This window comes from Neptunitalea lumnitzerae (assembly GCF_027924185.1).
In the GTDB taxonomy this organism is placed as follows: Bacteria; Bacteroidota; Bacteroidia; order Flavobacteriales; family Flavobacteriaceae; genus Neptunitalea; species Neptunitalea lumnitzerae.
Genome location: NZ_BRVO01000004.1, coordinates 1 through 115,343, shown reverse-complemented (window position 1 = coordinate 115,343; position 115,343 = coordinate 1). Strand labels below are relative to the sequence as shown.

Genomic DNA, 115,343 nt, shown 5'->3' with positions numbered 1-115,343 from the left:
AGATTTGTTTAATTCCTTGGGGATGCCTACTTCTACCACAGTATCTATTGTATTTGAATTGTTAGGGTCGGCTGTGGCTATTGCTTCTATTAAAGTGTTTGAAAAAGGAGATGGTTTTCAAGAAGTACTGAACTACATCAACACCACAAAGGCATTCGAAATTATACGGGGTATTTTTGTCTCGGTAATTGTAGCATTTTCTGTGGGGGCTATTATACAGTATATATCCCGATTGATCTTTACTTTCGATTATGAGAAAAAATTAAAAACCGTAGGAGGTTTATTTGGAGGTATTGCTATTACGGCTATATCTTATTTCATATTGTTTAAGGGGTTAAAAGGTGTTTCATTTATCACTGAAGATACCTTGAACTGGGTGAACAATAATACAATGTTGTTGCTTCTAGTAAGTTTTGTGGTTTGGACATTAGTGTCATACTTGCTGCAAAACGTAATGAAGATTAATATTCTAGTGGTAATTATTGTAATTGGAACCTTTGGTTTGGCAATGGCGTTTGCAGGTAATGACCTTGTAAACTTTATTGGAGTTCCGTTGGCAGCATTTAACTCTTTCCAAATTTGGGTTAGAGAAGGGATGCCTTCAGATTTAACCATGGGAGCATTGGCACAAAAAGTGCCAGCAAATACCTATATGCTGTTTTTAGCAGGTGTTATTATGGTAATTACATTATGGTTTTCTAAAAAAGCAAGAGCTGTAGTAGAAACCGGGGTAAACCTTGCTAGACAAAATGATGGTGCGGAGCGTTTTGAGCCAAACTACCTTTCTAGAATGGTAGTAAGAGGAACCGTTAATTTATCTAAAGGTATTGGTTATGTAATACCAAATTCTATTAGTAAAAAAATAGATGCTCGTTTTGCAGAACCTAAGAAAAAGCCTGCTAAAGATGAGGAAGCTCCAGCGTTTGACTTGGTTAGGGCTGCTGTAAACTTAGTAGTAGCTAGTATTTTAATTTCTATTGGTACTTTATTAAAATTACCGCTTTCTACAACCTATGTAACTTTTATGGTGGCTATGGGGTCTTCTTTAGCAGATAGAGCTTGGGGTAGAGAAAGTGCTGTATATAGAGTAGCTGGTGTATTTAACGTTATTGGAGGGTGGTTTGTTACCGCTTTAGTAGCGTTTGTGGCGGCATCACTTTTTGCTACTATTATTTACTTTGGAGAAATGATAGCTATTGTTGCAATGTTAATTATTGCAGGGTTATTGTTGTTTAGAAGCTATGTGGCACATAAACGTTCTGAAAAAGAGAAAGAAGCAAATAGAAAATTTGATAGAGCCGATTTAATAACGATCAATGAGATTATTAATGAAAGTTCAGATAATATTTCAAGTGTTATATCTAAAGTAAATAGATTATATACTGGTGTAATAGATAATTTAGGGTTACAAGAGTTGGGTAACTTGAAAAAGAATAAGAAGGCTCTAAATAAATTAGAAGAGGAAGTAGACGGACTTAAGAGTGATGTATTCTACTTTATTAAGTCTTTAGATGATACTTCTGTTGAGGCAAGTAAGTTTTACATTCTTATACTAGATTACTTGCAAGATATGGTACAGTCTATAGGGTTTATAACTAAGAATAGTTATTCTCACGTAAATAACAACCATAAGAATCTTAAGTTTAATCAAATTAGAGACCTTAAGAGTATAGATAAAGAATTACAGGTGTTGTTTGATGAGATTTCTGTGAGCTTTGGTAAGGAAGAGTTTAATGATGTTTCTACCATTATTTTAAAGCATAAGCAGTTGCAAGATCACGTTGCGGTATTGATACAGAAACAAATTGACCGTATTAGAACTACAGAAACCAGTCCTAAAAACACGAAGTTATACTTTAGTTTATTGTTAGAAACTAAAGATTTAATTGGGGCAACAATTAATCTGTTAGAAATGTTTAAAGAGTTTCACGATGATTATAGAAAAATCGTGAGATAAAACATAATACATAAGAAAAGAAAAAAGAGAGGCTCTAACTTAACCGTTAAGAGCCTCTACTTTTATATTAGGATTGCTTAGCATTTCTCTAAGCATTGTTTCAATTCCATTTTTTAAAGTAAAAGTAGATGATGGGCAACCACTACATGCACCTTGTAGAATAACAGATACACGTTGTTCTTCTTCATTAAAGTCTTTAAACATAATGTTACCACCGTCACTAGCTACAGCTGGTTTTACATATTCTTCAAGAATATTAATAATCTGCTGAGAAGTAGTGTCTAGTTTTTCAAATTGCTCATCGGTAACTTGTTCTGTTTCCTTTTTCTGAGGAGCACTTTTAGAAACTATTTCTTTATCATCTGCAATGTAAGTTCTAATAAACTCTCTTAATTCCAAGGTAACCTCTCCCCATTCTGCCATATCGTATTTGGTAATAGATATGTAGTTTTCATCAATAAAAACTTCTTTCACAAACGGAAAGTGAAAAAGTGCCTTTGCTAAAGGGGCATCGGAAGCTTCGTCAATGTTTTTAAATTCCCAAATAGTAGTTACTAATTTCTTGTTTGCAACAAATTTCATAACTGTTGGGTTAGGGGTGCTCTCTGCGTAAACAGTAACAGGTACTTGTTTAGAAGCTTCGTCTTCTATAAGTACTGGTTTACCTTCGTTTAAGTAGTTTTCTATTTGTGTAGCTACTTCTTCAGATACATCGCTCCAGTTAACAATGTTGTAACGCTCTACTGCAATAAAGTTGCCTGAAATGTAAACCGTTTTTACAAATGGTAAATAAAACAACTGTTGTGCTAGTGGAGAGTTCTGTGCGTCGTCTATATTTTTAAACTCATAAGAATTCTTAGATAGGAATTCATTTGCACTGAATTTAATTATAGTAGGGTTGTTGGTTTCTTGTATGCTAATTTTGTAATTGCTCATTAATTAAAAATTTTTCACAAAAATACGTAAATCAAAATATTTTTAATTTTCTTAGAGTTTATTATTTCTACTATTGATAATTTTTAAGATATTTTAATAATTTGTTATGAAATTTAATAAGTATTTCTGTAATTTGCTGCTTTAAATAAATTTTAAGAATAAAGCTGTTAAATATTGATGTTTTAGTTAACAGTTTCATAAAAAAGATTTATTATTGCTTTCGAATAAGCCCAACACCTACTATAAAATGAATAAATGTTAATTTAGTTATTTCTTAATCGATATTCATCCATGAATTTTGATGAATATTTTTTTTGCATATAATATTTTAACAAATTTTAAGTTATAATTAGGAAACTGTAGGGTGAGTTTACAAAAGCATCCAGCTATAAACTTGAATTTGGTATTACATAAATATGACAAATAGAACCATGAATTTAAAGAAATACTTTTTTTTACTTTTATTAACTTCCTTTTCAGGCTATTTATATTCACAAGAAGGATTACCTGTTTATCTTGATTATCTTACAGACAACTACTATCTAGTACACCCAGCTATGGCAGGTGCTGGTTCTGGTACAAAAGTTAGATTAACAGCAAGACAACAATGGTTTGGTATAGAAGATGCACCAGCATTACAAACACTTAGTGTGAATTCTAGAATGGGAGAAAGATCGGCTATTGGAGCAATGATTATCAATGATAGAAATGGTTACCACTCTCAAACAGGGATGAAAGTTACCTATGCTCACCACATTAGTTTGGATCAAAGATCTAGATATTTAAATCAACTTTCTTTTGGTGCTAGTGTTTCTATTTTTCAAGGAAGATTAGACGAATCAGAGTTTTTTAATTATAACGGAACTACAGATAACAACATTATTGGTAGCGATCAAACTTCTACAGAGCCTAATGTAGATATAGGGATGGCTTATGCAGTATCTGATTTCTTTATTCAATTTTCTGTGCATAATGTTTTAGAAGTTAGTAGAGATTTATATTCTGAGTTAGAGCCAACAAATAGAAGAAGATTTATTCTTTCTGGTGGATACACTTTTGGTGAAACAGAATGGAGTTTTCAACCTTCTATGTTGTTTCAACATGTTAGTTCTACAGGAGAAAGTAATATTGATTTAAATATGCTTGCTTTTAGAGAAATGGAGTTTGGTAGAATATGGGGTGGTTTGTCATACAGAAGTAGTTTAGATGGTGCAGAGTATGTATTGGGACAAGCTACTAACGAGCAAAAATTGCAATTATTATCTCCTTTACTAGGGGTTAATTATGATAATTTTATGTTTGGTTATACGTATTCTTATCAAATGGGAGATATAAAATTCCAGAATGGGGGATACCACCAACTTACTTTAGGACTTACCTTTGGAGAAGAAAAACAAGCTTACCACTGTAACTGTCCGTTTGCTCAATAAGATATTAGTAATTACTATTTTGTTATATATTATTAGAGGGGTTTTTAACCCCTCTTTTTTTTGTTTACATGGTAGGGTCAATAGTTTTGGTAGCTATTTCTCCGGTTGGTGAAATTAGTATGTATTGCTTTTCTGGTGTGCTTACATCTTTGGGTTTAGGAGTATATTTTATATGAGTGCTTAATACTACTTGTATTACAGGCTCTATAATGGTTGGGTTTATAACAATATCAAACTGGTTGTTTTCTAGCGGCTGGTAATAGTAAGAGGTTTGTTTTTTAGCCTGTGTAATACCATTTGATTTTGTTATGGCTTCCATACTGATACTGTTAAAAGCCTGAAAGCTTTGGTAAAAATCTTTTGGTGTATAGCAGTACTTCTGTTCTGCATACTCAATATTATAATTGTCCAGTGTAATACCTAGTGAGTTGTAATATTCTTTTTTTGACTTCACTGAGGTTATTATTTTTTCTTGTAGTGTTTTATAAATATTTTCAATATTGTCTATTACGTAGTCAACCTTAACTAAGTTGTAAACTTCGTTTGCGGCGCAAGAAGTTAATATGTCTTCAAATAAAGCTATGTTTTTAAAACCTATGTGTAGGTTAACTTGTAGCTCAAACCCTGTTGGTATTTCAACATATTTTTTACTAAATAACTTTTTTTCTACAGTAACTTCGTAATTCGGGATAAACGATATTACATCGGTAACTATGTCTTCTTCTGAAACCCCTTTTTCAAATAGGGTGTTCTTAATAGCGTTTATTCTATCATATAGTAATTTGTTGGTTTGTTCCGTTGTTTTGCCTACTTGCGAAATATTAAATACTGCAACATACTTGGCTGCTTTCACGTTGCAAAGTGCATTTGTGGTAATGCTTATGTTGCTAGATGTGGGATTGTTGAATAAGTTTTGTGTTGCCACTTGCTTTTGGAGGTAGCCTTGTGTAGTGGCTAGGTTAGCTCTAGATACAAGATTAGGGTTGGGTTGGTAATTGGCGTTACCTTTTACTTGTGCTTGTGCTTGGATGCTAATGAGTAATACTACTACTGAAAGAAATACGTGTTTCATAATGTTATAGTTTTAAATCTGTAATTTGAGGTAAACATTTTCTAAATGAAAATTAGAATGAGTGTAGTAGGGGTGTTATTTAGTATTGCCCATGTATGGTTGAGTAACCGATACTTTTTTAGTGGTTTAATAGCTGTTACTAGACTTTTATCATTTTATTATATAAGATTTTCCATGTAAGTTTATAGTTCTTAAGAAATGTAATGAAGCAGCTAATTTTAATATTTTTTATGGTGTTTAGTTTTTTAGGGTATTCCCAAGAGGCTAAGACAAAAAATAAGGATAAATCTAAAACTACCTTTAATTTAAAGGGGGTGGTGAAAGATTTTGAAAGTAAAAAACCTATAAGAGATATTGAGGTATATGTTGTTGGTGGTGGTTTGCCTGAGTATACCGATGAGCTGGGTAAATTTTCTATTAGGGCTAAAGTGGGAGATGAATTGGTTATTACCGGTTTAGATATTGTACCTGTGTACCATACGCTGACTAGTAATGATGATGTAGAGGTATTAGTAAGAGGATTTTACGTGCCTAATAATAGTAAAGAAGTAAAGCAAATGCATACTAGTTTACTAGATAGTGCTAAGATGTATAAGAAAACATCTATAGAGAAGAGTTTAACGGCTATTGAGAAGTCTTTGAGGTTACTTCAGCTAGATGAGTATGAGAAGGAGCGTATGGCTTCCTATGAGCTTTTAGGAGATGTTTATATGTATTGGAAACAGTTTGATTTGGCTGTTTCTAATTATAAAAATGCAATAGGTGGTGCCTCAAATGCTGAATTGTCTTTAAAACTAGGAAAGGCTTATTTAAAAAATAAGCAATACGCAGAGGCTAAAGATGTTTTTACAAAGCTACTAGACACTACCTGGAAAGATGATCATTCTAGGGTGGAGGTTCTAAATTCTTTGGCGGAGGCTTTAGTTCAGCTTGAAGAAATTGATAAATCTATTGAGTATCGTAAAAAGGCGTTAGATTTAGCTGTAAAATCTAACGATGAGCTAGCGGTAGCTATAAGTGCTAAGTTAGGAGAGTCTTATGCTGCTATAGGAGACAATAGTAATGCACTGGGGTATTTAAATGGCTCTGTAGTTATTGCTAAAGAAAATTCTAGAAGTGAGTTTGATGTTTTAAAGGCAAGTGAGAATACAGCTGATTTTTATAATGCAAATCAGTTGTACGATAAAGAAATTGAAATTAGGCAAGAGAATTTAAAGAAAATGGAATCGCTGGTAGCAAATGATAGTTTGGTGTTAGATTCTATTTCATTGCAAAAAATGAACTACAAAATTGCACGTGCTTATATTTCTAAAAATGCTTTTACATTGGCTATTCCCTATTTAAAGGAAAGTATTAAACAGGCCAGTGAACAGAAGGATATTGTGGTGGAGAAAGATGCCACGCGTAAGTTGTCTGAATTGTACCGTACGGTTGGTGATTTTAAGAAGGCTTTAGAGTCTTACCAAAGTTATGTTGCCTTAGTAGATACTTTGTATAGAAAAAAGGAGCAGCAGATTTCGCAAGCCAATCGCTTTAGAAATGACATAGCAACTAAGCAGGCCCGTATTAAAAGCTTAGAAAACGACCGTGAGTTACAGCGTAGTAAAATGGCATTGGCTATAAAAAATCAACAATTAACTGTAGAAAGTAATCATAAAAAGCAGTTAACAATTTATCTTCTAATAATAGGATTAACTCTTTTAGCTTTAACAGCGTATTTCTTTTTTAGAAATAATAAACAACAGAAAATAACCAATAATCTGTTGGCTTTAAAATCTTTGAGATCTCAAATGAATCCTCATTTTATATTTAATGCATTAAACTCTGTTAATCATTACATAGCTACAAATGATGAACGTAATGCAAACCGATTTTTAAGTCAGTTTTCTTCTTTGATGAGGAGTGTTTTAGAAAACTCAGAAGAAGATGTTATTCCTTTTTCTAAAGAGGTAGAGTTATTAAAGCTGTATGTGAAACTAGAGCATTCTAGGTTTACAGATAAATTTGATTTTGAATTTGATTTGGATGAAACTATAGATACCGATAATTATCAGATACCTCCAATGTTGTTGCAACCGTATGTAGAAAATGCTATTTGGCATGGACTTAGGTATAGAGATACAAAAGGTTTGTTAAGAATTCAAATAGTAAAAAATGAGGATGCTTCTATTAAAATTGAAATACTAGATAATGGTATTGGTAGAAAACAGTCTAAGGCTCTTAAAACTGAACATCAGAAGAAGAAAACATCTAAGGCAATGGGTAACATAGACAGACGTATTCAAATTTTAAATACTATGTATAAAGATATTGTGAGTGTAATGATTGAAGATATTGAAGGAGTTGAAACTGGTACTAGAGTTACTGTAATTTTAAAACCGAATTAGCTATGCAATTGAAAGCTATAATTATAGAAGATGAAGCGGTAAGTAGAGATATTTTACGAAACTATACGGCAAAATATTGTGATAATGTTACTATAGTGTCAGAGGCTTCAAATATTAAAGAGGGCTTGGTAGCCATAGAAAAATATCAGCCTGATTTTATTTTTTTGGATGTAGAGATGCCTTATGGTAATGCTTTTGACTTGTTGGATAAGTTGCCAGATAGAGAGTTTGAAGTAATTTTTGTTACGGCTTACAACCATTATGCAATAGATGCCTTGAATCAGCATGCAGCTTATTATTTAATGAAACCTATTGATATTGACGAGTTGATTAAAGCGGTAGCATATATCACTGATGTTAAGGTTAAAGAGCAACAATTATATAATACGGTTTTAACTCCTAAAGTGTCTAATGTAAATGGTAAAATTACCATTCCGGTGCAAGATGGGTTTGAAGTTATTAATGTGAGTGATATTTATTTTTGTAAAGCAGATGACAATTATACAGAGGTGTATTTTGAGCATAAGAAAATGTTGGTGAGTAAAACGCTTAAGTATTTTGAAGGGTTGTTGGTAGATTATGACTTTGCTAGGGTGCACAAATCTTATTTAGTGAATGTTTCAAAAATTGTTAAATATAAAAAAGGTAAGGGAGGTAGTGTGGTGCTAGATAACAATTACGAAGTAATGGTTTCTGCTGCCAAGAAGGCTGACTTGCTTGCTTATTTTAATTAAAATTATAATACCATGATTATACAAAAAGTTAATGGGAATACTCCTGAGATTGGAGAAGATTGTTACATAGCACCTAATGCTACTATTGTTGGAGAGGTGAGTATGGGTAAACAGTGTAGTGTATGGTTTAATGCTGTTTTAAGAGGAGATGTGCACTATATTAAAATGGGAGACAAAGTGAATGTTCAAGATGGTGCTGTTATTCATGCTACTTATCAAAAGTCGCCTACTACCATTGGTAATAATGTTTCTATAGGGCATAATGCTTTAGTACATGGTTGTACTATACATGATAATGTGTTAATAGGTATGGGTAGTATTGTGATGGATGATTGTGTTATAGAGAGTAATTCTATTATTGCGGCTGGAGCAGTTCTAACAAAGAACACTAGGGTAGAGGCAGGTAGTATTTATGCAGGTGTACCTGCTAAAAAGGTAAAAGATATTAGCCAAGAATTAATAAGTGGAGAAATTGACCGTATAGCTAACAATTACGTAAAGTATTCTGGTTGGTTTAAGGATGAAGAGAAATAGCCTAAAAATTGAGGTAACTAGCTTTTAAGGATGCATCATCACCTAAAAACTGCTGTAAAATTTCAGGTTTATAATTGGTAGCAATGCTATGTGTTGCTATTTTGTTAGTAGTATTTTCTATGTGGTTAGCAGTTAGTATATGTTGTGTTTGTTTGGCAATTGCCTTACCAGAGTCAATAATAGTTACAGTTTCTGGTAACATGGTTCTTAACTGCTCAATTAAGAAAGGGTAGTGAGTGCAACCTAGTACTAGGTAGTCTATATCTGCAGCTACCATTGGTGCAATATAGGTACGTAATAAGGAGGTCATTTCAGGAGAATTTAGTTTTCCTTGCTCTATAAGGTCTACCAGTCCAATACCAACCTGTTCTGTTACCTTTATGTTGCTAGCATATAATGCGGAGGTTTTACTAAATAAACTGCTGGCTAGGGTTCCTTTAGTAGCTAATATACCCACTGAGTTGGTTTTTGTTTGTAGCGCCGCTGGTTTAATAGCGGGTTCTATGCCAATAAAAGGCACGTTGTAATGTGTTCTGAGGTAATCAATGGCATTAGTAGTTGCAGTGTTACAAGCTACCACAATAAGCTTGCAGCCTTTGTTAAGTAAGTATTCGGTGTTTTTAATAGAAAGTCTTAAAATGTCCTCTTTTGGTTTTTCACCGTAGGGAGCATTTTTACTATCAGCAAGGTATATAGTGTTTTCGTTAGGTAAGAGTGTTGTTACTTCTTTCCAAATGGTGATGCCACCAATACCTGAATCAAAAAAGCCAATGGGTTGTGAACTCATAGTACAAAAATAAAAAACTGCCCTCTAAGTAGGGGCAGTTTTTAATATTTAGTATTTTATATTTACTTATATACCAAGTTCCTTTTTTACATCTTCTGTAAGGTCTTTACCTCTAGCAACAAGAACTTGTCCTCCTTGAGAATTATCTAGTACATAGTCATACCCTTGTGCTGCAGCTACTTTTTCAAGAGCTTCTTGTACTTTGGTAAGAATAGGCATTAGTTTTTCTTGTCTCTTTTTTTGAAGGTCTTGCACTGCGGTATTTTGAGCTTCTTGAATGTAAGCGCCCATAGTTTGTAATTTTTGAGCTTTTTTCTCAAATTCTTCTTTACGAGCTTCAATTTCAGCATCTGTTAAGGTTGCTGTTTCTTGTTCAAAAGCTTTCGCTTGTGCTTGTAATTCTTTTTGTGAATCTTGAATGTCTTGAGAATAAGTAGCCTCTAATTTTTTAAGTTCTGCTTGAGCAGTTTTGAACTCAGGCATTTCTGTCATCAATTGTTGAATGTTGATGTGTGCAACTTTAGACTGAGCATTTGAGAATGCCATTCCCCCAACAATTAATAATAATGATAATACAAGTTTTTTAATGCTTTTCATTTTTTAAGTTTTTAAATTTTCTTATTTATTCTTCTTCGTCTACAGGCTCGGCGTCAGTTTCTTTTTGTTCTTTTTCTTTAAGCCTGGCTTCTCTTTCTTCTAATAATTTTCTTCTTTTCTCTTCGTATGCTTTTTGTCTGGCAGCTTTCTTTTCTTCAAGTGCCTTACGTTTTTCTTCTAGTTTCTTTTCACGTTCTTGTAAAACAGGGTCAGTCTGTTTTTCAAATTCGTCTAAAGCTTTTTCCCTAGCTTGAATTTTTTCTGCTCTGTTGATAGAAGCTAGTACTATGTCGCTAATGTCGTATTTTTTGTCGGCATACAACATCATAAAATCTGAAGACTTGTCAAATACAAAATCAAACTTTCTGCTTTTTCCAATTTCTTGTACCGAACTAAAAACCTGGTCTTGTATTGGCTGAACTAAGTTTTGTTTTTGTAACATTAAGTCCCCTTCAGGTCCAAAACGTTGCTGCTGATAATCTATAAGTTCATCTTCTAAAATCTGAATATCTTCTTCTCGTTCTTCAATTAATTCTTTGGTTAATAAAACTCTTTCGGCATTTAACTCCGCTCTCATTTTATCAATTTCATTTTGCATTTTGTCCATTTCCTTCTTCCACTTCATAGCTTTATCGTTAAGCTGTTTGGTGGCTGTTTGGTATTCTTGAACGTTTTGCAAAATAAACTTCATGTCAACGTAGCCTATTCTTAGTCCGCGTTGTGCAGACGCTAAAAAGGTTGCGCTAAAAAAGATAGCTATAATTGCAAGAAACTTAATTTTCATACTGTGATTTTTAGATTCAAAAGCTATAATTTGTTTTACGCTATAAATAGATAATTAAAAATCATGCCAAACTTTTAAAACTGTTGTCCAATTACGAAATGTGTTTCCCATCCGTTGGCTTGATTGGTACCGTCGATTGCGTCAAATCCATATCCAAAGTCAATTCCTAATAATCCGAAAGCAGGCATGAAAATACGTAAACCTACACCAGCAGATCTTTTTAATTGGAACGGATTGTAATCTCTAAATTCATCGAAAGCCGCTCCACCTTCTAAGAAGGTTAAACCATAAATAGAGGCTGAATTTCCTAAGGTAATAGGGTAACGTAGTTCAAGAGAGAACTTGTTATAAATTACAGACCCGTCTGCAGATGATAAACTTTGGTTAGGGTAACCTCTTAACTGTATGTTTTCTCTACCGTCTAAGGTGTAGTTAGCCATACCATCACCACCAACAAAGAATCTTTCAAATGGTACTAAACCTCTTGAGCTGTTATAGCTTCCTAAGAAACCAAATTCTGCTCCTGTTTTAAGTACAAATTTCTTTGGAAGTGTGGTGTACCAGTTACCAGAGAATTTTACTTTGTAGAATTCTAACCATTCAAAACGTTGTTGGTCAATTTCACTAATTCTATCTGCGTCATCTCCACTTTCAATTAATTCATCTCTTTCTTCTTTAAGAGCATCCCAATCAGTTCCGTCTACTAATGAGTAAGGGAACGTAACCTTAGCAGAAACGCTAAAGTCTGACCCCGTTGTAGGGAAGATAGGGTTAGGTCCTGATGATTTTCTTGATAAACCTACAGTGTAAGCTAAAGAGTTAGAGAACCCGTCTCCAAAAGTAAATAAAGAGGTAGTATAGTTTTTAAGGTTGTAGTGTTGAAAACTTAACGCTTGCGAGAAATAGAAATAATCATCTGGCACTTTTAAACGTTTTGCTAATCCAACAGAAACACCTGAGATAAGGAATCTTCTGCTTCTATCTACATTACCTGTATAATAACCGTTGTTATATGAAGTAGCATACTGAATGGTGTGATTAAAAGAAACCGAGAATTGTTTTGGTTCTTTACCACCTAACCATGGTTCAGCAAATGAGAAGCTGTAGGTCTGGTAAAATCTACTAGCTTGTAAACGTAATGCTAAACTTTGTCCGTCTCCCATAGGTAATGGGCGGTATGCTTTTTTATTAAAAATGTTACGTAGCGAGAAGTTGTTAAAAGATAGTCCTAAGGTACCAATGAAACCACCTCCACCATATCCACCTTGTAGCTGAACCTGGCTAGAACCTTTTTCTTCTAAATAATACTCAACATCTACAGTACCTGCATTTGCGTCAGGGTTTTTAATGTTTGGTTTAATAGTTTCCGGATCGAAGAAGCCTAACTGGCTTAACTCACGAATGGTACGGATAATATTTGTTTTTTGGTACAATTCTCCTGGTCTTGTTCTAAGTTCACGATATATTACGTGGTCATTAGTTCTATCATTACCAACAACTGTTACGTGATTAAAATAAGCAGGCTTACCTTCAATAATTCTAATTTCAAAGTCAATAGTGTCATTCTTAGCAGAAATTTCTACTGCATTTACGTTAGAGAATAAGTAACCACTATTTTGGTATAGGTTAGTAATGTCGTCTGCATCTGGGTCAGTTGCATCTGCAATACGTTTTTTAAGAAGTACTCCGTTATAAGTGTCTCCTTTTTTAATACCTAACACTTTTCTTAATGTTTCGTCAGAGTATACATTGTTACCAACAAAGTCTATATCTCCGAAATAGTATTTTTCACCTTCCTGTACATTTATTTTTAATGATAAGGAATTGTCTTCATTATGAATAATAGAGTCTGAAATAATTCGAGCATCTCTATAACCTTTTTCAGCGTATTTGCTAATAATGTTAGCTAAATCCTCTTCGTAATTTTCAGGAATAAATTTAGATTTTTTCCAGAATCTTAAGAAGAAACGCTCTTTTGTATTTTTCATAGCTTTCTTGATCTTTTTGTCAGAAAGCTTTTCGTTGCCTACAATTTGAATATCTTTTACTTTAACCTTATCACCTTTATCAATGTTAATTAACATTTTTACGGCATTGGCTTCTGTAGTATCTACTCTTGTAGTAATGGTAACTTTGGCATTGTTAAAGCCATCGTCTTTGTATTTTTTAACAAGGTAGTTTTTGGTATTAACAAGGAAACTCTCGGTAACTTTTTTACCTTTTTTTAGTTCAGTATCCTTAATAATATCTTCTTTTTTTCTGTCCTTAATACCTACAATTTTGAAGTCTGATAAAGCAGGTAATTCTTTAAGGTCAATGGTAAGAAATACTTGGTCTCCTTCAGTAGCGGCGTATACTTTTACATCGCTAAAAAGGTCGTAACCAATTAATTTTTTAATAACATCGCTAATTTCAGTGCTAGGAAAAGAAATCTCCTGACCTATTCTAAGGCCAGTTGTGGTAACAACGGTTTGTTTGTTAAAACTTTTTAATCCTGTTACGTCTATACCACCAAGGGTATACACTTTACCATTTTTTATAATGTCATTTTCTTCTTGCGCTACTGAATATGAACTGATAAATAAAACGCAAAGTGCAAATAAAATTTTTGTTAGTTTAGGTTGCATCTTGCATCGGCCTGCAAATTTGTTCGCTAGTTTTTCCAAATCTTCGTTCTCTTTTCTGGTAATTTATTATTGCTTCAAACAAATCGTTTTCTCTAAAATCTGGCCAAAGTGTATCTGTAAAATACAATTCGGCATAGGCAATTTGCCATAGTAAAAAATTACTAATTCTACATTCTCCACTGGTTCTTATAAGTAAGTCTACATCGTGTAAATCATGCGTGTAAAGATGCTTATTAATCACCAAATCGTCAATGCTTTCCAAAGAAATTAAGTTATTTTTAACTTTAGAGGCTATTTGTTTTACGGCGTTTCTTATTTCTTCTCTTGCTCCATAACTTAAAGCTAACGTTAAAACAAGTCCATCATTGTCTTTGGTTTTGTTAATTACGTCAAAAAGTTCGGATTTTGCGTTTTTTGGTAAATCGTCAGTATTACCAATAACGTTCAATTTTATATTGTTTTCGAGAAAAGTGGTTGTTTCTTTTTTAAGTGATGAAACTAAAATTTTCATCAGTGCATTCACTTCTAATTTTGGTCGGTTCCAATTTTCGGTAGAGAATGCGAACAGGGTAAGATTTTTAATTCCAAGCTCAGCGCAGGCTGTCACGGTTGCTTTTACGGCTTTTGTACCATGCTCGTGACCAAACACTCTAATTTTACCTTTAGCCTTAGCCCATCTGCCATTACCGTCCATGATAATGGCAATGTGCTTAGGTAAACTTTTATTATGTATTTGATCTCTTAATTTCATGTAATTAAAGTAAACGTGTGCAATTTACTGTTTAGAAAGGACAACGACAATTTTTGTAGTTGTTTCCTAATGTAAAAGTAGCTGTTAATCCGTAAAAGAAATACCAGTCGTTGCTGTTTACATTTCCAAAAGGATTGTATTTATGTCCGCTACCGTCAATACTATCTGAGAAGGTATATCTTCCAGCAAGTTCTAGTCCTAAAATAAAACCTGGACTTACGTTGCTTTTAACCCCTAATGTAAAAGGTAAAGCAACATCTCCATTTCTTTGATTGCTTACAGCAGTAGGGTTGGTTCCGTTGTAATAGTTATAGTCCATTAAAAAATAGGCTAAACCTGCTCCTAAATATGGTGTTACGTGTACTTCTGTATCATCTGGTTCAAATTCTAAGAAGTTAAACTCGAAATTAGCATTAATTTCAATAATGTTGTTCTGGAAATTATAGCCTCTACTGTTTCTAGAGATGTGACCAGAATCTAAATCGTCTCCTTCTAATTTGGTTAGAATTACAGATCCTCTAAGTGCGTACCTAGGATGTGGGCTATAGCGATAAATGGCTCCTATTGCCGGGTTCTTTGGGTTGAAATAACTCAACTCTCCAACGTCACCGGTAAAACCGCTAAGTCCTACAAATGCTCCAACTTCATGAGTCTGTCCTTGAGATACAAGGAAAGAGCCACAACAAAGTAATAATGTAATAAATAATCCCCTCATAATTTAAAAGTTTGCAAATATATAAATTTAAAGTTGTGTATTTTAGAATAATTAAGTTTAATGATTTAACGGGCGTAATATGTAATTAGTATTATGTGATTAATTTCTTTTGTCTTCTCCCCATAGTAGTTTTTTTCTTATTGTTTTTAAAAAGCTTTCAGAGTACAATTCTACTAATTTAATTTTAAAAGGACTTTTTTTAATTTTTATAATTGTATTCTGATTTATAGTTAATAGTCTAGAGTCTAATGATGCTAAAAAAGATGTTTCTCTACCTGAAACCTGTAGTTGAATTTCCATATCGTCTGGTATAACCAACGGTCTTGCATTTAAATTATGCGGAGCTATAGGTGTTAATACAAGGTTTTTTGCGTGTGGCATAATCACGGGACCTCCACAGCTTAGTGAATATCCTGTAGATCCTGTTGGGGTAGAGATAATCAATCCGTCTGCCCAATAAGATGTAAGGTATTCATTATTTAAATAGGTAGAGATGGTAATCATAGAGGTGGTGTTTTTTCTGCTTATGGTAATTTCGTTCAAAGCAAAATTTAAAACATCATCTGCAATGAGTAATTCGTCGTTGTTGGTAGTTAGTTCTAAAAGTGTTCTACTTTCAACCTTGAATTCTTTATTTAAAATTTGATCAATAGTGTCTTTGATTTCCGTTTTTTGAACGGTAGCTAAAAATCCTAGTCTACCAGTGTTTATTCCTAATATAGGAATGCCTAAATCTCTAATTAAAGTGATGGCTCTCAGTATAGTTCCGTCACCCCCTATGGTTATAATTAGGTCAAAAGTGTCGTCAAGTTCGGCATGGGTATTAAATGTTTGGTAGTTTTTCTCTAGCGTTATTTCTTGACGTAAAAGCTGTAGGTAGTCTTCTTTAATAATAAAGTCCACGTTTTTATGTTCTAGTATTTCCAGAAGTTCGGCTACATAAGTAGCAGAATTATCATGGTAATATTGTCCATAAATTCCAATTTTCATGGTTGTTTGGGGGTTTATTATTAAATTAAATATTCAAATATTTATTCAAATAGTTTGATCTGTCTTTTAACTCGTTTAAATAGGTGTCTTCCTCACTACCTAAAATAATCTCATAATTGTATCTTCTGAATGTCTGTAAAATTTCGTTCAGAGCTCCAGTAGTAGTTTTAATGGTAATTTGTACTAAGTTGTCCTTCATTTCAGAAACAAAGGCACCTAGTAGTTTTCCATTATTACTTTCTATTATCTGAGCAATTTCACTAAATGAATAATCTTTACGGTTTTTTTCAACTACAATAGTGTCTCCTAATTCATTCAGGAATGGAGTCTCATTGAAAAAAGTTAGAATATCATTTAACTCATAAAATCCAATATATTCGTTATGCTCGTCTAAAACAGGCATAATATTACTCTCATTTTGCGCAAATGCTTCCAAAACGTCTAGCCAGTTGGTGCTTTTTTTAACAAAAAAAGCATTATATAAATAAGTGTAGGTTTCTACGCTATTATTGTTATCAAAACTTTTACAGTCATCTTCTGCAATATTACCAATCAGAGTTTTATCTTCAATAATCGGTAAATGGCTATACGTTGATTTTTCAAAGATGGAGCAAACCTTTTTTATACTATCATTTAATCCAACGGGTTGAAAATCAATGTTTATGTACGATGTGATTTCCATAAGTATGCTAATTAGCCCGAAAAATAGTAATTTTAGTCTACATAATAGCATTATGTTGTTCGTATTTTTGCAGACTTAAAGAAAAAATATTAATCATGACTAAATTAAGTGTAAATATTAATAAAATAGCAACTCTTAGAAATTCAAGAGGGGGAGATGTACCAAGTGTATTAAAGGTGGCTAAAGACGTACAAAAGTTTGGGGCGCATGGAGTTACCATTCATCCAAGGCCGGATGAGCGTCATATTAGGTATCAAGATGCACGTGATCTTAAAGAGGTTGTGTATACCGAATATAATATAGAAGGTAACCCGATAAAAAGTTTTATGGATTTGGTTTTAGAAGTAAAGCCAACACAGGTTACTTTGGTGCCAGATGCAGAGGATGCAATAACTTCTAACGCTGGATGGGATACTATAAAACACAAAGATTTTTTGGTTGATGTTATTGCAGAGTTTAAAAGAAATGGTATTAGAACATCGGTATTTGTAGATGCAGATGAGCGTATGGTAGAGGCTGCGGTAGCTACTGGTACAGATAGGGTAGAGTTGTATACAGAATCTTATGCGAGTGCTTATGAGCAAGGTGATTTGAAAGGTGTTGAGCCATTTGTGAAAGCTGCTATTAAAGCCAATGAAGTAGGGTTGGGTATTAATGCAGGGCATGATTTAAGTTTGGAGAATATAAAATATTTTAAAGAGAATATACCTAATTTATTAGAGGTGTCTATAGGGCATGCATTAATTGCAGAATCTTTATATTTAGGGATTGAGAATGTTGTAAATCTTTACTTGAATAAATTGAAATAATGCCACATTTATATTCTAAAATAATAGGAGAAGGTACTCCTTTGATTATACTTCACGGGTTTTTAGGGATGTCTGATAACTGGAAAACTATGGCTGGAGGTTATGCCGAGCAAGGTTATCAGGTGCATTTGGTAGATCAGCGTAACCATGGTAGAAGTTTTCATGATGAAACTTTTAACTATGAAGTACTTGTTGAAGACTTGAACGCGTATATTGCCGAAAAGCAGTTGAAAGATGTTATTATTCTGGGGCATTCTATGGGGGGGAAAACAGCTATGTTGTTTGCGGTAACCTATCCGGATATAGTTAAGAAATTAATTGTAGCAGATATAGGGCCTAAATTCTATCCACCACATCACGAAATTATTTTAAATGGCCTCTCATCGTTAGATTTTGATGTAATTAAAAATAGAAGAGAAGCTGATGATGCGTTGTCTAAATATATTTTTGATTGGGGTACACGTCAGTTTTTGTTAAAAAACTTGTACTGGGTAGAAAAAGAGAAGCTTGGTTTTAGGTTTAACTTAGAGGTGTTGAGAACCAAAGGCGCTGAAATAGGTGAGGCGCTGCCAGATTTTACATCATATGAAGGAGATGTGTTGTTTTTAAGAGGTGATAAATCTGAATATGTAATGCCTTCAGATGAAACATTGATTAAGAGACATTTTCCTCATAGTATAATAGAAACTGTTAGTAATTCTGGGCATTGGTTGCATGCAGAGAATCCGAAAGAGTTTTTTGAGAAGTCCGTTGCTTTCTTAAAAGCATAAAGAGTTAGAATGCTATTTTAAAACTGTATAATTATTAATTATGTAATTTTTGCAATAAAAAATTGATAAATTCATATTTTATATTATTTTTGGAGTAATCAAATAATTATAAAAGATGAAATACAGTTTTACTTATAGCATTTTGCTTTTAGGGCTATTGATGATGGGGTGTTCTTCAGATGATGCTATGATGGTGGATGATGAAGAAGAAGTGGTGTATACCAACGGAAGTGCAGACTTTAGTACTTTTGTGGCTTTAGGAAATTCTTTAACAGCAGGGTATTCAGACGGAGCTTTGTCATTACAGGGTCAAGAAGCTTCCTTACCGTATATATTATCAGAGCAATTCTCGCTAGTTGGTGGAGGTGAATTTACACAGCCTTTAGTGAGTGACAATCTTGGTGGAATGACACTTGGTGGTCAGCAAATACTAGATAACCGTTTAATTTTATCTTTTGCAAGTGGTAGTCCTGCTCCTGTGAATGTTTCAGGTATGCCAAGTACTGAAGTTTCAAGTGTGCTATCAGGAGGTTTTAATAATATGGGGGTTCCAGGAGCTAAAATTTTTCATTTAGGAGTGGAAGGTTATGGAAATGTTGGAGGTCTTTTAAACGGAACTGCTAATCCGTATTTTGTTAGATTCGCATCTTCTGCGAATGCTTCTATTATGGCAGACGCCATGGCGCAAAGTCCTACCTTTTTTAGTTTATGGATTGGGAATAACGATATTTTAAGTTATGCTATAGCTGGGGGAGCTGGAGAAAACCAAGCGGGGAATTTAGACCCGACCACTTACGGAAGTAATGATATTACAGATCCTAACGTTTTTGCGGCAGTATACAATGGGTTATTGCAAATACTTACTTCTGGCGGAGCTAAGGGGGTGGTAGCTAATATACCAGATATAACTACCATACCATATTTTACAACAGTACCTTATAATCCTGTGCCGTTAGATGCTACAACAGCGGGTATGTTAAATGCGGCCTTTGCAAATTATAATGCAGGTTTACAGCAAATGCAGAGTTATGGGTTTATAACAATGGATGAAATGAATGCGCGTACCATAGTGTATTCAGAAGGTGCTAGTAATGCTATGTTGATAGAAGATGAAGATTTAACTGATTTAACAGCATATGGTATTCCTAATTATAGATTAACCACGGCTAATGATTTAATTGTGTTAACTGCACAAAATATTATAGGTACTACTGTTAATGAAGATCCAACACTTATAAATGGAGTGTCAGTACCCTTGTCAGATCAGTGGGTGTTAACGCCTCAAGAGCAGCAAATGGTTGCTACAGCTCAAACTTCGTTTAATGCAACCATTGACGCTTTAGCTACTAACTATGGTTTGGCTATGGTAGATGTAGAAGGAGTAATGGATATGTTGGCTAATGGAGGTATTACTGTGAATGGTTCTACGTTAACTAGTACATACGCTACAGGAGGTGCTTTTTCATTAGATGGAGTACATCCTTCTTCCAGAGGGTATGCGTATTTGGCTAATGAGTTTATAGCGGCAATTAACGCTACGTACGGTTCAGATCTTCCGGGGGTAAACCCGATAGACTATACCGCTTTGTATTTGGAATAGTTTTGAGTTTTTGTATTAAATAATTCCCAAAAAAGGGGTTGCATGTTGGTTCCATGCAGCTCCTTTTTTATTTTTACAATAAAAAGATGAAAATACTTATTAGAATATTATTATCGGCAGTGGCAGTATTGTTTCTGTCGTATATACTTCCGGGTGTTCACGTATCTAATTATCTAGCAGCAGTTATTGTGGCGACTATCATAGGTTTGTTAAATATTGTGGTAAAACCTGTATTGGTTATTTTAACGCTACCTATAACTATTTTAACATTGGGTATTTTCTTGCTGGTTATTAATGCTTTTATCATTTTGTTTGCCGATGGTCTTGTAGATGGTTTTGCGGTAGACGGTTTTTGGTGGGCATTAATTTTTAGTCTGTTGTTATCGTTCTTACAATCGCTTTTAAATTCAGGATTGGACGATGAAAAATGTTGATAAATTAACTTTGTGAAATACAGCTTATTAAAAACTTGGTTGGGTTGGTAAAAAGTATTAATTTTGCAACCCAATTTTTATAGTATATATAATGAATATTACAAAAGAGCAAGTAGATGATTTAAATGCAATTGTAACAGTTGCATTATCTAAGGAAGATTATAGCGAGAAAGTAGATACTACATTAGAAAATTACCGTAAGACTGCTAATATCCCAGGTTTTAGAAAAGGACACGTTCCTATGGGGCTTGTTAAAAAGCAATATGGGAAAGCTGTGTTATTAGATGAGGTGAACAAAATGTTACAAGAAGCTCTTAATAACTATCTTACAGAAGAGAAGCTTGATGTTTTAGGAAACCCATTACCAATGGCTCAAGATGAGTTTGATTGGGATGCTGAAGAATTAACCTTTAAGTTTGAGCTTGGTCTTGCGCCTTCTTTTGATATAGATTTTGGTAAAGATGCTATTACGCATTACAACATTGTTGCAGATGAAGAAATGCTTAATGGACAAGTGGAGCGTATCCAAAAACAATTTGGAAAATTAGTTGGTCATAAAGAGGTTATTAAAGATGCAGAAATCACTGCTACTTTTGTAAACGAGGAAAAAGAAATAAACAACAAAGCAACTTTTACTTTTGATAAAATTAAGAGCGAAGAGGCTGCTGAGAAATTATTAGGTACTAAAATAGGTGAAACAGTAACCCTTTCTACTAAAGGTTTATTTGAAGACGACCATGATTTAATGGAAGTTTTAAAAGTGTCTCATGACGATGCTCATGGTTTAGATATTGAAGTTACTGCTACTATTGAAGAGTCTAACACACGTGATTTAGCTGAATTAAACCAAGAGTTATTTGATAAATTATTTGGTGAAGGTAATGTTACTTCAGAAGAAGAAATGAAAGCTAAAATTAAAGAAGATGCTGAAAAACAATTTGTTCAGCAATCTGACCAAAAGCTTTTAAATGATGTTACTGAAACTTTAATTGAAAACGCTAAGTTTGATTTACCAGCTGAGTTTTTAGTTAAATGGATTCAAACTGCAGGTGAAAATCCAATGACAGAAGAAGAAGCAAAAGCAGAATATGAAAAGTCTGAAAAAGGACTTCGTTACCAATTGATTGAAGGTAAAATTATTACTGAAAACAATTTACAAGTTACTTTTGACGAGTTAAAAGAATTTGCTAAAACATACATTAAAGCGCAAATGGCTCAATTTGGTCAATTAGACCCTTCTGATGAAGAAGTTGAGAATATTACTATGCGTATTATGTCTAACCAAGAAGAAGTAAAACGTCTTTCAGATCAGGTAATGAGTCAAAAGATGATTACTTTCTTTAAAGATAACGCAAATTTAACAGTTAAAGAGGTAACTTACGAAGACTTCGTTAAAGAGGCTTATTCATAAGTTTGTTAAAAAATAAATACCTATCTTTAGGCGTTAATCTTACTCGATAGGATTAACGCCTTTTTTAATAAATGATTATGAATTTCAAGAAAGAATTTAAGAAATATGCTACCCAGCATCATGGTATAAATAATATGTACTATGATAAGATTGTAAGTAAAATGAATCCTGTTGGTATGACTCCTTATATTATGGAGGAGCGTCAGTTAAACGTAACCCAAATGGATGTGTTCTCTCGATTAATGATGGATAGAATCATCTTTTTAGGTACTGGAATTGACGATCAAATTGCTAACATAGTGCAAGCACAGTTGTTATTTTTAACAAGTTTAGATGCTTCTAAGGATATTCAAATTTATATTAACTCTCCTGGTGGAGGGGTGTATGCAGGTTTAGGTATTTACGATACAATGCAATTTATTCAGCCAGATGTAGCTACTATCTGTACAGGTATGGCGGCTTCTATGGGTGCTGTATTATTATGTGCAGGTGCCGATGGTAAACGTTCTGCATTACCACACTCTAGAGTAATGATTCACCAACCACTTGGTGGGGCTCAAGGACAGGCGAGTGATATAGAAATTACAGCAAGAGAGATTTTAAAATTAAAAGAAGAATTATACCAAATTATCGCTAACCATTCAGGGCAGTCATTTGATAAAGTAAGTGACGACTCTGATAGAGATTACTGGATGAAAGCTCAGGAAGCGAAAGATTATGGTATGATTGATGAGGTTTTAACTAGAAAATAAAAATTTTTGAATGGCGAGAGAAGAGTTAGAATGTTCCTTTTGTGGTAGAAAGAAGCCGGAAACAAATTTATTGATTGCCGGATTAGATGCTCACATCTGCGACAGATGTATTGAGCAAGCGCATGGTATTGTTCTGGAAGAATCTAAACAATCCAGATCAAAAGATTTGTCGGCGGAACTTGAGTTGAAGAAGCCTAGAGAAATTAAAGATTTTTTAGATGGATTTGTAATTGGGCAAGACAGTACCAAGAAGGTGATGTCTGTAGCAGTATACAACCACTATAAGCGTTTGTTACAAACTTCTACTGAAGACGATGTAGAAATTCAAAAAAGTAACATTGTAATGGTGGGGCAAACAGGTACTGGTAAAACATTAATAGCAAAAACCATTGCTAAAATGTTAAACGTGCCGTTGGCTATTGTAGATGCTACTGTTTTAACAGAAGCAGGGTATGTAGGAGAAGATGTAGAAAGCATCTTAACTCGTTTGTTGCAAGCTGCCGATTACGATTTAGAAAAAGCAGAAAGAGGAATTGTATTTATTGACGAAATAGATAAAATTGCTCGTAAAAGTGATAATCCGTCTATTACCAGAGATGTATCTGGTGAAGGGGTTCAGCAGGCACTTCTTAAATTATTAGAAGGTACTGTGGTTAATGTTCCGCCAAAAGGTGGTAGAAAGCACCCTGATCAGAAGTTTATAGAGGTAAATACAGAAAATATTCTGTTTATTGCCGGTGGTGCTTTTGATGGTATTGAACGAATTATTACCAGACGTTTAAATATGCAAGCGGTTGGTTATAGTTCTAGTTCATCTGGTAAGATTATAGATAAAGAGAATTTATTGCAGTATGTGATACCTAAAGACTTAAAAGATTTTGGTTTAATTCCTGAAATTATTGGTCGTTTACCGGTGTTAACATATATGAATCCTTTAGATGAGGTTACACTACGTTCTATACTTACCGAGCCTAAAAATGCTATAATTAAGCAATACGAGAAGTTGTTTGCTATGGATAACATAGAGCTAACAGTTTCAGACGATGCACTTGATTATATTGTGAAAAAGGCTATTGAGTATAAGTTAGGGGCTAGAGGACTTCGTTCTTTATGTGAAGCTATCTTAACAGATGCTATGTTCCAGTTGCCAAGTGACGAGGAGGTGCATGCATTCCATGTGTCTAAGCAATACGCGAAAGATATGTTGAATAAAGCTACTATTAGTACCCTTAAGGCAGCTTCTTAAAATATAATTTATATACGCTATAAATATAAAACCCATGATATTTTATCATGGGTTTTTTTATACATTTATGTGAAGGTTTTACTGAGGGAGAATTGTATATAATCTCATGTCTCTAAGCGATAACAACAACCAACCATGGATAATAACTTACGAAAATTTTGGAGGAAGTATTTTAGTTTACACTGGAAGTTTGGATTGTTTTTAGTGGTGCTTTTGTGTGTGCCAAGGTTTTTCCTAGTATTACAAGCAAATGAGCAAGGCAACTACGGAGTAATTGGTATGGTGATGTTTCTTTCGGCTATTGTACCATTCATTTTTCTGAATAGAAACGGAACTAAGAACATAGGGTTGAGAACGCCTAAAAGCATTTTTACTTTGTTACTTGCTTTATTGGCAGGTATTGTATTTAGTGTAGTGCTGTACTTTATAGGTGATTTATTATATGGAGGTTCTTATGAGAATTGGTATGAATACATTGGTAAGTCTTACGCCATCCCCGAAAACATAACTGCCGATGCTAAAAGAACCATGTTTATTATTATGGCAATTACGGGTATGATATTTAGCCCAATTGGTGAAGAGTTATTTTTTAGGGGAATTGTGCATTTTAGTTTTGCAAAATCTGTGGGAGATAGAAAAGCATCGTTTATAGATAGTGCGGCTTTTGCTATAACACATATATCGCATTTTGGCTTGGTGTTTATTGCTGGGGGATGGGATTTCTATTTTGTGCCAACCTTGCTTTGGGTAAGTAGTATGTTTTTGGTGAGTCTACTTTTCTTTAAAATGAAACAGCTTACAGGTTCTATTTGGGGTGCAGTGTTATGTCATTCCGGATTTAATCTTGGAATGATTTACAGTATTTTCTATCTACTATAAGTGCGTTCGTTACTCCATAAACGCATTGATTTTTTCCCAAAGTAAGTTATCAAAATCAGAGAGGGCAAAGTTATCACCGTCTGCAGATTCGCCCATTCTAATAATTACTAGTTTTTCACTAGGTACAATGTAAATCTTTTGGTCGTTTTTACCTAAGGCTGCAAACATATCAGATGGGGCTTCGGGTATCAGAGACCCAGAATATTCTAATTGAGATTGTGGTAAGTGATAGGAGTTTTTGCCGTTTAACCACCATAAGTAACCATAAGCGTCATTGATATTTTGAGACGTATTGGTAGCTTCGTTTAAGTACGATTCAGAAATAATTTGAGTTCCGTTCCAATTTCCATTGGCAGCAATTAAAAGCCCAAACCTAGCCATGCTCCTAGTATTACTCCAATACACATTAAGATTGTTTAGGTTGGTCCATGCTCCCGTCATACCAATAGGGTTACGTAATTTTTGGTTGAAATATGTATTCCAGCTCTGGTTGGTAGCATTCGCTACTACATCTTGTGTTTTTACATATACATTATGGTATGCCCATCTGCTACCTGCATCAGAAAGATAGTGCAGGTTTTCAGGGCTCACATCATCACCTAGGGAGTCGTCTATACCGCTGGTCATAGTTAGCAGGTGTTTGCACTGTATAAGATTTTCTTTTTCTTGAGGTAAACTAGTCCAGTTACCAAGGTAGTTGTTCACAGGGGTTTCAATAGTAAGGTAACCTTCGTCTTGTGCAATACCAGTTACGGTGCTTGTTAAAGTTTTACCTGCAGAAGCCCAATACCAAATAGAAGACTCGTCAAAATCATCAAAATAATGCTCTACTACAATATTTCCATTTTTCAATATGATGAATGATTTGGTGTTTTTATCCTCTAGAAATGCGAGTAAATCGGCTAGTTTAGCGCTATTCCATCCGGCTTCTTCAATGCTTGTAGTAGTCCATTCACTTGAATTATTTGGAGGGTAGTACCAATTTTCCGTAACAGGTTGTTCTACGGGGGTAGTATCTTCTGATGTACAACTACATAAAGCTACACATAGAAATGGAATAAGTAAGTACCTAAGCATAATAATGGTGTTTAAGCTATAAATCTGAAGCATCTAATATACTAAACAATTAGATAGATAGAATTAATATTGTACTTTTGCACTCCAAAATCGGTAAACAGTATGAGAACCAAATCGTTAAAGAAGAACAAGATTAATGTTGTAACACTAGGATGCTCTAAAAACGTATATGATAGTGAGGTTTTAATGGGGCAATTGAAAGCTAGTGGGAAAGATGTGGTGCATGAAGAAGAAGGTAATATAGTAGTTATAAATACCTGTGGTTTTATTAATAACGCCAAGGAAGAAAGTGTTAATACAATACTAGAGTATGTACAGCGTAAAGAAGAAGGTGCTGTAGATAAAGTGTTTGTTACGGGGTGTTTGAGTGAGCGTTATAAGCCAGATCTAGAAAAGGAAATTCCGGATGTGGACCAGTATTTTGGTACTTCTGATTTACCTATATTATTAAAAGCTTTAGGAGCAGATTACCGACATGAATTAATAGGAGAGAGATTGACTACAACTCCTAAAAACTATGCCTATTTAAAAATTGCGGAGGGTTGCGACAGGCCGTGTAGTTTCTGTGCAATTCCGCTAATGAGAGGTAAACACAAAAGTACCCCTATTGAAGATTTGGTTACCGAAGCTAAAAAGTTAGCAGAAAAAGGGGTGCAGGAACTTATTCTAATAGCACAAGATTTAACCTATTATGGTTTAGATTTATATAAAAAGAGAAACTTAGCTGAGCTTTTAAAAGAGTTGGTGAAAGTAGAGGGTATTGAGTGGATTCGTTTACATTATGCTTTTCCTACTGGTTTCCCTATGGATGTGCTAGAGGTGATGAATGAAGAACCGAAGGTGTGTAATTATTTAGATATTCCTTTACAACATATTTCAGATAGCATTTTAAAAAGTATGCGCCGTGGTACTACGCAAGAAAAAACTACGCGTTTGCTGAAAGAGTTTAGAGCTGCTGTGCCTGAAATGACTATAAGAACTACTTTAATTGTAGGATACCCTGGAGAAACGGAAGAAGATTTCCAAACCTTGAAAGAGTGGGTAAAAGAAATGCGTTTTGAGCGTTTAGGGTGCTTTACATATTCTCATGAGGAAAATACGCATGCCTATAATTTAGAGGATAATGTGCCGGAAGAAGTTAAGCAAGCAAGAGCTGCCGAAATCATGGATATTCAGTCTCAGATTTCTTGGGAATTAAACCAAGAGAAAGTAGGACAGGTATTCAAATGTATGATTGACCGTAAAGAAGGAAATTACTTTATTGGAAGAACTGAGTTTGATAGCCCAGATGTAGATAATGAGGTGCTTATAGATGCTACACAACATTATGTGAAAATTGGGGAGTTTACCAATATCAAAATTTTTGATGCAGCAGATTTTGACTTGTACGGCGAACCTATTTAATTAAACAAGTAAAATTCTTACTTTTTTATAGGATATAGTTAGTTTTTTTAGTACATTTATTATCAATCAATAAACGAATGTACATGATGAAAAAACTATTACTTTTTACCTCGTTATTTATTTTTTTCTATACTACAGTGAGTGCTCAGGTAGTTGGAGAAGATTGGGATGATCTTGCTAGTATTCAACTTACTTCTGGTGCTTACGGAGATGTCTTTGCTCAGTCGTTAGATACGGTTTATGTTGTTAAAAATGGGTATATCTACAAATCCGATGATCAAGGGTTTACTTGGAGTGCCTATAATACTGGTGTCCAGAAAGAATTTCGAGATGTTACTTTTTCAAATGTAAATACGGGTTATACGGTGGGAGCTCAAGGTGCGCTGCTAACTACTGTAGATGCTGGGGGTAATTGGAATTTAGTATCACTTACCACAACAAATGATTTACTTGCTGTAGCTACAACCCCTAATGGATCTGTTTGGTGTGTGGGTACTAATGGTACCATTGTAAATTCTGCTGATGGGGTCAACTGGACGGAATCGACGCTAGGTTCAGAAACACTTTTATCGGTGGCATTTAAAAATAATTTAGAGGGAGTTATTTCTGGTGTAAATGGAGTGTTATACCATACCACAGATGGTGGTGCTTCATGGCAAAATGTAAGTCTGTCTTTAAACCCAAATTACGATACAGATATTATGAAGGTTGAATATTCAAATGGAGACCTATTTTTATCTGTAGGATTAGATGATTTGGGAAATGGAATGGTAAGTTATGTGCTGTATTCATCAGATTTAACCAATTGGACGGAGCATACTAGTTATGGTATGATAAAGGATCTTACGTTTTTTAATGGAGTGGGGCACGCAGTAGGTGGAGATTATGCCTTATGTGATTGTTGTGTTTTTTATATTTATAAATCTACCGATTTAGGCGTTAGCTGGACGGAACAGTTGGTTCAAAACTTCACAGGTAACCAATGTAGTATGTATTACGGCTTCCGTAGAATTTCTATGTATAAAGATCAAGTAGGGTATGTTATTTCGGGGCCTAGGGTTTACAAGACACCTATGTATTTTACCGCTACTGAGAATTTTAAAAATATTGATTTAAGTATTAGTCCTAATCCGGTTAAAGATGGATTTCTTACCATTGTAAATAAAGGTGATGCTGTTGCTAGCTTAGCAGTGAAAGTATACAATATTCAAGGGGAGTTGTTGAAAGATTTGGAGGGTGTAGTTGTAAATGAACCTCTTGATGTTAGGGAGCTAACTACTGGAATTTACTTTTTAGAAATGACTATTGACGAAACCGTTGTTGAAACAAAGAAATTTGTAAGAGAATAAATCGTACGATGTGTGTGCAGTATGTATTTAACTAAATTTTAGTAGTTATACAGTCTTACTACAGTATATTTGCGGTTTTAAGACAACTCTAATCTATGGTTACCGGAATTTCGTTTCAAGATGCGCGCTATTTTTCTAATCTAATGCTAGACTATCTAGATGAGAAAGAAGAAGTACAAAATTTGTATGCTCGTTTTCCAAAGTTGGAAAACTTTAAAGGGCAAATAGAAGAAAAGGCGTCTAGTTATTCTCAGGAGCATAGAGAGGTTTTGGTGAATGCCTTAAACCATCAGTATAAGAACTTAGAAGTAAGCGAAGCTACCCAACATCATATTGACTTGTTGGCAGATAATACTACGTTTACCGTAACCACTGGGCATCAATTAAACCTGTTTACGGGTCCGTTGTATTTCTTATATAAAATTGTTTCTACTATTAATCTTACTAAGGAATTAAAAGAAGCATATCCGGAATATAATTTTGTGCCTATTTACTGGATGGCTTCAGAAGATCATGATTTTGAGGAAATCAATTACTTTAATTTTAAAGGAAAGAAAATCCATTGGAATAGAAAAGATGGTGGTGCAGTAGGGCATTTAACAACAGAAGGTTTAGATGAGGTTTATAAACTGTATGAGCAAGAGTTGGGAGTAGGCGAAAATGCAGATTATTTAAGACGGTTATTTAAAGATGCGTATTTAAATCATGATACGTTAGCAGCGGCTTCACAGTTTTTAGTAAATGAGCTTTTTGGCAAACACGGTTTAGTGGTTTTAGACGCAGATGATGCAAGCTTAAAGGAGTTGTTTGTGCCATATATGAAAACCGATATTTTTGAGGGGACACCTTTTAAGAAAGTTACGGAGACTGCAGCGGTAATGTCAGATCTGGGATATAACGTACAAGTAACCCCAAGAGAAATTAATTTATTCTATCTGGCAGAAGGAGTGCGAGAACGTATTGTGGAGCAAGATGGTACTTATGTTGTTTTAGATGCAGGTATCACGTTTACCAAAGAACAACTTGAAACGGAATTAAAAGAACACCCAGAACGTTTTAGTCCTAATGTAATAATGCGTCCGCTATACCAAGAGGTTATTTTACCTAACTTGTGTTATATAGGTGGAGGCGGAGAGCTTGCCTATTGGTTAGAGTTAAAATCTTACTTTAACGCTATGCAAGTAACATTTCCAATATTGTTATTAAGAAATTCTGTGTTGGTTGTATCTGAAAAGCAACAAGAAAAATTAAATAAGCTCAATATATCATACAAGCATCTGTTTCTTAAAAAAGATAGCTTTATAAACAAAAAGGTACGTGAGATAAGTAATATTGATATTGACTTTACCAAACAACGTACACATTTAGAAGAGCAGTTTGCGGGTTTGTATGATTTAGCAGAACAAACAGATAAATCGTTTTTAGGAGCTGTAAAAGCACAAGAGGTGAAACAGTTAAAAGGCTTGGATAATTTAGAAAAGCGATTGTTAAAAGCGCAGAAACGTAAGTTATCTGACCATGTAGAGCGTATTACTGAAATTAGAAACGAGTTATTCCCTAATGAGTCTTTACAAGAGCGTACGGCTAATTTTTCTGAGCTGTATCTTTCTTACGGGGAAGAATTGGTGACAACCTTATTAGAAAAATTAAAGCCACTGGCATTAGAGTTTACTATTTTAGTAAAATAGTCTTTATACTTCAAATATAAATCCTTTGTTGGTAAGCATTTCGTAGCGGTCGGTATCAAACTGATATAGTTTGGCTGCCCTATGCGAAACATTGGTTTGTTTTTCGTCTAATGAAACCAGTAATTTCATTTTAAGTATTTTTCTTCTAAAGTTGGGTTTGTCTAGCTTTATATTTAAAATTTCTTCATAAAGCTGCATGAGCTGTAGTAAGGTGAATTTTTCAGGTAATAAGTTAAACCCAATAGGTGCGTGCTTTACTCGGTTTCTAAGGCGTTCTAAACTATAATCTACAATACTATTGTGGTCGTAAATTAAGGTGCCTATATCACTTACCTTATACCATTTTGCATCGGAAGCTGTAAAACCAGCCTTAATATCAAAATCATCTTTTTTAACCAATGCATAGTAGCCAATGGTAATTACACGGTCTAATGGAAAACGATCAGGTTCTCCAAATGCTTTAAGTTGTTCTAAATATAAATCTTTGATACCAGTTAAATCTTGAAGTATTCGGTTAGCTGCATTATCTATACTCTCCTCTTTTTTAATCCAACCTCCTGGTAAGCCCCATTTACCTCTACTTATTCCCTCTGCATGTTCTATTAACAATACTTCAAGGTTGCCTTCGTCAAAAGTAAAAATAACACAGTCTATGGTAATGGAGTTCATTACCGACTTTTCTATTTGTTTTCCAGATTCTTCATCGATAAATTGTTTCGTCATGGGTACACGTGTATGAGGTTTTTTTAAATAAGGGCTAGTGACAAAAATAACAAATCTGAATAATTTTAATAGGTTACATTCATATGATAAATTACTTGGTTATTTATTTATGCTTAGTTTAGTTAGAGAGATGGATGAAGTAATGAGAAATTTATTGTGATGAGGGTAAAATTACACTTTGTATTTTCAGAATATGGAATTTTATAAGCTTAAAAAATTTGATATTATCAAAGTTAAACAATATCTTGTAGTCGTTTAAACTATATGGTCTACATATTGTAATCGATTACAAAAAGAAATAAGTTGTTTTTATGAAATATACTGTGCTGCTTGCAACCGTTTTATGTGCTTCAATGAGTATTAAAGCTCAAACTGAAAAATGTACTTCTGAAGTTTGGATAGCGGATACCGGAAAACAAACATATACCAATCCAATTTTATATGCTGATTATTCAGATCCGGACGTAGTTCAAGTGGGGGAAGACTATTACATGACGGCTTCTAGTTTTAACGCAGCGCCGGGATTGCCAATACTCCATTCTAAAGATATGGTAAACTGGGAACTTATAAATCATGCGCTTCCTGTTATAACGCCGGAAGCACATTTTAAGATTCCTCAGCATGGGAATGGAGTTTGGGCCCCGAGTATACGATACCACAACAAAGAGCTTTATATTTATTGGGGAGATCCTGATTTTGGTATTTACATGGTAAAAACCAAAGACCCTTATGGAGTGTGGGATGAACCGGTTTTAGTAATGGAGGCTAAAGGATCAATTGACCCTAGCCCCTTATGGGATGACGATGGTAATGCGTATTTAGTACATGCTTGGGCTGGTAGTAGAGCCGGTGTAAAGAGTTTGCTTACAGTACATAAATTGAGCTCTGATGGTACCAAGATTTTAGATAGAGGTACACATGTATTTGATGGGCACGATGCGCACCCAACCGTAGAGGGGTCTAAATTTTATAAGAGAAATGGATATTACTACATATTTGCACCTGCTGGGGGAGTACCAACAGGGTGGCAATTGATTTTACGATCTAAAAATATATATGGTCCTTATGAGGAGAAAATTGTATTAGAACAAGGGACTACCAATGTGAATGGTCCGCACCAAGGGGCTTGGGTAGATGCACCCGATGGTTCATCATGGTTTTATCATTTTCAAGATGTTGGTGCTTACGGTAGAATAGTGCATTTACAGCCTGTGCAATGGGTTGATGATTGGCCTATGATGGGGGAAGATAAAGACGGTAATGGTATTGGTGAGCCTGTAATGACATACCGTAAACCAGTTAAAGGGAATTTTGAAGTGATGTCGCCTTGTGATACTGATGAGTTTGAAGGTAATGGTTTAGGGTTGCAATGGCAGTGGAATGCCAACCCTGAAGTGGTTTGGAGTGTTAAACTACCAGGGAAGTCTTATCTAAGATTATTTTCAATTAAGAAGATTGAGGGTACCAAGAATCTTTGGACGGTACCTAATCTGTTGTTGCAAAAATTTCCTGCACCAGATTTTAAAGCTACTACGCAAGTAACCTTAATGCCTGAAGATGCTACTACGGGTAAAAGTGCTGGTTTAATAGTAATGGGTATGGATTATGCTACGCTTACGTTAACCAATACTAAAAATGGTTTTGTGGTAAAACAAACCGTAGCTATAGATGCAATTGGTGCAGCTAAAGAAGAAACTGTAGAAGCGGTATCTTTAGATGGGGACAAAGTATATTTTAGAGTTGAGGTGTCTGGTCCTGACGGCTTGTGTCAGTTTAGTTATAGTACTAACGGGAAAAGGTTTAAAAGTATAGGGAAACCTTTTAAGGCTAAAGAAGGTAAGTGGGTAGGTGCTAAAGTAGGATTGTTTAGTATAAGTGAACCCGAAGTAAAAAGGGGCGGGTACGCTGATTTTGAATTCTTCAGGATAACCCGCTAACCCATTTTGCTTTTAAGGGGTAATGTACACGCCCTCCCATCCGAAATTGGTTTTTTCATAGCTGGCTCTGATGTGGTTAGGTCTTTTAATCTGTAAAATTTCTATTTTTTCCGGGATAAAATATAGAATGGTAAAGTTTCCGCCATGGTCATTATATTTTATATTGTTAGGGTTGTCAATAATAGTTCCCGGTATGTCGGAAGCTATATAGTCAATCTTGGAATAATCAGGAATAGTCTCCCATTTTTTTTGTAATTCCTCTTTGTCTTTCTCTACTTCTACATAGGCTACCATAGTAATTTGGGTTAAGGTTTCCGGATTAAAAAATAGAAGACTCACTTCATTATGCTCATTAATATGAGTCATTTTTTTAGAGCGTCGGTCGGTATAGGCCTGTAAAAATTGCCCATCAATAACATCTCTCAATACCATAGTTCGCTGTCGAATATGTCCATTTAAACCACAAGACGACATGAAAAAATAGCGGTACGGATGTTTCTTCTCTTTACTGGCTTCGGTAAGCTCTGTAAAGACGTTGTTTAGCATCTGTTTTGTCATAATCGTATTTTAAGTGTTATGTAATATACAAAAAATCAAATATATATAACAAAAATTAGCATAGTTATAAAATCTATAGTTAGTACCTTTGTGCCGAAAACTTAAACTCATATGCACAATATAGATATTGATCTGGTTGAAATGACTTTAGATGTCACTAAATATGTGATCAACAGAATTACAAAAACAGACCCTGAATTGGGGATGCCTAAGAAAGAAGAAGAATTAAAAGCATTGGTTGGTGAAACAATTACTGCAAAAGGTATTGGTGGAGAGAATGCTTTTCAGAAATGGAAAGATGTATTGGTTAAAGCTATTGTGCCTATAGACCATCCTAGGCACTTGGCATTTGTACCAGCTTCGCCAACACGTTCAGCTATTATGTTTGATTTAATAACGTCTGCTAGTTGTATACACGGAGCTTATTGGATGGAAGGCGCAGGAGGAATTTTTGCCGAGAACGAAGCTATGCGTTGGTTGGTATCTTTAACGGGTATGCCAGAAGGTGCTTTTGGTGTATTTACTAGTGGAGGTACAGCAGCAAATTTATCGGCTATGGTTACCGCTAGAGAACATTGGAGAGATCAATGTGAAGAAAACAAAGCGTACAAGGGGTTAATTATAACTTCTATTGGGGCGCACTCGTCTGTAAAGGCGATGGCAAAAGTGATTGATGCTGAAATATTATTAGTGCCTTCAGAAGATATTTTAACTTATGAAAGATTAAAAGAAACCATTGATGGCTTAGATGAACTAAGTAAAAAAAGATTATTTGCTGTTGTAGCTACAGGCGGTACTACTAATGCGGGTATTATTGATGATTTAGATGGGGTGGCAACCTTTTGTGAGGAACACCATATTTGGTTTCATGTAGATGCGGCTTACGGAGGTGGTGCTTTAGCAGCAGACTCTGTAAGGCATTTGTTTCATGGAATAGAAAGAGCAGATAGCGTAACTATCGATCCGCATAAATGGTTATTCTCACCATACGATTGTGGCGCTATTATATATAAGCATCCTGAATTGGCTAAGAAAGCACATTCGCAAGAAGGGTCGTATCTTGATATTTTTAAAGATGAAGGTGCGCAAGGCTTTAATCCGGCGGAGTATCAAATTCAATTAACCAGGCGTGTACGTGGTTTGCCGTTATGGTTTTCATTAGCTATGCACGGTACCGATAAGTACAAAGAGGCTATTGAAAGAGGAATTGAATTGGCGAATATCGCAGGAGAGATGGTTCGTAATAATTCTGAATTAGAATTGGTACGCGAGCCAAGTTTATCGTGTGTGTTGTTTAGAAAAATAGGATGGACGCCAGAAGATTATAAGGAGTGGACTTATAAAAACCAAAGAGAAGGTTTTGCCTTAGTAACCCCTACAAAATGGAAGGTTGGCGAGACTTATGAAACCGTGGCTAGGTTCTGTTTTATTAACCCAGATACCACCGAAGAAGATATAACTGCTATTTTAGCATCAATGAATTAATTAATAAATCTTATTTTTGCGCAAACAAATCAACCTCTATGAGTTCTGAAATTAGTAAAAGATACAGTCAACGAGGAGTTTCGGCCTCCAAAGAAGATGTGCACAATGCCATTAAAAAAGTAGATAAAGGTTTATTTCCTAAAGCTTTTTGTAAAATAGTACCAGATCATTTAACCAATGATGATGACTATTGTTTAATTATGCATGCAGACGGAGCCGGTACTAAATCGTCTTTAGCGTATATGTATTGGAAAGAAACCGGAGATATTTCTGTTTGGAAAGGTATTGCACAAGACGCATTGATTATGAATATTGATGATTTATTGTGTGTTGGTGCGGTAGATAATATCATGTTGTCTTCTACTATTGGTAGAAATAAGAACCTTATACCAGGAGAAGTTATTTCTGCTATTATTAACGGAACAGAGGAGTTGATTGCAGAACTAGAAAAATTTGGTGTTAAAATATATTCTACCGGAGGTGAAACGGCTGATGTAGGAGACCTAGTAAGAACTATTATTGTAGATTCTACGGTAACCGCTCGTATGAAACGTTCGGATGTAGTTGATAATGCTAATATTAAAGCAGGAGATGTTATTGTAGCGCTAGAATCGTTTGGACAAGCTTCTTATGAAACCGAATATAACGGAGGAATGGGGAGTAATGGTTTAACATCTGCGCGCCATGATGTATTTTCTAAATACTTAGCAGAAACCTATCCTGAAAGTTTTGATGCAGCCGTTCCAGAGGAACTTGTGTATTCAGGAAATGTAAAACTTACAGACGCTGTTGCAGATGCACCACTAGATGCTGGTAAGTTAGTGCTTTCGCCAACACGTACATATGCGCCAATTATTAAAAAAATACTTTCTAAGTATACACCTAACGAAATTCATGGTATGGTGCATTGTAGTGGAGGGGCACAAACCAAAATTTTACATTTTGTAGACAGTCTTCATATTATAAAAGATAACTTGTTTGAAGTACCACCTTTATTCAAGTTGATACAAGAGCAGTCTAAAACAGATTGGAAAGAGATGTATCAAGTATTTAATTGTGGTCACCGAATGGAGTTGTATGTAGATGCATCTTTAGCAAATGACATTATTGAAATTTCAGAGTCATTTAACGTAAGAGCTAAAGTTGTTGGACGAGTAGAAGCTTCAGAAACAAAAAGGCTTACCATTGAAAGTGAGTATGGTACATTTGAGTATTAAAAAAAGATAAGAAAAATAACTTTTTTTTAAGATAATTAGACCCTTGGATTTTGATATTCAAGGGTCTTTTAATATTACGAAAAATCATTTTATTTTCCAATTTAAAATTTAGTTAAAACATTAAAAGTTGTAAACTTTTTAGTGTTAGTAATTTTTTAATACTTTGATTTACAGTGTATTGACTGCTTTTTCTTGTTAACTTTGAAAAAAATAAAATTTTAGCGTTTCATTTTTAGTTAGATTTGTATTGTTAGAATTTCATAACGCTCATCATATTTTACAATGCAAATAACAAGAACCACGAAACCCCAAAAGACGTATACGCAAGAGGAGGCGATACAGGCGTCTATTGAGTATTTCAAAGGAGATGATTTAGCAGCAACTGTTTGGGTAAACAAGTATGCACTAAAAGACTCTGATGGGAATATTTACGAACTTACTCCGGATGATATGCACAGGAGAATTGCTAAAGAAATAGCAAGAGTAGAGAAAAAATATCCTAATTCATTATCAGAAGATGAGGTTTTTGATCTGATCAAAAACTTTAAGTACATTGTTCCGCAAGGTAGTCCAATGGCGGGTATTGGTAATCCATTTCAAATAGCATCACTTAGTAATTGTTTTGTGATAGGTAATAATGGAGCTTCAGATTCTTATGGAGGAATTATGAAGATAGACCAAGAGCAAGTGCAATTAATGAAACGAAGAGGTGGAGTAGGACACGATTTATCTCATATACGTCCGAAAGGTTCGCCAGTTAAAAATTCTGCTTTAACATCTACGGGAATTGTACCATTTATGGAACGTTTCTCAAACTCTACGAGAGAGGTAGCGCAAGATGGTAGACGTGGTGCTCTAATGTTATCGGTTTCTATTAATCATCCTGATGCGGAAGATTTTATAGATGCTAAAATGGAACAAGGTAAAGTTACAGGGGCTAATGTTTCTGTTCGTATTGATGATGCTTTTATGAAAGCTGTTGATAACGGAACCGATTATGTTCAAAAATATCCTATTCATAGCAATGATCCTGCATATACAAAAGAGATTAATGCCACACAGCTTTGGTCTAAAATAGTACATAATGCATGGCAATCTGCTGAACCTGGTATTTTATTCTGGGATACGATAGAGAAAGAATCTGTGCCAGATTGTTACGCAGATTTAGGATATAAAACAGTATCTACTAACCCATGTGGTGAGATTCCTTTATGTCCGTATGATTCTTGTCGTTTATTGGCTATCAATTTATTCTCGTATGTAGAGAATCCGTTTACTAAAGAGGCGTCATTTAATTTTGAGTTGTTTAAAAAGCATATTGCTTTTGCTCAAAGAATGATGGATGATATTATAGATTTAGAGTTAGAAAAGATTGATGCTATTTTAGCTAAGATTGATGCAGACCCAGAAGAAGAAGAAGTAAAAGCAGTAGAAAAAAACCTTTGGTTAAACATTCGTAAGAAAGCTTATGAAGGTAGAAGAACTGGTATTGGTATTACTGCAGAAGGAGATATGTTAGCATCTTTAGGATTGCGTTATGGCTCTGAAGAGGCAAACAAGTTTTCAGTAGAGGTGCATAAAACTATTGCAATAGAGGCGTACAGAGCATCTGTACATACTGCAAAAGAGCGTGGAGCATTTACTATTTTTGATGCAGAAAGAGAAAAAGAGAATCCGTTTATAGCACGTATAAAAGAAGCAGATGAAAAGCTTTATTATGAAATGCTAGAATATGGAAGAAGAAATATAGCGTTGTTAACAATTGCGCCAACAGGTACAACTAGTTTAATGACACAAACAACTTCTGGTATTGAGCCTGTATTTTTACCGGTTTATAAAAGAAGAAGAAAAGTAAACCCTAACGATAAGAATGTTCGTGTAGACTTTGTTGATGAGGTTGGAGATTCTTGGGAAGAATATGTGGTTTTCCACCATAGATTTAAGCAATGGATGGAGGTTAACGGAATTGAAACATCTACCAATTTTAGTCAGAAAGAGTTAGATGAGTTAGTGAAAAAATCTCCTTACTATAAGGCTACTTCTAATGATGTAGATTGGTTAAGTAAAGTACGCTTACAAGGAGATGTACAAAAATGGATAGACCACTCAATTAGTGTAACTATCAACTTGCCTAATGATGTTTCAGAAGAACTAGTGGGGCAACTTTATTTAGAGGCTTGGAAAGTGGGTTGTAAAGGGGTAACTGTTTATAGAGATGGTTCTAGAAGCGGAGTACTTATTTCTACTGAAGAGAAGAAAGAAGAAAACGGAGCTGGTAGTCTTTTCACAACAAAACGTCCGCAAGTGTTAGAGGCAGATGTGGTACGCTTCCAGAACAATAAAGAAAAATGGATTGCATTTATTGGTTTGATAGATGGAGAACCTTATGAAATTTTTACTGGTTTATCTGATGATGAAGATGGTATCTTGTTACCAAGATGGGTAGAAGACGGACTTATTATTAAAAACCGTAATGAAGATGGTACTTCTCGTTACGATTTCCAGTACGCCAACAAACGTGGTTATAAAACTACTATTGAAGGATTATCTCATAAGTTCAATCCGGAATATTGGAACTATGCAAAATTAATTTCAAGTACATTACGTCACGGAATGGCCATTGAAAGAGTAGTAAACTTAATTAATAGTTTACAGTTAGATACAGAATCTATCAATACTTGGAAAAATGGTGTAGCAAGAGCATTAAAGCGTTACGTACCAGACGGAACCGATGCTACCGGACAAAAGTGCGGAAATTGTAATAGTACAAATTTAATGTATCAAGAAGGGTGTTTAACCTGTAAAGATTGTGGCTCGTCTAAATGCGGATAAGCCTGTATACATAGTAACAACCAAGAAAACCCACTCATTTGAGTGGGTTTTTGTATTTTAAGGCAAAATGTTTTCCTGATTTTAGTCTTTATTTTTTCGGTTCTCGTACATTCTGATGCTAAAAATCATACCTCCGGTTAAAAATCCTGCTGCCCACGCCATAAGTATTAGTTTTATTGGTAAAAATCTAAATGCTAATGTATTTACCAAAAATAAAATGCTGAAAGATATTGATATAGCAAGGTAAATTTGCCATTTGTATTTAAAGAATTCCATAGGTTTTAAAATTACTGTTAGTTGAGAGTGTAAGATACAAATTTACACGTAAGATTTAACTTAATAATTTTAGTTTTTCAGATTAAGAAAAGTCGAATTATATGAATTTTTGTATTTGATTCTAGGGTTATACCTATTGGTTTTTAGGGTAACCCCTAGTGATAAAGGATATTATAATAAGTTATTTTGTAGATGTAAAAATAGGTGAGTTTAGCTCCTATAAAATTCTTAATAAATAAAATCAACTAACAATTTTAAACTATGAAAACTTACGCTTTAATGGTTTTTGCTTTTTTATGTTTTATGCCTTCATTAATGTCTGCACAAGATTGTAGAACTCTCTACAGTGACGGGCATAGTTATTACACTAAGGCTTACGAAAATTATAAGGAAGGGATAACCCTTTACAATAAAACTAAAAAAAGGGTAAACGGACTTGCAACCAAGCTTGCTTACGGAGAAGATATTGATGATGAGGTTAAAGCAATTTGTAATGACTTTGATAAAGTTCTTGATTATTATAATAGTGCTCAATATTATCTTACGGAAAAAGCGTTTCCTAAATTAAGAAGTGCTAAAAATACGTGCTCAGGTAGTGATAGAAATATTGTTCAAAAGTTGATAACTACTTGTGAAGCTTTAACTGATGAAATTGATGAAAGAAAGAGTAATATAGCTGCGTTTAAAGAAATGTATGGTATTTGTGAATAATTTTAAAATGTATTTAACAAGTCAATAAAAAATAAATCCGCTTCATCTGAAGCGGATTTATTTTTTATGGGTGTTCTAAATCTTCAATTTGCTTAAAGAAAGCTCTTTTGTCGGACCTAGTTTTTTCAATGTTTATAAGAATGGTGTCTAGTAATTCAATGGCTTCGTTAACATACATTCCTTTGTTTAGCATTACACAGTCGGCATGTTGAGCCATTACAGCATCGGTAATTTCTGCACGAGAGGGAATTCCTTTTTTAGCTAAATTCTCCATTACCTGTGTAGCCCATACCGCTGGTATATGAGCAGCATGGCAAATGCGTAACATTTCTTTTTGTACCAAGCCTATATTTTCCCATCCGCACTCTACGGCTAAATCGCCTCGGGCAATCATTACACCAACTAACTTATGCTGCATAGCGGCTAAGAGTATCTTTACAATGTTCTTGAAACCCTTCATGGTTTCAATTTTTAAAATAATACCAACCTCATTGTCTGAATGGGTGTTTCTTAATGCTTCTAGTAGGTCTTCTACATCGGTAGCTGTATTTACAAACGACATGTTAACTACGTCTGCGTGTTTAGCTACAAAATCTAAATCTTGTTTGTCTTTAGTTGTTAATCCTGCCAGTTGTAAGTTGCTTTCAGGGAAGTTGATTCCTTTATCAGCTTTCAGTTTAGCACCAGACTCTTTAGCGTAAGTAATGCGTACTTTTAAAACATCGCCAGTGTTCTCTTCAATAATACCTGAAATCTTACCATCGTCAAAAAGTATTACTTCTCCTTTCTTAACAAGGTTAAAAACTTTCTGAGAAGTGCATGATATACAAGCGGGTTTTAAGGTGTTTCCTTCTGCATCTAATTCCGCAGGTAATCCGTCAATTCTGTTTTTGTGAATATGAATAGCGTCTCCTTTTTTGAGTCTTATATATTGCTCTAAAGGCGGTATTTCACCAATCTTAAAGCTAATATTTTTTTTGAAAATAAATAGCTCATTTCCTGTTTGTAGATAGGCAGAGTCGTAACTATGTACCCAAATTAATTTATTTTCTTTTTCAATAACTTTCAGTTCACGGGTTTTGTCTCGCGTGTCGTAAAATTTTATCACATCACCTTCATCCAGCGCATTTAGCATACCTTCTGGTACGGGGATATAGTTGTGTTCCTCATCAGGAAATAATTCTCCTTCTTTAATTAAAATAGCAACCCCAGGATTAATAACAGCGCCTAAAGCATCGCGTTCAGGGGTTAGGTGTACTACTTTGGGGCCTGAGGTAATGTTGCCGGTACGTATTTTTGGGCCACCAAGATCCATAGAAATGGTTACTTTTTTATCAAGTTTTTCCATGGCAGTTTTGGTGTTGTTTATTATTTGTAGCCACGTATCTTTATCGTCATGGGCACAATTTATACGTACGGTGTTCATACCTTTCTCCATCATGTCATACACAATGTTAGGGTCTTTAGCTGAGGTGTTAGGTTGCGTAACCATAATTCTAACGTGGCGTTTTTTCTTTTTATCGCCCAAGAGTGATTTGGTACGCTTTTTTAAAATTTTTTGCCCCATTTTTAAGGAAACTGCAGGTTCAGTAGAAAGTTGAACTTCTTGTCCTAAGCTTAAGGCGAGTAGTTTTTTGGTAGCTATAAGGCTAGACATAATGTTGCCTTCTGCATTTTTTTGACCGCTAAATCCATTTTTAAATAAAAATGACTGTAGCTCTCCAGAGTGGTACCGTCTGTATACTAGATAATGTAGCAAGTTACGGCCACTGTAAATGTATTCACTGTTTAGTTTTTGAAGATGTGAGGCATATTTTTCTTCCTCTAAATAGCATAAACGAATAATTTCATTAATGGTATTTAATGCATTTTGGGTTTCTTCAATAAATTTTATATTCTCTTTATCCATGATATGTTTACTAAGTAGAAGTAGAAAGTTAAAACTGTCTATATTCAAATTTACGAAGGGCTTGTTATTTAATCAATTACAGAAAATGAAAAAAACTTTAAACTTAGTATGAAATGATATTTGTTTGAAAATGGTCTAAGTAGCACGGCTATTTACTAATAACCAGAAAATTTTGTAATTTTGCACTTTTAATCAAGAGTTTATATATGTTAGAAAGATTGCAATATGTAAAACAACGTTTTGACGAGGTGTCTGATCTTATCATACAACCAGATGTGATAGCAGACCAAAAACGTTATGTTGAGTTAAATAAGGAATACAAAGATTTAAAGGCTCTTGTAGATAAAAGAGAGGAATATATAATGCTTACTGCTAACCTAGAGGAAGCTAATGAAATTATTTCTGATGGTAGTGATGAAGAAATGGTGGAAATGGCTAAGATGCAGTTGGAAGAAGCCAAAGAGCGTTTACCTCAATTAGAAGAAGAAATTAAATTTATGTTGATTCCTAAAGATCCGGAAGATGCGAAAAACGTAATGGTGGAAATTAGAGCCGGTACCGGTGGAGACGAAGCTAGTATTTTTGCAGGAGATCTTTACAGAATGTACACCAAATATTGTGAGAGCAAAGGCTGGAGAACATCTTTAGTAGATATGAACGAAGGTACTTCGGGAGGATTTAAAGAGATTGTTTTTGAGGTTGCTGGTGAAGATGTATATGGTACCCTTAAGTTTGAAGCTGGTGTGCACCGTGTACAACGTGTACCACAAACAGAAACGCAGGGGCGTGTGCATACCTCGGCAGCTACTGTAATGGTATTACCAGAAGCAGAAGAGTTTGATGTACAAATTGACATGAATGATGTGCGTATTGATTTATTCTGTTCGTCTGGTCCTGGTGGGCAATCGGTGAACACCACTAAATCTGCGGTACGTTTAACGCACGTTCCTACAGGGTTGGTAGCGCAATGTCAAGATCAAAAATCACAACATAAAAATAAAGACAAAGCACTTCAGGTATTACGTTCCAGATTGTATGAAATGGAATTGGCTAAGAAGCAAGAAGAAGATGCTCAGAAGAGAAGTTCTCAGGTTAGTAGTGGTGACCGTTCTGCAAAAATTAGAACGTATAACTATCCGCAAGGGCGTGTTACAGACCATAGAATTGGTTTAACACTGTATGATCTTGATGGAATTATTAACGGGAATATTCAAAAAATTATAGACGAGCTTCAGTTGGTAGCAAATACTGAGAAGTTAAAAGAGTCAGAAGTATTCTAGAAAATAAACAAACAATGACAACGCAACAGCTTACTTCTGAAATTAGAAAAAAGAAGTCTTTTTTATGTGTAGGATTGGATATTGATTTGGCTAAAATTCCTTCAAGTTTTTTAGAGGAAGAAGATCCTATTTTTGAATTTAATAAAGCTATTATAGATGCTACTCATGACCTTGCCGTAGCCTATAAGCCAAATATTGCATTTTATGAGGCTTATGGTTTAAAAGGGTGGACTGCATTACAAAAAACGATTGCTTATTTAAACGAAAATTATCCGGAGGTATTTACCATTGCCGATGCAAAAAGAGGGGATATAGGAAATACTGCAGCTATGTATGCAAAAGCTTTTTTTGAAGACATGAGTTTTGATAGTATTACTGTTGCACCTTATATGGGAAAAGACTCTGTAGAGCCTTTTTTAAGTTTTGAAAATAAGCACACTATTTTGTTGGCTTTAACATCTAACAATGGCGCCTATGATTTTCAGACAAAAGCGTTAGATGGAAAACCACTGTATCATCAGGTGTTAGAAACCTCTAAAACGTATGTGAATAGTGAGCAGTTGATGTATGTTGTAGGTGCTACAAAAGCTGAATACTTTACAGAGATTAGAGCTATTGTGCCTAATGCTTTCCTTTTAGTGCCTGGAGTAGGAGCTCAAGGTGGTAGTTTAGAAGACGTTTGTAAATACGGTATGGCAGCTAATGTAGGGTTGTTGGTTAATTCTACTCGGGGTATTATATATGCTTCTAAAGGAGAGGATTATGCAGAAGCAGCAAGGGCGGAAGCCTTGAAACTTCAACAGCAAATGGAACGATTTTTATAGTTTTTTTTTATAAAAAAATATTGATTTATAAGGTGTAGTATGGTTTTCCATATTACACCTTTTATTTTTTTCTTAAATTTATTCTTTATATTTAAAAAAATTAAGGAATACCTTGCTTGCCTATAGAATTTTAAGAAACGAATCTACCTCTCAATGGCTTACATTAGTACACGGTGCTAGTGCGAGCGCTAGTATCTGGAAATATCAGATTGAGTTTTTTAAAAAGTATTACAATGTGCTTATTTTAGATTTTAACGGCTATAGTGAAGATACCACCTTTGTAGTTAATGAGACCAGTTACAGTTTTGAGCTTTTAGCTTCGGAAGTAGTTAAAATTATGCGCGAAGAAAATATTAAGAGCAGTCATTTTATAGGGGCTTCTTTAGGTAATATTATTGTAAGACAAATTATGGAAACTGATCCGCAGTGTGTAAATGCTGTGGTAATGACATCAGCTGTATTACACTTAAATTTTATGGCTACTTTAGTATTATATTCCTGTTTATTTCTAGAAAAGATTATTCCGCATAAATATTTATATAAGTTTTCGGTAGCTATAAGCTTTCCAATGCCATGTAATAAACCTAGTAGACAACTATTTTTAGAAAGTATGGACGAGTTTTCTAGGGAGATGTATCGATTGTGGTTGAAATTGGCAAAGGAGAATTTTGCTTTAATGCACTTCTTTAATCTAGTAGGGTTAAGGTCTGATGTGTTGTTTGTTAACGGAAATCAAGACTACTTATTTCTTCCATATATTAAAAAGTTTGTTAGAGAGAATGAGACTGCGGAGTTGAAAATTATCCAGAATGGAGGGCATGGCATTAACATAGATAAAAAAGAAATTTATAATAAAGAGGTGTTAATGTACTTAAGAAAAGTAGAAACAACTCAACGCTACAGCAGTACAGTATATGCTTATTAAAAAAGAAAAAGACCAAATGTACTTGGTCTTTTCTTGTGCTAATTCAAATTTTTTGTCCAACTATATGCCTAAACAGGAATGGTGCAAATGTCTAAAAATTAATATTTTAACAAGTTAACTAAACTTTAGCTATACATTAAATTAAAAGATATTATTTAGTCTTGTGCACCAAATACTTTTTGTAAAAGGTCTGTGGTTCTAGAAGATAAATCGGTTCTTATTTCTTTTTCTTCAACGGCAATCATGGTAAATACACCATTTAAAGCTTCCGATGTAACATAATCTATAAGATCTGGGTTTACCTTCTTAGCAAATGGGATACTATTATATTTTGTAATTATTTTTTTCCAAATATCGGCTGCACCTACTTTTGCAAAGGAGGAGTCTATTACAGGAGAAAATTTCTCGTACAATGCAGTGTTTGTTTTACCTTGTAAATAAGATGTAGCAGCGGTATCTTCCCCTAACAAAATATTTTTTGCATCGGTAAATGTAATGCCCTTAACAGCATCTACAAAAATAGGAGTGGCTTCTTTTACTGCATCTTCTGCAGCTCTGTTCATAGATTTGATTCCTTCATCAGCCAAATCTCCCAATCCCATTTTTCTTAGGGCTTTGTCAACTTTTTGAAGTTCTTCAGGTAGCACAATTTTAACCAATTCGTTTTTATAGAAACCGTCTTCTGCAGTTAGTTTTTGTACTTGCTCGTCAATACCTTTATCTAGGGCTTCTCGTAATCCGGCAGCAATTTCATCGGTACTCAGATTAATGTTTCCGTCAGATATAACAGTACTAGCGGTATTTATAACATCGCCTAATTTAATTTGTGCGTTGGTTTGTGTATAAACGAAGCCACTAAAGGCTAATGCTATAGCTATTTTATATTTCATTATCATGGGTTTTGTTTGTGTTTTTCAAAATAAAGATGTTCCTGCCTGATATCATACCTTTTTCAAGGATATTAAACAAAAATTAACAGTTGGTGTTTAACTGAAAATAATGGTTTTGTTGTCGTGTACAATAGTTTTTCTTTCTATATGTAATTTAATAGCTCTTGAGAGTACAATTTTCTCCAAATCTTTTCCTTTCATAACTAGGTCTTGAATGCTATGGGTATGTGTTACCCTAGCAACATCTTGTTCTATTATAGGACCTGCATCTAGTTCTTCTGTAACATAATGACTTGTAGCTCCTATAATTTTAACCCCTCTTTTAAATGCCGAATGATAAGGTTTTGCACCTACAAAGGCAGGTAAAAAAGAGTGATGAATATTTATAATCTTATTCGGGTATAAATCAATTATCTTTTGAGATACTATCTGCATATACCTTGCCAAAACAATAAAATCTATTTCAAATTCTTCTAGTAACGCAATTTGTTTACGCTCGGCTTCTGCTTTACTATCTTTAGTAACGGGTATATGGTAATACGGAATATTAAAATTGTTTGCTACCTGTTCTAAATCTGGATGGTTACTAATAATTAAGGGAATTTCTACATTCCATTCTTTGGCGTTGTATCTACTTAAAATATCATATAAACAGTGGTCATACTTAGAAACAAATAATGCCATTTTTGGAGTGTAGTCAGAAGCATAAATTTTCCATTTCATATTATATTGACCACCAATTTCCAATCCAAAGGTTTCTTTAAACTGTTCATAGTTAAAGTTAATGTCTTCAAAAGTGCTCTCCAATCTCATAAAGAAAATCCCATTTTGGCTATCTACATGTTGGTCTATATAAACAATATTCCCTTTTCTTTTGTATATGAAATTGGTAACTGCAGCAATAATACCAGAGGTATCTGAGCAGTGAATAAGTAGCATAATTTTTTCCATAGCTAAAGCATTCTACTTTAAGATAAACCTAAAGTTTTTTTGTTATTTATTCGTTTAAAGGCTTTCTAAACTTTCTTTGATTTTACTCAAAGATGTAAATTCTTTAAATTTAAAATATTTAGATTTAAGTTAATTGTTTATGTAATGTTTTTGAGTTAATAATAATGATATTTATTGTTTTTTGAAATTTCCGTAAATTGCAGCCATATAAAGTATATTTTGTTAATGATGAAACAACCAGAAATATATAAACCTAAAAATAAGATAAGGATCGTTACGGCGGCTTCCTTATTCGATGGGCATGATGCAGCTATAAACATTATGCGCCGTATTATTCAAGCTACAGGGGTAGAAGTGATTCACTTGGGGCACGACAGAAGTGTAGAGGAAGTTGTGAATACAGCTATTCAAGAAGATGCTAATGCCATTGCAATGACGTCTTACCAAGGAGGGCATATAGAGTACTTTAAGTATATGTATGACCTTTTAAAAGAGAAAGGCGCTTCACAAATTAAAATCTTTGGAGGAGGTGGAGGTGTTATACTCCCTGAGGAGATTAAGGAGTTAGAAGCCTATGGTATTACCCGTATTTATTCTCCAGATGATGGTAGGGAACTTGGTTTACAAGGAATGATAAATGACTTGGTGAAAACATCTGATTTTGCCATAGGAGAGCATCTTACAGATGAGGTTGCTCATTTAGAGGAAAAGAATCCAAGTGCCATTGCCCGTTTAATTTCTAGTGCGGAAAATTTTCCGGAAGTAGCAAAGAGTGCTTTAGATACCATAGAAAATTTAGTGGCTAGCAGTACTACACCAGTATTGGGTATTACCGGTACAGGTGGTGCAGGTAAATCATCTTTAGTAGATGAGCTGGTACGTAGATTTTTAATTGATTTCCCTGAGAAGCGTATTGGTATTATTTCAGTAGACCCTTCTAAACGTAAAACAGGTGGTGCCTTATTGGGAGACCGTATTAGAATGAACGCTATTAACACTGATAGAGTGTATATGCGTTCGTTAGCTACTAGACAGTCAAATTTAGCACTTTCTAAATATGTGGCAGATGCCGTTAAGATTTTAAAAGCGGCTAAATATGACCTTATTATCTTAGAAACTTCGGGTATTGGACAAAGTGATACCGAGATATTAGATCATTCTGATGTTTCTTTATATGTAATGACACCAGAATTTGGTGCTGCTACACAGCTAGAGAAAATTGATATGTTAGATTTTGCCGATTTAGTGGCAATTAACAAATTTGATAAACGTGGTGCTTTAGATGCATTGAGAGATGTGAAAAAGCAATACCAACGTAACCATGTATTGTTTGAAAGCAATGTAGATGAAATGCCTGTATATGGAACCATTGCTTCTCAGTTTAACGATCCTGGAACCAATGCTTTGTATAAAGCGTTAATGGATACCATTGTAGAAAAGGCTTCTGGAGATTTGCACTCTACCTTTGAGATTACCAAAGAGATGAGCGAAAAGATTTTTGTAATACCTTCTAATAGAACTCGTTATTTATCTGAAATTGCAGAGAATAATCGTGGGTACGATGAAAAGGTGAAAACGCAAAGTGAAGTAGCGCAAAAGCTATATGGTATCTACAAAACCTTAGGTACCGTATTAGCAGTTGACGATGCTAAGATGCAAGATGAGTTTTTGTATGAGCATGGTATTAATGAAGATGCTTTGGCATCTTATATAACAGAAGAGAACAAACCTTTGGCTATGTTACTATTAGCTGAATTTGCTAAAGTAAAAATGGATTTAGACCCTTATAATTGGGAGGTTTTAATGCAGTGGCAAGCCAAAGTAAATGCTTATAAAAATCCGGTGTATAGTTTTAAAGTTAGAAATAAAACTATTGAGATTAAAACCCATACAGAGTCCTTATCCTATTCGCAAATACCTAAGATAGCATTGCCTAAATATGCTGCTTGGGGAGATATTTTACAATGGATATTACAAGAGAATGTACCTGGGGAGTTCCCTTATACTTCAGGTTTGTATCCTTTTAAAAGAGAAGGTGAAGACCCAACGCGTATGTTTGCCGGAGAGGGAGGTCCAGAGCGTACCAACAGAAGGTTTCATTACGTGAGTTTAGGAATGCCTGCAAAACGTTTGTCTACGGCTTTTGATTCGGTTACACTTTATGGTAACGACCCAGATCATAGACCTGATATTTACGGAAAGATAGGGAATGCAGGGGTGTCTATTTGTTGTTTAGATGATGCTAAGAAACTGTATTCAGGATTCGATTTAAGCAATCCTACCACGTCGGTATCTATGACTATTAACGGACCAGCACCTATGTTACTTGGCTTCTTTATGAATGCAGCCATCGACCAAAATTGTGAGAAGTATATAAAAGAGCATGGCTTAGAAGCTACGGTTGAGCAAAAGTTAGTTGCCTTGTATGATGAAAAAGGTATAGAGCGCCCTTCTTACAAAGGAGATTTACCAGAGGGTAATGACGGTTTAGGATTACTTTTATTAGGTATTACTGGAGACCAAGTGTTGCCGGAAGAGGTTTATAATCAAATAAAGATAGAAACACTTACCCAAGTAAGAGGTACTGTGCAAGCAGATATTTTAAAAGAAGATCAGGCACAGAACACTTGTATATTTTCTACTGAGTTTGCATTGCGCTTAATGGGTGATGTACAAGAATATTTTATCAAAGAAAAGGTACGTAACTTTTATTCAGTATCTATTTCAGGGTATCATATTGCTGAGGCTGGAGCCAACCCAATTACTCAATTAGCGTTTACCTTAGCGAATGGGTTTACCTATGTAGAATACTATTTAAGCAGAGGGATGGATATTAATGACTTTGGTCCTAATTTATCTTTCTTCTTCTCTAATGGTATCGATCCTGAATATGCTGTAATTGGTCGTGTAGCTAGAAGATTATGGGCAAAAGCGTTAAAGCATAAGTATGCTGCTAATCCGCGAGCACAAATGTTGAAGTATCACATTCAGACTTCAGGAAGATCTTTACATGCTCAGGAGATTGATTTTAATGATATTAGAACCACTTTGCAGGCATTGTATGCTATTTATGATAACTGTAATTCATTACATACCAATGCGTATGATGAAGCTATTACAACCCCTACAGAGGAATCTGTTAGACGTGCAATGGCTATTCAGTTAATTATTAATAGAGAGTTAGGATTGGCTAAGAATGAAAATCCGTTGCAGGGATCTTTTATTATAGAAGAACTGACCGATTTAGTAGAAGAGGCTGTGCTTACCGAGTTTGACAGACTAACTGAAAGAGGAGGTGTTTTAGGAGCTATGGAAACCATGTACCAACGTTCTAAAATTCAAGAGGAATCTTTACACTACGAACATTTGAAGCATTCGGGTGCTTACCCTATAATTGGAGTAAATACATTTTTAAGTAGTAAAGGATCGCCTACCACCATACCAGGTGAGGTAATACGTGCTACAGAAGAAGAAAAGCAAAATCAAATTGCAACTTTAGAAAATCTTCACAAGGCTTATGAAGCTGCTGCTGCAAGTTGTTTGACAGAGGTTCAAGAAGCAGCCATTCAAAACAATAATATTTTTGAATATTTAATGGAGGCTTCTAAGTATTGTTCTTTAGGTCAAATAACCAATGCGTTATTTGAAGTGGGGGGGCAATATAGAAGAAATATGTAGTAATAAAAGTTATTCTATAGAAGTGAAAAGGTTCTGATAAATAATCAGAACCTTTTTTTATGGTTACATGTTGGAGGAATTACTTAACTAAATCTGTGTTGTTTTAGTTAAATTATGTGGTTTATTGTTTTACGAATTTTATTCTTTTCGATTTTGAACCTGCAATAATTTGTGCGATATATATGCCAGGCTTAAGAGCGCTTACATTTACTGTAGTATTTGCAGAACCTATATTTGGTGTATTCATTTGTTGACCTTTCATATTGTAAATGATAATGTTTTCAATGGTCGTATTATCAGGAGCGCTGATTGTTAAAAACTCATTTACCGGGTTGTTTTCAAGTTTTATGCCTTCAAGATCATCTGGATTTTCAGTACTTAAACTACAATTAGGGCCTTGTACTGCTGTAAAAGTTACTGTAGTACTCGTGCTGTTAGGGCAGAAACTAGGAGCAGCAACCGCGTAGTAATCACCAGGTTCAGTAATTGTATAGACAGTACCGTTGGCTCCGGGAATAGGGGCGTTGTCTTTGTACCATTGTATTTCTGTGTATGGACTTTGAACAGTGTTAGTTATATAATCGCCATCACACATGATAAAGTTACCATTAGACTGATCAATTGTTATATTAGGACTCATGTCATGAAGAACGGTTAAACTAGCCCAAGCGTAGCTATCTATTTGTATTTCATTAGACTCTAATGTTGTTCCGTTTACAGTAACTTCTAATTTAAGAAGAGCTTGGTCATAAGTGTACCAATCGTAAGTGAACGTTTCAGAGGTAGCGCCTGGAATGGCTTGGTAAGGGTCGCTTAAAAACCAATATTTATAATACCATTGATAAGTTTCGTAGGTTTCTCCATTTGTAACAGTTGCGGTACCATCTGTGTACGGACATAGTAAAAGATCTCCATCAATAACAGGAGCTTGTTGTGCGGTAACTAAGATACTGCTGAAAAGAGCAAAAGCTAATAGTAATTTAATTTTCATAATGTTTAGTTTTATTATTTCATCATGAAATCAAATAACCGAAACTTATGTGTATATTACTCTATAATAGACGCTACAACTTGTGACATAAAGCGTGACAATTTGTGACATTATATTTTTGATAAGTATTCAAAAAGTGATTTACCAGAGTCGAGCCCCATTTTTTTTGAGACTCTTTCTTTTCTTTTTCGGCAGCTATCAGGGGTAATATTTAAGAGCGTAGCTATTTCTTTATAAGATAAATTGAGATATATAAAAGATAGAAATCTAATGTCATTAGCATTTAAATTAGGATGCTTTTGTTTTAGTCTATTTAAGAATTTTGTATTAACATTCTCAAATGAAGAAGTAAACTCATCCCACTTGGTAGCTTCTTTTAAGTGTGACTTTAGGTTGTTGATAGAATTGCTTAGTTCATCATTCTTTTTTATGTCAGGTAGATTTGAAATTGTTTGAATAATGTCTTCTATTAACTCGTTTCTGGTAGATTGAAATAGGATTTTATCGGACAATTTTTTGTTCCCTTTTTCAATTTCTTGTTTTAATTGATTCTCCTTTTCTTTAAGCTTTTCTTTTTCGAGTGCGTTTAAAAGTTCTTTTTCTTTAAATTTTTGATTTAGTATAGCCGTTTTTTGCTTTTCTTTTTCCAGTTCTAAATCAGATATTTTGAGATTGCTTTCTGCTAATACTATTTTTTGAGCATCTACTTGTGTCTTTTTTCTAAAAGCCCAACTAACTACTAATAAAATAAATACCAGCGATATGGTAAGGATAATATATATGTTTTTTTGTGCAGCCGATTTCTCTTTATTCAAGACTAAATCATGTTTAGACGAGGCTAACTCAAATTGTAATTTAGATGTTTCTAATAGTTCACGGTTTTTACTTTTATGAATACTATTAGTAAGCTGTAGCATACTGTTTTTTACGGCATAAATTTGACGTATATTATTTGTGGCTAAAGCTAACTGAGATTTCAATTCATATAAATCTAATTTGTAAGCATCGTTTGGGGCATCTGCAATACCTTTAGAAATGAAGAGTGATGCCTTTTCCCAATTGTTAATTTTAAGATAGGCTTTTGATAAAATAATTTCTGTTTCAACACTGGGTTCTGATAGATGATGTTTTTCTGCTTGTTTTAAAATTTGAAGGCTATTTTCAATTACCTCGTTATATTTTTTTTCCAGTAATAAAATTTGATTTTGAGTGATAAGTGCATTTAACTTAGAACTGAGCTCACATTCTTGTGCATCATAGGTTTTTAAAGTAATGTCTACATATTCTTTAGCTTTATCAATAGCCCCCATTTCAAAATTTAACTTAGCAAGGTTAGATGCATACATGTTAGTGCGTACTTTGCTTTGCTGATTAATAGCTATATCATATGCTTTTTTAAAATAAGCCTCGGCTTTGTTTAAATTTTCATCGCTGGCATATACAATGGCAATGTTATTTAATACCATCATCTCGTTAGTAGGGTCACCATCTTTCAATATTTTATTGTAGGCATCTAGGTAATATTTGATGGAGTTGCCGTAGTCTAGCAATAAATAATAAGCCATTCCTAGATTGTTGGTGGCAAGTATATATTGTTTTGAGTAGTTTTTTTGAAATGCTATTTCCTGAATATTCTCTAATTGCTTAATAGCATCTGGAATTTTTTTTTCAATTTGAATTTCTTTTACTGCTACAACTATAAGAGAGTCTAGTTCCTGACTAGTTTGAGCATTTATTTGTAGAGTACAGAAAAATAGTAATATAGAAATTATTGGGTAGATGCTACTTTTAAATTTCCTTAACGTCATAATCATTTTCATAAATTCAATATTTGAAAAAAAAATCTAGGTATTATATTCTATATTAAGACTGCTAGTGATAAACTTATTTTAGAAGTGAGCTTAATTTTAAATATCCAATATGGTAAGGGTCTTCTGTTCCTGTTTCATCTTTAGAGAAAGAAAGCTCATATTGGTTTTTGAATTTATCTGCTAAAATGTCCTCTACGTTATATATATCGTCTACGTCAATACCGTACTTATCATCAATATGTGACTCTGCTCCTTTAAAGCCACAATGTTTATAAAAGGTAGTTGCTTTAGCAGCTTTAATAGCTTTGGCTTGGGTTTCGGCTAAGCATAAAGTTTTATAATGGTATTCTTCAAAATCTCCAGGCTTATAACCACCAAGATTTAAAAAGAATAATTGCTGATTCTTCTCTTGGTTAGTACGCGGTACAACACTTACTTTATATCCGTCTACGTGGGTAACTTTTCTCCAAGCATCAATATGAAATTTTCCTTTAGCCTCTGGCCAAAAAGTATTAAAATCAGTTACTAAATCTTTAAGCTCGTTAGCTATTCCAAAAAATATGTCGTGTTGTTCGGTATACCTGCCTTCAGGGGTACAACCAATAAGAACCATAAATAAGTTCATAATAAAAGTTAAAGTATTATTTATAAATATTTAAAATATAAAACAAAACCTTAAAAGAACTAATTTTTTTAGTTTTTTTGCACTTTCTAATGTTATAGCATATGCAGAAACTATTATTTCCTCTATTATTATTATCGTTTATCTCGTCTTTTGCTCAAATAGATAGTTTGGTGGTACCTGATAAAAAGCCTACCGAGCAGAATATTTGGCAGCGTTTTACGTATGATGGTTTAACCGCCTATCAAGGTATTAAATACAGTTATTCAAGACCTTTTCACTGGCAGAAAGATGATTTTGTGAAGTTGGGTGCCTTTGTGGGGAGTGAGTTTATTATCTACTCTATGGATACTAATATTAACCGATATTTTAGTGAACAAGATGAGGATGCACCTCAAGCGTTAAAACAAATAGGATGGTATTCGGGTAGTCCGCAGAACACCTACATGGCTATGGGAGCGGTTTACTTAACAGGGTTGGTAACTAATAACCAAAAAATTAGAAGAACAGGAGTATTAATGATTACCTCTGCATCTGCTGCAGGTTTGTTACAAACCGTAACTAAAACAGTAGTAGGGCGTGCTAGACCTAAAGAAGGGTTAGGTAAACATGAATTTGAATTTTTTAGTGATAAAGCTGGTTTCCATTCATTTCCGTCTGGGCACTCTATATTAACTTTTACATTGGCACATGCCTTAGCTAAGCAGTTTGATAGCTGGTGGGTAAAAGGTGGTATTTACGGGTTTGGACTTATAGCTCCAGTATCTAGATTATGGGATGGAGCGCACTGGGCAACCGATGTAACTACTGGTATTGTATTAAGTATTGTTACTGTAGATGCTGTTGACAGATTTTTAAATGCTGAAGAAAAATATGATGTACCTGGTAAAAAGCCAAAAAATGTTACTTGGCATTTTAAAGCAGGATTAGGTACGGTAGGTTTTGTTGGGGTTTTCTAAAATCCCAACTTAATTCATCTGATTTTTAAAAAGATTATCTTCCCAGTTGGCATGAGCCTTGCGGTAGGCAGCAATTTCTTGTCTTAGTAAAGAAATATAGTCTTTTGCGTGGCCGTAATGTTTTTCTATAAAATCACAATATTTGTGAATTCTAGAAATGGTTCTCTTCATACGTCTTATACGGTAGCGTTTCATACGCATATCAAAGGTGGTATGAATTTCTGCAATGTCTGGTGCTAAACTCATACTATCCATTACCATTTGTAAAGAATATCTGTCTGAACCATGGCTAGAAGTATGCATGGTAGCAATATCTTTATTGTCTGTAATGTAGGTAGCTAGTAATCTACTGGTTTTAAATAGTGTAATTGCCTTTTTATACACCTCTAAATGAGTGATACGGTTGTTAGCCTGATTATGTAAAGATGAGTGAATAGACATAGTTTAGAGCAATTGTTTTCACAAATTTAATGAGATATTGGGTACGTATGCTTTAGTTATTAAAGTGTTTTTTAAAATTTACTTTAATAATTTAAGTTTTATTGTAAATTTACTTTCATGATAAAAGATGAAATCAACTGGTCAATTTTGTTGTTGTTACAGCGTAATGCAAGACTTTCTAATGCAGAAATAGGTCGTAGGGTAGGGCTTACATCACCTGCAGTGGCCGAACGTATTAAAAAAATGGAAGATCTTGGTATTATTAAGGGCTATGCTGCAAATATAGATCATACTGCTACAGGACATCAATTAAGGGCTATTGTAACCTTAAAAGTATTTTCTGGTAGGTTGAAACCCTTTTTAGAAATTGTGAAAGGATTTAAAGAAGTAATTAACTGCTACCGTATTACGGGAGTAGAAAATATAATTATGGAGGTGGCTTTTTTTGATCAGAATCACTTAGAAGAATTTATAGATAAGGTAATACAATATGGGGAAACAAGAACCCATATTGTATTATCTAATGTTGTTGAGAATAGAGAAATTCAACGAAATACCCGAAAGCGTTTACAGTAATTTATTTTTCTTTCTGAATGATTCTTTTTAAGAAGAAAAGAAAAACTACGGTAATGGCTCCTATAATAGCCATAAATTGCCATGTTTGTAAAAAGCCATACGCTTTAATACTCTCTAACCCAAATTTATGTCCGCCTATATGTGCTATAGAAAAAGCCATGCTATAAAGCCCCATGTAGGCACCAAAGTTGCCGCGCTTGGCTCTTTTTACAGCAAAGGCATTTGAGAACGGAAAACCAACCATTTCACCAAAGGTTAATAATACCATTCCTATTAGAATAGATGCATACATAGATGCGGTATATAACAATACCGCAAAGCCTAAGGCTGTTAAAAGAACTCCTATGATAACACTGTTGAGGTGTTGTATTTTTTTGTTTTCAAAATACTTTACAAGAGGCATTTCAAAAATAAAAATCAAAGCACCGTTGGTCATCAGAATAAAACCAATTACATTTTCTGGTAGGTGGTAATACTCTTCGTAAAACAATGGTAGGGTAGACATCAGTTGAACAAATATAAAGCTGAACATAACCATACAACCAAAAAACATGAGATAAGGTATATCAGTTAGTACCGATTTTCCTTTTTTATTTTCATGGGTATCTAGCACCTTTGCTTTTTTAGGGTGTAATACTTTTAAAAGTAAAATACCGGCAACAATACAAGTTATGGCATCTACCCAAAATAGTCCGGTATAACTAAATGCTACTATAATTGTACCTCCAACAGCCGGACCTACCGAGAAACCAAGGTTTATAGCAAGTCTTATGAGTGTTAGTGAGCGTGTTTTATTTTCCTCTTTACTATACGCATTTAAAGCAGTAAAAACAGCAGGTCTAAAAATATCACCAACCGTCATTACAATAAAAATACCTAAACAGAATTGGGTATAGGTTTCTAGAAATTGCAAGCCAAAAAATAGGATGCCAGTTAACACTAAACTGCCTACCATAACTTTGTAGTAGCCAATTTTATCCGTTAAGATGCCACCTAGCCATGAGCCTACTAACGAACCTAAACCAAAACACACCATTACCGTACCTACTTGCTCTTTAGTAAAGCCAAGGTTTTTGTTTAGGTAAATAGACAAAAATGGTATTACCATAGTGCCTGCACGGTTTATAAGTGTAATTAAGGCAAGCCACCATACCTCTTTAGATAAGCCTTTAAAGGTATCTACATAGTTTAAAGCTAATTTTTTCATTTTGGTTTATATATAAAAAAATCCCGATATGAGCTCATATCGGGATTTTTGACGTGTACGTTATTTGTTAGTTATAGAATCTCAATACATTATAGCCCGATGTTTGCATACCACTTGGTATGAACATTTCACGATATATGTATTGATTCTTAACATTGTTTTCTTCTTATTTGTTTCAAAAGTAAATAATTATTCTTTTACTTGTACTAACTTTTAAAAAAAAAATACCATGAAGGGTTTTAAATTAACAGCGGCTTTACTTTTAGGTGTACTTGTTTTAACAAGCTGTAAAGATGATAAACACTATATAGCAAAAGAAGAGACAGTTAACTTTAAATTGTCTGATTCTGCTAATGCTATTGAGGAAATAAAAGCTTTCCAGGCAGAGTTGAATAAAGAGTTTAAGAACGGAGATAGCTCTCCGTTAACAGAAGAAGATAGAAAGACATTTAAGGGATTAGATTTTTTTCCAATTGATACCCTTTTTAGGGTAACCGCTAGGTTTGAAGAAACTCCTTTTGAACCTTCTTTTAGAATGAAAACTACAACGGATAGAGCCCCAGAGTACAAGCGTTATGGTATTGCTTCTTTTACTTTAAAAGGAAAAGAATATAGATTAAATGTTTATCAGAGTCAAGAATTGATGTTGGTAGAGGGATATGAGGATTATTTGTTTATACCGTTTTTAGATGCTACTAGCGGAACCGAAACTTATGGAGGTGGTAGATATTTAGACGCCACCATACCAGATGGTACAACGATGGTATTAGACTTTAACAAAGCATATAATCCTTATTGTGCTTACAATAAAAGATACTCTTGCCCATTAGTACCAAAAGAGAATACATTAGACGTATCTATAAAAGCCGGGGTTAAAAAATTTCATTAAAATAGAAACTCCCGGTAAAACCGGGAGTCTATTAAGCAACATCAAAATAATTACTTAAAATGAATATACAAAGGCAATTAGGAACGATGCTAAACTTTTAGACGCTTCTAAATCGTTGTCTATAAAAGCTTCTTCAGAAGTGCTGTCTAATCTAAGTTCTGGTTTAATAGTTAAATCTTCTACCATATAGTTACCAGTAAGTGTTACCGCAAAAACACTAGAGTCTTCAACACCAGTACCAATAGCGCCAAAGTCTCCGCTTTCTGCAAAGTATTCACCTCTAAGTCCTAATGCAAAAGATTCTGAAAACGTATATTGTGGGTATAAAGCTGCTCCGTAGAAACCAACACTGTCTGTGTCGTTATAGGTAGCATTAATACCTAAGAAAAATTCTTCAGAAAGATCAAAACCTCCGGTATAATCTACTTGAAAAGTAGGTTCGTATAATCCTGTTTGTTTTCCGTAAAGTACATTTAAAAACTGTCCTTTATATCCCAGTTGTAATCCACCAGTATATTTTCCATCAGGATTAAACTCTGTAAGGTCTGTGCTGTTCATAACAGCAAGCATTAATGAGAAATCTTCTGATAGGGCAAAGTCAGCTTTTAAACCTGTGTGTGAGAATGGCCCGTACGAAAACATATAGGAGGTACTGTAGTTAAAGTTAGCTACCGGAGAAATCACTTCATATCCTAAAAAGGTATTGAAATTACCCATAGTTAAGGTTACCGATTCGCTTACATTCCAGTAGGCGTATAATTGATTTATAATATCACCGGTGTTAGAATACATAGGCGAAGCAAAAACAGCATCGGTACCTCGTGGTCCAAAAACTAAGTCGGCAACAAAACCTGCTTTTTCGCCGTCATAGCTAGCTACTACATTAGCCATACCAAGTGCAAAGCCCGGTAAATTAGCAAACGAAGTGCCTGGTGCAACCATCATTTCGTCGTTAGGAGCAGTAAGGTTTGCTCTAAAATATGCGTCTACAGAACCGCTAATGGAAAGCTTCTTTGTCTTTAGAGAATCAGCATCTTGCGCAAAAATACTTGCAGATAGTAAGGTTAATGCTAAAAAAATAGAATTTTTTACGATATTTGTAAGGTAAATCGTTTTCATAGTTTTGAGAGATTTTAAAATTATGTTAGAGTTTTAACTTCCTGTAATTCTTAACTTTGATAAATGATTTTATGTAAGGAGTGCTCCGCCAAGCACTCCTTTTTTTATATATCATTAAAGCTAAGAAAGTCGTTTTTAGTCTTCCTGAGAAATGTGTTCAGGGTAGCAAACCGCTCCGTGTTCGTGGAAATCTAATCCTTCTACTTCTTCTTGTTCGGTTACTCTTAAACCAATGGTATACTTTAAAATAAGTAGTAAAATGAAAGTAGTTACCATTGCCCAAGCAATGTAAGATAACGATCCTAATGCTTGAACGCCTAGTAATCTGGCACCACCATCGTAGAACAATCCGCCGTCAGTAGCAAATAAACCTACTAATACAGTACCTAAGAATCCGCATACACCGTGTACAGAAATAGCACCTACCGGATCATCAATTTTACATACCTTATCAATAAGTTCAATAGATATAACTACCATAACACCACAAATAAGTCCTATTGCCAGGGCTCCAATAGGTTCTACAGCCCCGCAACCAGCAGTAATACCTACTAACCCAGCTAGGGCTCCGTTTAAGGTCATAGAAATATCTGCTTTACCATATCTAATCCAAGTAAAGAATAGGGCTGCAACTGCACCAATAGCAGCAGCAAGGTTGGTGTTTATAATAACTTTTGAAGCAGCAATAGAATCATCTCCACCCCAAGCAAGTTGTGAACCTCCGTTAAAGCCGAACCAACCAAGCCATAAAATGAAAACACCTAAAGCTCCATAGGTCATATTGTGTCCAGGAATTACTTGAGCTTTTCCATCTACATATTTGCCAATACGTGGCCCTACCATAATAGCAGCTACCAAAGCAGCACCACCACCTACGGCATGTACCACAGAAGAACCTGCAAAATCAACAAAGCCCATAACATTTAACCATGCATCATCATCAAATGGCCAATACCAGCTACCTGAGAATGGGTAAATGAATGTTGTCATTATAGCAGAGAAAATTAAGTATGTTGAAAATTTTGTACGCCCGGCAACGGCACCAGATACAATAGTAGCAGCGGTTGCACAGAAAACTGTTTGGAAAAATAGGTTCCAGTAATCATCAGCATGAAAGGCAAAATACCCTTGCTCAGCAGAACTTGTTCTAAAAAGTCCACCTAACATTACTTCATCTCCATACATAAAGGCGTAACCAACAGCCCAGAACATAATAGAACCTGCACATAAGTCCATTACGTTTTTCATAATAATGTTACCAGAGTTTTTACTTCTGGTAAAACCAACTTCTACCAGGGTAAACCCAGCTTGCATAAAGAAGACCAATACGGCAGCAATTGTAATCCATAAGGCTCCCATGTCTCCATTAATCGTTTCTAGAGCTTTATCTAAAGCGTCTTGTTGTACTTCCATAGTTTTGTGTTTTTGTGTAATTAATTAGTTGTTAGATTTTATTTGTTTTATTTTAAGGATACTTCATCCTTTTCACGGGTTCTAATCCTGTATGCATTTTCTACAGGTAAAACAAATATTTTACCGTCACCTACATTTCCTGTGTAGGCTGCTTTTAAAATAGCTTCAACGGTTCTGTCAACAAACTCATCAGACACTACTATGGACAAATATCTTCTTTGGATATCAGTAGTACTGTAAGTAATACCTCTGTAGACGTGCCCCTGTTTTTCGTTACCAACACCGGTGACGTCCCAATAACTAAAAAAGGTTACTTCAATTTGATGTAGCGCCTTTTTTACTTCGTCAAATTTTGACTTTCTAATAATAGCTTCAATTTTCTTCATTGTATAATGATTTTAAGTATGTTAAATTTATATTAAAAAATGTATAAGAAAAATTATTTATGCAATTAACAGGAGTTTTTATTGAGTTTTTAAAGAATTGATAGTTAAATTGTTATTATTTTTATTTTTATAATGTTAAATTATTAATATTTTACTAATTACTGTTAATAACCTTTTAAATATCAAGTTAAAAATATTATAACTATAACAATACTACGTTGTTAGCTGTTATTATATAACAAATTGTAAGTTGGAATTCTATTCGGAGTATGAAAATAAAAAAAAACCTTTAAATCTTAGTCTTTTAAAACATAAGATTTAAAGGTTTCAATCTTTCTAATTAGAAAAGTAATAGCTTAACTTATAGAGTAGCTTGCATTATTTTCTAATTCAAATTCTCTCACTTTAGGTTTAAAATAAATTTTTTCTAAACGAGATTGTTCTTCTTTTTTGGCTTTACCTGTCTTGTTTACGCTAAACAATAACAATAAAACGTTAATCGCTAAAAGCGCTGAAAGGATAGTAAAAAACATAATCATAGCAAATGTTTTTTGGGTTTCACAGTAGTAAAAGTAGTAATTAAACCCTTTCGTAAAGCGCTATTAAGTTATTTTTATGGTAATTTAAAATTTACTTAACAAAAATCGATAAATTACCCAATTATTAGATGTTTGATTAGGATTATCATAATGATAAACGTTATGAAAGCTAACAAAACCCACAGTACTCCTTTGTAATTTTTCTTATGAAGCTTCTTATCTCTTGAGTAACTGATAGTTATAAGCGTGATGAACACAATTGCGAAAATTGCTGCAAAAATCCATTGTCCTGAACTAAACATATTCTTTAATTTTAGGCAAATTTATAATAAATGTACTTATGAAAAGTAAAATTGATGGAGTAACTGAGTTTCATAATGCTTTTGGTTTAGGGGTTAGGGAAAATCCAAAGGCCGCCATTGGCGAATCTTTAATTAAGTTGCGTTACGAATTAATGAAAGAAGAAAATGAAGAGTATTTAGAAGCTGCAATGAATGGCGATATGGTTGAGGTGGCAGATGCTTTGGGTGATATGTTGTATATTTTATGTGGTACTATTATAGAGCATGGAATGCAAGATAAAATTGATGCTGTATTTAATGCCATACAAAAAAGTAACATGAGTAAATTAGGAGAAGATGGTAAACCTATTTACAGAGAAGATGGTAAAGTAATGAAAGGCCCCAATTATTTTAAACCTGAAATAGCAGAAGCGCTTAAATAGAAAAAGCCGTAGTTAACTACGGCTTTTCTGTTTTTATAGTATGGTAGAAGTATTATTTTACTTCATGTCTCCATCCAAAAGTATCTTCAGCAGCGTTATACTGTACATCTAAAATTGCTTTTTTGATGGTAGCAGAATAACAGTTTTCAGGTTTTTCTAAATCCCAAACTTGGTCTTTGTAAGCAATGGTACCAATTGGGCTAATTACTGCTGCAGTACCACTACCAAAACTTTCTTTTAAAGTTCCGTTAGCAGCAGCTTCTGTAATTTCTTTTACAGTAACTTTTCTTACTTCTACAGTAATGCCAAGTTTTTCTGCCATAGCAATTACACTTTTACGTGTTACACCATCTAAAATACGGTCGCTAGTTGGGCATGTAACTAAGGTGTCGTTAATTCTAAAGAAGATGTTCATAGTACCTGCTTCTTCTAAATACTCATGCGTAGTATCGTCTGTCCAGATAACTTGGTCAAATCCTTCTTCTTGCACTAATCTAGTAGGATAAAATTGTCCGGCATAGTTACCCGCAGCTTTAGCAGCACCAAAACCACCATTAGCAGCTCTACTATAATAATCGGCTATTTTAACTTTTACATCTTTTGTATAATACGCCTGTACAGGAGAACAAATGATGATAAATTTATACTCAGTAGACGGAGAAGCCATAACACCAGGCTGACTAGCAATAACGAATGGTCTAATGTACAAAGCATTTCCGTCTGCTTGTCCACTTTTAATCCATTCTTTGTCAAGGTTTAATAATTGTTCCAATCCTTCGAAGAAAAAATCTCTAGGGAATTCAGGCATTTGTAAACGAGCTGAAGATTTATTGATACGCTCGTAATTTTCTTCTGGTCTAAATAACCATACTTTCCCATCGGTGTCTTTGTAGGCTTTCATACCTTCAAAAACCGCTTGCCCATAATGAAATACTTTAGCTGACGGATCTAAAGTTAAAGGTTGGTAAGGTAAAATTTCTGGAGTTTGCCACTGTCCGTCTTTAAAATCGCAAACAAACATATGATCGGTAAAAGTTTTTCCAAATACTAGATTATCAAAATCTACCTGATCAATTTTACTTTTTTCTGCTTTTGTAACTTTAACTAAGCTTGATGTTTTCATAAAAATTAACTTTGATATGCAAAGTTAACTAAATAATGCTTTTTATGGTAATTAGATAATCTCTAAAAATTATGTTATTATCAATATAAATGTTATAATTTTACGTTTTTACAACTAAATTTCAAAAATTAGACAAATGAGAAAAATTATGATCGCTTGCGGGTTGCTTATGGCAATAGTAGCTTGTGAAAAGGAAGTGAACTATGCTTCTTTTGGTGAAAAAATTGAGGATGATGGTGCTATTGCAACATCTGAGTTAACAGAAGCATATAAAAATTTAAAAGCTGGAGACACTATTGAGGTGAAATTTGAAAGCACTATTGAAGATGTTTGCCAGAAAAAAGGTTGTTGGATGAAAGTGGATTTAGAAGGAGAAGAATCTGCTTTTGTTAGGTTTAAAGATTACGGTTTTTTTGTACCTAAAAATGCAGCCGACCATAAAACGGTAGTTAGTGGTAAAGCTTTTGTAACAGAAACTTCTATAGACGAATTGAAGCATTATGCTAAAGATGCTGGTAAATCAGAAGAAGAAATTGCTGCTATTACCGAGCCTAAAAGAGAGTATGCTTTTTTAGCATCAGGTGTTCTTATAGAAGATACTACTAAGGAGTAATACTTATGAAGTATTGGTTTTTAGGACTTTCATTATTACTACTAGCTTGTAATAACGGAATTAAAGAAGAAAAAAAATCTGCCAAGGGTGCCTCTTTAGATGCTGCTTTAGATATGGATAATATGTCTGAAATGGCAAAGTTGATGGAGCGAATGAATAAAGAGCATGAAGTAGTTAAAGCTAAAATCTTAAAAGGAGATACCTTAGGAGAGATACCAGATTATTTTTACGACATTCATTTTGCTACGTTTACCGATGAGCATGATAATGATGATAATTTTAAGAACTGGGCAAAATTATACATAGCTGCTGAAGAAAATTTATATGCATCTACAGATAATGTAAAAGATGCTTATAATAATGCTATTAACGTATGTATTCAGTGTCATCAGCAAAAATGTGGAGGGCCTATTCCTAGAATTAAAAAATTACTTATTAAATAGATTGTATGAAAAGACGTGTGGTAAAAACTGCAGATGGAAGTACCACCATTCATATAGAAGAGTGGGGTGAGCACTACCACTCTACTCATGGAGCAATTCAGGAAGCATATCATGTATTTATAGATATGGGCCTGAATTGTTTTTTGAATAAACAGAAAGTAATAAGCATTTTAGAAATTGGGTTTGGTACTGGTTTAAATGCTTTTATAACCTATTTAGAGTGTTTAAAAAGACAACATGATATTACATATGTTGGGGTAGAGGGGTATCCGGTTTCGGCAGATGAAATAGCAGCGCTTAATTATGTAGAAGCACTTGAAGCTACTGAATACAGTACTGTTTTTGATACCATGCATGTGAAGCCTTGGGAGCAGGAAATAGTGCTTTCTGAGAATTTTAAATTGACCAAACGAAATCAATTCTTCGCAGATATAACTGATAAGGAAACTTTTGATCTTATTTATTTTGATGCTTTTGGAGCAAGAGTACAACCTGATTTATGGACAGAGGCTATTTTTCTAAAAATGTTTGAAGCGCTAAAATCTGGTGGTGTTTTGGTTACTTACGCGGCAAAGGGTAGTGTTAGAAGAGCTATGTTGGCTGTTGGGTTTACCGTTGAACGCTTGCCTGGGCCTCCGGGTAAAAGAGAAATGTTACGGGCTACAAAACCGGAGTAAGCTAAATTTCGTATGTAGTTAAGATTTTTCAAAATACTGTTAAACATATTTATATGAGCAGTATTTAATAAAGATAACCTTAAATTTGTTTAAGGGTAATTAATGATAAAATATTGCTATGAAAATTTTAATTACGGGTGCTACTGGTTTAATAGGTAGTGAGTTGGTACGTAAATGTCTTACCGATAATATAGAGGTAAATTACCTAACTACTAGTAAAGAAAAAATAAAGAAAGAAAAGCATTTTAAGGGCTTTTTTTGGAATCCGAATAAAGAAGAAATTGATCTGGCCTGTTTAGAAGGTGTAAGTGCTATTATACATTTAGCAGGTGCTAGTATAGCTAAACGCTGGACGCCTTCTTACAAAGAAAAAATAGTGAAAAGTAGAACCGAAACTACACGGTTACTTTATAAAGCTTTAATAGAAAGTAAAAACAATTCTGTAAAGCAAATTATATCTGCATCTGGTATTAGTATCTATCCTAGCTCATTTGAGACGTATTATCATGAAGACTTTGCAGAGGTAGATGATTCTTTTTTAGGAGAAGTGGTGGAGGTTTGGGAAAACGCTGCCGATAAATTTAAGATGCAGAACATTAAGGTGGCTAAAATTAGAACAGGTTTAGTATTAAGTACTAGCGGTGGCGTTTTAGAGCCTATTGTAAAAACTGTAAAATATGGAGTGGGTGCGCCTTTGGCATCAGGTAAACAATGGCAATCTTGGATTCATATAGATGATATTACGGGGATTTATCTTCATGTGTTAAAAAATACCCTTGAAGGTGTTTACAATGCTGTGGCACCACAACCTGTAACTAATAAGGAAATGACTAAAGAGGTTGCTACACAACTACACCGTTTTGTTTGGCCTATTAATGTGCCAAAGTTTATGCTTAAATTGGTATTAGGGCAAATGAGTTATTTGGTATTTAGTAGTCAAAAAGTGGCTGCAAACAAAGTTATAGAATCTGGTTATTCGTTTAAATTTTCTTCATTAAAAGAGGCGCTAGCCGATGTTTTAAAGTAATAGCCTACCAATAATCTACTTTTATTCTATAAAATCTTGTGACATTTTGGCATTTTACATTTATTGGCAATACTTTTGCCAATCATTTTCTTGTTTGAGAAATTAAACTAATTATTTGAATAATCATGAGTAAGAAAGATATAGACCAAAACAAGGCTGGAGTAGAAGAGCAAGTGGCTAACGAAACTACTGAAACTAAGGAACAAGCTGCTGAAGAGCAAGTAGAAGTTAGTGTAGAAGAAAAGTTACAAGGAGAGCTTGATAAGGAAAAAGATAAATTCCTAAGACTTTTTGCTGAGTTTGAAAATTATAAGAGAAGAACTGCAAAAGAACGTGTAGAAAACATGAAGTCTGCCAACCAAGAGGTAATGGTAGCTATGTTGCCTATTCTTGACGATTTTGACAGAGCTTTAGCAGAACTTTCTAAGTCTGATGATGCTGAAACTTTAAAAGGTGTAGAGCTAATTCATAACAAATTTAAAAATACACTAAACCAAAAAGGGTTAGAGTTAGTAGACGCTAATGCAGGAGATGTTTTCAATGCAGATATGCACGATGCGATAACACAAATACCAGCTCCTACTGAAGATTTGAAAGGTAAGATTGTTGATGTTATTGAAAAAGGATATAAACTAGGAGATAAAATTATACGCCACCCGAAGGTTGTGGTAGGACAATAAAATGTAACCAATACCTATGAAGCAGGATTTTTACGAAATATTAGGAATAAGTAAAGGAGCTACGGCGGCAGAGATTAAAAAAGCTTACCGAAAGAAAGCTATTGAATTTCACCCAGATAAAAACCCGGGCAATAAAGAAGCTGAAGAGAAATTTAAACTTGCGGCTGAAGCTTATGAGGTTTTAAGTGACCCTGACAAAAAAGCAAGATATGACCAATATGGGCATGCAGCTTTTGAAGGTGGACAAGGATTTGGCGGTGGTGGTCATCACATGAATATGGATGACATATTTAGCCAATTTGGAGACATCTTTGGAGGTGCCTTTGGTGGAGGCGGTTTTTCTGGTTTTGGTGGTGGCGGAGGCCAACGTAGAATGAAAGGAAGCAATTTAAGAATTAGAGTAAAGCTTACGCTAGAAGAAATTGCTAATGGTGTAGAGAAAAAAGTAAAGGTTAGAAGAAAAGTTAAAGCACAAGGAGTAGAGTACAAAACGTGTCCTACTTGTCATGGTACCGGGCAAATTACCAAAGTAGTCAACTCTATTTTAGGTAGAATGCAAACGTCTGCAGTGTGTAGTTCTTGTGGTGGTTCTGGACAAATTATAGGAAATCGACCAGCTGGTGCAGATGCGCAAGGTATGGAAGTGGCAGAAGAAACCGTTTCTATTAAAATACCAGCAGGTGTAGCTGATGGAATGCAATTAAAAGTAGGAGGTAAAGGTAACGAAGCTCCTGGTAATGGTATTCCTGGTGATTTAATTGTTGCAATAGAAGAATTAGAGCACGAGACACTAAAGAGAGAAGGTGAAAACCTTCATTACGATTTATATATTTCTATGCCAGATGCTGTTTTAGGAACTTCTAAGGAAATTGATGCCGTTTCAGGAAAGGTACGTATTAAGTTAGAAGCAGGTATTCAGTCTGGTAAAATATTACGATTAAGAGGAAAAGGTGTTCCTAGCTTAAATGGCTACGGAAGCGGAGATTTACTAGTGCATGTAAATGTTTGGACTCCGAAAACCCTTAATAAAGAGCAAAAAGCATTTTTTGATAAATATAAGGATGATGAACACTTTAATCCGAAACCGGAAAAAAGTGATAAATCATTTTTTGAAAAAGTAAAAGATATGTTTTCCTAAATTAATATTGTTTTTTTATTAAAAAACTTTATATTTGGCACATGCTAGTTAAAGCTAGCATTAATTTTTTCTTTTTCATAGCAATTTTTTTCCCATCCTTAATACCTTAAGGGTGGGTTTTTTGTATAAGGGAACTGCCTTTACAATCTTAAAAATCTTATAATTATTCAATTGTTTATACCTATTTCAATACCTTTGATTAAATTTTGATGTATGGCAGAGAATCTGTTGGAGGCAACCAATGTGTATAAGAGATATGGCGATTATACCGCTCTAAATAACGTATCGTTAAGTATCCCTAAGGGAAGTATCTTCGGGTTGTTGGGGCCAAATGGTGCAGGGAAAACTTCATTTATCCGTATTTTAAATCAAATTACATATCCAGATGAAGGAACCATTCTTTTTAATGGAGAAGCCTTAGCGCCTAAACATATAGCCAAAATAGGATATTTGCCTGAAGAACGTGGGTTGTACAAAAGCATGAAGGTAGGAGAGCAAGCTTTGTATTTAGCGCAGTTAAAAGGATTGAGTAAAACCGAAGCCAAAGAAAAACTAACGTATTGGTTTGATAGGTTAGAAATAGGACATTGGTGGAACAAGAAAATACAAGAGCTTTCTAAAGGGATGGCTCAAAAAATACAATTTGTAGTAACCGTTCTTCATAATCCTGACTTATTGATTTTTGATGAACCTTTTAGTGGTTTTGATCCCATTAATGCTAATTTAATTAAAGATGAAATTTTAAGATTGAAAAATCAGGGGGCTACTGTAATTTTTTCTACCCACCGTATGGAGTCTGTAGAAGAACTATGTGATGAAATAGCCTTGATAAATAAATCGAATAAAATTTTAGAAGGTACTTTAGTAGATGTTAAGCGTAAGTTTAGGACCCATACCTATGAGGTAGCGTTAGAAGGTGTTAATGAAACCATTTTAATGTCAGATGTTGAAAGTAGAGGTTTTAAGATTGCCGATGCCGATTTTGATACACTTGGAGATGAGTTTACTTGTACTATTCAAATTCCTCAAGAAACCGCACCTAATGAATTGTTACGTTTTTTAATGGAAAAATCTTCTGTGACCCATTTCAAGGAGTTGATACCAAGTGTAAATGATATTTTTATAAAAGCTGTTAATAATCATAACGCATGAGCCAGTTATTATTAATTATAAAGAGAGAGTATTTGCAAAAAGTACGCAATAAGTCGTTTATCATAATGACCTTTTTAAGTCCGCTTATCTTTACGGGCTTAATTGTTTTAGTAGCGTATTTATCTAAAATTAATAATGCAGAAAAACAGGTGATTTCTGTGTATGATGAGACCGGGTTGTATGCAAATGATTTTGAAGGATATGAAAACTATGAGTTTGATTATGTTTCTACAGAAAAGGAATTTGCACAAGTTACCAGCCAAGTTGTTTCAAGTGAGAAATATGGTTTATTGTATATCCCTAATGAGCCAGTGACAAAACTTAAAGATGATGTGGTATTTTTTGCAGAAGATGCCCCTAATATGGATGTTATAAATTATATCACTGAGGTACTAGAGAATAAAGCCTTCGAGAGTAATTTAAAGAATGATGGAGTTTCAGTAGAAGATATTCACAAGGCGTCAACCTCTGTAAACATTAAAATTGAAAATTTTAATGGAGAGGAATCTTCAAAAACAGCCAATATTTTAAAACTGGTTTTTGGTGGTGCAGCAGGGTATTTTTTAATGATGTTTATAATTATATATGGTAATATGATTATGCGAAGCGTTATTGAAGAAAAGACCAATAGAATTATAGAAATTATTATATCGTCTGTTAAGCCTATTAAATTAATGATGGGTAAAATTATAGGTACTTCGCTTGCTGGTATTACTCAATTTGTAGTGTGGTTATGTATAGGTGTAGTACTTAGTGTAGTGGTATCAACAATTTTTCATGTAGACTTGTCTACAGTAGAAACCCCACATAAAGCCATGTTAGAAAATTCAGGAGCTATGGAAGCCATGGTGCAAGATGGTGTTATAGAATTTTTCAAATTACCATTACTTACCTTAATAGTGTCATTCCTAATTTATTTTATTGGGGGGTATTTGTTGTACAGTTCTGTATATGTTTCCATTGGGGCAGCAGTTGACAGTGAAACCGATACACAACAGTTTATGATGCCCGTAATTATGGTGTTAATGCTGGCAGTGTATGTTGGCTTTTTTACAGTAATAAACAATCCGCATGGTACCATTGCCACAGTGTTTTCTTTTATACCATTTACATCTCCTATTGTAATGTTAATGCGTATTCCGTTTGGGGTTGATTTATGGGAAATCGTAGTATCTGTAATTATTTTGTACCTAACTTTTGTTGGAGTGGTTTGGTTGGCTGCTAAAATTTATAGAATAGGTATTTTAATGTATGGTAAAAAACCTTCTTATAAGGAGTTGTATAAGTGGTTAAAGTATTAGCCTGGTAGAGTAGCTTTTTAAGAAATCCTTAAGTTTACTGGGCTTAAGAAGCAAATAAAACTATAAATCTATCATAAATTATTCTGAAACAGAAAACGAGTAGTCTTATTAATAACGATATTGTTAATGAATTTAGATAATGACCTATCATTGTCCAATGTTATTTAACATTATTGTTGCTACTATGAGAAAATCTTTAATTGTACATTTTTTATTGTTTATGGTGTTTGTGTCAGGAACTATGACCGCTCAAACAACCGATTTGTTTAGGTTAGAATACATGAATATCCCAAATTCATCTGATGATAATTCTATTCAACGCTTTAGAGCACTTGCTCAGGTGCCTATACCAATAAAAGATGATTATTTGGTTTTTGCTTTTGACTATAGATATCTTACCCTAGAATTTAATGATGATGTACCGTTTTCAACTGATGATTTAGGTTCTACTCAGCGTATAGAAGGTACGGTTGGTTATATTCATAAATACAACGATCATTGGAGATTTGCATTAAGAGGAGGAGTAAGGTTAGCATCTAATTTTGATGGTGCTATGGTATCTGATGACTATTTATATTTGGTTTCGGCTTATGCTTTAAACAATAGGTTAGAAGATGAATCTTTAGATAGGCCATACAGATTAATTTTAGGACTTTTGTACAGTACTACTCCCGGTAGAAATTATCCGCTTCCTTTTATAAATTATCATGTAGAGTTAGGTAAGTGGAGTTATTCCTTAGGAGTTCCAAAAACCAATGTGCATTACTACCTTACCGAGAAACATAGAATTCAAGGTTTTGCGACTCTTGATAATTTCTTTGCTAATATTCAACAAAATAAAATTGTTGATGGTAAATTAGCAGAAAATATATCCATGACTAATGCATTATTGGGTGTAGGCTATGAGTATTATTTTACAGATCATTTGCTTTTCTATACGTATGTAGCACATTCTGTTTATAATGATTATAGGTTACGAAACAATGATAGGGATGATATCTACGTTATACATGATAAAAATTCCTTATATTTTAGAACTGGAATTAGATTTAAATTTTAACTATGTCTAAAATACTTGTAATAGAAGACGAGGCAGCAATTAGAAGAGTGCTGCTAAAAATACTTTCAGAAGAAAACGATACCTACCAATTAGATGAAGCCGGAGATGGTGCAGAGGGATTAGAGAAAATAAAAGATAACGATTATGACTTGGTGCTTTGTGATATTAAAATGCCTAAAAAAGATGGTGTTGAGGTATTAGAAGAAGCAAAAAAAATAAAGCCAGAAACAGCCTTTGTAATGATTTCTGGTCATGGTGATATAGATACTGCTGTAAACGCAATGCGTTTAGGGGCTTTTGATTTTATATCTAAACCACCAGATTTAAATAGGTTGTTGAATACCGTTAGGATAGCTTTAGATACCAAAACCCTGGTAACCGAAAATAAGCGTCTTAGAAAAAAGGTTAGTAAAAACTATCAGATTATTGGAGATAGTGAGGGGATTTCTAAAATAAAAGAAATTATTGAAAAGGTGGCTCCTACCGATGCACGTGTGTTAATTACAGGTAGCAATGGTACAGGAAAAGAACTTGTAGCGCATCAATTGCATGAGCAAAGTTCCAGAAGTAAATCTCCTATGATAGAGGTAAACTGTGCAGCTATTCCTGCTGAATTAATAGAAAGCGAATTATTTGGACACGTAAAAGGAGCGTTTACTTCTGCTGTTAAAGATAGAGCAGGTAAGTTTGAGGCGGCTAATAATGGTACCATTTTTTTAGATGAAATTGGTGATATGAGTTTAGCGGCTCAGGCGAAGGTTTTGAGAGCCTTACAAGAAAATAAAATTTCTAGAGTAGGTAGTGATAAAGATATTAAGGTAAATGTGCGTGTAGTAGCAGCTACTAATAAAAACTTGCGTAAAGAAATTGAAGAGGGTAGGTTTAGAGAAGATCTTTATCACCGTTTAGCGGTAATACTAATAGAAGTACCTTCACTAAATGATAGAAGGGATGATGTACCTTTACTTATAAATCATTTTACCAAAAAAATAGCAGAGGAACAAGGAGCGCCAGTAAAAGTGTTTTCAGAAGAAGCTGTAGAACTTTTGAAAGGATTTGATTGGACAGGGAATATTAGAGAATTACGTAATGTTATAGAGCGTTTAATTATTTTAGGAGGTAATGAAATATCTGCTGGAGATGTAGAATTGTTCTCTGGAAAATCTTAATGTTTTAGATGAAAATAGATCCGGATAAATATTTAGTAAAAACACCTGTAGACTTATCAACCATACCAACACATGAAGATTTTGGAGTTTCTGATTTAAAATTAGAAAAGGAACTTAAAAAAGTACGTGTGAAGTTGGGGGATTTTCAAAATACCTTATATGCGCATGGTAAATATGGGGTATTGGTTTGTATACAGGGAATGGATACCGCTGGTAAGGATAGTTTGATACGTGAAATTTTTAAAGATTTCAACGCTCGTGGTATTGTGGTGCATAGCTTTAAAAGTCCTTCTGCACTAGAATTAAGGCACGACTTTCTATGGAGACATTACATAGCATTACCTGAAAAGGGAAAATTCAGTGTGTTTAACAGAACACATTATGAAAATGTACTTATTAGTAGGGTACACCCTGAATTTGTTCTAGGAGAAAAAATACCAGGAATACATTCTGTTGATGATATTGATACTAAATTTTGGCAAAAGCGGTTTAAGCAAATCAATAATTTTGAAAATCATATTTACAGTACAGGTACCATTGTATTCAAATTCTTTTTACATATTTCTAAGGATGAACAAAAAGATAGGTTAATAAGAAGGCTGGAGCTGAAACGTAAGAATTGGAAGTTTTCACCAGACGATCTAAAAGAAAGAGAACTTTGGGATGAATATCAATCTTGTTATGAAGATGCTATTAATAATACCTCTGCTAAAAATACGCCTTGGCATATTATCCCTTCAGATAATAAAGATGCAGCTAGGTTAATAGTTACTTCCATAATGCACAAGAAGCTTAAGGAATATAAAGATATTAAAGAGCCTACATTAGATCCTGAAATTCAAAAAAATATAGATACTTTTATAGATCAACTTAAGTCTGAATAAGATGAAATATATGTTTACCCTTTTGTTGTTGTTTAGTTTTTTAGTGAATAATGCACAAACTAATAGCGATGAAGTAATTCTAAAACAATTCTATTCAACCTCTTTATTAGATGGTAAAAGTTATAATTGGTTAGATCATCTGTCTAACCGTATTGGTAGTAGATTAACGGGGTCTATAGGGGCAGAAATGGCTGTAGAATACACCAAGAAAGAGTTAGAAGCTTTAGGGTTAGATAGGGTTTGGTTACAACCGGTTTTAGTAAAAAAGTGGGTAAGAGGTGCTAAGGAAGTTGCTTATATTAAATCTGACATTAATACCAATTTACCTTTGTGCGCATTAGGAGGTTCTGGACCTACACCACCTTCAGGAATTATTGCACAAGTAGTGGAGGTACACAGTATAGAAGAGTTAAATGCGTTGGATGATGCTGTGGTAAAAGGTAAAATAGTATTTTTTAACAGGCCTATGCAGGCAGATTTAATTCAGACCTTTGAAGCTTATGGAGGATGTGTAGATCAGCGTGTGCACGGGGCAGAGGCTGCAGCAAAAAAAGGTGCAGTAGGTGTTTTTGTTAGGTCTATGAATTTACGTTTGGATGATTATCCGCATACAGGAACAGTAAGTTATGGAGATTTACCTTTAAATAAACACATACCAGCCGCTGCAATAAGTACGAATGCAGCAGAAATTTTAAGTAGTATAATAGCGCTAACACCTGAACAAGAGGTTTATTTTAAACAATCTTGTTCTTATAAAGGAGAGGTGCAATCTTATAATGTTATTGGTGAAATTACCGGAAGCGAAAAGCCAGAAGAAATTATGGTTGTAGGAGGGCATTTAGATTCTTGGGATTTAGGTGATGGTTCTCATGATGATGGTGCTGGTTGTGTGCAAAGTATGGAAGTGTTGAGGTTGTTTAAGAAACTTGAATATAAGCCTAAGCACACCATTAGAGTAGTGTTGTTTATGAATGAAGAGAATGGTTTAGATGGTGGTTTAAAATATGCTAAAGATGCTGAAGCTAAAAACGAAAAACACTTATTTGCATTAGAAAGTGATGCAGGAGGCTTTACTCCTAGAGGTTTTGCCTTTGATTGTAATGATGAGCAGTTAGAAATAATTCAAAGTTGGAGAGAATTATTTAAACCGTATTTAATTCATTATTTTGAAAAGGGTGGAAGCGGAGCCGATATTGGTCCTTTGAAAGCAGTTGGTGTTATCTTGGCTGGTTTGCGTCCAGATTCGCAGCGCTACTTTGATTACCATCATGCAGAAAATGATACTTTTGATGCAATTAATAAAAGAGAGCTAGAGTTAGGAGCAGCTACTATGGCTAGCTTAATGTATCTAATAGATGCCAATTTTTAATGCTTACGAGGATGAAAGTTTTGCATTACTTCTGATAGGTGTTGCCTATCTAGGTGCATATATATTTCGGTAGTGGTAATGCTAGAGTGGCCAAGCATTTGTTGTATAGCAATTAAATTGGCGCCATTTTGTAATAAATGGGTAGCGAATGAATGTCTGAAGGTGTGCGGACTAATTTTCTTCTGTAGACCTATTTTTTCAGAGAGTTGTTTAATAATAGTAAAAATCATCGCTCTTGTTAATTGTTTTCCTCTTCTGTTTAAAAATACATTGTCAGAAAATTGTGGGTCAATGTTTAAGTGACACCTTATTTCTTGTACATATATATTAATGTATTTCATTGTTGTATTCGCAATAGGAACAAATCTGTCTTTGTTTCCTTTACCAGTTACTTTTATAAAACCTTCATCAAAAAATAAATCAGAAATCTTTAGGGTGATAAGTTCACTAACTCTTAGACCGCATCCATAAAGTGTTTCTAATATAGCTTTATTTCGTTGCCCTTCTGGAGAGCTTAAATCAATGGCTGCTATGAGCATGTCTATTTCTTCAATAGACAGTACATCAGGAAGTTTTCTACCAGTTTTAGGAGACTCTAATAATTCAGCAGGATTATCTTTTCTTAAATCTTCAAAAACCAGATAAGAGAAGAAATTTTTAATTCCAGATATTAGCCTAGCTAGTGATGTAGCTTTTAAATTTTTTGATGCTTCGTATATAAATTGTTGCAATATCTCATCGGTAATGACTAGGGGTGTAGTGGTAATAGAATTTTCTTCTAAGTATTTTTCTAGTTTGGTTATATCTCTTATATAACCTTGTACAGAATTGTCAGAAAGGCCTCTTTCTATTTTCAAATAAAATGTGTAATCTTTAATAGCAGTTTTCCATTTCATAAAGGCTAATATAGTACAAATAAAAAAACCACCTGCCTAGCAGGTGGTTTCGGTTTTTGAAGTCATATTTACATTCCCCCAAACACAAAATGAATCTTCAAAAAATCCTTAGTAATTAATAGTTCACTACTATAGCAAATATAAATATTATTTTTAATAACGCAATAATTCTTTAATAAAAAAATAATATCGTAATAAAACTGGTTTTTTTTTGATTATATTATTCTTAATTTTTAATTGTTTTTTCGCAAACGTTATAGGGTATTCACAAATTTTAAGCATTGTTTCCAATTTTCTTAACGGTTTAAACATTCTAGCTGTTATAATTTAGAGCTATTAAAAATTAAGAAAATTTAAAATTATGAAAAAGACGTTAGTAACATTAGCTTTATTTCTAATGGGGGCAGTTGCAGTACAAGCACAGGCAGATCAAAGTTTACCACAGATTGGTATTAAAGGGGGTTTAAATTTATCTACCATCACTTCAGATGATTTTAATGATGGGGAGGAGTCAAGAACTAGTTTTAATGTTGGTTTGTTGGCTGAGTTACCTATAAGTGACCGTTTTTCTATACAACCTGAGGTACTATACTCAGCTCAGGGTTTTGATATTCGTCAGAACGATAATGGGGATGATGTAGAATATCAGTTAGATTATATACAGGTACCGGTGTTAGCTAAACTTTATCTAATAAAAGGATTAAGTGTAGAGGCAGGTCCGCAATTTGGTTTTAAAGTGAACGAGGAAGTTGATTTTGATCCTACTTCTGATGGCGGTGATTTTGATATTGATGCCGATGATTCAAGTGTTAAAGATTTTGAAACCAGTGTAGCGCTAGGTGCTGCTTATAAGTTTGATAATGGATTTTTTGTGTCTGGAAGGTACACACATGGTTTAACAAATATATTTGATGATTCATCGCTACTAGGAAATGTAGATGCTAAAAATGCTGTGTGGCAATTTGGTGTAGGATTTATGTTTTAGTATAAATTATGGAATAAAAAAGCAGGATAAATGTAGTTTGTCCTGCTTTTTTTATTCTTTAGCGATAATTTTTTTACACTAATGCAATATTTGTAATTTTACTTAAAATTTATACATCTGAGAATAAGGTAGTTATCTGTTAAATTTTGTTAATTTTATGCGATAATGTTATGTTTTTAATCGATTTGGTTATTATTTTTCAATAAAATTGGACGGTTCCTTTATTAAACATATAAACTATTGTAAATCTGATAGTTGTAAATTTTTGTATTAACTTTATGTAAAAATTGTAAACCAAAAACTATGAAAAAAACTGTTCTTTTTATTTTGTTATCTATGTTCACTTCTTACTTGCTACAGGCGCAAGCAAGTTTTGGCGTAAAAGCTGGTGTAAATTTAGGAAGCCTTACTGGAGAGTTTCCTTATGGCCAAAAAACGCGAGTATCTTTCAACGCCGGTTTTGTATCGGAGTTTCCGCTTTCTGATTCTTTTTCTATTCAACCAGAATTATTTTATTCCGATAAAGGTACTCAAGTAATCCAAAGAGATGCAAGCACTGTAGAGTTTCAACTTTCGTATGTTGAATTGCCTGTTTTAGCAAAAATATATTTTGCAGAAGGGTATAGTAGTTTTGAGATTGGACCGCAATTTGGCTATAAATTAACGGAGAAAGTTGAAGGGGAGACACCTGATGCTGATTTTGCTAGAGATTTTGATACAAGTATTGTTGCTGGTTTAAGTTATAAATTCGACAACGGATTTTTTGTAACTGGTAGATATATCTATGGTGTTCCGGATCAATTTATTAAAAATGCTTTTATGGGTAACCCATACGCTAGATTATCAACTGTGCAATTCAGTTTAGGATATATGTTTTAAAACACTCTTAAAACTACTATTGACCTCATTTTTCCCCCTTATTCCCCCTTTTTTTCTTTCTTATAGTTTATAACTTGAAATTAACTGTAAGCATTATATTTTGAAAAACATTATTTACAGCTGCTCTATCAGTAAGTCCTACGGAATATAACTGGTAAGTATTGTCTTGCTCTGCTCTGTCGTAAGAAATATCTAACTTGGTACCACCAAAGTCATAGCCTAGACCAAAAGAGTATCCTGTTAAATCACCCATTAAGGCTGTATTTTTGTATGGAGATTCCTCTAATCTGTATCCAGCTCTTAAGCTTAGTTGTTCTATTCTGTACTCACCACCAACTCTATAGGTATTAGCTACCGCTAGTGTATTAGAAATCACTTGATTTTCACTTCTGAAATCAGGGTCGTTAGTAGGTTTAAATTTAATGTTACTATAATCTTTTCTAGAGTAATCAAAACTTAATAGCCCTTGTTTGCCAAATACGTAAGCTAAACTACCTGTTAATTTACCTGGGGTTTTTAGTCTATACGTTTCGTAAACATTTACAATGTTTGGGTAAATAACATCCGGATTATATTCATCTCCATTTTCATCAATGGAAACACCAAATACACCTTGAGTTAGTTCTTCATCTATATTATACCAAGTAGGAGAGTCGTAAACAGCGCCTAGGCGTAAATGATCTCCAACTTTTATAATGGTTCCCAATTGAAAAGAAAATCCATTACCATATACTTCTAAGTAATTTTCAAAACCTGTTTCTTGAATAGCAGAGTATGGTTGACTAGAATTTACGTAAGGGTCAAAACCTATCTCAGATAAGTAAGTGCTTTTCTTGTAATCTATAACGTGGCTATTTAAATTAAGCCCTAAATGAAGAAAATCTTTATACTGAGCTCCAAAGTTAAAGGAGAACTTTCTGCTTGCTCCTTTAGTTTCAAGGCTATATTCTTGGTCAACACCATTACTGTACATGGCGTTAGAAATATAGGTAGTATTATCAGTATCTGTTGTAAGCGGATCAATAATATAAGATTGGTATCCTAAAAACGCTTGTTGAGCACCAAAGCCATAATATTCGCCTAAGTATTGGTATAAGTCATCAATGCTTTCGTTTTGTAATAAATCTAAGTTACTTAATTCTATTCCGTTTGCATAAGCTAGGAAATATTGATCTATTCCATTATTTGGATTGATACCTGCAATGAAATTGGAATTAGAATAATTATTGGTAAGATCATAATTAACTCCAAAACTTAATTTCTTCCAATCTGAATCAGTGTCTGTGTTGTTTAATACAAACACAAAGCCTCCTTGTGATAAATCAAATCTGTCATTATTCTCAGAAGTTAATGTGTTAAAAAAGTTATTCTCGTTTTGAGTGCTATAATTACCAATGGTAAGTCCAATTTCAGAAGTAACAAATACAGCAGACCCAGCAGGGTTAATGCTTATGGCAGAAACATCTCCACCTAGTGCGCCAAAGGCGCCACTCATAGCTCTTACTCTTGCAGAACCTGATAATTCAGTAGAACTGTAACGTAAAGCGTCATTTATATCTTGGGCAGTAGCTATTGAGGCAGTTAATGCCGTAGCTAATAGTAAAGCAAATTTTTTCATTAAAAAGGCAATTTAATTTAGTGTTTACGCAAGTACATAGAGAGGGTTGTTATCTTCTTCCTCCAGATCTTCCGCCTCCGGTTCTTCCGCCACCTCCAGATCTGCTTGGAGAATAGCTTCTACTAGGGCTGTACGATCTTGTTGTACTTCTTGTGTTTGTTCTAGGTGTAGTAGTAGTTCTTGTTCTAGTGTTATTACTTCTAGTTCTAGTACCGTTATTTCTAGTTCTAATCTGGAAGCTAGAATTTCTTGGATTTGTTCTCGTTCTTGTTCTAACTGTAGAATTGTTATTGTCTGTTCTTCTTCTAGTAACGGTTGTGTTTCTAGTTGCGGTATTAACAGCTCTTCTAGTAGTTCTTCTAATGCTTTCGACTCCTGTTCTGGCAGAAGTGTTTCTTCTTCCTCTCACGTAAGCAACATTATTTCTGTAGTAACGTGGGTGATGGTAATATGGATATCCACCATAGTAGCCTCCCCATCCGTAACCATAACCATAACCTGGATATCCGTAGAATCCTCCGTACCAATAAGGGTCATACCATCCCATACCCATACCCCAGTATCCGGTGTTCCAGCCTAAGCCCCAACCCCATCTAGAGTATCCGTAGCCATAGCCTCCCCAACCGTAACCATATCCGTAAGGATTGTTGTATACATTTACATATACATCAGAAGTGTTGTTTCCCCAACCGGCATAGCCATTATCTACATATCCGTAGTCTACATTGGTGGTGACGTCTGTAGTGTCAACTACCTCGTTAGTACTGGTATAAGCATCTATGTTGGTAAAGTATAAAGCAGTAGAATCAGAAGGTATTTCTTCGTTCGCAAGTTCATTAAAGTAGTCTCTATAATAATCTGCGGAAGCATAAGTAACGTTGTTTTCTGCAACAGGAACTTCTCTAGAGTAATCGGCATTGTAAATTCCGTCTGTATCGTAATACGATGAACCCTGGAATGAGCCACAGGAAACCAATAATGCAGGAAGTGCTATAAGCAACGTCCATCTAAATATATTGGCTTGTTTGTTTTGAGTAGTGAAAGTCATCATCATTGCATCTTTTTATTGTTGAACATAACAAAAATAATTAGTTTTGTCGAAACAATTATTTATTTAACATTAGCGCAAAATTTGTGCCAAAATATATATAATGAGCAAAAAGTTAACTACTAGGGCAGAAGACTATTCAAAATGGTATAACGAATTGGTTGTAAGAGCCGATTTAGCTGAGAATTCGGGAGTTAGAGGTTGTATGGTTATTAAACCTTACGGGTATGCTATCTGGGAAAAAATGCAAGCACAATTAGATAAAATGTTTAAGGAAACTGGACATGAAAATGCATATTTTCCACTTTTTGTTCCTAAAAGTCTTTTTGAGGCGGAAGAAAAAAATGCTGAAGGTTTTGCTAAAGAATGTGCTGTTGTTACTCATTACAGATTAAAAAGTGATGAGGAAAACAAAGGAAAATTAATAGTAGACCCAGATGCTAAATTAGAAGAAGAATTGGTGGTAAGACCAACTTCTGAAGCTATTATTTGGAATACTTATAAAAATTGGATTGAATCTTACAGAGATCTTCCTATTCTTGTAAACCAATGGGCAAACGTTGTGCGTTGGGAAATGAGAACGCGTTTGTTTTTAAGAACAGCAGAGTTCTTATGGCAAGAAGGGCATACGGCACATGCTACGAAAGCAGAAGCTTTGGCAGAGGCAGAACAAATGATGAATGTATATGCAGAGTTTGCAGAAGACTTTATGGCGGTACCTGTTGTAAAAGGGTTTAAAACCGAAGCAGAAAGATTTGCAGGGGCTGATGAAACATATTGTATAGAAGCATTAATGCAAGATGGTAAAGCACTACAAGCGGGTACTTCTCACTTCTTAGGGCAGAATTTCGCGAAAGCATTTGATGTTAAATATACTACCAAAGAAGGAAAGCAAGAACATGTTTGGGCTACTTCTTGGGGGGTATCTACCCGATTGATGGGAGCTTTGATAATGACGCACAGTGATGATCAAGGTTTGGTGTTGCCACCTAAATTAGCGCCAATTCAATTAGTGGTAGTGCCTATATACAAAGGTTTAGATCAATTAGAGGCTATTAGAGCGCATATAAAGCCTTATTTAGATGAATTGAAGAAGTTGGGTGTTTCTGTTAAGTTTGATGATAGAGATACGCAAAAACCAGGTTGGAAGTTTGCCGAATATGAGTTGAAAGGGGTGCCTGTACGCGTGGGTATAGGAAATAGAGATCTTGCTAACGGAACCGTAGAGGTGGCTCGTAGAGATACGCTCACAAAAGAAACAATTGATATTACAAATCTTGTAGAAACGGTAACAACGTTGCTAGAAGATATTCAAAATAACATATACCAAAAGGCATTTGATTACAGAGCGTCTCATATTACCGAGGTGAATTCTTTTGAAGAATTTAAAGAAGTTTTAGAAAATAAAGGAGGATTTATTTCAGCGCATTGGGATGGTACAACAGAGACAGAAGAAAAAATTCAGGAGCTTACAAAAGCTACAATTAGATGTATTCCGTTGGATTCCAAGGAGGAAGAAGGGGTTTGTATGTACACTGGTAAGCCGTCTAAGAAGCGCGTGCTATTTGCAAAAGCATATTAATTTTAATTTTTTTTCAAAAAGTGTTGCGTAGTTTAAAAAATGTTGTAGCTTTGCATCCGCAATAACGAAAAAGATGGTCCGTTCGTCTAGGGGTTAGGACGCCAGGTTTTCATCCTGGTAACAGGGGTTCGATTCCCCTACGGACTACTAAGTAAACGAAAAGTTTATTTGTTATTGTTGGCCCGTTCGTCTATCGGCTAGGACGCCAGGTTTTCATCCTGGTAAGAGGGGTTCGATTCCCCTACGGGCTACAACTTGGTTATATATTAGAAGAGTAAAAATTTTGAACCTTTTGGTTGTTTAAAACAAAAAGAAATGGCAAATCACAAGTCAGCATTAAAAAGAATTAGAAGAAACGAGGCGGTTCGTTTAAGAAATAAATATCAGCACAAAACAATGCGTAATGCATTGAAAAAATTACGTTCTTTAGAAGATCAGAAAGAAGCTGAGACTTTATATCCTACTGTTGCTTCTATGATTGATAAGTTAGCTAAGAAAAACATCATTCATAGTAACAAAGCTGCTAACTTAAAAAGTGGTTTAACTAAGAAAATTGCTTCTTTAGCTTAAGCTCTTTTTAATAGAAAGATAAAACAGAACCTGCATTGTTATGCAGGTTTTTTTGTTTTAATTGGTGAATAAAGAAAGCCGACATTGTAAAATGTCGGCTTTTGACTTTTATAAGGTGTTTTGGTTTAGGCGTAGCGTCTTCTGTATTCTTTTTTTTAAGTATCTAGATTAGGGAGTTTCAGTTTGCTTCTTTTGTTTGTTCTGTGGCTTCTAAACAGCGTGTTTAGTGTGGTTGGTAGGGGGAAGGTTGTTGGGGTGTTGAAATCTTTTATAGGGTTGGTATTTGGAATAAAAAAAACCGACACTGTTAAGTATCGGTTTTTAGTTTTATGATAGGATGAGTGTTACTGATTCATAGTCATTAAAAACTCATCGTTATTTCTAGTTTGTTTAATACGTTGTTCCATAAATTCCATAGCCTCTACAGGGTTCATGTCAGATATGTACTTACGCATAATCCACATACGTTGTAATGCTGTATCGTCTAATAATAAATCATCTCTACGGGTAGAAGAAGAAACAAGGTCAATAGCTGGGAATATTCTTCTGTTAGCTATTCTTCTGTCTAATTGAAGTTCCATGTTACCAGTACCTTTGAATTCTTCAAAGATAACTTCGTCCATTTTAGATCCGGTTTCTGTTAATGCTGTAGCTATAATTGAAAGAGATCCTCCGTTTTCAATATTTCTTGCGGCACCAAAGAAACGTTTTGGTTTGTGTAATGCATTAGCATCTACACCACCACTTAATACTTTGCCAGATGCAGGTTGTACAGTGTTGTATGCTCTAGCTAAACGTGTAATAGAGTCTAGTAAGATAACAACATCATGTCCGCATTCTACTAGTCGCTTTGATTTTTCTAAAACAATATTGGCAACACGAACGTGTTCGGTAGCTTCTTTGTCAAAAGTAGAAGCAATAACTTCACCTTTTACATTACGTTGCATGTCGGTAACCTCTTCAGGTCTTTCGTCAATTAGTAATACTATAAGGTATACTTCTGGGTGGTTTGCAGCTATGGCGTTAGCAATGTCTTTTAATAACATTGTTTTACCAGTTTTAGGTTGCGATACAATCATACCACGTTGTCCTTTACCAATAGGAGCAAATAGATCCATGATTCTGGTAGAGGCAGTACTGTTCTTATCGGCTATAGCAAACTTCTCATCAGGGAATAATGGAGTAAGGTGTTCAAAAGAAACACGGTCTCTTACTACCTGTGGTTCTAATCCGTTAATTTTATTAACCTTAATTAAAGGGAAATACTTTTCTCCTTCTTTTGGTGGTCTAACGTTACCAAGTACAGTGTCTCCTGTTTTTAATCCGAACAATCTAATTTGAGATTGCGATACGTAAATATCATCAGGAGATGATAGGTAATTATAATCGGATGAGCGTAAAAAGCCATATCCGTCTTGCATTATATCTAGTACACCTTCACTTTCAATAATTCCGTCAAATTCAAAATCAGGTTCTCTATAACGGTTTCGGGTATCTTTATTAAAGTTATCCTTCTCGTTATTGTTTTTATGATTTTGATTGCGGTGGTTATTGGTGTTTTTAGAGAATTCTTTCTTGTTATTGTTGTTGTCACGTTTTTTGAAATCGTCTCTATTATTATCTCTACGCTGCTCTTTATTTTGAGGTTTATTATCCTTTTCAGTAGCAGTTTCTTTTTGAGGTGTAGCTTGTTGTTTAGGGGCTTCAGCTTTTATTTTTGCTGGTGCTTCTTTCTTTGCTTCGGGTTCAGTTTTTTCAGCTACAGGAGCTGGTGTATCTGTATTTTCAGCAGGTTTTTTTTCCGGAGTAATCTTTTTAGATACTCTTGTGCGTGCACGTTTAGCCTTTGGTGCTGTGTCCTTAGCATTTGTAGTTTCTGTAGGGGTTTCCTCAGCACTACTTTCCTTCTTTTCCTGAGCAACAGATTGAGGGTCTGCAGCCTGAACATCAAGGATTTGGTAGATCAAATCCATTTTTTTTAAACTTCTGAATTTAGGTACATCAATAGCCTTGGCTATTTCTTGTAGTTCAGATAGTTTTTTAGCTTTTAAATCTGTTATTTCAAACATTTATAATGAAAATATGTTTAAGTGTTGAAGTTGAAAATGAAAATATAAATTGAAAAATTTTCGAAGACTATCGATATGTCGATATTATGTGTGCTACGAATAGGTTTCACAATATTACAAATTATTTTTTACGAATACAATAATTTTTTTTGCGCTTTTTTCAAACAGAAGTTATACTTTTGTGGTCGAATTTTAAGAAATGATACAACGCATACAAACTTTATACCTGTTGATAGTGGTAATACTAAATGGAGTATTGTCGTTTTTACTGTCAATGTATACCGAAAATGGAGTGGCTGTAATGGCATATGACAATATGATGTATATGGTTGCTTTTATAGTGTCTGCATTATTAGGTATTGGTGCTATTGTATCTTTTAAGAATAGAAAAAATCAATTTGTGATAAACAGATTGAACATGATATTAAATCTTATCTTACTAGGATTATTTGTGTATTGGTCGCTAACTATATCCGGAGAAGTGGAAACTTCTGAGAAGGGTATTGGGATGCTTCTTCCGATCATTTCTATCGTTTTTCTTGTGCTCGCTAATAGAGCAATTAAAAAGGATGAAGATCTTGTAAAATCAGTTGATCGATTACGATAAACCTAACATCTTAGTAGTATTAGTGCGTAGAAAAGCCCGGTTATACCGGGCTTTTTGTTGTTTTAATTAGAAAGTTCAATAATTTCTAAGTCTTTTATATCATTACCGTCTATAACAAAACGTAACATGGTTCTTACTTTATGAAATCCGTGTTTACCACAGGCACCAGGGTTCATATGTAGTAAATTTAGTTTTTTGTCCCACATAACCTTTAGTATGTGAGAGTGCCCACAGATAAATAATTTTGGAGGGTTCTTGGTGATTTCTTCCTTAACTCTAGGGTTGTATTTATTAGGGTAACCACCAATGTGGGTTATCCAAACATCTACACCTTCACAAAAAAACCGATTGTTTTCAGGGAATTCTGCGCGTGCTACATGATTGTCTATATTTCCGTAGACTGCTTTTAATGGTTTCAATGCTTTTATGGTATCGGTTACTGTTATATCGCCTATATCACCTGCGTGCCATACTTCATCGGCCATTTTTACATATTTTAATATGGAGTCATCTATATGGCTATGAGTGTCTGAAAGGAGTAAAATTCGGGTCATTTAGAATGCTGTTGAAAAAAGTAAATGGTTCTATGTATCTTTGCAGATTGTATACAAAAATACTTATTTCTTTTGAGATACTTTTTAGAGTTTTCTTATAATGGGGCAGGGTACCACGGTTGGCAAAATCAGCCAAGCGCAATTTCTGTACAAGAGGTTTTAGAAAAGGCATTGTCTACTATGTTGCGTAGGGAAATGACTATTGTGGGAGCTGGTAGAACCGATGCGGGTGTACATGCGAAACAAATGTTTGCTCATTTTGATGTAGAAGAGCCCGTAGATGATAATTTAGTTCATAAGTTAAATTCTTTTTTGCCAAAGGATATTGCTATACATGCACTTCACTTGGTAGCGGATGATGCTCATGCGCGTTTTGATGCCACAAGCAGAACCTATGAATATTGGATAGTGAATAGAAAAAATCCGTTTTTAACTGATTATGCTTATTTGGTACATAAAGATATTGATGTAGAGAAGATGAATAAAGCAGCTGAATTGCTTTTTAGTTATGAAGATTTTAAGTGTTTCTCTAAATCTAATACCGATGTTAAGACCTATATTTGTAAATTGATGAAAGCACATTGGGAATGGAAAGGTGATACCTTGGTGTTTACTATTCAAGCAGATCGATTTTTAAGAAATATGGTGCGTGCTGTAGTAGGTACTTTATTAGAGGTAGGGCTTGGTAAAAGTGAGATAAGCAATGTGCAAGCGGTAGTAGAAAGTAGAGATAGAAGTAAGGCGGGAGTGTCTGTGCCGGGGCATGCCTTGTATTTAACAAAAGTAGAATATCCTTATATAGATATTAATGAGTAAAGAAACATCAGGAAAAGCTTTTGATTTTAAATTGATTAAAAGACTTGTAACCTACACAAAACCTTATAAACCTACATATAATTTTGTGGTATTTTCCGCTATATTATTGGCTTTTTTAGCGGTAGTTCGACCAATAATGGTGAATTACTCGGTAAATACGTATATGGCAGATCAAGATGAACAGGGGCTGCTGTTTATTTGTATTTTAATGGTTGCTGCTCTGTTTTTAGAGGTAGGTATGCAGTGGTCTTATAATTATTTTTCTAGCTGGCTAGGGCAAAATCTCATAAAAGATATTAGAATTAAGCTTTTTAAACATATGCTTCGTTTTAGAATGAAGTATTATGATAAGTCTTCAGTAGGTCTTTTAGTTACCAGAGCCGTACAAGACATGGAGCGTATAGGCGAAATTTTTAGTAATGGATTTTTTGAAATTATTAGTGACTTACTAAAAATAGTAGTGTTTCTAGGCGTAATGCTATACTTTGATTGGAGATTAACATTGATAGTGGTCTGTATTTTTCCTGTAATTTTATATGCTACTTTCTTGTTTCAAAGAGCTATGAAAAAAGCCTTTATTGAGGTGAGAAAGGAAGTATCCAACTTAAATTCATTTGTACAGGAACGTATTACGGGAATTAAAATATTACAAATTTTTGCTAGAGAAGAGCAGGAGTATAAGCGATTTAAAGAGATTAACGACCGTCATAAAAAATCATGGATTTCTACAGTATGGTATAACTCTATTTTTATATCGGTTATAGAAATGGTTTCTTCTATAGTAGTAGGTTTAGTTGTTTGGTTTGGTGGGTTAAATGCTGTGAAATCTGGTGATAATGATTTAGGAACAGTGATTATGTTTATTTTACTGATAAACATGTTGTTTAGACCTTTACGCCAAATTGCTGAGAAGTTTAATGGTTTGCAAATGGGAATGGTTGCTGCGGGGCGTGTTTTTGGTATTTTAGATACTGAAAGTTATATAGATGATAACGGGACCAAAGTGGCTAATGATATTAAGGGAACTATTGATTTTGAAAAGGTACATTTTGGCTACATAGAAGGTGAGGAAGTTTTACACGGTATTTCTTTTAATGTACAGCAAGGGGAAACCGTTGCTATTGTAGGAGCAACAGGTGCCGGAAAGTCTACTATTATTAACTTATTGAATCGTTTTTATGAAATTCAATCTGGGGCTATTAAAGTAGATGGAGTAAATATTACACAGTATACTCTTCAGTCTTTACGTAGTAATATTGCTATTGTATTGCAAGATGTGTTTTTATTTGCCGATAGTATTTTAAATAATATTACGTTGAAAAACCCAGATATTAAAGAGGCTCATGTAATACAAGCCGCTAAAGATATTGGTGTGCACGATTTTATTAGTAGTTTACCAGGTGGTTATCATTATAATGTTAAAGAGCGTGGTACTATGTTGTCTTCTGGGCAACGACAGTTAATTGCGTTTTTGAGAGCGTATGTGAGTAATCCGAGTATTTTAATTTTGGATGAGGCTACCTCTTCTGTAGATTCATATTCAGAAAAGTTAATTCAGCAAGCTACTGAGCGTATTACTGAAAATAGAACTTCTATAGTAATTGCGCACCGTTTGGCAACTATTAAAAAAGCTTCTAAGATTATAGTAATGGATGCTGGTGAAATTGTAGAAACTGGTACCCATAAAGAATTATTAGCTATGGAAAATGGTTACTATAGAAACTTATATGAAGTACAATTTATGGCAGAAGAAAAAGTAAACCGCTAATAAACTGTTTGCTTTATTGCTACTTAGATATGAAATTGCTTTAATGAGTTTTGTGAACTAGTAGTTTATGATAAGTCTTCAGACATGATATTCATAAGTTCATCGTGGTCATTAAACAATACAAATTCTCCGTTTTTCATATAAGAAATTTGTCCGGTTTCTTCAGAGACTGTGAGTGCTACAGCATCTGTTTTTTCGGTAATGCCTAAGGCTGCTCTATGGCGTAAACCAAAACGTTGTGGTATGGTACGCTCGTTAGATACAGGTAGAATAACACGGGTAGCTACCAATTTATTTTCTTTAATAATAATGGCACCATCATGCAGGGGGCTGTTTTTAAAAAAGATACTTTCTATTAATGGTATGTTTACAATGGCATTCATCTCGTCTCCGGTATTTTTCACAAAATCTAACGATCCGTTGCGCTGCAAAACTATAAGTGCTCCTGTATTGGTAATAGCAAGTTTTTTACAAGCTTGTACAATAAGTCTAACATCGGTATTGATGCTTTCTTTGTTTTGGTTTTTCAAGAAGTGAAAATGTCTTATTAAACTCTTTTTTGTGGTAAAGTTATAAGACCCTACCATTAAAAGGAATTTTCTTATTTCTTGCTGAAATACCAAGATAAGTGCTAGGTAGCCTGCTTCAAAAAAGTTGTCAAAAATACTACTAAGCAGCTCCATTTGAAGCAGCTTTGTTATTTGAAAAATAACATAGATAATAACAATACCAATAAATATATTTACCGCAGCTGTACCCTTTATTAATTTGTAGAGGTAATACAATAGCGAAGCAACCAAAAAGATATCAATTAGATCTACAGGGCTAAAATCCAGAAAATTCAGAGGGTTTTTCAAAGCTGCTTTTTTTGTAAATGTATAAATTTTAATTACAGAGTACAACCACAATCGGGTAGTTTCGTCTCGTCATATATAAATTGTATTGGCGATAGTTTTATAGAGTCTCCAATTGCTTTTTTTACCAATTGTAAGTCAGTTATATAATCTTGATAGGTTACGTGTTTATCAAAATTAAGATAAATAAGAGGAGCTCTTCCCATGGCAGAAGCAGCAGAAAATTCTTTTATGAAGTCTACCAATTCTTCTTTGGTAGTTTCAGTTTGGTTTAAGGTAACGCCATTATTTTGTTTAAAGTTTACTGTTAGAGGAAAGGTTTCTGTAAACTTTTCTGGGTTGTCATCTATATAAAACTTAGAGAATGCCGTGTCATAAACAAACTCAGTTTCTGTAAAGTCTATAAAACCTAAATTTTCAATAGTTTTATCATTTACGGTAAGGTAATTTTTAGCGTCCTCATTTTTGTGCATTTTAGCATCGGCCTTTTTTGCTTGTAGTATTTTAATGGTAGGAATGGCTTGGTATAGCTTTAACCTCTTGTCTATATGTAATACCCAATTGGTGGTAATAATTAGGTTCTTTCTGTTTAATTCAATAGAGTCCTTATTCTCTGTATTGTAGAACAAATAAGCCGGAGAGTAGTCTTCCATTTCTGTGGTGTCACTGCTTAAAGTTTCTGGTAATTCAATAGTTTTTTGCTTACCACAAGAGAATAGGCAAATAGCACTTATTAAAAGAATTAGTTTTTTCATTTTACAGCGGTTGAATTTAATTGTTGGTAAATGGTAATACATTCTTTGGCTTCTTTTACATCGTGCACTCTTAAAATATGGGCTCCTTTTTGTAGTGCAATGGTGTTTAAAATGGTGGTTCCGTTTAAGGCTTCCTGCGGGGTGCTATTAAATAATTTATAAATCATGGACTTTCTAGAGATGCCTACAAGTATGGGTAAGTTATGAAAATGTAACATTTCTAAATGATTCATTAATTCATAATTTTGTTCAAGCGTTTTAGCAAAACCAAAACCAGGGTCTATAATAATATCATTCATACCGTACGATTTGGCTTTGGCTATTTTTTCAGATAAATGCAGATTAACATCTGTAGTAATGTTTTTATAGCTAGTTTGCGTTTGCATGTTTTGAGGATTGCCCTTCATGTGCATTAAAATATAAGGCACGTTTAAGTTGGCAACAGTTTCAAACATTTTATCATCAAGATCACCACCTGAAATATCATTAATAATAGCGGCTCCAGCGGCTATACCAGCGTTGGCTACTTTGGCTCTAAAGGTATCTATTGAAATAATAGTTTCGGGAAAGTGCTTTAGTATAATTTCAGTAGCACTACTTATTTTAGCTATCTCTTCTGACTCACTTATGTCAATAGCTCCGGGTCTAGAGCTATAGGCTCCTAGGTCTATTATATCGGCACCTTCACTCAGTAGTTTTTCACATTGCTTCACAATAGATTGCGGATTGGTGTAGCTACCTCCGTCAAAAAAAGAGTCGGAAGTAACATTTAGTATCCCCATAATTTTAGGAGATGAGAGGTCTATTAAGTTGCCGTTGCAGTTTATGGTCATTATACGTACTAATTGATTTTTAAATGATTGTCTGTAATTCTATCCCTGAAATTTTAAAGTTTAAGGAATCACTTTTGAACAATTCAAATATTTAAGCGAAATTTACGGAAATTTGTAAGAACACATGCAAAAAACATCGAAGCAATATGATGAAGTGATTGCAGTTTGCAAGGAACTTTTTGCTAAAAAAATGAAAGATTACGGAAGTGCTTGGCGTATTCTTAGACTTCCATCTTTAACAGATCAGATTTTTATTAAAGCACAACGTATTAGAGGACTTCAAGAGAATGAAGTGCAAAAAATAGAGGAAGATGAAACCGCTGAATTTATTGGTATCATTAACTATTCTATTATGGCTTTAATTCAGTTGGAATTGGGAGTTGCAGAAAAACCCGATTTAGATGCAGATAAAGCAGTTGAGCTATATGAAAAGCATATTGCAGAAACCAAAGGGTTGATGGAAAATAAAAACCATGACTATGGCGAGGCATGGAGAGAAATGCGTATTAGCTCTCTTACAGATTTAATTTTGCAAAAATTACTACGCGTAAAACAAATAGAAGATAATAAAGGGAAGACATTGGTTTCTGAAGGAATTGATGCCAATTACCAAGATATGATAAACTATTCGGTGTTTGCTATGGTTTTACTTCGTCACCAAGAGTAAACACTTTGTGAAATTATATTTAAGCGGCTAACGAGATGGCTTAATATATTTTCATAGTCTTATCTTAACTAACTAAAAATAACTTGTAATGAAATTTGTAACCCATATATGTAGATTCTTAGTAGGGGTATTATTTATACTAAGCGGATTTGTAAAACTGGTAGACCCAATGGGGTTCTCTTTTAAGTTAGAGGAATACTTTAGTGAGCCTGTGCTTAATCTGCCTTTCTTAGAACCTTTAGTATTACCAATAGCATTATTTGTAGTGATATTTGAGGTGCTTGTTGGGGTTATGCTGTTGGTAGGTTTTAAAAGAAAATTTACACTTTGGAGCCTTTTGTTAATGATTGTGTTTTTTACCGGGTTAACATTATATTCTGCTGTAACAGGTAAAGTAACAGACTGTGGTTGTTTTGGAGATGCGGTTTCACTAACACCTTGGGAAACCTTTTGGAAAGATGTAGCATTATTGGTATTAATTTTACTACTGTTTGCTGGTGCAAAACATATAAAGCCATTGGCTAGTAAAAAGTTTGCTTTTAGAGTCTCTTTACTTTCGTTAATTGCATGTATTGTATTGGCTAATTATGTGTTAAGTCATTTGCCTATTATAGATTTTAGACCGTATAAAGTAGGAACTGTTATTAAAGAGGGGATGGAAATGCCTGAGTCTGTAACGGAGTTTTACTGGAAGTTTAATGTAAATGGTAAAGAAGAAATAATAACTACCATGGGCGAGTACCCAACGGTGGAAGGAGATTTTATTTCGGTAGATACAAAAACTTTGGTAGATGGTGGGATGCCACCAATTCATGATTTTACGATAGAGGATGTATATGGTGACGATTACGCAGAGGAGATGTTAGCGGAGCCAAAACTTTTGGTAATGATATCGTATGATTTGGCATTGGCAGATGAAGATGGTTTAAAAACAGTAAAAGAACTTACAGATAAAGCCTTGAAAGCAGGGTATAAAGTAATTGCAATGACATCTTCTTTACCAGAAGAAGCTGAGCCTTATAAAGAAAAATATGGTTTTGATATAGATTTTTATTATACCGATAGAACTACGTTAAAAACTATTGTAAGAGCCAACCCAGGAATACTTAAAATAGAAGAAGGAGTGATTACTCAGAAACTGCATTATAACGATGCTGATGAATTAAAACTATAATTTTTGCTGAAGTATCTACTACATAAAATAGGCTATGCGCTGCTTACATTGTGGGGAGTGGTAACGGTTATTTTTGTGTTGTTTAATATGTTGCCAAGTGATCCGGCGCGGATGATGCTAGATCAGAATGAGAGTAGTGAGCAATTGGCAATAGTGCGAAAAAAGTATGGTTTTGATAAACCCTTGCTAACTCAGTATGGGTATTATGTAAATGACCTTTCCGTAGTTTCTTTTCATTCTACTCATACAGACGATTACACGTACTTTACTCCAGAGAAATACAATGGTGTAAAAGTGTTTACTATTGGGGCTATAGCGGTAGTTTTTAAAACACCCTTTTTGCGTACTTCCTTTCAAAAATCGGGTAAGCAGGTGTCAGAGGTTATTGGTAATACGTTGCCAAATACGTTTGTTCTAGCAGTAGGTGCCATTTGTATAGCTATTATTATTGGAGTTGTGCTGGGTATTGTGTCAGCTTTAAATAAAGATAATGCGCTAGATAAATGTATTCAAGTAGTAAGTACTTTGGGTATGAGTGTGCCATCATTTTTTAGTGCTATTTTATTTGCTTGGATTTTTGGCTATGTACTGCATGAGTATACCGGACTTAAAATGACAGGTAGTTTGTATGAAATGGACGATTTTGGAGAGGCTATTCACATACAATGGAAAAACTTAATTCTGCCAGCGGTGGTGCTGGGTATAAGACCCCTTGCTGTGGTGATACAATTAATGCGAAATTCATTATTAGAAGTCTTAAGTTTAGACTATATTCGTACTGCAAAAGCAAAGGGTTTAAGTACGTATAAAGTAGTTACAAAACATGCGTTTAAAAATGCCTTGAATCCGGTAGTAACCGCAATTTCTGGCTGGTTTGCCAGTATGTTAGCCGGGGCGGTTTTTGTAGAGTATATTTTTGGTTGGAACGGATTGGGGAAAGAAATTGTAGATGCATTAAATACCTCAGACCTTCCGGTAATTATGGGAAGTGTATTAGTAATAGCAACTATGTTTATTATTATTAATATTTTGGTAGATGTAATGTATGCTTGGTTAGATCCAAAAGTTAGAATTTAAATTAAAGAGAATGAAATTAAAAACAATTATATGTGTTTTCATGATGTTGGCTTTTGCGGGTGTAAAGGCACAGACAGACGTGAAGAAAGAAACTTTTTCTAAAGAGGCGTTGAAGGAAAAAGTAGTAGGATTAAACAATGAAGAAATTAGTTTTAAAGACGTTTTAAAAAAATACAAAGGCAAAGTGGTTGTCATAGACTTCTGGGCAAGTTGGTGCTCTGACTGTATTAAAGGAATGCCAGAAGTAAAAAAGTTACAAGCGCAGTATAAAGATGGAAATACCGTATTTCTTTTTCTGTCTTTAGATAAGGCTGTAGATTCTTGGAAAAAAGGAATCGAAAGATTTGATGTGGTAGGAGAACACTACTACATTCAAGCAGGATGGAAGGGTAGCAAGTTGTGTGAAGATGTAAAGTTAGATTGGATACCCCGTTATATGATTGTAGACAAAACCGGTAAAATAGCATATTACAAAGCAATTAAAGCAAACGACGAACAATTAATTAATAATTTAAAATCTTTACAATGAGAAGTAAAATAGTTGCAGGTAACTGGAAGATGAACAATGATCTTGCAGGTACAGAAACATTAATAACTGCATTAAAAGAAGAAATACAAAAACCTACAGTAGAGGTAATGATAGCTCCGGCATTTACCAACCTTTATAGTGCGTTTGAAGCTTTAAAAGATAGCGCTATTGAAGTAATAGCTCAGAATATGCACTTTGCTGAAAACGGAGCATATACCGGTGAGGTGTCTGCAACTATGTTAAAAAGCGTAGGTGTTAAAACGGTTATTTTAGGTCACTCTGAAAGAAGAGCTTACTTTGCTGAAACTGACGAAACGTTAGCTAAAAAAGTAAAAACTGTTTTAGAAAATGATATGCGTACTATTTTTTGCTTTGGTGAAGAGTTAGAAGATAGAAAAGCAGATAAGTATTTTGATGTTGTTGAAAGCCAAATTAAAAATGCTCTATTTGATTTAGATGCAGAAGCTTGGAAAAGCATCGTATTAGCATACGAGCCAGTATGGGCTATTGGTACAGGAGAAACAGCTTCTCCAGAACAAGCTCAAGAAGTGCATGCTTTTGTTAGAAAAGTAATTGCAGATAAATACGGAGATGAAGTAGCGCAAGGTGTTTCTATTCTTTATGGAGGAAGTGTGAAGCCAGGAAATGCTGTAGAGATCTTTTCTAAAGAAGATGTTGACGGTGGATTAATTGGAGGTGCTGCCTTAAACGCTGGAGATTTTAAAGCTATTGTAGAAGCTCTATAAGTAGCAACCATATATTAGTGATAAAAAAGGACTCGCATTTGCGGGTCCTTTTTTATTGTAAAATTATTTTAAATCTATGTTAAGATGCTCCATTTTCTAGGTGCTCTATATTAATTATGTTAGTTTGGCATTCTTAATACTATTATAATAATTAAAAGGAAAAGTAAATGAGAAAGTTTTTAAGTGTAAAGTTATGCATGCTGTTAAGTGTATTTGGACTGTTGAGCATGACAGCACAAACTACAACAGAAGTGTCTAATGAAGATTTAGGAACCTTTGCTGATGTGTATATGGCCATTCAAATGGAGAACATGAAAATTCAGCAAGATATGGTGAAAGTTGTAGAAGATAGTGGGTTAAGTGTAGAACGTTTTCAAGTGATACAACAAGCACAAGTAAACCCTGATGCAACGGTAGATGCAACCGAAGAAGAAATGAAATCTTTTGAAACTGTAATGGGTAAATTAGAAGCTATGCAACCAGCGTTAGAAGCTAAAATGACTCAGATTGTTACCGCTAATGGAATGACTATTGATACTTACCAAGCGTTGGCTGGTAAAATACAGGCAAGTACAGAACTACAACAAAAATTACAGACATTAATAACAGAAAGAGTATCTGCACTTGAAAAAACACAAGGATAACTAAGATTACTTTAGAAAAGAATAGTAAAGAGCGAAGTGTACTACACTTCGCTCTTTTATTTTAAACAAGGTTCAAGTAGTTTTAATTAGTACCTTTGCAAAAAATAGTACGTATGCTAAATGCTTATAAAGGATATCATTTTAAAATGAGCCCTAAAGAACCGGCTTCAGAAATATTGATTGCAGAATTATCTGAAAGAGGATTTGATAGTTTTGTGGAAACTGAAGAAGGATTATCTGCCTATATTCAAACTGAATTATGGGTGCCGAATGTATTGGAAGATATTTATATTCTAGAATCTGGAGAATTTGATATTACTACAGAAATAGAGGATGTAGAGCAAGTGAATTGGAACGAGGAGTGGGAGAAAAACTTTCATCCTATTGTGGTAGATGATACCTGCGTGGTACGTGCACCATTTCATGATGAAACTGCGGTAGCTTATGAAATAGTGATAGAGCCTAAAATGAGCTTTGGTACCGGGCACCATGAAACTACTTTTATGATGATTAAGCATTTGCTACAAATGAATGTAGAAAACAACCGTGTGCTAGATATGGGCTGTGGTACAGGAGTGCTTGCTATTTTAGCAGCTATGAAAGGTGCTACCCTGGTAGATGCTATAGATATTGATAACTGGTGCTACCTAAACTCTATTGAGAATTGTGAGCGCAATAATTGTGCAGACATCAACGTTTTTGAAGGGGATAAACAAGTTCTAGAGGATAGAAAACAAACGTATGATGTTATTATAGCCAACATTAATCGTAATATTTTGTTAGATGATATTTCAACCTATACAAAGTATTTAGCAAAAGGCGGAACATTATTATTAAGCGGTTTCTACAGCGAAGATTTACCTATGATTACCGAATGTTGTGAAGGAGAAGGGTTAAAGTTTGCTGAAAATTTTGAAAAAAATAATTGGATTGCCGCAAAATATGTAAATTAGTGTAAAACAATGAATATGAGTACACAAGAACAGTATTTAGAGGATTTATTACTTGAAGAGGAGATCAAAGATCAGAATGAGATTGTGTTGTATAATGATGATGTAAATACTTTTGATCATGTTATTGAAACATTAATCCGTGCTTGTGACCATACCTCTGAACAAGCTGAGCAATGCTCTATTATAGTACATTATAAAGGTAAATGTACTGTAAAAACAGGAGATTACGAAGACTTAAAACCTAGATGTAGCCTTATGTTAGAGGCAGGATTAAGTGCTGAAATAGTGTGATAAAAACACTTGTGTTTTTTTGAGTGTTTAAACATTATCGTTGTTTTTTTTGTTTCGAAAAGCTTAAATTTTTATTAAATTAGTAAAAATTAAGTTTCACAAAATGATTTCAAATCATTGATTTTTATATTTTTGCCCAAAATTATCTGATGAACAAACCAATTACCATAAAGGAAATAGCAAGAGATTTAGGAGTTTCATTTTCTACTGTATCAAAATCGTTAAACGATAGTTCAGAGATTAGTGAAAAAACTAAGAAGAAGGTTAAGGAATATGCAGCATTGCGTGGTTATACCCCCAATCAGATAGCGTTAAGTTTAAAAAATAGTGCTACCTACACGATTGGTGTAATTATACCTGATATTCAAAATTCATTTTTTGCTTCAGTATTAAAGAATATTGAAATTCATGCCAAAAGCTACGGCTATAGAATTGTTACCTTCTTTACCAACGAGACGTTAAAAGAAGAAGAGGAGAGTCTTAAAATCTTATCTAAAGGTTTGGTAGACGGACTTATTGTGTGTCCTTCTGATGAAACTTTTAAGAAAAAGAAATTTGATCATTTTAATGCCATTAAGAATATGAATACGCCAGTATTAATTTTTGATAGGGTAGATGATAATTTAGAATTTGACTCGGTTTCGGTAGACGATTATAAAAGTATTATTAGTGCCTTAGATTATTTATATGAAAAAGGTGCTAGAGATATTGTATTAGCATCGGCAATACCAGATGTAAGTGTTGGTAAAAAGCGTAAAGAAGCGTTTGAGAAGTTTATAACAGACAATCCGGAGGTAAATGGTACCATATTAGAGGCAGACGATAATACGGTGCTTAAAAGTATGCTATACGAAGCGCTAGATACTAAAAAGGTAGATGCAGTGTTAGGTGTAGATATTGAGTCTACATCTTTAGCCAATGCTGTGGTGTCTATGTTAGGTAAAACATACAAAGAAGAGATTTCTTTAATAGGGTATGTAAACAAACAATTCAACAGATTAATACATCCTAGAGTGTCTTATATTAACCAATATCCTGAGAAAATTGGGCAAATTGCGGTAGATATGATTGTAGACAAAATAAAAATTGGAAACTCTAAGTTGCTGAATAAGGAGGTGATAGAAACTACCTTAGCAATAAAAGATACTTCTCGCTAAAAATTTTCTCTAAAAAAGTTTTAGGAAGTTAATTAAATGTATATATTTGCACCCGCAAAACGGCCTCGTGGCGCAACTGAATAGCGCATCTGATTACGGCTCAGAAGGTTACAGGTTTGAATCCTGTCGAGGTCACAAAAATAAAACCCTAATACGTTAAGTGTTAGGGTTTTGTGTTTTATAGGGTTTTGTAGAACCAACCAGGCATTCTTCACTCGCTTGGTAGCCTAGAAAGGTACTAAACTTGGATTTCTAAAGCTATTTAAAGGGGTGGCATCTGATACACTTCACCGAAGACATATTAAAGTAGTTTTGTTGTAATAAGGATAACTGCACTAACTAAATGCGAATAGCATGTGCAACGGCGTGATGCGACTTGTTTTATCAGTTTACTTTTTATGGTTATCCGTAAAATATTTACGTGTAAAGCTTTATATTTGAGTTGTACAAATAATAAACAAAAGTTTCTCTTATGCGGAAAATAACATGGAATATTGTGTATATTTATCCGTAATATAACGAGTTACCTGCAAGCCGAAAAAAACATTCGTTATCAAAAAAATCAGGAAAATAAACATACTTTACTCACATATCAAGATTTGAAAATGAAATTTGAAAATAACACATTTATAAGTGGAGATGGAGTTTATTATGAAGGAGTAATAAGAGATGTTAAACGCTCGAAAGTTTCGTTACAACCAGTTTATGAAGCTTTTACTAATTCACTTGAAGCAATTCGAATTAAGGAAAAAATAGACAAAGATTTCAAAGGAAAAATTGAAATAAAAATATATTCAACTCAAAATACAGACCAAAGTTATACTTTTTCTAAACTTCAAATAAGTGACAACGGAGTTGGTTTTGATGATAAAGAATTTAAGAGATTCAATACATATAAAGATTTTACAAAAGGATTTAAAAATCTTGGTTCTGGAAGAATACAATACACTCATTATTTTGATACTACTCAAATAAAGAGCATATATTTAAAAAGTGGAAAATATAGAGAAAGAGAATTTTATGTTTCAAAAAAAGAAGATTACCTTAAAAAAAACTCCATAATTTTTCACAAAAAAGATATTGAAATTGAGGCTAAATCTTCTGGAACAATTCTCACTTTCGAAGGTCTTTTAGACCAAACTAGAAACATATATCATACTTTAAATGATGTCAATTTAAAAGATTCTCTTTTAAAAAGATACATTCAATACTTCTGTTTAAACAAAAATAGTTTGCCTGAAATTATTTTAGAACATTATGTATTTAACGATAAAGAAAGTCATTCAACAATATCAAAATCTGACATTCCAAAAATTGACAAAACAGATAATGTAAAAGTTCATTATTCAAAATTATCTGATGATGCAAAAAGCATCATTGAAACTGAAAATCATGAAACATTTACAATAAATTCATACAAATTGGATAAATCATTTTTAAAGCAAAATGATTTAAAACTAACAAGTAAACACGAAGTAGTAGAAAACTTTGAAGTCAATTTATCTTCTCTTTCTAAAGATGAAGTAATTGATGATAGTCATTTTCTTTTTTTGGTTTCTAGTGAATATTTAGATAACAAAGACACTAATGAAAGAGGAGAAATAAATATTCCCAACAATGATATTTTTTCAAATGATCCAAATATGTTTAATGAAGAAGTTATAATTCTAAATCTTTTAGAAATGGAAATAAATGGCACAATCAACAATTTATATCCACAAATAGAAAAAATTCAAGAACAACATCAATTAGACATTAAAAACCTTAAGGAAATGTTTTTATTGCCAGAAGATTCAGAAATTGAAATTTCTATAAACGATAGTGATAAAAAAATATTAGAAAAATTTTACACTGCTGAAGCAAAAAAAAAGGCTGATTTAGATTCGAATTTAAAAAGTAGTATTGAAAGACTAAATCACCTAGATACTACTTCTGAAAATTATTCTGAAACACTAGATACTGAAATTGAAAGAATAGCTAAAGTAATTCCTCAACAAAATAAAGCCGATTTAACACATTATATTGCTAGAAGAAAACTTGTTCTGGAATTATTCTCTTTAATTTTAAACAGAAAATTATCAATTCAAAATGATGGTTCAAGAAATAAAGATGAAGCATTATTACATAATCTAATTTTTCAACAAAACGCAACAACACCTGATAAAAGTGATTTGTGGATTATAAATGAAGATTTTATATATTTTCAAGGAATTTCAGAGTCAAAATTATCTGAAATCAAATTTAAAGGAGAAAATATAATTAGAGAAGATTTATCTGAAGAAGAAACTCAATTTATAACTTCTATTGGAGAAAACAGGCTTCATAAAAGACCTGATATTCTATTATTTCCACAAGAAGAGAAATGTATAATTATTGAATTTAAAAACCCTGACGTTAGTGTTTCTGACCATTTAAATCAAATAAATAATTACGCAACACTTTTGAGAAATTTTTCAATTCCAGATATGAAACTAACTACTTTTTATGGGTATTTAATTGGAGAAAAAATTGAGCCAAATGATGTTAGAGCTTATGATGCTGATTTTAAAAACGCTTATAATTTTGATTATTTATTTAGACCATCTAAAACTATCGCTGGAATTTATAGCAACGAAGGAAAAGACGGTTCTCTTTATACAGAAGTAGTGAAATATTCTACTCTTCTTGAGAGGGCTAAAAACAGAAATAATGTATTTATTAAAAAACTAACTAAAGAAAATATTGAACCACCATTTTAAATAGGAATAAAAGCCTGCAGGTAACACCGTATAACAACAATTGAGGCTTTGTGCCTTTCGAAACAATCGCACACGCATAAAGGACAGTAATTTTACTTGTCCTAGTTATTACAAAATAGCAAATCTATAGTATACAAAGTTGTCTAGTGCTTTTTTAAATATGATTAAAGAATATAAATATCAACCACCAATCAAGTACTTGTTCGTGGGACTTTGCGGACTCATCATGTTTTCTATCTTTGGAATAGCTTTATTAAAAGCTGACGAGCTTTGGTTCGTTATTATTGTTGGGATTTTCTCAGTGTTGGGGTTAGGTATGGGAATTGGATTTTTGACTATATTCATAAGGAAATTTAATATAGGTAAACTAAAAATAGGAACTGACTTTATTGAAATTCCGGGACGATGGAAAGACAGAACAAAACTGAACTTTAGTGAAATTACAGAAATTGGAGAGTTCGACACCTACGGTAATGTAATTGTGATAGAAAGCAGACAAGGAATACACTTGATAGAACGCAATTGGATGAAGCAAAAGGAGTTTGATATAGTTAAGAAGAGGCTTCAAGAATATTGGATGAAAGAATAGTACCGATAAAATCTAAAAACCCCTACTTACCATAAGCAGGGGTTTTTAGATTTTAAATGAGAACTAAGTGTAGTGTTACTTAGTGTTTAGGTGGTTCGGGTGTTTTTGGTGAACCTAGTACTTCCGAAATCTGATCTCCCAAATCTTTAATGGTAGTACATTGTGCTTTGCTAGTGTTTGCCTTTTCTAATTCAATGGTTACCTTACCGTTTCTTAGCATAATTTCGTAGGCATTGGTTTCCCAAATTGCGGTACGTTGGGTGGCATCGTTGGGTGTTCCTAGTGTTGCGGTAATGGTTTTCCTTACTTTTTCGGTAAGTACATCGTCAAAAGAAGCACGGTAACTGTACTCGGTTCCGTTATCTTTTGCCGAAATAGATACGTGTGAAGAAGAGCTTTTGCTCTTGCTTACAGAATGACTTGCAGATTGTGCATTAAGGCTAACGGCTTGTACCGCCATAATTAAAATACATACTAATGTTTTCATAACTATACTGTTTTAAGATTGAGATACAAAGATGAAGCCTATTGAAAACAAAATAGGTTAACCGATGGTTAATGAAGGGTTAATGGCTGGGTTTGTAAAGTAAATACGTACTTTACTTCTTATTTTTGTACAGATGAGTAGTAGAAATAAAATAAAAGTACTGGTAGTGGTGTGTGCTATTGTATTAATAGGGTTGGTGTCTATACAATACTATTTAATTCATAATACCTATAATTTACAGAAGAAGGAATATATAGCAGAAGTAAAGGCGCATGTAAACCCCATAGTAAATGCAGCAGTATTAGATAGCTTGCAAGACTCTTTAGAAGAGTCTTTAAAAAAGTTAATAGTACAAAGAGAGAGTGGTTCTTTATCAAAACCAGATTTTAAACAAACAATTCGTACTAAGATTGATAGTATAAAGCAGCACGGAGATGCGTATATTGCTTCAGAATTATATCAGGACTCTCTATTAACCGGTGTAGCATTAAGTTTTAGGTATCATCAGTTATATGTAAGTATTAACGGTATAACCGATACCATTTTAAAAACTACCGAACCACCTATGGTGTTTTTTGGTGCTGCCAATACAACCAAGGGGTTTAACTTAAACAATAGTAATTTCTATTCTACCTATTCCAATGATGATGTAAATGTTGCCTATTGGGGGTATTATGATGTTGTTTTTAGTGCTGCTAATTGGGAGCAGCAGGTTTTTTATAGAATGCGCTGGATGCTTATAGCGGCATCGTCCTTATTGTTGGCAGTGGTGCTATTGTTTTATAGTATGTATAAGGCAATTTTAAAAGAGCGTAAAGTTGCCGAGGTGAAAACCGATTTTGCTAATAATATTACTCACGAACTTAAAACACCCATAACCTCAATAGCCTTAATTACAAAGTCTTTAAAAAATGAGGCTTTTATAGCTGATAGAGAGAAACGGGAAGAGTTGATTGCTACTTTAGAGCGGCAACATAAACGCATGCAATATATAACCGATAGGGTATTGGAAAGTGTAATAACAGAACAAGTGCACAAGGAAACGGTTGATGTAGTAACAGTATTAAAAAATGTTTGTAAAGATTTTGATGTGAAGAACCATATCTTACGTTTAGACGTGCCAGAGGAATTACCCAAACTACAAACCGATGTTTACTTGCTGCAACGGGTGCTGTATAATTTATTAGAGAATGCGGTAAAGTATAGTCCGGAGCAAAGTAAGATTAGCGTCAGTGCCTATCAGCATAAATCTTATTGCTATATAAAGGTGATAGATGAGGGTGCTGGAATTTCTTTAAAAGAGCAGAAGCATATATTCGATAAATTTTACCGAGTACCTGAAGGTACCAGGCATGGGGTGAAAGGTTTAGGACTTGGTTTGTATTTGAGTAAGCAATTAATGCAACAATTAGGAGGTGCATTAGCAGTTACTAGCGAAGTAGGAAAAGGAAGTGTGTTTACGATAAAATTACCGCTATGATTAAAGTACTATTAGTAGAAGACGATTTAGATTTAGGGAACTTACTAAAACAATATCTGGAGTTAAATAAGTTTTATGTGGTAAGAGCGTTTAATGGCGTAGAGGCTAGGCGGGCATTAAAAGAGAATAACTTTGATATTGCAGTACTAGATGTAATGATGCCTGATGAAGATGGTTTTGAGCTTGCTGAAAAATTAAAAATAACACATACTACCTTACCTTTTATTTTTGTGACTGCCAGAAAAATGAAAGATGATATTATAAAAGGACTTCAACTTGGTGCAGATGATTATATAACCAAACCCTTTGATGCAGATGAATTAATACTGAGAATTCAGAATATTTTAAAAAGGACTACAGTTACAACTTCTCCTCAATCCACTAGCTACAGTATAGGGTTGTATACGTTTGATGTGGCAAATTTGTTATTAACAGCACCTGGTTTTGAAAAGGTACTAACCGAAAAGGAAGCTCAGTTATTAGAGTTTCTGTACGTAAACCGCGCGCATATTATTAAAAAGGAGGCAATACTAAATCACCTATGGGAAGAGGTAGATTTCTTTTCAGCCAGAAGTTTAGATGTTTTTATTAGTAGACTTCGTAAATACTTATCTCAAGATGTTTCTATAAAAATAGAAAGTATACGGGGTGTAGGCTATCGTTTTTTATTTTCTTAATCAGATAACCTTGTAGTGTATTGGTAAGTTTGTTTTTTAACAAATTTGTTAGGTAAATGTTATCGGCAGGTGCCTTTCTGTTTCAGAATCATTATTTTAACACTGCTACTTTCTAAAATAATTGTTAAACCTCCATATTTTAATAGTAATACTATTATATTTGAGAGGTTGATTATTATAAGATTCATGAAATGGAAGTAATACCAAGAAATATTCATTTGGTTATAAACGATAAGTTGTTTGTTAAAGACCCCGAGACGAGTAACTTAGGAAAGCGTATTTTAGAAAATAGCATCTTGCTTATAGATGAGATAGGCTTTGAGTCCTTTACCTTTAAAAAGTTAGGAGAGCGCATTGGTAGCAACGAGAGTTCTGTGTACCGTTATTTTGAAAACAAGCATAAACTGTTGTTGTACTTATCTTCTTGGTATTGGTCGTGGGTAGAATACCGAATGATTTTTGCCATTAACAATGTACAAGATCCTTTAGATAGATTGCACCGAGGAATTAGAATTGTAACCGGTGAGGTATTAGACGATGACCGTACGGTGTATATTAATGAGTCGGTACTAAACCGTATTATTATTGCCGAGTTTACCAAAACGTTTTTAACGAAAGAAGTTGATGAAGAAAACAAAGATGGTTTTTTTAAGGTATACAAAAACGTAATTTGTTTGCTATCGCAGTTAATGGTAGAGGTAAACCCAGCGTATCCTTATGTAAAAAGTTTAGCTTCTTCTATAGTAGAAGGGGCCCTACATCAACATTATTTAAAAGTTCATTTTCAAACAATAACCGACTTTGCTGAAGAAGGCAAAGATCTTACCGAGTTTTACATTCAAAGTATAAACAAAATTTTGCTATGACCCCTATACAACGATTCAAAAATTTATTGAGGATTGATAAGAAAGATATTTATCAAATCATCCTGTATTCCATCTTGTCCGGAATTATAAGTTTGTCGCTACCACTAGGTATACAATCTATTATTAATTTTTTGCAAGCGGGTAAAGTTAGTACGTCATGGGTAGTACTGGTAATAATAGTAGTTGCTGGTGTTGCTTTGGTAGGTATATTTAAAATAATGCAATACCGCATAATTGAAAACTTACAACAGAAAATATTTGTACGCTCGTCTTTTGAGTTTGCATACCGTTTTCCTAAAATTAAGTTTAGTAAGCTATACAACTATTCGCCACCAGAATTAGCCAACCGTTTTTTTGATACCTTAAATGTGCAAAAAGGTACTTCTAAACTATTACTAGATATTTCGGGAGCAGCATTACAAATATTATTTGGTATCTTATTATTATCGTTATACCACACGTTTTTTATATTCTTTGGTATTTTCTTGATTTTCTTATTGTATTTAATTTTTAGAGTAAACTTTTATTCTGGTTTAAATACCAGCTTAGATGAGTCTAATTATAAATATAAGGTAGCACACTGGTTGCAAGAAATTGCTAGAAATCACTTAAGCTTTAAAAATGAAAAGTTATTTAATTATTCATTAGATAAAAACGACCGTTTGGTATCATCTTACTTAGACCACAGAGAGAGTCACTTTACCATATTAAGACGTCAGTTTATTCAGTTAACAGGGTTCAAAGTTTTAATTACTGCTGGTCTACTAATTATAGGAGGATTGTTGGTGCTTAGTCAACAAATGAATATTGGGCAGTTTGTAGCAGCAGAAATTATAATTCTTACCATTATAACCGCAGTTGAAAAACTGTTTGGTGGTATTGAGTTGTTCTATGATGTACTTACTTCTTTAGAAAAAATAGGGAAGGTAGTAGATATGGAGTTAGAAGATGAAACAGGAACTGTAGGATATAATTTAAATGATGATAAGCTTTGTATAGAGGCAGAAAAATTATCGTATTCATTTCCTGATAGAGAACAACCTATTCTTAAGAATATCTCGTTAACCATAAATCAGGGTGATAAAATAATTATTGATGGGGAAAATGGTTCTGGTAAAACCACTTTAATACGTTTGTTAAGTAGAGTTATTGAGCCTACTGGTGGAACTGTATTTATTAATAATACCAATTATAAGAAGTTTGCTATAGACGAGTATAGATCTAACATAGGGAGTATTACTATTAATGATAATGTTTTTGAGGGTACCATACTAGAAAACATTACTTGTAAAAATCCGAATATAGAATTGCAACAAGTGAATGAAGTGTTGGAAGCTTTAAAGTTAGATGCTTATATACGTTCGTTACCTAATGGTTTAGAAACACAAGTACATTCTGAAGGGAAGCAGTTGAATTCTTCAGTGGTTCAAAAAATACTTTTAGCCAGATGCATTATTTCAGATCCTAAAATATTGTATCTAGAAGAGCCTTTAGAAAAAGTTGATGAAATATCGGCTCATGAAATTATTGACTACTTAACGGCAGAAGATAAGAATTGGACGTTGGTAGTAATTTCTAAAAATCCGTATTGGAAAAAGAAGTGTAACAAACGTTTCCTTTTAGAAGAGGGCGAATTAAAAAAATAACTTATGCTGAATATATCTAACAATCATATAGATAAGTACGTAGACAAGAGTAAGTATAAGTCTACTCAAATATTTGCAGACAATAAACACTATCAAGTTATAAGAAAGATAGTATGGATTGTTTGTATCCTAATCATTTTGGTATTTTTCTTACCATGGACTCAGAACATAAAGGGTTCTGGCTATGTAACTACATTAAAACCCGGACAAAGACCACAGACCATTCATAATATTATACCAGGTAAAGTAGAAGAATGGTATGTGCAAGAAGGTGACTTTGTGAATAGGGGAGATACCATTATGCGTTTGTCGGAAATTAAAGAATCTTATTTTGATCCTAATTTGGTTGAAAATACGGGGAATCAAATGCGTGCTAAAGAAAGTGCTTTGCAATCGTACGGAGATAAAGTAGCAGCTTTAACCATACAAATAGCAGCTATAGATAAAGAGCGAGGGCTTAAAATGCAACAAGCACAGAACAAGCGTAAACAAGCACTCTTAAAAATGAAGAGTGATAGTATTGATCTAGAAGCGGTGAAAACGCAGTTAACTATTGCAGAAACCCAATACAATCGTGCTTTTAATTTAAATGCTGAGGGGTTAAAACCTATGACCTATGTAGAAGAGAAAAAGGTGAAACTACAACAAATGCAAGCAAAGGTTATTACCCAAGAAAATAAATATGTTGTAAGCCAAAACGAGCTATTAAATGCAGAGGTAGAAATTAATAGGGTACAAGCTACGTATGCCGAAAAATTAGCAAAGGCGAAAAGTGACAGGCAAACAGCTATTAGTACACAATACGATACCGAATCTCAAGTAAGCAAATTACGTACGCAATATGCTAATTATGTAATTAGAAACGGAATGTATTATATCACTGCTCCACAGAATGGGTATGTAAACCGTGCCTTGCAATCGGGTATTGGGGAAACTATTAAAGAAGGTACTTCTATTGTAAGTATTATGCCTTCTGATTACCAGATAGCGGTAGAGACGTATGTAGATCCGTTAAACTTCCCTTTAATTAAAAAAGGAGAGAAAGTAAGAATTTGGTTTGATGGTTGGCCTACTATTGTATTTAGCGGATGGCCAGGTGTTTCGTATGGTACTTTTGGAGGTGTTATTGTGGCTAAGGAAAACTTTATTAGTGATAATGGTAAATACAGAGTTTTGATAGCACCAGACCCGGAAGAAAAAAATTGGCCAAAACAATTAAGTATTGGGGCAGGGGCACAAACCATTGCGTTGTTACAAGATGTGCCTATTTGGTTTGAGTTATGGAGAACACTAAATGGTTTCCCTCCTAACTTTTACAACCCGGCAAAAGAAGGAGACAAGGCAGCCGATGCTAAAAAGAAGAAAAAATAATAAGATATAGTTTATCTAAATTCTATGATTAAGAAAATTTGTAGTTTTATACTCTTTGCTTTTTTAAGTGTAAATTCTGTGATTGGACAGGTTGAAGACCTCCCAGAAGAATTTACTTATGAAGAGTTTTTAGCGCATGTAAAAAAGTTTCACCCTTTGGTTAAACAGGCTAATTTGATTCTTTCTGAATCTGAAGCTAAGTTGTTAAAAGCAAGAGGGGCGTTTGATCCTAAAATTCAGGCAGACTTTTCTAAAAAAGATTACCATGGATACGACTATTACTCGTTATTCAATGGTACATTTAAAATACCAACTTGGTATGGTATTGAGATAAAAGCTGCTTTTGATAATAATGAAGGGGTGTATTTGAATCCGCAAAACGGAACCCCTAGTGGCGGACTTACTTCTTTAGGAGTTACCGTACCTGTAGGGCAAGGCTTGTGGATTAATGAGCGTATGGCAGAACTGAAAAAAGGAAAGCTATATGTAGAGTTAGGTTCTTATGAGCAAACACTAGCAGCTCTTGAGGTTATCTATGAGGCGTCAGTAGCCTATATGGATTGGAAACAGAATTATGAGAAAGTAGCTCTGTATAAGGCTTTTTTAGAAAATGCAGAAATACGGTTAGATTGGACAAAAAGATCTATCAATTTAGGAGGTTTGGCTTCCATAGACAGCGTAGAAACAGGAATAAATGTAAAGACTAGAAAACTGGAACTAGCGCAAGCTGAATTGAAACTTGTTAAGAGTAGGTTAGAATTGTCTAATTATATATGGACGGAAGATAATATTCCGTTAGAGTTGGACGAGCGTATGATTCCGCAACTAGAGCTTACGGGGCAGTTGGTAGATATACTTGGGGTAAACCCGCTAGAGCAAGAGCAAGTTTTAGAAGATCACCCAAAGATTAATGCGCTAAATACTAAAATTAGAATTCAGGAGATAGATAGAAAGTTAAAGGCAAATAGTTTATTACCTAAATTAGAGCTAAGTTATAATTACCTATCTGAGCCAGATTATTTTACCGATTATGAGTTTGAAGACTATAAAATAGGAGCTACATTTTCCTTTCCTATATTTTTAAGAAAAGAAAGGGCTTCGTTGCGGTTAGCAAAAATTAAGCTACAAGATGCAGAGTATGGTTTACAGTTTCAACAAGAAAGTTTACAAAATAAAATTAGAGCACAATACCAAGAGTTAGACTCTTACCAAGGGCAAGTAGTACTTAATGAAGATTTGGTAGCTTCTTACCAGCAAATGTTAGATGCTGAGGTACGCCTGTTTGAAATGGGAGAAAGTTCTATATTCTACGTAAACACTAGAGAAAACAAATTAGTAAAAGCTAAAATATCTAATATAGAACTTATCAATACTTATTTAGTTTCTGTTTTAAAACTTTATAAAACATTAGGTAGATTGTAATTTCATTATGACTTTATTAATGAAGTATGTTGTTTTTTGATTATTTATATGTTAAAATAATGTAAATTTTATAATTAGACATTTTTTAAATTCCTAGTTGGTGAGTACGTATTTTTTGGCTTTCTTCGTCAAAGAATAATAATCAATAAATAATCAATTTCTTATGAAAAAATTTTTTTTAGCTGCGGCTATCGTAGCATCGTTATGCTTTGTTGGGTGTTCAAGTGATGATGATTCTGCTGGAGGATCTTCTACAGATTGTTTTAGTTGTACATTTTTTGGAGAAACTCAAGAATATTGCCATACAGGTGATGATGATTTCTATACAGTAACTTATGAAGATGGAGAAACTGAAGATGTAGAATTATCTGGAGTTGATTGGGATGATGCTAAAGAAGCACTTTCTATGCTTTGCGAATAAGCAACAGCTATTAAAACTTATAAAAGCCCGGTTTAACCGGGCTTTTTCTTTTTAAAATGTATACACTATAAGTTCGTTATTAGCTGCTTTAACTACTAGGTAAGTAAGTTTGTCATTTGGGTTGTATTTTAGGTAGGCTTCTTCTTTTCCAAATATAGGAAACCCATTGAGTAATTCACCTTTTGTAGTGTAGGCGTATACTTTGTTGCCTTGTGTGTCTGTTAATGTAATTACCGTCTTTTTGGGTAGGTTATATATTTTTGGGTTGGTATAAACACCATAATCTAAAACAAGTGGGTAGGCTCCAATGGTAAGTAAATTTTCTGTAAAGGTAACCAGTGTTTCCTGTGTTGCAGTAATAGCATGGTTTAGTGCTAAAGGTGCAGCATCTTCGCTAACATCACCTTTTTCTGTAACACGTATTATATTTCCTTTTGTATTGGTGGTGGTAAAGTAGCCTTTATTCCAAAACATTTCGTTGTCAGAAAATTGAATAGCAGTACTAACAGGAATCCTAATTTGTCCTCTGCGGTCTAGTATATACAATTTGTCTTTATCAGTTTTTACAATTAAATAATCTTTTTTACCAACTCTAATGTGTTGGGGTGTGGCAATAATATTTCCTCTTGTTTTGCTAAGTTTAAAACCTTTAACTCGTTTTCCGTTGTTGCTAAGCATGTAGAGCCTGTTTTTTTGAGTAATTAGAAAACGATAATCGTTTTTCAAATCATAATCAAAAATAGCAACGGGGTTAGAAAACTCATCGTTAAAATGTATAGGAAAGTTTGGTGCATCTTTACCAGTTCTGGTTACTATGTAAAAGTTATGTTTGGTGGTAAAAGCTAACTGAAGCTTTCCATTGTTGTACATGTCAATTTGAGTAATTTCCCCTTGAATTTTACTATCAAGCTTTCTTTTCCATTGAATTTTGCCACCTTGAGAAATTAAATATAAGTTATTGCTAACATCTTGCACAACTACGTCTAATGAATTAGTAATATAATTTTTCACCAAAATAGGATTGGTGGCCATATCACTGTCTAATTTAAAGGTGCCTGCTTCGGTAATAGCTTGGTTAGTTACTTGTGGACTAGTTAAGGTGGTTTCTGTACAAATAGCAGTAGCGTAAAAACCTTTAGTACTTTTGGTGGCTTGTAAAACAGCTAGACCTTTAGTGTTTTTTGAACTTTTAAATATGGTTTCATTCGGTATGCTTACGCTTAGAATACTAGAAGCAGAAGGTAGTTTTTCTAGAGTGCTAGTGTAATATTCTTTTTCCGATAAAACATTTTCGTTTAAAATATCATCTAACTGACTTTGTAGTTCTTCTAACGTATTTGTAAATAGTAGGTAATTGGTGCCGCTACAAAAGTAGTTAGCTTCAAAGCTTTTTTCTGTAAATTCCTTTAAAGTAATCAGTTGGCTATCTGCTTCCATTTGATAAATTGCAGTATTCTTATAATCTTCTAATTGAGAAGAGGCATAATAAGAAAGCAGATTATCTGGTAAAGATGTAAATAATGCGGTTGCTGTTATTTTATTATCTTTTTCAATAAAACCAATTTCAGAAATGGTAGCAACGGTTAAAGAGTCAATACTACTAGGAAAAAAACGGTTGTCAATATTATCAAACATAAAAGCCGTAAAGTGTGTATTGCTTGCACCTACTAATTGAGCTGTTTCAGATATTTGTGGGGAGTTGTTGTAGAAAACAGAATCAAGTGATTTTTCTACGGTAGGTAGTACCCCTGAAAATAAAGCTTCCTTAGGTTTTGCGGTAATATCAAAAAACATCCAATCGGTAGATAGGGAGTTCAGTTCAGGGAATAGAGCCGTTAATAAGGTAGTTTGTTCTTTGTAAAATAAGGTAGCACTGGCTTTACTATTGCTTAGTTTAGCTATATTATGTAATCCGTTAGTATGTTTATCATCAAGTATTACCGGGGTGTCATAATTCTTTAAAAAATAGATGTTCTTATTTTTTTCAAGATGCCAGTTGGTGTTGTTAATATTTAAGGAAACAGATTTATTTTTATCTAAATTATGTGTGTTTATTTGTGTTACGGTAGAATCTTTAGAAAATTCAGTAGAGGTAACTTCATACACAAAAGTAATTTGGTCATTGGCTCTACATATATAAAAAGGAGAGGTGGTGTGTATAAAATCTATAGATTCCATTACCGATAAATCTTCTTCATAATTAGAAGTAGCTAAAAAGGCGTTGTTTCTAATTTCTCCTTTAAAAGAAGTGGCATCATTAACTTTTAAAACATAGTTTGCAGTTGCAGGTATATAATCTGTAATGGTTTTATTTTCATGAATGGAGTCTGAACAAGCTGCCAAAATTAGTGTAACTAATAATAGTAGAAATATCCTGGTCTTCATAATTTAGCGTCTTTAATACAAAAATACATATTTTAAAGAGCAAGTTTTAGCTGTTCGGGTAGCAATTTAAAACTTGTTCTGTGGTATTTAGTAACACCATATTTTTTAATGGCTTCTCTGTGTTCTTTTGTGGGGTATCCTTTGTTTTTTTTCCAATTGTACATCGGGTATTCTTCATGTATTTGTTCCATATAAGCATCTCTATAGGTTTTGGCTAGTACAGAGGCGGCGGCAATATTCATATATCTACCATCTCCTTTTATAATACATGCATGCGTAATTTCTTTATAAGGTTTAAACTTATTACCATCCACACTAATAAATTCAGGAATGGTTGTAAGTTGGTCTATAGCCAAATGCATTCCTTTAATAGAAGCATTTAATATATTTATTTCATCAATTTCTGCTGGGCTCACATGAACTACCCCATAACATAAAGCACTTTCTTCAATAATAGGGCGTAGTAAATTACGCTTTTGTTCAGATAGTTGTTTTGAATCGTTTAATAGGGTATTAGAAAAACCTTCTTTTAAAATTACCGCAGCTGCAGTAACTGGTCCGGCAAGGCACCCTCTTCCTGCTTCATCGGTGCCGGCTTCCATAATACAATGGTGAAAAGGTTGTAGCATAATGGTGTGATATTTGCTAGTTATTAGAAATTAAATAAAGTAACAAGGGTGCTAATTTAAATTACTATTTACATAATAATAATAGAGGTAAAGCCCACATGTGATTTACTTTGCTAATTAACGAAATATATTTAAACCTGTTTTCGTTTAAAAAACATACTTTTGCCATAAAATGAAAAGAATGAGATTTGTTTTTTTATTGATTTTTTTGGGTGTCTTTGGAATTACTAAGGCACAGGTTAATTTAAATACTCCTATGGGAAGTTCACAACCTAACGATTCGTTATTAGTGGCTACTAAAGATACTGTACAAACAGGATTGTGGAAAAACCCAAATAGAATTGAAGATTATAAAATATTTACATTAGAGAATGATACCACTTTTGTAGATACTACACTTACTATATATAAAGATTATAAGTTTAATTATTTAAGGAGAGATGATTTTGAGTTAGTGCCTTTTGCTAATGTTGGGCAACCTTATAATAGACTTACCTTAGATGAAGAAACAAGTCTGTTTCCTCAAATGGGACAAAAATCTAAATACTACAATTACTTTGGGGTAAATGATATTAAGTACCATAGTATGCCTACTCCTTTAACCGAATTGTTTTTTAAGACCACTTTTGAGCAAGGACAGCTATTAGATGCTTCTATTTCTTTTAATACTTCTAGAAGGTTAAACTTTTATTTAGCTTATAAAGGAATGAAATCTTTAGGGAAGTACCAGAATGTAGAGGCTAATGCAGGGGCTTTTAGGTTTAGTACAGTATATCACTCTGAAAATGATAGGTATGATTTAAAAGCGCATTTTGTTGGGCAAAGTTTGCGTAATGAAGAAAACGGAGGGTTACTATATAATGAGTATTTTACCTCGGGTGAGGATGATTTTACTGACAGGTCTAGACTTGAAGTAATTTTAGATGAAGCAGAAAACCAATTGGTAAGTAAACGTTACTTTATAAATCAAACCTATGCTATACTTAATAATAAAGATAGTTTGAGTTACAATATATTGAATGTTGGGCATCGTTTTAATTACGAAACCAAGTCTTATTATTACGCAGATGAATTGGTTTCTGATTATTTTGGAGAGGCATACTTGAGTGAAGATATGAGAGATCATATGAAGTTAAGAACTATGGAGAATCAGGTTTTTGCTGAATTAAATAATAGCTTGTTGGGTAAAATAGGTTTTAAGGTAATCAATTACAACTATAATTATTCTACAAGAAGTGTTACTACTATAGATGGTGTAACTATACCTAATATATTAAAGGATAACGAAACGGCCATACAAGCTACATACGCAAAACAAATAGGTGGCTTTAAGTTAGAAGGTACAGCATCTACTACTGTGGTTGGAGATATGGGTGGTACAGATGTATTTGCTAAAGCTTCTTACAATTTTAATGATAAAAACGGAATTGAGGCTTCTTTACATATGAATACGAGTATGCCTAATTTTAATTACTTAATGTATCAGAGTGATTATATAGATTACAATTGGTATAATGTAGATACGTTTGAGAAGCAGACCTCTAGTACTTTTAATGCAAAATTAAAACTGAATAAAATAGCAAATGTAGATGTTACCTATAGTTTGTTAGATAAGTATGCTTATTTTTCTGAAGAGGTAGGAGCTATAGATTCTATGCTTATTGCTAGCCCTACACAATATAGTGGTACTATAAATTATTTAAAGTTGAAACTGATGAGGGAGTTTCGTGTTGGTAAATTTGCTTTAAATAATACTATCATGTATCAGCAAGTGGGGCAAGATGATGATATTTTAAATGTACCAGAGTTTGTAACTAGAAATACACTTTACTTTGCTACACCAATGTTTAAAAACAACCTGTATTTAGAAACAGGAATCACTTTTAAGTACTTTACAAAGTACTATGCTAATACTTATAACCCATTATTATCTGAGTTTACAGTTCAAAATGATACGCAGATAGGGGAGTATCCGGTATTTGATTTGTTTCTTAATTTCAAGATTAGACAAACCAGATTCTTTTTCAAGGCAGAACATATTAATAATTTAATAGCTCCAGAATACAATTATTATTCTGCGGTAAACAATCCTTATAGAGATTTTGTAATTCGTTTTGGACTTGTTTGGAACCTATTCTCATAGTGGTTTACCTTTTTTCTAGAAACTTTTATATGTAACTACTTGTCTTGTAGCGCTTAGACTTTTTATTTAAAAAAAGGTTAAGAAAAGCTTGGAAAAAGGTTATTAATGTTTCTATATTTGCACCCGCTTTCAGGGCGATGTTCCTATAGAGATTGGTATTAGCAATAAGCTCACAGAAACTTTTTCAAAAAAGGTTTTGTAGTTTAAAATAAAGTACTACTTTTGCATCCGCTTTCAGAGAAAGCAGTTCTTTAAAATATTGAGTAAGTATAAAGCTTTTGAGTGATTTTTTAAGAGACGGAAGTTTCGAAAAAAAAGATGAAAAAAGATTTGGATTAAGAGAAATAAAGTTTTTATATTTGCACCCGCTTTCGGAGAGAAGGCAAAAAAGATAAAGAAGATAAGTTCATTGAAAATATTGTTGACAGCACGATTTTGTAGCGATACAGAGTCAAAAAAATAAGATTTAAGCAAATCCATTTTGAGTATTTATTTAAGCGATTCAT

At 33.9% G+C, this 115,343-nt stretch carries 105 protein-coding genes and 3 tRNA genes (1 of these 108 running past the window's edge); 71 read left to right on the top strand and 37 right to left on the bottom strand.

Annotated elements, in window-relative coordinates; genetic code table 11:
- A protein-coding gene (locus Y10_RS15325) for an inorganic phosphate transporter (protein ID WP_281766294.1) crosses the window boundary here: on the top strand, nucleotides 1–1,957 show its 3' portion. 293 nt of this gene lie to the left of the window's left edge; the window shows 1,957 of its 2,250 coding nt (coding positions 294–2,250); the start codon falls outside the window, past its left edge; the stop codon is at nucleotides 1,955–1,957.
- Between the two features lie 39 nt (nucleotides 1,958–1,996).
- On the opposite strand, the gene Y10_RS15320 is transcribed toward Y10_RS15325, so the two are convergent.
- On the bottom strand, nucleotides 1,997–2,893 hold the full coding sequence (locus Y10_RS15320; protein ID WP_281766293.1) for a NifU family protein: 897 nt from the start codon (nucleotides 2,891–2,893) through the stop codon (nucleotides 1,997–1,999).
- A gap of 431 nt (nucleotides 2,894–3,324) precedes the next feature.
- On the opposite strand from Y10_RS15320, the gene Y10_RS15315 reads away from it, so the two are divergent.
- Nucleotides 3,325–4,323 (top strand): PorP/SprF family type IX secretion system membrane protein, encoded by a 999-nt coding sequence (locus Y10_RS15315; protein ID WP_281766292.1) that lies wholly within the window; start codon nucleotides 3,325–3,327, stop codon nucleotides 4,321–4,323.
- Between the two features lie 64 nt (nucleotides 4,324–4,387).
- On the opposite strand, the gene Y10_RS15310 is transcribed toward Y10_RS15315, so the two are convergent.
- The gene (locus Y10_RS15310) at nucleotides 4,388–5,395 is read right to left on the bottom strand and encodes an SIMPL domain-containing protein (RefSeq protein ID WP_281766291.1); all 1,008 of its coding nucleotides are present in this window, start codon (nucleotides 5,393–5,395) and stop codon (nucleotides 4,388–4,390) included.
- A gap of 203 nt (nucleotides 5,396–5,598) precedes the next feature.
- Between Y10_RS15310 and Y10_RS15305 the strand changes: the two genes are divergently transcribed.
- Genes Y10_RS15305 through Y10_RS15295 form a run of 3 tightly spaced genes read left to right on the top strand, consistent with a single transcriptional unit; the run spans nucleotide 5,599 to nucleotide 9,050 of the window.
- Nucleotides 5,599–7,782, top strand: coding sequence for a tetratricopeptide repeat-containing sensor histidine kinase (locus Y10_RS15305; RefSeq protein WP_281766290.1), 2,184 nt, complete (start codon nucleotides 5,599–5,601; stop codon nucleotides 7,780–7,782).
- A gap of 2 nt (nucleotides 7,783–7,784) precedes the next feature.
- Nucleotides 7,785–8,516: a LytR/AlgR family response regulator transcription factor gene (locus tag Y10_RS15300; protein WP_281766289.1), complete on the top strand. Its 732-nt coding sequence runs from the start codon at nucleotides 7,785–7,787 to the stop codon at nucleotides 8,514–8,516.
- 12 nt (nucleotides 8,517–8,528) lie between these two features.
- Nucleotides 8,529–9,050, top strand: coding sequence for a gamma carbonic anhydrase family protein (locus Y10_RS15295; RefSeq protein ID WP_281766288.1), 522 nt, complete (start codon nucleotides 8,529–8,531; stop codon nucleotides 9,048–9,050).
- Nucleotide 9,051: 1 nt separating this feature from the next.
- Here the strand turns inward: Y10_RS15295 and murI are convergent, their stop codons facing one another.
- The 8 genes from murI to Y10_RS15255 all read right to left on the bottom strand — a co-directional run bounded on the left by murI (nucleotide 9,052) and on the right by Y10_RS15255 (nucleotide 16,983).
- On the bottom strand, nucleotides 9,052–9,837 hold the full coding sequence (gene murI, locus Y10_RS15290; RefSeq protein ID WP_281766287.1) for a glutamate racemase: 786 nt from the start codon (nucleotides 9,835–9,837) through the stop codon (nucleotides 9,052–9,054).
- 66 nt (nucleotides 9,838–9,903) lie between these two features.
- The gene (locus tag Y10_RS15285) at nucleotides 9,904–10,434 is read right to left on the bottom strand and encodes an OmpH family outer membrane protein (protein ID WP_281766286.1); all 531 of its coding nucleotides are present in this window, start codon (nucleotides 10,432–10,434) and stop codon (nucleotides 9,904–9,906) included.
- 25 nt (nucleotides 10,435–10,459) lie between these two features.
- Nucleotides 10,460–11,218 (bottom strand): OmpH family outer membrane protein, encoded by a 759-nt coding sequence (locus Y10_RS15280; protein WP_281766285.1) that lies wholly within the window; start codon nucleotides 11,216–11,218, stop codon nucleotides 10,460–10,462.
- Nucleotides 11,219–11,292: 74 nt separating this feature from the next.
- A complete protein-coding gene (bamA, locus tag Y10_RS15275) occupies nucleotides 11,293–13,845 on the bottom strand; it encodes an outer membrane protein assembly factor BamA (protein ID WP_281766284.1) in 2,553 nt (850 codons plus the stop codon).
- Nucleotides 13,835–14,596, bottom strand: a complete 762-nt coding sequence (locus Y10_RS15270) for an isoprenyl transferase (RefSeq protein WP_281766283.1) — start codon at nucleotides 14,594–14,596, stop codon at nucleotides 13,835–13,837. Before Y10_RS15270 ends, bamA begins: the two co-directional genes overlap by 11 nt.
- 31 nt (nucleotides 14,597–14,627) lie before the next feature.
- Nucleotides 14,628–15,311 (bottom strand): type IX secretion system protein PorG, encoded by a 684-nt coding sequence (gene porG, locus Y10_RS15265; RefSeq protein WP_281766282.1) that lies wholly within the window; start codon nucleotides 15,309–15,311, stop codon nucleotides 14,628–14,630.
- 99 nt (nucleotides 15,312–15,410) lie between these two features.
- Entirely contained in the window at nucleotides 15,411–16,301 is an 891-nt protein-coding gene (locus Y10_RS15260; RefSeq protein WP_281766281.1) for an NAD kinase, read from the bottom strand.
- A gap of 25 nt (nucleotides 16,302–16,326) precedes the next feature.
- Nucleotides 16,327–16,983: a CBS domain-containing protein gene (locus Y10_RS15255; RefSeq protein ID WP_281766280.1), complete on the bottom strand. Its 657-nt coding sequence runs from the start codon at nucleotides 16,981–16,983 to the stop codon at nucleotides 16,327–16,329.
- A gap of 95 nt (nucleotides 16,984–17,078) precedes the next feature.
- Between Y10_RS15255 and Y10_RS15250 the strand changes: the two genes are divergently transcribed.
- From Y10_RS15250 to Y10_RS15215, 8 genes are all read left to right on the top strand, one after another.
- Nucleotides 17,079–17,792: a pyridoxine 5'-phosphate synthase gene (locus tag Y10_RS15250; RefSeq protein ID WP_281766279.1), complete on the top strand. Its 714-nt coding sequence runs from the start codon at nucleotides 17,079–17,081 to the stop codon at nucleotides 17,790–17,792.
- On the top strand, nucleotides 17,792–18,562 hold the full coding sequence (locus tag Y10_RS15245) for an alpha/beta fold hydrolase (protein WP_281766278.1): 771 nt from the start codon (nucleotides 17,792–17,794) through the stop codon (nucleotides 18,560–18,562). Before Y10_RS15250 ends, Y10_RS15245 begins: the two co-directional genes overlap by 1 nt.
- Before the next feature lie 115 nt (nucleotides 18,563–18,677).
- The gene (locus Y10_RS15240; RefSeq protein WP_281766277.1) at nucleotides 18,678–20,162 is read left to right on the top strand and encodes an SGNH/GDSL hydrolase family protein; all 1,485 of its coding nucleotides are present in this window, start codon (nucleotides 18,678–18,680) and stop codon (nucleotides 20,160–20,162) included.
- Between the two features lie 86 nt (nucleotides 20,163–20,248).
- The gene (locus Y10_RS15235; protein WP_281766276.1) at nucleotides 20,249–20,596 is read left to right on the top strand and encodes a phage holin family protein; all 348 of its coding nucleotides are present in this window, start codon (nucleotides 20,249–20,251) and stop codon (nucleotides 20,594–20,596) included.
- A gap of 91 nt (nucleotides 20,597–20,687) precedes the next feature.
- Complete coding sequence (tig, locus tag Y10_RS15230; protein WP_281766275.1) at nucleotides 20,688–22,007, top strand: trigger factor; 1,320 nt, start codon at nucleotides 20,688–20,690, stop codon at nucleotides 22,005–22,007.
- A gap of 77 nt (nucleotides 22,008–22,084) precedes the next feature.
- On the top strand, nucleotides 22,085–22,759 hold the full coding sequence (gene clpP, locus Y10_RS15225; protein ID WP_281766274.1) for an ATP-dependent Clp endopeptidase proteolytic subunit ClpP: 675 nt from the start codon (nucleotides 22,085–22,087) through the stop codon (nucleotides 22,757–22,759).
- A gap of 10 nt (nucleotides 22,760–22,769) precedes the next feature.
- Nucleotides 22,770–24,005, top strand: coding sequence for an ATP-dependent Clp protease ATP-binding subunit ClpX (clpX, locus tag Y10_RS15220; RefSeq protein ID WP_281766273.1), 1,236 nt, complete (start codon nucleotides 22,770–22,772; stop codon nucleotides 24,003–24,005).
- A 135-nt stretch (nucleotides 24,006–24,140) separates the two neighbouring features.
- Nucleotides 24,141–24,884, top strand: coding sequence for a CPBP family intramembrane glutamic endopeptidase (locus Y10_RS15215; protein ID WP_281766272.1), 744 nt, complete (start codon nucleotides 24,141–24,143; stop codon nucleotides 24,882–24,884).
- Between the two features lie 9 nt (nucleotides 24,885–24,893).
- On the opposite strand, the gene Y10_RS15210 is transcribed toward Y10_RS15215, so the two are convergent.
- Nucleotides 24,894–25,961: a serine hydrolase domain-containing protein gene (locus Y10_RS15210; RefSeq protein WP_281766271.1), complete on the bottom strand. Its 1,068-nt coding sequence runs from the start codon at nucleotides 25,959–25,961 to the stop codon at nucleotides 24,894–24,896.
- A gap of 102 nt (nucleotides 25,962–26,063) precedes the next feature.
- On the opposite strand from Y10_RS15210, the gene rimO reads away from it, so the two are divergent.
- The 3 genes from rimO (at nucleotide 26,064) to bshC (ending at nucleotide 30,402) form a co-directional block, all read left to right on the top strand.
- Nucleotides 26,064–27,365, top strand: coding sequence for a 30S ribosomal protein S12 methylthiotransferase RimO (gene rimO / locus Y10_RS15205; protein WP_281766270.1), 1,302 nt, complete (start codon nucleotides 26,064–26,066; stop codon nucleotides 27,363–27,365).
- Between the two features lie 83 nt (nucleotides 27,366–27,448).
- Nucleotides 27,449–28,714 (top strand): YCF48-related protein, encoded by a 1,266-nt coding sequence (locus tag Y10_RS15200; protein WP_281766269.1) that lies wholly within the window; start codon nucleotides 27,449–27,451, stop codon nucleotides 28,712–28,714.
- A 95-nt stretch (nucleotides 28,715–28,809) separates the two neighbouring features.
- Nucleotides 28,810–30,402, top strand: a complete 1,593-nt coding sequence (gene bshC / locus Y10_RS15195) for a bacillithiol biosynthesis cysteine-adding enzyme BshC (RefSeq protein WP_281766268.1) — start codon at nucleotides 28,810–28,812, stop codon at nucleotides 30,400–30,402.
- A 3-nt stretch (nucleotides 30,403–30,405) separates the two neighbouring features.
- On the opposite strand, the gene Y10_RS15190 is transcribed toward bshC, so the two are convergent.
- Nucleotides 30,406–31,125 (bottom strand): NUDIX hydrolase, encoded by a 720-nt coding sequence (locus Y10_RS15190; RefSeq protein ID WP_281766267.1) that lies wholly within the window; start codon nucleotides 31,123–31,125, stop codon nucleotides 30,406–30,408.
- Nucleotides 31,126–31,436: 311 nt separating this feature from the next.
- Here Y10_RS15190 and Y10_RS15185 point away from each other — a divergent pair, with 311 nt between their 5' ends.
- Nucleotides 31,437–33,062, top strand: coding sequence for a glycoside hydrolase family 43 protein (locus Y10_RS15185; protein WP_281766266.1), 1,626 nt, complete (start codon nucleotides 31,437–31,439; stop codon nucleotides 33,060–33,062).
- Between the two features lie 12 nt (nucleotides 33,063–33,074).
- Here the strand turns inward: Y10_RS15185 and Y10_RS15180 are convergent, their stop codons facing one another.
- Entirely contained in the window at nucleotides 33,075–33,620 is a 546-nt protein-coding gene (locus tag Y10_RS15180; RefSeq protein WP_281766265.1) for a pyridoxamine 5'-phosphate oxidase family protein, read from the bottom strand.
- 111 nt (nucleotides 33,621–33,731) lie between these two features.
- Here Y10_RS15180 and Y10_RS15175 point away from each other — a divergent pair, with 111 nt between their 5' ends.
- The 5 genes from Y10_RS15175 (at nucleotide 33,732) to Y10_RS15155 (ending at nucleotide 40,141) form a co-directional block, all read left to right on the top strand.
- Nucleotides 33,732–35,105: a pyridoxal phosphate-dependent decarboxylase family protein gene (locus Y10_RS15175; RefSeq protein WP_281766264.1), complete on the top strand. Its 1,374-nt coding sequence runs from the start codon at nucleotides 33,732–33,734 to the stop codon at nucleotides 35,103–35,105.
- 38 nt (nucleotides 35,106–35,143) lie between these two features.
- The gene (locus Y10_RS15170) at nucleotides 35,144–36,322 is read left to right on the top strand and encodes an AIR synthase related protein (RefSeq protein WP_281766263.1); all 1,179 of its coding nucleotides are present in this window, start codon (nucleotides 35,144–35,146) and stop codon (nucleotides 36,320–36,322) included.
- Between the two features lie 282 nt (nucleotides 36,323–36,604).
- Nucleotides 36,605–39,154, top strand: coding sequence for an adenosylcobalamin-dependent ribonucleoside-diphosphate reductase (locus tag Y10_RS15165; RefSeq protein ID WP_281766262.1), 2,550 nt, complete (start codon nucleotides 36,605–36,607; stop codon nucleotides 39,152–39,154).
- Nucleotides 39,155–39,269: 115 nt separating this feature from the next.
- Complete coding sequence (locus Y10_RS15160) at nucleotides 39,270–39,401, top strand: hypothetical protein (protein WP_281766261.1); 132 nt, start codon at nucleotides 39,270–39,272, stop codon at nucleotides 39,399–39,401.
- 290 nt (nucleotides 39,402–39,691) lie between these two features.
- Nucleotides 39,692–40,141, top strand: a complete 450-nt coding sequence (locus Y10_RS15155) for a hypothetical protein (protein ID WP_281766260.1) — start codon at nucleotides 39,692–39,694, stop codon at nucleotides 40,139–40,141.
- Nucleotides 40,142–40,205: 64 nt separating this feature from the next.
- On the opposite strand, the gene Y10_RS15150 is transcribed toward Y10_RS15155, so the two are convergent.
- Complete coding sequence (locus Y10_RS15150; RefSeq protein WP_281766259.1) at nucleotides 40,206–42,050, bottom strand: pyruvate kinase; 1,845 nt, start codon at nucleotides 42,048–42,050, stop codon at nucleotides 40,206–40,208.
- A 206-nt stretch (nucleotides 42,051–42,256) separates the two neighbouring features.
- Between Y10_RS15150 and prfA the strand changes: the two genes are divergently transcribed.
- The 3 genes from prfA to Y10_RS15135 all read left to right on the top strand — a co-directional run bounded on the left by prfA (nucleotide 42,257) and on the right by Y10_RS15135 (nucleotide 45,079).
- On the top strand, nucleotides 42,257–43,330 hold the full coding sequence (gene prfA / locus Y10_RS15145) for a peptide chain release factor 1 (RefSeq protein WP_281766258.1): 1,074 nt from the start codon (nucleotides 42,257–42,259) through the stop codon (nucleotides 43,328–43,330).
- Between the two features lie 14 nt (nucleotides 43,331–43,344).
- Complete coding sequence (pyrF, locus tag Y10_RS15140) at nucleotides 43,345–44,154, top strand: orotidine-5'-phosphate decarboxylase (protein WP_281766257.1); 810 nt, start codon at nucleotides 43,345–43,347, stop codon at nucleotides 44,152–44,154.
- A 112-nt stretch (nucleotides 44,155–44,266) separates the two neighbouring features.
- Nucleotides 44,267–45,079 carry an alpha/beta fold hydrolase gene (locus tag Y10_RS15135; protein ID WP_281766256.1) on the top strand — a complete coding sequence of 271 codons (813 nt, stop codon included), beginning with the start codon at nucleotides 44,267–44,269 and terminating at the stop codon, nucleotides 45,077–45,079.
- A 155-nt stretch (nucleotides 45,080–45,234) separates the two neighbouring features.
- Here the strand turns inward: Y10_RS15135 and Y10_RS15130 are convergent, their stop codons facing one another.
- Nucleotides 45,235–45,969 carry a DUF4197 domain-containing protein gene (locus Y10_RS15130; RefSeq protein ID WP_281766255.1) on the bottom strand — a complete coding sequence of 245 codons (735 nt, stop codon included), beginning with the start codon at nucleotides 45,967–45,969 and terminating at the stop codon, nucleotides 45,235–45,237.
- 96 nt (nucleotides 45,970–46,065) lie between these two features.
- On the bottom strand, nucleotides 46,066–46,920 hold the full coding sequence (purU, locus tag Y10_RS15125; protein ID WP_281766254.1) for a formyltetrahydrofolate deformylase: 855 nt from the start codon (nucleotides 46,918–46,920) through the stop codon (nucleotides 46,066–46,068).
- Nucleotides 46,921–47,148: 228 nt separating this feature from the next.
- Here purU and Y10_RS15120 point away from each other — a divergent pair, with 228 nt between their 5' ends.
- The gene (locus Y10_RS15120; protein WP_281766437.1) at nucleotides 47,149–50,598 is read left to right on the top strand and encodes a methylmalonyl-CoA mutase family protein; all 3,450 of its coding nucleotides are present in this window, start codon (nucleotides 47,149–47,151) and stop codon (nucleotides 50,596–50,598) included.
- Between the two features lie 121 nt (nucleotides 50,599–50,719).
- Here Y10_RS15120 and Y10_RS15115 read toward each other — a convergent pair whose 3' ends face one another.
- The 3 genes from Y10_RS15115 to Y10_RS15105 all read right to left on the bottom strand — a co-directional run bounded on the left by Y10_RS15115 (nucleotide 50,720) and on the right by Y10_RS15105 (nucleotide 54,025).
- Nucleotides 50,720–51,589, bottom strand: coding sequence for a T9SS type A sorting domain-containing protein (locus Y10_RS15115; RefSeq protein WP_281766253.1), 870 nt, complete (start codon nucleotides 51,587–51,589; stop codon nucleotides 50,720–50,722).
- A gap of 110 nt (nucleotides 51,590–51,699) precedes the next feature.
- Nucleotides 51,700–53,397: a tetratricopeptide repeat protein gene (locus Y10_RS15110; RefSeq protein ID WP_281766252.1), complete on the bottom strand. Its 1,698-nt coding sequence runs from the start codon at nucleotides 53,395–53,397 to the stop codon at nucleotides 51,700–51,702.
- Between the two features lie 76 nt (nucleotides 53,398–53,473).
- Nucleotides 53,474–54,025, bottom strand: coding sequence for a DUF1543 domain-containing protein (locus Y10_RS15105; protein ID WP_281766251.1), 552 nt, complete (start codon nucleotides 54,023–54,025; stop codon nucleotides 53,474–53,476).
- A 101-nt stretch (nucleotides 54,026–54,126) separates the two neighbouring features.
- Between Y10_RS15105 and Y10_RS15100 the strand changes: the two genes are divergently transcribed.
- Complete coding sequence (locus Y10_RS15100; RefSeq protein ID WP_281766250.1) at nucleotides 54,127–54,981, top strand: phosphatase PAP2 family protein; 855 nt, start codon at nucleotides 54,127–54,129, stop codon at nucleotides 54,979–54,981.
- Nucleotides 54,982–54,990: 9 nt separating this feature from the next.
- Here Y10_RS15100 and Y10_RS15095 read toward each other — a convergent pair whose 3' ends face one another.
- Nucleotides 54,991–55,422: a hypothetical protein gene (locus Y10_RS15095; RefSeq protein ID WP_281766249.1), complete on the bottom strand. Its 432-nt coding sequence runs from the start codon at nucleotides 55,420–55,422 to the stop codon at nucleotides 54,991–54,993.
- 117 nt (nucleotides 55,423–55,539) lie between these two features.
- Here Y10_RS15095 and Y10_RS15090 point away from each other — a divergent pair, with 117 nt between their 5' ends.
- The gene (locus Y10_RS15090; RefSeq protein WP_281766248.1) at nucleotides 55,540–55,998 is read left to right on the top strand and encodes an Lrp/AsnC family transcriptional regulator; all 459 of its coding nucleotides are present in this window, start codon (nucleotides 55,540–55,542) and stop codon (nucleotides 55,996–55,998) included.
- A 1-nt stretch (nucleotide 55,999) separates the two neighbouring features.
- On the opposite strand, the gene Y10_RS15085 is transcribed toward Y10_RS15090, so the two are convergent.
- The gene (locus tag Y10_RS15085) at nucleotides 56,000–57,205 is read right to left on the bottom strand and encodes an MDR family MFS transporter (RefSeq protein WP_281766247.1); all 1,206 of its coding nucleotides are present in this window, start codon (nucleotides 57,203–57,205) and stop codon (nucleotides 56,000–56,002) included.
- Between the two features lie 229 nt (nucleotides 57,206–57,434).
- Here Y10_RS15085 and Y10_RS15080 point away from each other — a divergent pair, with 229 nt between their 5' ends.
- Nucleotides 57,435–58,094: a DUF1684 domain-containing protein gene (locus tag Y10_RS15080; protein ID WP_281766246.1), complete on the top strand. Its 660-nt coding sequence runs from the start codon at nucleotides 57,435–57,437 to the stop codon at nucleotides 58,092–58,094.
- A 54-nt stretch (nucleotides 58,095–58,148) separates the two neighbouring features.
- Here the strand turns inward: Y10_RS15080 and Y10_RS15075 are convergent, their stop codons facing one another.
- The 4 genes from Y10_RS15075 to Y10_RS15060 form a co-directional block, all read right to left on the bottom strand.
- Nucleotides 58,149–59,213: a porin gene (locus tag Y10_RS15075; RefSeq protein WP_281766245.1), complete on the bottom strand. Its 1,065-nt coding sequence runs from the start codon at nucleotides 59,211–59,213 to the stop codon at nucleotides 58,149–58,151.
- 135 nt (nucleotides 59,214–59,348) lie between these two features.
- On the bottom strand, nucleotides 59,349–60,626 hold the full coding sequence (locus Y10_RS15070; RefSeq protein ID WP_281766244.1) for an ammonium transporter: 1,278 nt from the start codon (nucleotides 60,624–60,626) through the stop codon (nucleotides 59,349–59,351).
- Between the two features lie 47 nt (nucleotides 60,627–60,673).
- On the bottom strand, nucleotides 60,674–61,012 hold the full coding sequence (locus tag Y10_RS15065; protein ID WP_281766243.1) for a P-II family nitrogen regulator: 339 nt from the start codon (nucleotides 61,010–61,012) through the stop codon (nucleotides 60,674–60,676).
- A 356-nt stretch (nucleotides 61,013–61,368) separates the two neighbouring features.
- Nucleotides 61,369–61,551, bottom strand: coding sequence for a hypothetical protein (locus Y10_RS15060; RefSeq protein WP_281766242.1), 183 nt, complete (start codon nucleotides 61,549–61,551; stop codon nucleotides 61,369–61,371).
- Between the two features lie 340 nt (nucleotides 61,552–61,891).
- Here Y10_RS15060 and Y10_RS15050 point away from each other — a divergent pair, with 340 nt between their 5' ends.
- Nucleotides 61,892–62,275 carry a nucleoside triphosphate pyrophosphohydrolase family protein gene (locus tag Y10_RS15050; protein WP_281766240.1) on the top strand — a complete coding sequence of 128 codons (384 nt, stop codon included), beginning with the start codon at nucleotides 61,892–61,894 and terminating at the stop codon, nucleotides 62,273–62,275.
- A 52-nt stretch (nucleotides 62,276–62,327) separates the two neighbouring features.
- Here Y10_RS15050 and Y10_RS15045 read toward each other — a convergent pair whose 3' ends face one another.
- On the bottom strand, nucleotides 62,328–63,398 hold the full coding sequence (locus Y10_RS15045; RefSeq protein ID WP_281766239.1) for a branched-chain amino acid aminotransferase: 1,071 nt from the start codon (nucleotides 63,396–63,398) through the stop codon (nucleotides 62,328–62,330).
- A gap of 136 nt (nucleotides 63,399–63,534) precedes the next feature.
- Here Y10_RS15045 and Y10_RS15040 point away from each other — a divergent pair, with 136 nt between their 5' ends.
- The 12 genes from Y10_RS15040 to Y10_RS14985 all read left to right on the top strand — a co-directional run bounded on the left by Y10_RS15040 (nucleotide 63,535) and on the right by Y10_RS14985 (nucleotide 74,911).
- Nucleotides 63,535–64,011 (top strand): DUF4920 domain-containing protein, encoded by a 477-nt coding sequence (locus Y10_RS15040; RefSeq protein ID WP_281766238.1) that lies wholly within the window; start codon nucleotides 63,535–63,537, stop codon nucleotides 64,009–64,011.
- 5 nt (nucleotides 64,012–64,016) lie between these two features.
- Nucleotides 64,017–64,454, top strand: coding sequence for a hypothetical protein (locus tag Y10_RS15035; RefSeq protein ID WP_281766237.1), 438 nt, complete (start codon nucleotides 64,017–64,019; stop codon nucleotides 64,452–64,454).
- A 5-nt stretch (nucleotides 64,455–64,459) separates the two neighbouring features.
- Nucleotides 64,460–65,131 carry a tRNA (5-methylaminomethyl-2-thiouridine)(34)-methyltransferase MnmD gene (mnmD, locus tag Y10_RS15030; RefSeq protein WP_281766236.1) on the top strand — a complete coding sequence of 224 codons (672 nt, stop codon included), beginning with the start codon at nucleotides 64,460–64,462 and terminating at the stop codon, nucleotides 65,129–65,131.
- Between the two features lie 118 nt (nucleotides 65,132–65,249).
- Nucleotides 65,250–66,158, top strand: a complete 909-nt coding sequence (locus Y10_RS15025; RefSeq protein WP_281766235.1) for a TIGR01777 family oxidoreductase — start codon at nucleotides 65,250–65,252, stop codon at nucleotides 66,156–66,158.
- Nucleotides 66,159–66,283: 125 nt separating this feature from the next.
- Nucleotides 66,284–66,838, top strand: a complete 555-nt coding sequence (locus Y10_RS15020) for a nucleotide exchange factor GrpE (protein ID WP_281766234.1) — start codon at nucleotides 66,284–66,286, stop codon at nucleotides 66,836–66,838.
- 16 nt (nucleotides 66,839–66,854) lie between these two features.
- Nucleotides 66,855–67,976 carry a molecular chaperone DnaJ gene (dnaJ, locus tag Y10_RS15015; RefSeq protein ID WP_281766233.1) on the top strand — a complete coding sequence of 374 codons (1,122 nt, stop codon included), beginning with the start codon at nucleotides 66,855–66,857 and terminating at the stop codon, nucleotides 67,974–67,976.
- 213 nt (nucleotides 67,977–68,189) lie between these two features.
- Nucleotides 68,190–69,128: an ABC transporter ATP-binding protein gene (locus Y10_RS15010; RefSeq protein WP_281766232.1), complete on the top strand. Its 939-nt coding sequence runs from the start codon at nucleotides 68,190–68,192 to the stop codon at nucleotides 69,126–69,128.
- Nucleotides 69,125–70,429, top strand: coding sequence for an ABC transporter permease (locus Y10_RS15005; RefSeq protein WP_281766231.1), 1,305 nt, complete (start codon nucleotides 69,125–69,127; stop codon nucleotides 70,427–70,429). Before Y10_RS15010 ends, Y10_RS15005 begins: the two co-directional genes overlap by 4 nt.
- A gap of 184 nt (nucleotides 70,430–70,613) precedes the next feature.
- Nucleotides 70,614–71,489 (top strand): hypothetical protein, encoded by an 876-nt coding sequence (locus Y10_RS15000; RefSeq protein WP_281766230.1) that lies wholly within the window; start codon nucleotides 70,614–70,616, stop codon nucleotides 71,487–71,489.
- Nucleotides 71,490–71,491: 2 nt separating this feature from the next.
- Nucleotides 71,492–72,658: a sigma-54-dependent transcriptional regulator gene (locus tag Y10_RS14995; RefSeq protein WP_281766229.1), complete on the top strand. Its 1,167-nt coding sequence runs from the start codon at nucleotides 71,492–71,494 to the stop codon at nucleotides 72,656–72,658.
- 8 nt (nucleotides 72,659–72,666) lie between these two features.
- Nucleotides 72,667–73,542 (top strand): PPK2 family polyphosphate kinase, encoded by an 876-nt coding sequence (locus tag Y10_RS14990; protein ID WP_281766228.1) that lies wholly within the window; start codon nucleotides 72,667–72,669, stop codon nucleotides 73,540–73,542.
- 1 nt (nucleotide 73,543) lies between these two features.
- Entirely contained in the window at nucleotides 73,544–74,911 is a 1,368-nt protein-coding gene (locus Y10_RS14985; RefSeq protein WP_281766227.1) for a M28 family peptidase, read from the top strand.
- Here the strand turns inward: Y10_RS14985 and xerD are convergent.
- Nucleotides 74,908–75,807, bottom strand: a complete 900-nt coding sequence (xerD, locus tag Y10_RS14980) for a site-specific tyrosine recombinase XerD (RefSeq protein ID WP_281766226.1) — start codon at nucleotides 75,805–75,807, stop codon at nucleotides 74,908–74,910. The two genes, Y10_RS14985 and xerD, sit on opposite strands and share 4 nt — an antisense overlap.
- 361 nt (nucleotides 75,808–76,168) lie before the next feature.
- Between xerD and Y10_RS14975 the strand changes: the two genes are divergently transcribed.
- A complete protein-coding gene (locus Y10_RS14975) occupies nucleotides 76,169–76,792 on the top strand; it encodes a porin family protein (RefSeq protein ID WP_281766225.1) in 624 nt (207 codons plus the stop codon).
- 303 nt (nucleotides 76,793–77,095) lie between these two features.
- Complete coding sequence (locus Y10_RS14970) at nucleotides 77,096–77,671, top strand: porin family protein (RefSeq protein ID WP_281766224.1); 576 nt, start codon at nucleotides 77,096–77,098, stop codon at nucleotides 77,669–77,671.
- Between the two features lie 67 nt (nucleotides 77,672–77,738).
- On the opposite strand, the gene Y10_RS14965 is transcribed toward Y10_RS14970, so the two are convergent.
- Nucleotides 77,739–79,289, bottom strand: coding sequence for an OmpP1/FadL family transporter (locus Y10_RS14965; RefSeq protein ID WP_281766223.1), 1,551 nt, complete (start codon nucleotides 79,287–79,289; stop codon nucleotides 77,739–77,741).
- 49 nt (nucleotides 79,290–79,338) lie between these two features.
- Nucleotides 79,339–80,340 (bottom strand): hypothetical protein, encoded by a 1,002-nt coding sequence (locus Y10_RS14960; protein ID WP_281766222.1) that lies wholly within the window; start codon nucleotides 80,338–80,340, stop codon nucleotides 79,339–79,341.
- 100 nt (nucleotides 80,341–80,440) lie between these two features.
- Here Y10_RS14960 and proS point away from each other — a divergent pair, with 100 nt between their 5' ends.
- The 4 genes from proS (at nucleotide 80,441) to rpsT (ending at nucleotide 82,489) form a co-directional block, all read left to right on the top strand.
- On the top strand, nucleotides 80,441–81,919 hold the full coding sequence (gene proS, locus Y10_RS14955; RefSeq protein WP_281766221.1) for a proline--tRNA ligase: 1,479 nt from the start codon (nucleotides 80,441–80,443) through the stop codon (nucleotides 81,917–81,919).
- Nucleotides 81,920–81,994: 75 nt separating this feature from the next.
- A tRNA-Glu gene (locus Y10_RS14950) sits at nucleotides 81,995–82,066 on the top strand.
- A gap of 32 nt (nucleotides 82,067–82,098) precedes the next feature.
- A tRNA-Glu gene (locus Y10_RS14945) sits at nucleotides 82,099–82,170 on the top strand.
- 64 nt (nucleotides 82,171–82,234) lie between these two features.
- Nucleotides 82,235–82,489 carry a 30S ribosomal protein S20 gene (gene rpsT, locus Y10_RS14940; RefSeq protein WP_281766220.1) on the top strand — a complete coding sequence of 85 codons (255 nt, stop codon included), beginning with the start codon at nucleotides 82,235–82,237 and terminating at the stop codon, nucleotides 82,487–82,489.
- Between the two features lie 344 nt (nucleotides 82,490–82,833).
- Here the strand turns inward: rpsT and rho are convergent, their stop codons facing one another.
- Nucleotides 82,834–84,558 (bottom strand): transcription termination factor Rho, encoded by a 1,725-nt coding sequence (gene rho / locus Y10_RS14935; RefSeq protein WP_281766219.1) that lies wholly within the window; start codon nucleotides 84,556–84,558, stop codon nucleotides 82,834–82,836.
- A 199-nt stretch (nucleotides 84,559–84,757) separates the two neighbouring features.
- Here rho and Y10_RS14930 point away from each other — a divergent pair, with 199 nt between their 5' ends.
- Nucleotides 84,758–85,165: a DUF4293 domain-containing protein gene (locus tag Y10_RS14930; RefSeq protein ID WP_281766218.1), complete on the top strand. Its 408-nt coding sequence runs from the start codon at nucleotides 84,758–84,760 to the stop codon at nucleotides 85,163–85,165.
- Nucleotides 85,166–85,227: 62 nt separating this feature from the next.
- On the opposite strand, the gene Y10_RS14925 is transcribed toward Y10_RS14930, so the two are convergent.
- The gene (locus Y10_RS14925; RefSeq protein WP_281766217.1) at nucleotides 85,228–85,719 is read right to left on the bottom strand and encodes a metallophosphoesterase family protein; all 492 of its coding nucleotides are present in this window, start codon (nucleotides 85,717–85,719) and stop codon (nucleotides 85,228–85,230) included.
- A gap of 72 nt (nucleotides 85,720–85,791) precedes the next feature.
- Here Y10_RS14925 and truA point away from each other — a divergent pair, with 72 nt between their 5' ends.
- Together truA and Y10_RS14915 are read left to right on the top strand one after the other, a co-directional pair.
- Nucleotides 85,792–86,535, top strand: a complete 744-nt coding sequence (gene truA, locus Y10_RS14920) for a tRNA pseudouridine(38-40) synthase TruA (protein WP_281766216.1) — start codon at nucleotides 85,792–85,794, stop codon at nucleotides 86,533–86,535.
- A complete protein-coding gene (locus Y10_RS14915) occupies nucleotides 86,528–88,303 on the top strand; it encodes an ABC transporter ATP-binding protein (protein WP_281766215.1) in 1,776 nt (591 codons plus the stop codon). The genes truA and Y10_RS14915 overlap by 8 nt, the downstream gene beginning before the upstream one ends.
- A gap of 65 nt (nucleotides 88,304–88,368) precedes the next feature.
- Here the strand turns inward: Y10_RS14915 and cdaA are convergent, their stop codons facing one another.
- The 3 genes from cdaA to folP are packed head-to-tail and all read right to left on the bottom strand — an operon-like array spanning nucleotide 88,369 to nucleotide 90,745.
- On the bottom strand, nucleotides 88,369–89,160 hold the full coding sequence (cdaA, locus tag Y10_RS14910; protein WP_309297837.1) for a diadenylate cyclase CdaA: 792 nt from the start codon (nucleotides 89,158–89,160) through the stop codon (nucleotides 88,369–88,371).
- A 32-nt stretch (nucleotides 89,161–89,192) separates the two neighbouring features.
- Nucleotides 89,193–89,912 carry a hypothetical protein gene (locus tag Y10_RS14905; protein WP_281766214.1) on the bottom strand — a complete coding sequence of 240 codons (720 nt, stop codon included), beginning with the start codon at nucleotides 89,910–89,912 and terminating at the stop codon, nucleotides 89,193–89,195.
- Entirely contained in the window at nucleotides 89,909–90,745 is an 837-nt protein-coding gene (gene folP / locus Y10_RS14900; protein WP_281766213.1) for a dihydropteroate synthase, read from the bottom strand. The genes Y10_RS14905 and folP overlap by 4 nt, the downstream gene beginning before the upstream one ends.
- Before the next feature lie 124 nt (nucleotides 90,746–90,869).
- On the opposite strand from folP, the gene Y10_RS14895 reads away from it, so the two are divergent.
- From Y10_RS14895 to Y10_RS14840, 12 genes are all read left to right on the top strand, one after another.
- Nucleotides 90,870–91,412, top strand: a complete 543-nt coding sequence (locus Y10_RS14895) for a DUF1599 domain-containing protein (protein WP_281766212.1) — start codon at nucleotides 90,870–90,872, stop codon at nucleotides 91,410–91,412.
- Between the two features lie 88 nt (nucleotides 91,413–91,500).
- Nucleotides 91,501–92,586, top strand: coding sequence for a BT_3928 family protein (locus Y10_RS14890; RefSeq protein WP_281766211.1), 1,086 nt, complete (start codon nucleotides 91,501–91,503; stop codon nucleotides 92,584–92,586).
- 3 nt (nucleotides 92,587–92,589) lie between these two features.
- The gene (locus Y10_RS14885) at nucleotides 92,590–93,663 is read left to right on the top strand and encodes an ABC transporter permease (RefSeq protein WP_281766210.1); all 1,074 of its coding nucleotides are present in this window, start codon (nucleotides 92,590–92,592) and stop codon (nucleotides 93,661–93,663) included.
- Between the two features lie 10 nt (nucleotides 93,664–93,673).
- The gene (locus Y10_RS14880) at nucleotides 93,674–94,192 is read left to right on the top strand and encodes a TlpA family protein disulfide reductase (RefSeq protein WP_281766209.1); all 519 of its coding nucleotides are present in this window, start codon (nucleotides 93,674–93,676) and stop codon (nucleotides 94,190–94,192) included.
- Complete coding sequence (tpiA, locus tag Y10_RS14875) at nucleotides 94,189–94,938, top strand: triose-phosphate isomerase (RefSeq protein WP_281766208.1); 750 nt, start codon at nucleotides 94,189–94,191, stop codon at nucleotides 94,936–94,938. Before Y10_RS14880 ends, tpiA begins: the two co-directional genes overlap by 4 nt.
- A 167-nt stretch (nucleotides 94,939–95,105) precedes the next feature.
- On the top strand, nucleotides 95,106–95,582 hold the full coding sequence (locus Y10_RS14870) for a DUF4168 domain-containing protein (RefSeq protein WP_281766207.1): 477 nt from the start codon (nucleotides 95,106–95,108) through the stop codon (nucleotides 95,580–95,582).
- Nucleotides 95,583–95,695: 113 nt separating this feature from the next.
- The gene (gene prmA / locus Y10_RS14865; protein WP_281766435.1) at nucleotides 95,696–96,535 is read left to right on the top strand and encodes a 50S ribosomal protein L11 methyltransferase; all 840 of its coding nucleotides are present in this window, start codon (nucleotides 95,696–95,698) and stop codon (nucleotides 96,533–96,535) included.
- 15 nt (nucleotides 96,536–96,550) lie between these two features.
- Entirely contained in the window at nucleotides 96,551–96,826 is a 276-nt protein-coding gene (locus Y10_RS14860; protein WP_281766206.1) for an ATP-dependent Clp protease adaptor ClpS, read from the top strand.
- Between the two features lie 149 nt (nucleotides 96,827–96,975).
- Complete coding sequence (locus Y10_RS14855) at nucleotides 96,976–97,983, top strand: LacI family DNA-binding transcriptional regulator (protein ID WP_281766205.1); 1,008 nt, start codon at nucleotides 96,976–96,978, stop codon at nucleotides 97,981–97,983.
- Nucleotides 97,984–98,044: 61 nt separating this feature from the next.
- A tRNA-Arg gene (locus Y10_RS14850) sits at nucleotides 98,045–98,118 on the top strand.
- Nucleotides 98,119–98,588: 470 nt separating this feature from the next.
- Entirely contained in the window at nucleotides 98,589–100,721 is a 2,133-nt protein-coding gene (locus Y10_RS14845) for a PDDEXK family nuclease (RefSeq protein WP_281766204.1), read from the top strand.
- A 226-nt stretch (nucleotides 100,722–100,947) separates the two neighbouring features.
- Nucleotides 100,948–101,310: a hypothetical protein gene (locus Y10_RS14840; protein WP_281766203.1), complete on the top strand. Its 363-nt coding sequence runs from the start codon at nucleotides 100,948–100,950 to the stop codon at nucleotides 101,308–101,310.
- Nucleotides 101,311–101,389: 79 nt separating this feature from the next.
- On the opposite strand, the gene Y10_RS14835 is transcribed toward Y10_RS14840, so the two are convergent.
- Nucleotides 101,390–101,797, bottom strand: a complete 408-nt coding sequence (locus Y10_RS14835) for a hypothetical protein (RefSeq protein WP_281766202.1) — start codon at nucleotides 101,795–101,797, stop codon at nucleotides 101,390–101,392.
- A gap of 133 nt (nucleotides 101,798–101,930) precedes the next feature.
- On the opposite strand from Y10_RS14835, the gene Y10_RS14830 reads away from it, so the two are divergent.
- From Y10_RS14830 to Y10_RS14800, 7 genes are all read left to right on the top strand, one after another.
- On the top strand, nucleotides 101,931–103,277 hold the full coding sequence (locus Y10_RS14830) for a sensor histidine kinase (protein WP_281766201.1): 1,347 nt from the start codon (nucleotides 101,931–101,933) through the stop codon (nucleotides 103,275–103,277).
- Entirely contained in the window at nucleotides 103,274–103,954 is a 681-nt protein-coding gene (locus tag Y10_RS14825; RefSeq protein ID WP_281766200.1) for a response regulator transcription factor, read from the top strand. Before Y10_RS14830 ends, Y10_RS14825 begins: the two co-directional genes overlap by 4 nt.
- A 191-nt stretch (nucleotides 103,955–104,145) precedes the next feature.
- Nucleotides 104,146–104,820, top strand: a complete 675-nt coding sequence (locus Y10_RS14820; RefSeq protein ID WP_281766199.1) for a TetR/AcrR family transcriptional regulator — start codon at nucleotides 104,146–104,148, stop codon at nucleotides 104,818–104,820.
- Nucleotides 104,817–106,466, top strand: coding sequence for a peptidase domain-containing ABC transporter (locus Y10_RS14815; protein ID WP_281766198.1), 1,650 nt, complete (start codon nucleotides 104,817–104,819; stop codon nucleotides 106,464–106,466). The genes Y10_RS14820 and Y10_RS14815 overlap by 4 nt, the downstream gene beginning before the upstream one ends.
- 3 nt (nucleotides 106,467–106,469) lie before the next feature.
- Entirely contained in the window at nucleotides 106,470–107,837 is a 1,368-nt protein-coding gene (locus tag Y10_RS14810) for an HlyD family secretion protein (RefSeq protein WP_281766197.1), read from the top strand.
- Between the two features lie 24 nt (nucleotides 107,838–107,861).
- A complete protein-coding gene (locus Y10_RS14805; protein ID WP_281766196.1) occupies nucleotides 107,862–109,259 on the top strand; it encodes a TolC family protein in 1,398 nt (465 codons plus the stop codon).
- A 163-nt stretch (nucleotides 109,260–109,422) separates the two neighbouring features.
- Nucleotides 109,423–109,680, top strand: a complete 258-nt coding sequence (locus tag Y10_RS14800; RefSeq protein WP_281766195.1) for a hypothetical protein — start codon at nucleotides 109,423–109,425, stop codon at nucleotides 109,678–109,680.
- 51 nt (nucleotides 109,681–109,731) lie between these two features.
- Here the strand turns inward: Y10_RS14800 and Y10_RS14795 are convergent, their stop codons facing one another.
- Complete coding sequence (locus Y10_RS14795; RefSeq protein ID WP_281766194.1) at nucleotides 109,732–112,065, bottom strand: hypothetical protein; 2,334 nt, start codon at nucleotides 112,063–112,065, stop codon at nucleotides 109,732–109,734.
- Nucleotides 112,066–112,097: 32 nt separating this feature from the next.
- On the bottom strand, nucleotides 112,098–112,694 hold the full coding sequence (locus Y10_RS14790; protein ID WP_281766193.1) for a ribonuclease HII: 597 nt from the start codon (nucleotides 112,692–112,694) through the stop codon (nucleotides 112,098–112,100).
- Nucleotides 112,695–112,875: 181 nt separating this feature from the next.
- On the opposite strand from Y10_RS14790, the gene Y10_RS14785 reads away from it, so the two are divergent.
- On the top strand, nucleotides 112,876–114,837 hold the full coding sequence (locus tag Y10_RS14785; protein WP_281766192.1) for a putative porin: 1,962 nt from the start codon (nucleotides 112,876–112,878) through the stop codon (nucleotides 114,835–114,837).
- The last annotated feature ends 506 nt before the right edge of the window (nucleotides 114,838–115,343 follow it).

Coding starts and splice junctions, on each gene's coding strand:
- Y10_RS15320 (WP_281766293.1), bottom strand. CDS start 2,893: ATGAGCAATTACAAAATTAGCATACAAGAAACCAACAACCCTACTATA.
- Y10_RS15315 (WP_281766292.1), top strand. CDS start 3,325: ATGAATTTAAAGAAATACTTTTTTTTACTTTTATTAACTTCCTTTTCA.
- Y10_RS15310 (WP_281766291.1), bottom strand. CDS start 5,395: ATGAAACACGTATTTCTTTCAGTAGTAGTATTACTCATTAGCATCCAA.
- Y10_RS15305 (WP_281766290.1), top strand. CDS start 5,599: ATGAAGCAGCTAATTTTAATATTTTTTATGGTGTTTAGTTTTTTAGGG.
- Y10_RS15300 (WP_281766289.1), top strand. CDS start 7,785: ATGCAATTGAAAGCTATAATTATAGAAGATGAAGCGGTAAGTAGAGAT.
- Y10_RS15295 (WP_281766288.1), top strand. CDS start 8,529: ATGATTATACAAAAAGTTAATGGGAATACTCCTGAGATTGGAGAAGAT.
- murI (WP_281766287.1), bottom strand. CDS start 9,837: ATGAGTTCACAACCCATTGGCTTTTTTGATTCAGGTATTGGTGGCATC.
- Y10_RS15285 (WP_281766286.1), bottom strand. CDS start 10,434: ATGAAAAGCATTAAAAAACTTGTATTATCATTATTATTAATTGTTGGG.
- Y10_RS15280 (WP_281766285.1), bottom strand. CDS start 11,218: ATGAAAATTAAGTTTCTTGCAATTATAGCTATCTTTTTTAGCGCAACC.
- bamA (WP_281766284.1), bottom strand. CDS start 13,845: ATGCAACCTAAACTAACAAAAATTTTATTTGCACTTTGCGTTTTATTT.
- Y10_RS15270 (WP_281766283.1), bottom strand. CDS start 14,596: ATGAAATTAAGAGATCAAATACATAATAAAAGTTTACCTAAGCACATT.
- porG (WP_281766282.1), bottom strand. CDS start 15,311: ATGAGGGGATTATTTATTACATTATTACTTTGTTGTGGCTCTTTCCTT.
- Y10_RS15260 (WP_281766281.1), bottom strand. CDS start 16,301: ATGAAAATTGGAATTTATGGACAATATTACCATGATAATTCTGCTACT.
- Y10_RS15255 (WP_281766280.1), bottom strand. CDS start 16,983: ATGGAAATCACATCGTACATAAACATTGATTTTCAACCCGTTGGATTA.
- Y10_RS15250 (WP_281766279.1), top strand. CDS start 17,079: ATGACTAAATTAAGTGTAAATATTAATAAAATAGCAACTCTTAGAAAT.
- Y10_RS15245 (WP_281766278.1), top strand. CDS start 17,792: ATGCCACATTTATATTCTAAAATAATAGGAGAAGGTACTCCTTTGATT.
- Y10_RS15240 (WP_281766277.1), top strand. CDS start 18,678: ATGAAATACAGTTTTACTTATAGCATTTTGCTTTTAGGGCTATTGATG.
- Y10_RS15235 (WP_281766276.1), top strand. CDS start 20,249: ATGAAAATACTTATTAGAATATTATTATCGGCAGTGGCAGTATTGTTT.
- tig (WP_281766275.1), top strand. CDS start 20,688: ATGAATATTACAAAAGAGCAAGTAGATGATTTAAATGCAATTGTAACA.
- clpP (WP_281766274.1), top strand. CDS start 22,085: ATGAATTTCAAGAAAGAATTTAAGAAATATGCTACCCAGCATCATGGT.
- clpX (WP_281766273.1), top strand. CDS start 22,770: ATGGCGAGAGAAGAGTTAGAATGTTCCTTTTGTGGTAGAAAGAAGCCG.
- Y10_RS15215 (WP_281766272.1), top strand. CDS start 24,141: ATGGATAATAACTTACGAAAATTTTGGAGGAAGTATTTTAGTTTACAC.
- Y10_RS15210 (WP_281766271.1), bottom strand. CDS start 25,961: ATGCTTAGGTACTTACTTATTCCATTTCTATGTGTAGCTTTATGTAGT.
- rimO (WP_281766270.1), top strand. CDS start 26,064: ATGAGAACCAAATCGTTAAAGAAGAACAAGATTAATGTTGTAACACTA.
- Y10_RS15200 (WP_281766269.1), top strand. CDS start 27,449: ATGATGAAAAAACTATTACTTTTTACCTCGTTATTTATTTTTTTCTAT.
- bshC (WP_281766268.1), top strand. CDS start 28,810: ATGGTTACCGGAATTTCGTTTCAAGATGCGCGCTATTTTTCTAATCTA.
- Y10_RS15190 (WP_281766267.1), bottom strand. CDS start 31,125: ATGACGAAACAATTTATCGATGAAGAATCTGGAAAACAAATAGAAAAG.
- Y10_RS15185 (WP_281766266.1), top strand. CDS start 31,437: ATGAAATATACTGTGCTGCTTGCAACCGTTTTATGTGCTTCAATGAGT.
- Y10_RS15180 (WP_281766265.1), bottom strand. CDS start 33,620: ATGACAAAACAGATGCTAAACAACGTCTTTACAGAGCTTACCGAAGCC.
- Y10_RS15175 (WP_281766264.1), top strand. CDS start 33,732: ATGCACAATATAGATATTGATCTGGTTGAAATGACTTTAGATGTCACT.
- Y10_RS15170 (WP_281766263.1), top strand. CDS start 35,144: ATGAGTTCTGAAATTAGTAAAAGATACAGTCAACGAGGAGTTTCGGCC.
- Y10_RS15165 (WP_281766262.1), top strand. CDS start 36,605: ATGCAAATAACAAGAACCACGAAACCCCAAAAGACGTATACGCAAGAG.
- Y10_RS15160 (WP_281766261.1), top strand. CDS start 39,270: ATGCTAAAAATCATACCTCCGGTTAAAAATCCTGCTGCCCACGCCATA.
- Y10_RS15155 (WP_281766260.1), top strand. CDS start 39,692: ATGAAAACTTACGCTTTAATGGTTTTTGCTTTTTTATGTTTTATGCCT.
- Y10_RS15150 (WP_281766259.1), bottom strand. CDS start 42,050: ATGGATAAAGAGAATATAAAATTTATTGAAGAAACCCAAAATGCATTA.
- prfA (WP_281766258.1), top strand. CDS start 42,257: ATGTTAGAAAGATTGCAATATGTAAAACAACGTTTTGACGAGGTGTCT.
- pyrF (WP_281766257.1), top strand. CDS start 43,345: ATGACAACGCAACAGCTTACTTCTGAAATTAGAAAAAAGAAGTCTTTT.
- Y10_RS15130 (WP_281766255.1), bottom strand. CDS start 45,969: ATGAAATATAAAATAGCTATAGCATTAGCCTTTAGTGGCTTCGTTTAT.
- purU (WP_281766254.1), bottom strand. CDS start 46,920: ATGGAAAAAATTATGCTACTTATTCACTGCTCAGATACCTCTGGTATT.
- Y10_RS15120 (WP_281766437.1), top strand. CDS start 47,149: ATGAAACAACCAGAAATATATAAACCTAAAAATAAGATAAGGATCGTT.
- Y10_RS15115 (WP_281766253.1), bottom strand. CDS start 51,589: ATGAAAATTAAATTACTATTAGCTTTTGCTCTTTTCAGCAGTATCTTA.
- Y10_RS15110 (WP_281766252.1), bottom strand. CDS start 53,397: ATGACGTTAAGGAAATTTAAAAGTAGCATCTACCCAATAATTTCTATA.
- Y10_RS15105 (WP_281766251.1), bottom strand. CDS start 54,025: ATGAACTTATTTATGGTTCTTATTGGTTGTACCCCTGAAGGCAGGTAT.
- Y10_RS15100 (WP_281766250.1), top strand. CDS start 54,127: ATGCAGAAACTATTATTTCCTCTATTATTATTATCGTTTATCTCGTCT.
- Y10_RS15095 (WP_281766249.1), bottom strand. CDS start 55,422: ATGTCTATTCACTCATCTTTACATAATCAGGCTAACAACCGTATCACT.
- Y10_RS15090 (WP_281766248.1), top strand. CDS start 55,540: ATGATAAAAGATGAAATCAACTGGTCAATTTTGTTGTTGTTACAGCGT.
- Y10_RS15085 (WP_281766247.1), bottom strand. CDS start 57,205: ATGAAAAAATTAGCTTTAAACTATGTAGATACCTTTAAAGGCTTATCT.
- Y10_RS15080 (WP_281766246.1), top strand. CDS start 57,435: ATGAAGGGTTTTAAATTAACAGCGGCTTTACTTTTAGGTGTACTTGTT.
- Y10_RS15075 (WP_281766245.1), bottom strand. CDS start 59,213: ATGAAAACGATTTACCTTACAAATATCGTAAAAAATTCTATTTTTTTA.
- Y10_RS15070 (WP_281766244.1), bottom strand. CDS start 60,626: ATGGAAGTACAACAAGACGCTTTAGATAAAGCTCTAGAAACGATTAAT.
- Y10_RS15065 (WP_281766243.1), bottom strand. CDS start 61,012: ATGAAGAAAATTGAAGCTATTATTAGAAAGTCAAAATTTGACGAAGTA.
- Y10_RS15060 (WP_281766242.1), bottom strand. CDS start 61,551: ATGATTATGTTTTTTACTATCCTTTCAGCGCTTTTAGCGATTAACGTT.
- Y10_RS15050 (WP_281766240.1), top strand. CDS start 61,892: ATGAAAAGTAAAATTGATGGAGTAACTGAGTTTCATAATGCTTTTGGT.
- Y10_RS15045 (WP_281766239.1), bottom strand. CDS start 63,398: ATGAAAACATCAAGCTTAGTTAAAGTTACAAAAGCAGAAAAAAGTAAA.
- Y10_RS15040 (WP_281766238.1), top strand. CDS start 63,535: ATGAGAAAAATTATGATCGCTTGCGGGTTGCTTATGGCAATAGTAGCT.
- Y10_RS15035 (WP_281766237.1), top strand. CDS start 64,017: ATGAAGTATTGGTTTTTAGGACTTTCATTATTACTACTAGCTTGTAAT.
- mnmD (WP_281766236.1), top strand. CDS start 64,460: ATGAAAAGACGTGTGGTAAAAACTGCAGATGGAAGTACCACCATTCAT.
- Y10_RS15025 (WP_281766235.1), top strand. CDS start 65,250: ATGAAAATTTTAATTACGGGTGCTACTGGTTTAATAGGTAGTGAGTTG.
- Y10_RS15020 (WP_281766234.1), top strand. CDS start 66,284: ATGAGTAAGAAAGATATAGACCAAAACAAGGCTGGAGTAGAAGAGCAA.
- dnaJ (WP_281766233.1), top strand. CDS start 66,855: ATGAAGCAGGATTTTTACGAAATATTAGGAATAAGTAAAGGAGCTACG.
- Y10_RS15010 (WP_281766232.1), top strand. CDS start 68,190: ATGGCAGAGAATCTGTTGGAGGCAACCAATGTGTATAAGAGATATGGC.
- Y10_RS15005 (WP_281766231.1), top strand. CDS start 69,125: ATGAGCCAGTTATTATTAATTATAAAGAGAGAGTATTTGCAAAAAGTA.
- Y10_RS15000 (WP_281766230.1), top strand. CDS start 70,614: ATGAGAAAATCTTTAATTGTACATTTTTTATTGTTTATGGTGTTTGTG.
- Y10_RS14995 (WP_281766229.1), top strand. CDS start 71,492: ATGTCTAAAATACTTGTAATAGAAGACGAGGCAGCAATTAGAAGAGTG.
- Y10_RS14990 (WP_281766228.1), top strand. CDS start 72,667: ATGAAAATAGATCCGGATAAATATTTAGTAAAAACACCTGTAGACTTA.
- Y10_RS14985 (WP_281766227.1), top strand. CDS start 73,544: ATGAAATATATGTTTACCCTTTTGTTGTTGTTTAGTTTTTTAGTGAAT.
- xerD (WP_281766226.1), bottom strand. CDS start 75,807: ATGAAATGGAAAACTGCTATTAAAGATTACACATTTTATTTGAAAATA.
- Y10_RS14975 (WP_281766225.1), top strand. CDS start 76,169: ATGAAAAAGACGTTAGTAACATTAGCTTTATTTCTAATGGGGGCAGTT.
- Y10_RS14970 (WP_281766224.1), top strand. CDS start 77,096: ATGAAAAAAACTGTTCTTTTTATTTTGTTATCTATGTTCACTTCTTAC.
- Y10_RS14965 (WP_281766223.1), bottom strand. CDS start 79,289: ATGAAAAAATTTGCTTTACTATTAGCTACGGCATTAACTGCCTCAATA.
- Y10_RS14960 (WP_281766222.1), bottom strand. CDS start 80,340: ATGATGACTTTCACTACTCAAAACAAACAAGCCAATATATTTAGATGG.
- proS (WP_281766221.1), top strand. CDS start 80,441: ATGAGCAAAAAGTTAACTACTAGGGCAGAAGACTATTCAAAATGGTAT.
- rpsT (WP_281766220.1), top strand. CDS start 82,235: ATGGCAAATCACAAGTCAGCATTAAAAAGAATTAGAAGAAACGAGGCG.
- rho (WP_281766219.1), bottom strand. CDS start 84,558: ATGTTTGAAATAACAGATTTAAAAGCTAAAAAACTATCTGAACTACAA.
- Y10_RS14930 (WP_281766218.1), top strand. CDS start 84,758: ATGATACAACGCATACAAACTTTATACCTGTTGATAGTGGTAATACTA.
- Y10_RS14925 (WP_281766217.1), bottom strand. CDS start 85,719: ATGACCCGAATTTTACTCCTTTCAGACACTCATAGCCATATAGATGAC.
- Y10_RS14915 (WP_281766215.1), top strand. CDS start 86,528: ATGAGTAAAGAAACATCAGGAAAAGCTTTTGATTTTAAATTGATTAAA.
- Y10_RS14905 (WP_281766214.1), bottom strand. CDS start 89,912: ATGAAAAAACTAATTCTTTTAATAAGTGCTATTTGCCTATTCTCTTGT.
- folP (WP_281766213.1), bottom strand. CDS start 90,745: ATGACCATAAACTGCAACGGCAACTTAATAGACCTCTCATCTCCTAAA.
- Y10_RS14895 (WP_281766212.1), top strand. CDS start 90,870: ATGCAAAAAACATCGAAGCAATATGATGAAGTGATTGCAGTTTGCAAG.
- Y10_RS14890 (WP_281766211.1), top strand. CDS start 91,501: ATGAAATTTGTAACCCATATATGTAGATTCTTAGTAGGGGTATTATTT.
- Y10_RS14880 (WP_281766209.1), top strand. CDS start 93,674: ATGAAATTAAAAACAATTATATGTGTTTTCATGATGTTGGCTTTTGCG.
- tpiA (WP_281766208.1), top strand. CDS start 94,189: ATGAGAAGTAAAATAGTTGCAGGTAACTGGAAGATGAACAATGATCTT.
- Y10_RS14870 (WP_281766207.1), top strand. CDS start 95,106: ATGAGAAAGTTTTTAAGTGTAAAGTTATGCATGCTGTTAAGTGTATTT.
- prmA (WP_281766435.1), top strand. CDS start 95,696: ATGCTAAATGCTTATAAAGGATATCATTTTAAAATGAGCCCTAAAGAA.
- Y10_RS14860 (WP_281766206.1), top strand. CDS start 96,551: ATGAGTACACAAGAACAGTATTTAGAGGATTTATTACTTGAAGAGGAG.
- Y10_RS14855 (WP_281766205.1), top strand. CDS start 96,976: ATGAACAAACCAATTACCATAAAGGAAATAGCAAGAGATTTAGGAGTT.
- Y10_RS14845 (WP_281766204.1), top strand. CDS start 98,589: ATGAAATTTGAAAATAACACATTTATAAGTGGAGATGGAGTTTATTAT.
- Y10_RS14840 (WP_281766203.1), top strand. CDS start 100,948: ATGTTTTCTATCTTTGGAATAGCTTTATTAAAAGCTGACGAGCTTTGG.
- Y10_RS14835 (WP_281766202.1), bottom strand. CDS start 101,797: ATGAAAACATTAGTATGTATTTTAATTATGGCGGTACAAGCCGTTAGC.
- Y10_RS14830 (WP_281766201.1), top strand. CDS start 101,931: ATGAGTAGTAGAAATAAAATAAAAGTACTGGTAGTGGTGTGTGCTATT.
- Y10_RS14825 (WP_281766200.1), top strand. CDS start 103,274: ATGATTAAAGTACTATTAGTAGAAGACGATTTAGATTTAGGGAACTTA.
- Y10_RS14820 (WP_281766199.1), top strand. CDS start 104,146: ATGGAAGTAATACCAAGAAATATTCATTTGGTTATAAACGATAAGTTG.
- Y10_RS14815 (WP_281766198.1), top strand. CDS start 104,817: ATGACCCCTATACAACGATTCAAAAATTTATTGAGGATTGATAAGAAA.
- Y10_RS14810 (WP_281766197.1), top strand. CDS start 106,470: ATGCTGAATATATCTAACAATCATATAGATAAGTACGTAGACAAGAGT.
- Y10_RS14805 (WP_281766196.1), top strand. CDS start 107,862: ATGATTAAGAAAATTTGTAGTTTTATACTCTTTGCTTTTTTAAGTGTA.
- Y10_RS14800 (WP_281766195.1), top strand. CDS start 109,423: ATGAAAAAATTTTTTTTAGCTGCGGCTATCGTAGCATCGTTATGCTTT.
- Y10_RS14795 (WP_281766194.1), bottom strand. CDS start 112,065: ATGAAGACCAGGATATTTCTACTATTATTAGTTACACTAATTTTGGCA.
- Y10_RS14790 (WP_281766193.1), bottom strand. CDS start 112,694: ATGCTACAACCTTTTCACCATTGTATTATGGAAGCCGGCACCGATGAA.
- Y10_RS14785 (WP_281766192.1), top strand. CDS start 112,876: ATGAGATTTGTTTTTTTATTGATTTTTTTGGGTGTCTTTGGAATTACT.